Annotated in this window: 103 protein-coding genes, 1 pseudogene and 2 riboswitches (2 of these 106 running past the window's edge); of the genes and pseudogenes, 58 read left to right on the forward strand and 46 right to left on the reverse strand. The window is 70.8% G+C overall.

Annotation, left to right across the window (positions count from 1 at the left end; genetic code table 11):
• Together LY13_RS03305 and LY13_RS03310 are read left to right on the forward strand one after the other, a co-directional pair.
• Window positions 1–90: the 3' end of an Abi-alpha family protein gene (locus LY13_RS03305; RefSeq protein WP_253826626.1), read on the forward strand. 666 nt of this gene lie to the left of the window's left edge; only the last 90 of its 756 coding nucleotides appear in the window; its start codon lies off the left edge, out of view; the stop codon is at window positions 88–90.
• A gap of 141 nt (window positions 91–231) precedes the next feature.
• Complete coding sequence (locus tag LY13_RS03310) at window positions 232–1488, forward strand: DUF445 domain-containing protein (protein WP_253826627.1); 1257 nt, start codon at window positions 232–234, stop codon at window positions 1486–1488.
• On the opposite strand, the gene LY13_RS03315 is transcribed toward LY13_RS03310, so the two are convergent.
• Together LY13_RS03315 and ggh are read right to left on the reverse strand one after the other, a co-directional pair.
• Complete coding sequence (locus LY13_RS03315) at window positions 1418–2740, reverse strand: HNH endonuclease (protein WP_253826628.1); 1323 nt, start codon at window positions 2738–2740, stop codon at window positions 1418–1420. The genes LY13_RS03310 and LY13_RS03315 overlap by 71 nt on opposite strands.
• Before the next feature lie 216 nt (window positions 2741–2956).
• Window positions 2957–4312 carry a glucosylglycerate hydrolase gene (ggh, locus tag LY13_RS03320; RefSeq protein ID WP_308216257.1) on the reverse strand — a complete coding sequence of 452 codons (1356 nt, stop codon included), beginning with the start codon at window positions 4310–4312 and terminating at the stop codon, window positions 2957–2959.
• A 133-nt stretch (window positions 4313–4445) separates the two neighbouring features.
• On the opposite strand from ggh, the gene LY13_RS03325 reads away from it, so the two are divergent.
• Complete coding sequence (locus LY13_RS03325) at window positions 4446–5624, forward strand: ROK family transcriptional regulator (RefSeq protein ID WP_253826629.1); 1179 nt, start codon at window positions 4446–4448, stop codon at window positions 5622–5624.
• On the opposite strand, the gene LY13_RS03330 is transcribed toward LY13_RS03325, so the two are convergent.
• Window positions 5602–6408, reverse strand: coding sequence for a hypothetical protein (locus LY13_RS03330; protein ID WP_253826630.1), 807 nt, complete (start codon window positions 6406–6408; stop codon window positions 5602–5604). The genes LY13_RS03325 and LY13_RS03330 overlap by 23 nt on opposite strands.
• A 50-nt stretch (window positions 6409–6458) precedes the next feature.
• Here LY13_RS03330 and LY13_RS03335 point away from each other — a divergent pair, with 50 nt between their 5' ends.
• Window positions 6459–6968 carry a mycothiol transferase gene (locus LY13_RS03335; RefSeq protein ID WP_253826631.1) on the forward strand — a complete coding sequence of 170 codons (510 nt, stop codon included), beginning with the start codon at window positions 6459–6461 and terminating at the stop codon, window positions 6966–6968.
• Between the two features lie 80 nt (window positions 6969–7048).
• Here LY13_RS03335 and LY13_RS03340 read toward each other — a convergent pair whose 3' ends face one another.
• Window positions 7049–7618, reverse strand: a complete 570-nt coding sequence (locus LY13_RS03340; protein ID WP_253826632.1) for an HhH-GPD-type base excision DNA repair protein — start codon at window positions 7616–7618, stop codon at window positions 7049–7051.
• 544 nt (window positions 7619–8162) lie between these two features.
• Here LY13_RS03340 and ectA point away from each other — a divergent pair.
• From ectA to thpD, 4 genes are all read left to right on the forward strand, one after another.
• Window positions 8163–8702 carry a diaminobutyrate acetyltransferase gene (gene ectA / locus LY13_RS03345; RefSeq protein WP_253826633.1) on the forward strand — a complete coding sequence of 180 codons (540 nt, stop codon included), beginning with the start codon at window positions 8163–8165 and terminating at the stop codon, window positions 8700–8702.
• Window positions 8703–8761: 59 nt separating this feature from the next.
• On the forward strand, window positions 8762–10015 hold the full coding sequence (gene ectB / locus LY13_RS03350; RefSeq protein WP_253826634.1) for a diaminobutyrate--2-oxoglutarate transaminase: 1254 nt from the start codon (window positions 8762–8764) through the stop codon (window positions 10013–10015).
• Between the two features lie 191 nt (window positions 10016–10206).
• Window positions 10207–10599 (forward strand): ectoine synthase, encoded by a 393-nt coding sequence (locus tag LY13_RS03355; protein ID WP_253826635.1) that lies wholly within the window; start codon window positions 10207–10209, stop codon window positions 10597–10599.
• Between the two features lie 187 nt (window positions 10600–10786).
• Complete coding sequence (gene thpD, locus LY13_RS03360) at window positions 10787–11719, forward strand: ectoine hydroxylase (protein ID WP_253826636.1); 933 nt, start codon at window positions 10787–10789, stop codon at window positions 11717–11719.
• Between the two features lie 470 nt (window positions 11720–12189).
• On the opposite strand, the gene LY13_RS03365 is transcribed toward thpD, so the two are convergent.
• The 5 genes from LY13_RS03365 to LY13_RS03385 form a co-directional block, all read right to left on the reverse strand.
• Window positions 12190–13068 carry a hypothetical protein gene (locus LY13_RS03365; RefSeq protein ID WP_253826637.1) on the reverse strand — a complete coding sequence of 293 codons (879 nt, stop codon included), beginning with the start codon at window positions 13066–13068 and terminating at the stop codon, window positions 12190–12192.
• A complete protein-coding gene (locus tag LY13_RS03370; protein WP_253826638.1) occupies window positions 13062–13553 on the reverse strand; it encodes a DUF6932 family protein in 492 nt (163 codons plus the stop codon). Before LY13_RS03370 ends, LY13_RS03365 begins: the two co-directional genes overlap by 7 nt.
• A gap of 72 nt (window positions 13554–13625) precedes the next feature.
• On the reverse strand, window positions 13626–14171 hold the full coding sequence (locus LY13_RS03375) for a hypothetical protein (protein ID WP_253826639.1): 546 nt from the start codon (window positions 14169–14171) through the stop codon (window positions 13626–13628).
• A gap of 42 nt (window positions 14172–14213) precedes the next feature.
• Complete coding sequence (locus LY13_RS03380; protein WP_253826640.1) at window positions 14214–14879, reverse strand: OmpA family protein; 666 nt, start codon at window positions 14877–14879, stop codon at window positions 14214–14216.
• 183 nt (window positions 14880–15062) lie between these two features.
• A complete protein-coding gene (locus LY13_RS03385) occupies window positions 15063–15950 on the reverse strand; it encodes an SGNH/GDSL hydrolase family protein (RefSeq protein WP_372493738.1) in 888 nt (295 codons plus the stop codon).
• Window positions 15951–16340: 390 nt separating this feature from the next.
• On the opposite strand from LY13_RS03385, the pseudogene LY13_RS03390 reads away from it, so the two are divergent.
• Window positions 16341–16979: pseudogene (locus LY13_RS03390) on the forward strand (DUF3159 domain-containing protein); the annotation flags it as partial.
• A 325-nt stretch (window positions 16980–17304) separates the two neighbouring features.
• Here the strand turns inward: LY13_RS03390 and LY13_RS03395 are convergent.
• Both LY13_RS03395 and LY13_RS03400 read right to left on the reverse strand, forming a co-directional pair.
• The gene (locus LY13_RS03395) at window positions 17305–18240 is read right to left on the reverse strand and encodes an N-acetylglucosamine kinase (protein ID WP_253826793.1); all 936 of its coding nucleotides are present in this window, start codon (window positions 18238–18240) and stop codon (window positions 17305–17307) included.
• A complete protein-coding gene (locus LY13_RS03400) occupies window positions 18237–19253 on the reverse strand; it encodes an SIS domain-containing protein (protein WP_253826794.1) in 1017 nt (338 codons plus the stop codon). Before LY13_RS03400 ends, LY13_RS03395 begins: the two co-directional genes overlap by 4 nt.
• A 144-nt stretch (window positions 19254–19397) precedes the next feature.
• On the opposite strand from LY13_RS03400, the gene LY13_RS03405 reads away from it, so the two are divergent.
• Entirely contained in the window at window positions 19398–20153 is a 756-nt protein-coding gene (locus LY13_RS03405; RefSeq protein WP_183649194.1) for a GntR family transcriptional regulator, read from the forward strand.
• A 164-nt stretch (window positions 20154–20317) separates the two neighbouring features.
• On the forward strand, window positions 20318–21403 hold the full coding sequence (locus LY13_RS03410) for an ICP22 family protein (RefSeq protein ID WP_253826642.1): 1086 nt from the start codon (window positions 20318–20320) through the stop codon (window positions 21401–21403).
• Window positions 21404–21559: 156 nt separating this feature from the next.
• Here LY13_RS03410 and thiE read toward each other — a convergent pair whose 3' ends face one another.
• On the reverse strand, window positions 21560–22225 hold the full coding sequence (gene thiE / locus LY13_RS03415; protein ID WP_253826643.1) for a thiamine phosphate synthase: 666 nt from the start codon (window positions 22223–22225) through the stop codon (window positions 21560–21562).
• Between the two features lie 31 nt (window positions 22226–22256).
• Window positions 22257–22380, forward strand: a riboswitch (TPP riboswitch).
• Here thiE and thiO point away from each other — a divergent pair.
• From thiO to LY13_RS03435, 4 genes are all read left to right on the forward strand, one after another.
• Window positions 22375–23526, forward strand: a complete 1152-nt coding sequence (gene thiO / locus LY13_RS03420) for a glycine oxidase ThiO (protein WP_253826644.1) — start codon at window positions 22375–22377, stop codon at window positions 23524–23526. Its footprint overlaps the riboswitch before it by 6 nt.
• A complete protein-coding gene (gene thiS / locus LY13_RS03425; protein ID WP_253826645.1) occupies window positions 23526–23726 on the forward strand; it encodes a sulfur carrier protein ThiS in 201 nt (66 codons plus the stop codon). Before thiO ends, thiS begins: the two co-directional genes overlap by 1 nt.
• A gap of 16 nt (window positions 23727–23742) precedes the next feature.
• Window positions 23743–24522 carry a thiazole synthase gene (locus LY13_RS03430; RefSeq protein ID WP_253826646.1) on the forward strand — a complete coding sequence of 260 codons (780 nt, stop codon included), beginning with the start codon at window positions 23743–23745 and terminating at the stop codon, window positions 24520–24522.
• A gap of 155 nt (window positions 24523–24677) precedes the next feature.
• Window positions 24678–25112, forward strand: a complete 435-nt coding sequence (locus LY13_RS03435) for a MarR family winged helix-turn-helix transcriptional regulator (RefSeq protein ID WP_253826647.1) — start codon at window positions 24678–24680, stop codon at window positions 25110–25112.
• Window positions 25113–25212: 100 nt separating this feature from the next.
• Here the strand turns inward: LY13_RS03435 and thiD (LY13_RS03440) are convergent, their stop codons facing one another.
• The gene (gene thiD, locus LY13_RS03440) at window positions 25213–26052 is read right to left on the reverse strand and encodes a bifunctional hydroxymethylpyrimidine kinase/phosphomethylpyrimidine kinase (RefSeq protein WP_253826648.1); all 840 of its coding nucleotides are present in this window, start codon (window positions 26050–26052) and stop codon (window positions 25213–25215) included.
• A gap of 119 nt (window positions 26053–26171) precedes the next feature.
• On the opposite strand from thiD (LY13_RS03440), the gene LY13_RS03445 reads away from it, so the two are divergent.
• Both LY13_RS03445 and LY13_RS03450 read left to right on the forward strand, forming a co-directional pair.
• On the forward strand, window positions 26172–27875 hold the full coding sequence (locus LY13_RS03445) for a PstS family phosphate ABC transporter substrate-binding protein (RefSeq protein ID WP_253826649.1): 1704 nt from the start codon (window positions 26172–26174) through the stop codon (window positions 27873–27875).
• A gap of 205 nt (window positions 27876–28080) precedes the next feature.
• The gene (locus LY13_RS03450) at window positions 28081–29310 is read left to right on the forward strand and encodes a phosphodiester glycosidase family protein (protein ID WP_253826650.1); all 1230 of its coding nucleotides are present in this window, start codon (window positions 28081–28083) and stop codon (window positions 29308–29310) included.
• A gap of 99 nt (window positions 29311–29409) precedes the next feature.
• On the opposite strand, the gene thiD (LY13_RS03455) is transcribed toward LY13_RS03450, so the two are convergent.
• The 3 genes from thiD (LY13_RS03455) to LY13_RS03465 all read right to left on the reverse strand — a co-directional run bounded on the left by thiD (LY13_RS03455) (window position 29410) and on the right by LY13_RS03465 (window position 32789).
• Window positions 29410–30276, reverse strand: a complete 867-nt coding sequence (gene thiD / locus LY13_RS03455; protein WP_253826651.1) for a bifunctional hydroxymethylpyrimidine kinase/phosphomethylpyrimidine kinase — start codon at window positions 30274–30276, stop codon at window positions 29410–29412.
• The gene (gene thiC / locus LY13_RS03460) at window positions 30273–31853 is read right to left on the reverse strand and encodes a phosphomethylpyrimidine synthase ThiC (RefSeq protein WP_253826795.1); all 1581 of its coding nucleotides are present in this window, start codon (window positions 31851–31853) and stop codon (window positions 30273–30275) included. The genes thiD (LY13_RS03455) and thiC overlap by 4 nt, the downstream gene beginning before the upstream one ends.
• Window positions 31854–31963: 110 nt before the next feature.
• A riboswitch (TPP riboswitch) is annotated at window positions 31964–32085 on the reverse strand.
• A 146-nt stretch (window positions 32086–32231) separates the two neighbouring features.
• Window positions 32232–32789 (reverse strand): peptide deformylase, encoded by a 558-nt coding sequence (locus LY13_RS03465; protein WP_253826652.1) that lies wholly within the window; start codon window positions 32787–32789, stop codon window positions 32232–32234.
• A gap of 255 nt (window positions 32790–33044) precedes the next feature.
• Between LY13_RS03465 and LY13_RS03470 the strand changes: the two genes are divergently transcribed.
• Both LY13_RS03470 and LY13_RS03475 read left to right on the forward strand, forming a co-directional pair.
• Window positions 33045–33380 carry a DUF3263 domain-containing protein gene (locus LY13_RS03470; RefSeq protein WP_253826653.1) on the forward strand — a complete coding sequence of 112 codons (336 nt, stop codon included), beginning with the start codon at window positions 33045–33047 and terminating at the stop codon, window positions 33378–33380.
• Window positions 33377–34138, forward strand: a complete 762-nt coding sequence (locus LY13_RS03475) for a LytR C-terminal domain-containing protein (RefSeq protein ID WP_253826654.1) — start codon at window positions 33377–33379, stop codon at window positions 34136–34138. The genes LY13_RS03470 and LY13_RS03475 overlap by 4 nt, the downstream gene beginning before the upstream one ends.
• A gap of 105 nt (window positions 34139–34243) precedes the next feature.
• Here the strand turns inward: LY13_RS03475 and LY13_RS03480 are convergent, their stop codons facing one another.
• The 4 genes from LY13_RS03480 to moeA form a co-directional block, all read right to left on the reverse strand.
• The gene (locus tag LY13_RS03480) at window positions 34244–36562 is read right to left on the reverse strand and encodes an AAA family ATPase (protein WP_372493732.1); all 2319 of its coding nucleotides are present in this window, start codon (window positions 36560–36562) and stop codon (window positions 34244–34246) included.
• A gap of 180 nt (window positions 36563–36742) precedes the next feature.
• Window positions 36743–37723: a CDP-diacylglycerol--serine O-phosphatidyltransferase gene (pssA, locus tag LY13_RS03485; RefSeq protein WP_253826656.1), complete on the reverse strand. Its 981-nt coding sequence runs from the start codon at window positions 37721–37723 to the stop codon at window positions 36743–36745.
• Window positions 37723–38373 carry a phosphatidylserine decarboxylase gene (locus LY13_RS03490; protein WP_253826796.1) on the reverse strand — a complete coding sequence of 217 codons (651 nt, stop codon included), beginning with the start codon at window positions 38371–38373 and terminating at the stop codon, window positions 37723–37725. The genes pssA and LY13_RS03490 overlap by 1 nt, the downstream gene beginning before the upstream one ends.
• A gap of 203 nt (window positions 38374–38576) precedes the next feature.
• Window positions 38577–39791 carry a molybdopterin molybdotransferase MoeA gene (gene moeA / locus LY13_RS03495; protein WP_253826657.1) on the reverse strand — a complete coding sequence of 405 codons (1215 nt, stop codon included), beginning with the start codon at window positions 39789–39791 and terminating at the stop codon, window positions 38577–38579.
• A gap of 85 nt (window positions 39792–39876) precedes the next feature.
• Here moeA and LY13_RS03500 point away from each other — a divergent pair, with 85 nt between their 5' ends.
• The 4 genes from LY13_RS03500 to LY13_RS03515 all read left to right on the forward strand — a co-directional run bounded on the left by LY13_RS03500 (window position 39877) and on the right by LY13_RS03515 (window position 43668).
• Window positions 39877–40554 (forward strand): TIGR00266 family protein, encoded by a 678-nt coding sequence (locus LY13_RS03500; protein ID WP_253826658.1) that lies wholly within the window; start codon window positions 39877–39879, stop codon window positions 40552–40554.
• Window positions 40555–40557: 3 nt separating this feature from the next.
• A complete protein-coding gene (locus LY13_RS03505; protein ID WP_253826659.1) occupies window positions 40558–41151 on the forward strand; it encodes an AIM24 family protein in 594 nt (197 codons plus the stop codon).
• 247 nt (window positions 41152–41398) lie between these two features.
• Complete coding sequence (locus LY13_RS03510) at window positions 41399–41605, forward strand: cold-shock protein (protein ID WP_030532335.1); 207 nt, start codon at window positions 41399–41401, stop codon at window positions 41603–41605.
• Between the two features lie 149 nt (window positions 41606–41754).
• On the forward strand, window positions 41755–43668 hold the full coding sequence (locus LY13_RS03515) for a serine/threonine-protein kinase (protein WP_253826660.1): 1914 nt from the start codon (window positions 41755–41757) through the stop codon (window positions 43666–43668).
• 25 nt (window positions 43669–43693) lie between these two features.
• Here the strand turns inward: LY13_RS03515 and LY13_RS03520 are convergent, their stop codons facing one another.
• Window positions 43694–44671, reverse strand: a complete 978-nt coding sequence (locus LY13_RS03520) for an NAD-dependent epimerase/dehydratase family protein (RefSeq protein WP_253826661.1) — start codon at window positions 44669–44671, stop codon at window positions 43694–43696.
• 335 nt (window positions 44672–45006) lie between these two features.
• Between LY13_RS03520 and groL the strand changes: the two genes are divergently transcribed.
• Both groL and LY13_RS03530 read left to right on the forward strand, forming a co-directional pair.
• Complete coding sequence (gene groL, locus LY13_RS03525; RefSeq protein WP_253826662.1) at window positions 45007–46641, forward strand: chaperonin GroEL; 1635 nt, start codon at window positions 45007–45009, stop codon at window positions 46639–46641.
• Window positions 46642–47002: 361 nt separating this feature from the next.
• Entirely contained in the window at window positions 47003–49381 is a 2379-nt protein-coding gene (locus tag LY13_RS03530) for a xanthine dehydrogenase family protein molybdopterin-binding subunit (RefSeq protein WP_253826663.1), read from the forward strand.
• Window positions 49382–49556: 175 nt separating this feature from the next.
• On the opposite strand, the gene LY13_RS03535 is transcribed toward LY13_RS03530, so the two are convergent.
• Window positions 49557–50510 (reverse strand): o-succinylbenzoate synthase, encoded by a 954-nt coding sequence (locus LY13_RS03535; protein ID WP_253826797.1) that lies wholly within the window; start codon window positions 50508–50510, stop codon window positions 49557–49559.
• A gap of 88 nt (window positions 50511–50598) precedes the next feature.
• On the opposite strand from LY13_RS03535, the gene LY13_RS03540 reads away from it, so the two are divergent.
• Window positions 50599–51177: a type 1 glutamine amidotransferase domain-containing protein gene (locus LY13_RS03540; RefSeq protein WP_253826664.1), complete on the forward strand. Its 579-nt coding sequence runs from the start codon at window positions 50599–50601 to the stop codon at window positions 51175–51177.
• Between the two features lie 200 nt (window positions 51178–51377).
• On the opposite strand, the gene LY13_RS03545 is transcribed toward LY13_RS03540, so the two are convergent.
• The 3 genes from LY13_RS03545 to LY13_RS03555 form a co-directional block, all read right to left on the reverse strand.
• A complete protein-coding gene (locus LY13_RS03545; protein ID WP_253826665.1) occupies window positions 51378–52346 on the reverse strand; it encodes a DUF72 domain-containing protein in 969 nt (322 codons plus the stop codon).
• 24 nt (window positions 52347–52370) lie between these two features.
• On the reverse strand, window positions 52371–53174 hold the full coding sequence (locus LY13_RS03550; RefSeq protein WP_253826666.1) for a DUF4253 domain-containing protein: 804 nt from the start codon (window positions 53172–53174) through the stop codon (window positions 52371–52373).
• 129 nt (window positions 53175–53303) lie between these two features.
• Entirely contained in the window at window positions 53304–54950 is a 1647-nt protein-coding gene (locus tag LY13_RS03555) for a DNA repair helicase XPB (protein ID WP_253826667.1), read from the reverse strand.
• A 188-nt stretch (window positions 54951–55138) separates the two neighbouring features.
• Between LY13_RS03555 and LY13_RS03560 the strand changes: the two genes are divergently transcribed.
• Window positions 55139–58834, forward strand: a complete 3696-nt coding sequence (locus LY13_RS03560; RefSeq protein ID WP_253826668.1) for a sensor histidine kinase — start codon at window positions 55139–55141, stop codon at window positions 58832–58834.
• Between the two features lie 38 nt (window positions 58835–58872).
• Here the strand turns inward: LY13_RS03560 and LY13_RS03565 are convergent, their stop codons facing one another.
• The 4 genes from LY13_RS03565 to LY13_RS03580 are packed head-to-tail and all read right to left on the reverse strand — an operon-like array spanning window position 58873 to window position 62534.
• Window positions 58873–59856 carry an ABC transporter ATP-binding protein gene (locus LY13_RS03565; protein WP_253826669.1) on the reverse strand — a complete coding sequence of 328 codons (984 nt, stop codon included), beginning with the start codon at window positions 59854–59856 and terminating at the stop codon, window positions 58873–58875.
• Window positions 59857–59914: 58 nt separating this feature from the next.
• Window positions 59915–60733, reverse strand: coding sequence for an ABC transporter permease (locus tag LY13_RS03570; RefSeq protein WP_253826670.1), 819 nt, complete (start codon window positions 60731–60733; stop codon window positions 59915–59917).
• Window positions 60730–61500, reverse strand: coding sequence for an ABC transporter permease (locus tag LY13_RS03575; RefSeq protein ID WP_253826671.1), 771 nt, complete (start codon window positions 61498–61500; stop codon window positions 60730–60732). The genes LY13_RS03570 and LY13_RS03575 overlap by 4 nt, the downstream gene beginning before the upstream one ends.
• A gap of 5 nt (window positions 61501–61505) precedes the next feature.
• On the reverse strand, window positions 61506–62534 hold the full coding sequence (locus tag LY13_RS03580; RefSeq protein WP_253826672.1) for an ABC transporter substrate-binding protein: 1029 nt from the start codon (window positions 62532–62534) through the stop codon (window positions 61506–61508).
• 648 nt (window positions 62535–63182) lie between these two features.
• On the opposite strand from LY13_RS03580, the gene LY13_RS03585 reads away from it, so the two are divergent.
• From LY13_RS03585 to LY13_RS03610, 6 genes are all read left to right on the forward strand, one after another.
• Entirely contained in the window at window positions 63183–66512 is a 3330-nt protein-coding gene (locus LY13_RS03585) for a sensor histidine kinase (RefSeq protein ID WP_253826673.1), read from the forward strand.
• 3 nt (window positions 66513–66515) lie between these two features.
• Window positions 66516–66974 carry a roadblock/LC7 domain-containing protein gene (locus LY13_RS03590; RefSeq protein ID WP_183649300.1) on the forward strand — a complete coding sequence of 153 codons (459 nt, stop codon included), beginning with the start codon at window positions 66516–66518 and terminating at the stop codon, window positions 66972–66974.
• Window positions 66975–67052: 78 nt separating this feature from the next.
• On the forward strand, window positions 67053–67967 hold the full coding sequence (locus LY13_RS25870; protein ID WP_253826674.1) for a DUF742 domain-containing protein: 915 nt from the start codon (window positions 67053–67055) through the stop codon (window positions 67965–67967).
• On the forward strand, window positions 67948–68556 hold the full coding sequence (locus tag LY13_RS03600; protein WP_253826675.1) for a GTP-binding protein: 609 nt from the start codon (window positions 67948–67950) through the stop codon (window positions 68554–68556). Before LY13_RS25870 ends, LY13_RS03600 begins: the two co-directional genes overlap by 20 nt.
• A gap of 220 nt (window positions 68557–68776) precedes the next feature.
• Window positions 68777–69211, forward strand: a complete 435-nt coding sequence (locus tag LY13_RS03605) for a roadblock/LC7 domain-containing protein (RefSeq protein WP_372493740.1) — start codon at window positions 68777–68779, stop codon at window positions 69209–69211.
• On the forward strand, window positions 69208–69984 hold the full coding sequence (locus LY13_RS03610) for a DUF742 domain-containing protein (RefSeq protein WP_253826677.1): 777 nt from the start codon (window positions 69208–69210) through the stop codon (window positions 69982–69984). Before LY13_RS03605 ends, LY13_RS03610 begins: the two co-directional genes overlap by 4 nt.
• Window positions 69985–69999: 15 nt before the next feature.
• On the opposite strand, the gene LY13_RS03615 is transcribed toward LY13_RS03610, so the two are convergent.
• On the reverse strand, window positions 70000–72234 hold the full coding sequence (locus LY13_RS03615; protein WP_253826678.1) for a helicase-associated domain-containing protein: 2235 nt from the start codon (window positions 72232–72234) through the stop codon (window positions 70000–70002).
• Between the two features lie 102 nt (window positions 72235–72336).
• Here LY13_RS03615 and LY13_RS03620 point away from each other — a divergent pair, with 102 nt between their 5' ends.
• The 4 genes from LY13_RS03620 (at window position 72337) to LY13_RS03635 (ending at window position 75564) form a co-directional block, all read left to right on the forward strand.
• On the forward strand, window positions 72337–72537 hold the full coding sequence (locus LY13_RS03620) for a hypothetical protein (RefSeq protein WP_253826679.1): 201 nt from the start codon (window positions 72337–72339) through the stop codon (window positions 72535–72537).
• Window positions 72538–72672: 135 nt separating this feature from the next.
• Window positions 72673–74076 carry an NAD-dependent malic enzyme gene (locus tag LY13_RS03625; RefSeq protein WP_253826680.1) on the forward strand — a complete coding sequence of 468 codons (1404 nt, stop codon included), beginning with the start codon at window positions 72673–72675 and terminating at the stop codon, window positions 74074–74076.
• A gap of 10 nt (window positions 74077–74086) precedes the next feature.
• Window positions 74087–74632 (forward strand): cyclic pyranopterin monophosphate synthase MoaC, encoded by a 546-nt coding sequence (moaC, locus tag LY13_RS03630; protein WP_308216261.1) that lies wholly within the window; start codon window positions 74087–74089, stop codon window positions 74630–74632.
• Window positions 74629–75564 carry a molybdenum cofactor biosynthesis protein MoaE gene (locus LY13_RS03635; protein WP_253826681.1) on the forward strand — a complete coding sequence of 312 codons (936 nt, stop codon included), beginning with the start codon at window positions 74629–74631 and terminating at the stop codon, window positions 75562–75564. Before moaC ends, LY13_RS03635 begins: the two co-directional genes overlap by 4 nt.
• Before the next feature lie 320 nt (window positions 75565–75884).
• Here LY13_RS03635 and LY13_RS03640 read toward each other — a convergent pair whose 3' ends face one another.
• The 3 genes from LY13_RS03640 to moaA all read right to left on the reverse strand — a co-directional run bounded on the left by LY13_RS03640 (window position 75885) and on the right by moaA (window position 78958).
• The gene (locus LY13_RS03640) at window positions 75885–76532 is read right to left on the reverse strand and encodes a transglycosylase family protein (protein WP_253826682.1); all 648 of its coding nucleotides are present in this window, start codon (window positions 76530–76532) and stop codon (window positions 75885–75887) included.
• Window positions 76533–77556: 1024 nt separating this feature from the next.
• Window positions 77557–77823: a MoaD/ThiS family protein gene (locus tag LY13_RS03645; protein ID WP_253826683.1), complete on the reverse strand. Its 267-nt coding sequence runs from the start codon at window positions 77821–77823 to the stop codon at window positions 77557–77559.
• 4 nt (window positions 77824–77827) lie between these two features.
• Window positions 77828–78958: a GTP 3',8-cyclase MoaA gene (moaA, locus tag LY13_RS03650; protein ID WP_253826684.1), complete on the reverse strand. Its 1131-nt coding sequence runs from the start codon at window positions 78956–78958 to the stop codon at window positions 77828–77830.
• 117 nt (window positions 78959–79075) lie between these two features.
• Between moaA and LY13_RS03655 the strand changes: the two genes are divergently transcribed.
• From LY13_RS03655 to LY13_RS03685, 7 genes are all read left to right on the forward strand, one after another.
• Window positions 79076–79507 (forward strand): TOBE domain-containing protein, encoded by a 432-nt coding sequence (locus tag LY13_RS03655; protein WP_253826685.1) that lies wholly within the window; start codon window positions 79076–79078, stop codon window positions 79505–79507.
• A gap of 8 nt (window positions 79508–79515) precedes the next feature.
• Complete coding sequence (gene modA / locus LY13_RS03660) at window positions 79516–80283, forward strand: molybdate ABC transporter substrate-binding protein (RefSeq protein ID WP_253826686.1); 768 nt, start codon at window positions 79516–79518, stop codon at window positions 80281–80283.
• Window positions 80284–80401: 118 nt separating this feature from the next.
• Window positions 80402–81169: an ABC transporter permease gene (locus LY13_RS03665; RefSeq protein WP_253826799.1), complete on the forward strand. Its 768-nt coding sequence runs from the start codon at window positions 80402–80404 to the stop codon at window positions 81167–81169.
• Window positions 81166–82356 (forward strand): sulfate/molybdate ABC transporter ATP-binding protein, encoded by a 1191-nt coding sequence (locus tag LY13_RS03670; RefSeq protein WP_253826687.1) that lies wholly within the window; start codon window positions 81166–81168, stop codon window positions 82354–82356. The genes LY13_RS03665 and LY13_RS03670 overlap by 4 nt, the downstream gene beginning before the upstream one ends.
• Window positions 82357–82365: 9 nt before the next feature.
• Window positions 82366–83166, forward strand: coding sequence for an HAD-IIA family hydrolase (locus LY13_RS03675; protein ID WP_253826688.1), 801 nt, complete (start codon window positions 82366–82368; stop codon window positions 83164–83166).
• A 79-nt stretch (window positions 83167–83245) separates the two neighbouring features.
• Window positions 83246–84046, forward strand: a complete 801-nt coding sequence (locus LY13_RS03680) for a metallophosphoesterase (RefSeq protein WP_253826800.1) — start codon at window positions 83246–83248, stop codon at window positions 84044–84046.
• Between the two features lie 129 nt (window positions 84047–84175).
• Window positions 84176–85057 (forward strand): endonuclease/exonuclease/phosphatase family protein, encoded by an 882-nt coding sequence (locus LY13_RS03685; RefSeq protein ID WP_253826689.1) that lies wholly within the window; start codon window positions 84176–84178, stop codon window positions 85055–85057.
• 111 nt (window positions 85058–85168) lie between these two features.
• Here LY13_RS03685 and LY13_RS03690 read toward each other — a convergent pair whose 3' ends face one another.
• A complete protein-coding gene (locus LY13_RS03690) occupies window positions 85169–85540 on the reverse strand; it encodes a YccF domain-containing protein (protein WP_253826690.1) in 372 nt (123 codons plus the stop codon).
• Between the two features lie 112 nt (window positions 85541–85652).
• Window positions 85653–86414: a PhzF family phenazine biosynthesis protein gene (locus LY13_RS03695; RefSeq protein WP_253826691.1), complete on the reverse strand. Its 762-nt coding sequence runs from the start codon at window positions 86412–86414 to the stop codon at window positions 85653–85655.
• Between the two features lie 143 nt (window positions 86415–86557).
• On the opposite strand from LY13_RS03695, the gene LY13_RS03700 reads away from it, so the two are divergent.
• Window positions 86558–88219 carry an AMP-binding protein gene (locus LY13_RS03700; protein ID WP_253826692.1) on the forward strand — a complete coding sequence of 554 codons (1662 nt, stop codon included), beginning with the start codon at window positions 86558–86560 and terminating at the stop codon, window positions 88217–88219.
• Window positions 88220–88385: 166 nt separating this feature from the next.
• Complete coding sequence (locus tag LY13_RS03705; RefSeq protein ID WP_253826693.1) at window positions 88386–88994, forward strand: HAD family hydrolase; 609 nt, start codon at window positions 88386–88388, stop codon at window positions 88992–88994.
• A 78-nt stretch (window positions 88995–89072) separates the two neighbouring features.
• Here the strand turns inward: LY13_RS03705 and LY13_RS03710 are convergent, their stop codons facing one another.
• Window positions 89073–89306, reverse strand: coding sequence for a hypothetical protein (locus LY13_RS03710; protein WP_253826694.1), 234 nt, complete (start codon window positions 89304–89306; stop codon window positions 89073–89075).
• Between the two features lie 165 nt (window positions 89307–89471).
• On the opposite strand from LY13_RS03710, the gene LY13_RS03715 reads away from it, so the two are divergent.
• Window positions 89472–89858, forward strand: coding sequence for a cold-shock protein (locus tag LY13_RS03715; protein ID WP_183785390.1), 387 nt, complete (start codon window positions 89472–89474; stop codon window positions 89856–89858).
• 110 nt (window positions 89859–89968) lie between these two features.
• Here LY13_RS03715 and LY13_RS03720 read toward each other — a convergent pair whose 3' ends face one another.
• From LY13_RS03720 to LY13_RS03730, 3 genes are all read right to left on the reverse strand, one after another.
• The gene (locus tag LY13_RS03720; RefSeq protein WP_253826695.1) at window positions 89969–90463 is read right to left on the reverse strand and encodes a DUF2771 family protein; all 495 of its coding nucleotides are present in this window, start codon (window positions 90461–90463) and stop codon (window positions 89969–89971) included.
• A gap of 10 nt (window positions 90464–90473) precedes the next feature.
• A complete protein-coding gene (locus tag LY13_RS03725; protein ID WP_301298348.1) occupies window positions 90474–92573 on the reverse strand; it encodes an MFS transporter in 2100 nt (699 codons plus the stop codon).
• Window positions 92574–92689: 116 nt separating this feature from the next.
• Window positions 92690–93490, reverse strand: coding sequence for a glutaminyl-peptide cyclotransferase (locus LY13_RS03730; protein WP_253826697.1), 801 nt, complete (start codon window positions 93488–93490; stop codon window positions 92690–92692).
• A 110-nt stretch (window positions 93491–93600) separates the two neighbouring features.
• Between LY13_RS03730 and LY13_RS03735 the strand changes: the two genes are divergently transcribed.
• Both LY13_RS03735 and LY13_RS03740 read left to right on the forward strand, forming a co-directional pair.
• Window positions 93601–94383 (forward strand): DUF3027 domain-containing protein, encoded by a 783-nt coding sequence (locus LY13_RS03735; protein ID WP_253826698.1) that lies wholly within the window; start codon window positions 93601–93603, stop codon window positions 94381–94383.
• On the forward strand, window positions 94367–97321 hold the full coding sequence (locus tag LY13_RS03740) for a sacsin N-terminal ATP-binding-like domain-containing protein (protein ID WP_253826699.1): 2955 nt from the start codon (window positions 94367–94369) through the stop codon (window positions 97319–97321). The genes LY13_RS03735 and LY13_RS03740 overlap by 17 nt, the downstream gene beginning before the upstream one ends.
• A 428-nt stretch (window positions 97322–97749) precedes the next feature.
• On the opposite strand, the gene LY13_RS03745 is transcribed toward LY13_RS03740, so the two are convergent.
• Entirely contained in the window at window positions 97750–98022 is a 273-nt protein-coding gene (locus tag LY13_RS03745; protein WP_308216262.1) for a DUF2530 domain-containing protein, read from the reverse strand.
• Between the two features lie 45 nt (window positions 98023–98067).
• Between LY13_RS03745 and LY13_RS03750 the strand changes: the two genes are divergently transcribed.
• The 3 genes from LY13_RS03750 (at window position 98068) to LY13_RS03760 (ending at window position 101452) form a co-directional block, all read left to right on the forward strand.
• Window positions 98068–99528: an NCS2 family permease gene (locus LY13_RS03750; protein WP_253826700.1), complete on the forward strand. Its 1461-nt coding sequence runs from the start codon at window positions 98068–98070 to the stop codon at window positions 99526–99528.
• A 124-nt stretch (window positions 99529–99652) separates the two neighbouring features.
• Window positions 99653–100111, forward strand: a complete 459-nt coding sequence (locus LY13_RS03755) for a MarR family winged helix-turn-helix transcriptional regulator (RefSeq protein WP_253826802.1) — start codon at window positions 99653–99655, stop codon at window positions 100109–100111.
• 111 nt (window positions 100112–100222) lie between these two features.
• On the forward strand, window positions 100223–101452 hold the full coding sequence (locus LY13_RS03760) for an MFS transporter (protein ID WP_253826701.1): 1230 nt from the start codon (window positions 100223–100225) through the stop codon (window positions 101450–101452).
• 436 nt (window positions 101453–101888) lie between these two features.
• Here the strand turns inward: LY13_RS03760 and LY13_RS03765 are convergent, their stop codons facing one another.
• The 4 genes from LY13_RS03765 to LY13_RS03780 all read right to left on the reverse strand — a co-directional run bounded on the left by LY13_RS03765 (window position 101889) and on the right by LY13_RS03780 (window position 105665).
• Window positions 101889–102512, reverse strand: coding sequence for a superoxide dismutase (locus LY13_RS03765; protein ID WP_253826702.1), 624 nt, complete (start codon window positions 102510–102512; stop codon window positions 101889–101891).
• 246 nt (window positions 102513–102758) lie between these two features.
• Entirely contained in the window at window positions 102759–103451 is a 693-nt protein-coding gene (locus LY13_RS03770) for a biliverdin-producing heme oxygenase (RefSeq protein ID WP_253826703.1), read from the reverse strand.
• A 40-nt stretch (window positions 103452–103491) separates the two neighbouring features.
• On the reverse strand, window positions 103492–104121 hold the full coding sequence (locus LY13_RS03775; RefSeq protein ID WP_253826704.1) for a TetR/AcrR family transcriptional regulator: 630 nt from the start codon (window positions 104119–104121) through the stop codon (window positions 103492–103494).
• A gap of 47 nt (window positions 104122–104168) precedes the next feature.
• A complete protein-coding gene (locus tag LY13_RS03780; protein WP_253826705.1) occupies window positions 104169–105665 on the reverse strand; it encodes a glutamate-cysteine ligase family protein in 1497 nt (498 codons plus the stop codon).
• A 222-nt stretch (window positions 105666–105887) separates the two neighbouring features.
• On the opposite strand from LY13_RS03780, the gene LY13_RS03785 reads away from it, so the two are divergent.
• The 4 genes from LY13_RS03785 to LY13_RS03800 all read left to right on the forward strand — a co-directional run bounded on the left by LY13_RS03785 (window position 105888) and on the right by LY13_RS03800 (window position 111006).
• Window positions 105888–106784, forward strand: a complete 897-nt coding sequence (locus LY13_RS03785; protein WP_253826706.1) for a TrmH family RNA methyltransferase — start codon at window positions 105888–105890, stop codon at window positions 106782–106784.
• Window positions 106771–107487, forward strand: a complete 717-nt coding sequence (locus LY13_RS03790; protein WP_253826707.1) for a DUF2537 domain-containing protein — start codon at window positions 106771–106773, stop codon at window positions 107485–107487. Before LY13_RS03785 ends, LY13_RS03790 begins: the two co-directional genes overlap by 14 nt.
• A gap of 255 nt (window positions 107488–107742) precedes the next feature.
• A complete protein-coding gene (locus LY13_RS03795; protein WP_253826708.1) occupies window positions 107743–108687 on the forward strand; it encodes an NAD-dependent epimerase/dehydratase family protein in 945 nt (314 codons plus the stop codon).
• A 42-nt stretch (window positions 108688–108729) separates the two neighbouring features.
• Complete coding sequence (locus LY13_RS03800) at window positions 108730–111006, forward strand: glycosyltransferase family 2 protein (protein WP_253826709.1); 2277 nt, start codon at window positions 108730–108732, stop codon at window positions 111004–111006.
• A gap of 508 nt (window positions 111007–111514) precedes the next feature.
• On the opposite strand, the gene LY13_RS03805 is transcribed toward LY13_RS03800, so the two are convergent.
• Entirely contained in the window at window positions 111515–112069 is a 555-nt protein-coding gene (locus tag LY13_RS03805; protein WP_372493734.1) for a GtrA family protein, read from the reverse strand.
• A 148-nt stretch (window positions 112070–112217) separates the two neighbouring features.
• Here LY13_RS03805 and LY13_RS03810 point away from each other — a divergent pair, with 148 nt between their 5' ends.
• Window positions 112218–113417, forward strand: a complete 1200-nt coding sequence (locus tag LY13_RS03810) for an NAD-dependent epimerase/dehydratase family protein (protein WP_253826711.1) — start codon at window positions 112218–112220, stop codon at window positions 113415–113417.
• Between the two features lie 126 nt (window positions 113418–113543).
• Here the strand turns inward: LY13_RS03810 and sepH are convergent, their stop codons facing one another.
• On the reverse strand, window positions 113544–114530 hold the full coding sequence (sepH, locus tag LY13_RS03815; protein WP_253826712.1) for a septation protein SepH: 987 nt from the start codon (window positions 114528–114530) through the stop codon (window positions 113544–113546).
• 226 nt (window positions 114531–114756) lie between these two features.
• Between sepH and LY13_RS03820 the strand changes: the two genes are divergently transcribed.
• Window positions 114757–115343, forward strand: partial view of an arylsulfotransferase family protein gene (locus LY13_RS03820; RefSeq protein ID WP_253826713.1) — the beginning only. The gene runs 952 nt beyond the window's last position; the window shows 587 of its 1539 coding nt (coding positions 1–587); its start codon is at window positions 114757–114759; its stop codon lies off the right edge, out of view.

A 115343-nucleotide genomic window follows, 5' to 3' on the forward strand; every position in this document is an offset into this window, starting at 1 on the left:
GAGGACCTCGTCAAACGCCCGAAGATCACCCGCGGCGCGCTGCGCATCACGCCGCTCGGCGTCAACTTCTGGCTCGCCTGCGCACCGTGACGGCTGTACCCCCGTTCGCCACTCGGGGCGGGTGTCGCGCTCTGGCGACGAGTCGCCTGGTCGTGTGATCATGCGCGCCTGCGTCGACAACGGGGTCGGCGCAGGCGCCACAGCTGTGGATCCGACGCGCGGCGGTGATCGATGGGCGAGTACCTGCACGGAATAGTCGACGACTTCGTGCGGTATTGGCCTGTCTATTCGTCGATTCCGCTGGTCGCAGCGTTGATCGGCTGGGTGACCAAGCTGGTCGCGATCCGCATGATGTTCGAACCGATCGAGTTCACCGGTGTCCGCCGTCGGGGCAGGCCGTTCCTCGGGTGGCAGGGCATCGTGCCGCGGCGGGCGGCGCGGATGGCGGGTATCGCGGTCGACACCATGACCGAGCAGTTGATCTCGCCGCGTGACATCGTGCAGCGGCTGGATCCGGAACGCATCGGCAAGGAAATCGAGGCTCCGCTGCGGGAGGCGATCGAGGAGATCGTCGTCGACGTGGCCGAGCGGTATCAGCCCGGCCTGTGGGAGCGACTGCCCGACCGGGCCAGGCGCATGGTGATCCGCCGGGTGCAGGACCAGGCGCCGCACATGGTTGCGAAGGTCATCGACCAGATCAAGGCCGACGTCGACTCGGTGTTCGACCTGAAAGACATGGTCGTCACGCACCTGGTCAAGGACAAGGCGCTGCTGAACCGCATCTTTCAGGAGGCGGGTCACAAGGAGTTCCGGTTCATCGGCCGGTCGGGGCTGTTGTTCGGCGCGTTGATCGGCATCGTGCAGATGATCGTGTGGTTGTTGCTGCGCGTGCCGCTGGTCATGCCGGTGTTCGGCTTGTTCATCGGCTGGTTCACCGACTGGCTGGCCCTGAAGATGATCTTCCGGCCGTTGCGGCCGCGGAAGTACTTCGGCGTGACCTGGCAGGGGCTGTTCCTGAAACGTCGTGACGAGGTCACCGACGCCTACGCCGACCTGATCGCCACCGAGATCATCACGCCGCGCAACGTGATCGACGCCGTGCTGCGCGGTCCGATGTCCGACCGGGTGCTGACGATGATCGAACGGCAGGTGGATGCCGAGTTGGAGCGGCACACCGGTGTGGCGAAGCCGCTGGTACTGCTGGCCATGGGAGGCGGCCGGTACGGGGCTCTCAAGGACCGCATCGCCGAGTCGGTGATGACTCGTCTGCCCGAGACGTTGCGCTATGTCGAGACCTATGCCGCTGATGCCATGGACATCCGCGGCACGCTCGTGACGAAGATGCGTGAACTCGACGACGCCGAGTTCGAGGGGCTCCTGCGTCCGGCGTTCCAGCAGGACGAGTGGATCCTGATCCTCACCGGTGCGTTGCTCGGCGGCTTGTGCGGTGAGCTGCAGGTTCAGCTCGTTCTTCTCCTGACGGGGTGAGGGCCGACAGTGCCGTGATCACGGGTCTCGCCGGTTGTCGTCCCGGTTGTTGCGTGGATCGACAGGCGGGGTCGCGTCGCTTCCGTGTCCGTAGCCGGCCGGGCTCGTGGACGGGTTCGGGAGTGGCGGTGTGCGTGGCACCGCTCGGCGTGGTGACCGTTGTGGTTCCGGTGTCGGGTTCGTGGTGGATCGTCCATCCGGGGTCGTCCTTGCGTGCGTGGTGGTGGTCGCACTTGGCGCTGCCGTTGGAGGCCGAGGTGTGGCCACCGAGGTGCCAGGCTGTGTCGTGGTCGAAGTCGCACCGGCGGGCGGGGCGGTGGCACCAGGGCACGCAGCACTCCCGGTCGCGTGCCGCCACCAGGTTCCGTACCGCAGCGGTGGGTCGCCGCCGGGTGCGGCCGAGATCGACGGGCCGCCCGGTGCCCGGGTCGCAGAGGACGGCGCGCCAGATGCTGTTCGGATCGCTCATGATCTCGCGGGCGATCGGACCGGGCACGGGGCCGTATCCGTCGAGTTCGCAGCCGTCGTCGGTCATGGTCAGCGCAGTGTCGACGGGGAGGTGGAGGAACACCGACGCCGCAGCACGTGGTGCACTGACTCCGGGATTGCGACCGAGGAGCAGGTCGCACGCCACATCGGCCCGCAACTGGTCCAGGGTGCGTCCGTCGCGGTCCGTCCGGCGGAGGTCGTTCGCCAGTGCGTCGACGTGGCTCTTGACCGCCGCGGCGACGTTCGCGGGCGCGTCGAGCGTGAACTGCGACATCGCATGTTCGCCGGGGCGCAGTTGGAACGACCGGTTGCGACGCGCTGCGCGGGCGCGTGCGGTCTGCCCCTCGGGGTCGACCTTCTCGACCAGTCGTCGCGTCCGCCGGGCCAGATTGGCCGGTAGCAGTGACGCCGACGAATCGGCCGCGAGTCGCTCACCCAGCAGCTCGTCCACTCGGCGCGCGTGGTCGTCGTTCAGCGGCGCGGTCACGTCCAGTACCCGTCGGGCGCCGTACGCCTCCACCCGCCCGGCCCGCATGAGAGTCAGGACGGTCGGCAGCCGCGCGGTCAGTGCTACACCACGCCCGATTCGGCGGGCCGCTTCGGCCGTTGACACACCCAACTCCGGTGCGACCTCGTCGGCGACGCTGCGCACGTCGTCGAGTTCGGCCAGCCGTGCCAGTGTCGTCATCTCCGTCGCGTCCGCCCGTGCTCGTTCGGCTCGCGCGGCGCGCAACGTTCGGATCAGTTCTTCGCGTTCCCCCATGGTTCGACGGTATCGAATGTGTGTGCGAAGTGCGACGCTCGATCGGATGAATTGTGTCGTTCGTGCCGGCACCGTCCGGCTGGGCGGTGGTCGGAGACAGGCGGGCGCGCCCAACACGCGCCCCCGAATCCGCAACACGCGCCCTCGAATCCGCAACACGCGCCCCCGAACCCGCAACACGCGCCCTCGGATCCGCAACACGCGGATTTCGCGGTGCTACACGCTGCACAGCCAGTCGAGGACGACGGCGGCGGTCCAGGACTGGTTCGCGCTGCCCAGCGGTGTTCCCGTGAACGGTTCGTAGTACTCGCCGAACGACCCGTCGGAGGCCAGGTGTACGCCTTGTGCGCGGAACTCGCTGGCGTGTCGTTCCCAACCTCGCCGCCCGAACGCCCAGCCGAACAGCCAGGTCACGACCGGCCATTGTGGACCGCGCCAGTACAGCTTCGGGTCGAAGTCCTCGGCCCGTGGCGACACCGATGGGGGCACGGCCGCGAACAGGTCCGGGTGGGCCGACCACGCGGGGCCGTCGAGTGTGTCGATGAGCCGCTGTTCGGCCTCGGCGGGCAGGCCGCCGCACAGCAGTGGCGAGAACGCGGCGATGGACTCCGTGTCGAGCCAGGTGCCGGTGCGGACGTCGAAGTCGCGTGCCATGCCGGTGTCGGGGTCGCAACTGCGGGCTGCCGCGGTGCGGGCGCGTTCGGCCCACGTGCGCAGCTCGGCGATCTCGGACGCGGGTGCACCGATCTCCTCGCCGAGGTCGGCGAGTGTCTCGGAGGCCAGCGCGAACACGGCGGTGACGAACACGTCGCCGACGAGGAAGGCCGACGTCTCGACGACCTTGTCGGGGTTGTAGTCGGCGCGCCGCATCTGCTCGATCAGCCACAGGTACCGGTCGTACTCGTCGTCGCTGGGTCGCTCCCCGGGGTCGTCGACCTTCAGCACATCGAGGCGTACGTACGGCGGCAGGTCGGCGCCCGGTCGCACGCCCGCGTACGGAACGTCCCACCGCGGCGAGTTGTCCATTCCGGACTCCCAGCCGTGCACGATCGTGACGAGGCCGTGGTCGTCGGACATGCGGTGCCGGGCGATCCAGCGGTGCCAGTGGTGCAGTGGTGTCCACGCGCGCCGGGCGAAGCCCTCCGCCACGCGGGTGTCGGCGTCGGAGGTGCGGCGGGCCGTGTCGACGATCCGGCGGAGCGCGACGGCGTGGACGGGCGGTTGGCAGATGCCGGAGGTACGCACCCCCGCGGGACGCTGCGGCGCGTCGTCGGTGCCCCATCGGTCGGGTCCGGGGAAGTAGTCGTTGTCGCCGGTGAACACGATGTGGGGGATCATCCCGTCGCGCCACTGGGCCGAGAGCAGCGTGTCCAGTTCGGCCGCGGCGCGGCCCACGTCGAGGTGGGCGAGTCCGATCGAGATGAACGCCGCGTCCCAGCTCCACATGTGCGGGTACAGCCGCGGCGACGCGGTCACGAGCGTGCCGGTGTCGTTGTCGCGCAGCACCATGGCGGCCCGGGCGGCGAGGCTCGCCGGCCTGTGGGTGGTGCGATTGCCGGCGGCGGTGGTCACCGGGCCTCCCGGGGCAGAGACGTTCAGGCCGAGGACGTTCAGGCCGACGGCGTGTGTCGACAACGTGCCGTGTTACCTACTTTTGTCAGTTCCGTTAACATAAGTAGGCGGGAGGCTGATTGTCAACGTGGTCGTGACCAACGAGCAGGGGAACCCTCCGAGCGCGACGTCGCCGGGGCGGGTACTCGACGTGCTGCGCGCCCACGGACCCTTGACCCGGCAGGAACTGCAGGACCGGGTCGGCCTGTCACGCGTCACACTCGTCGAACGCCTCGACGCGCTCCGGTCGCACGGACTGGTGCGCACGAGCGGTCACCGGCACTCGAGCGGCGGGCGACGCGCCGAGGTGCTGGAGGTCGACCTCGAGACACCGAGCGCGCTGACCGTCGACCTCGGACAGAGCCACGCGGCACTGGCCGTCACCGACCTGCGCGGCACCGTGCTCGCCCGCGACCACCACCGACTGCCCGCGCGGCACGATCCCGACGACGTCGTCCCGCTGCTGCTCCGTGCCGGCCGTGACCTGCTCGACCGCACCGGGCGCGCCGGTGCGCTCCGTGCGATGGCGCTGTCCCTGCCGGGGCAGATCGACCACGAACGCGGCGTCACCGTCGCCCCGGCGACCATGCCCGCCTGGAACGCCCGCCTGCTGCGGGAACCGTTCGCCGACGCGTTCGGTGTGCCCGTGCTGCTCGAGAACGACGCCAACGCGCTCGCGTTCGGCGACCACTGCGCGATGGGCAGGCCGGACGCCACGGTCGTCGGCGTGAAGATCGGTACCGGTATCGGGGCCGGCGTCATCGTGTCGGGCCGCATTCATCGAGGTGAGAGCGGCACCGCGGGCGAGATGGGGCACATGCGCATCGAGGGCGACGACCGCAGGTGCTCGTGCGGTCGTCGCGGCTGCGTGGCGGCCGGTGCGGGCGGTACGGCGCTCGTGCGGGAGCTGCGACCGTCCGGGGTGCGATCGATGGACGACGTCGTGCGCCGGGTCCGTGACGGTTCGGAGGAGGCCGTGCGCGCCACCGCCGAGGCGGGGAGGCTCGTGGGCACCGTGTTGGCCACGGTCGTCACGATCGTCAACCCGCGGCACGTCCGCATCGGCGGCGCGATCGGCGTGCTGCCGCCGTTCCTGGACGCGCTACGCGACACCGTGGAGGCGAACGCTCACGCCAGTGCGCTGCGCGGACTCGACGTCGGTCCGTCCGGCCTCGGCGCCGACGGCGCGTTCGTCGGGCTGGCGGGACTCGTGGCCGACGAGATGCTCGCACCGTCCGCTGTGGATGCACTCATTGCTCGGGGAGGGCGGTGAACCGGCCCGGGGTCGCTCCGTCGCGGTAGGCCGGAACATCACGCGGGCCGGTCCCGCGATACGACTGGAAGCGGCGTCCGTGCGAGTGCGGCGTGCCGAACAGCTCGTCCGGCATGTCCTCGTCGACGTCCTCGATGGCCACGTCGTGGCCTTGGCCCGCGGCGCTTCCGCCGAGGTCCTCGGAGTACACGCACACGCCCGTCGCCACGTCGAGTCGTACGAGATAGGCGTCGGCGAACACCGTGCCCGGCGGCGGTTCGTGGTTCTCGGCGGCCTCCGACGCCGCGGAGAACAGCAGCGGGCAGCACCCGCAGCGCGGGTCGTACCGGTGCGTGGTGCGCAGCCGTGCCTGCCATGCCCGCCTGCCGTGGTGCTCGACGGCGGCGAGGTCGAGGATCTCCGTGCCCGCCGCCGCGGTGCCGTCGTCGCGGCCGTCGGCCAGCTCGTACGGGTCGAGCATCGCGACCCAGTGGTAGTTCCGGTACATCGGCGGTTCGAAGTCGAACCGGGGCGTAGACGCTTCGTCCGCAGGTCGGGCGAGGAGACCGTCGGTGTCGAGGTCGACCGCGGGCGGTTCGGTCGTGTCGGGGTCCGCGCTGCGGTGGAGGACGGTGCCCTCGAGGTCCTCGACACGGAGCCTGCCCGGTTTGCGCACCCGTGCACGCACGGTGTGGACCGCCTGGCCCTCGCCGGCGCGGCGCCGGCCCGTGGTGAATCGCAGCGACCGCCACCGCCACGGCGCCGACCGTGCCAGTGCGCGGAATCGTTCCTCCGTCGGATCCATGGATCGTTGGTACCAGGCGAGCACGCGGCGGGGCGACCACAATGGCGGACATGGGAAGTGTCGAGCTGTTGACCGACGCCTTCGGGCGGGTCCGGGACATCGTCCGTGACGTCGTCGAGGGGCTGGACGCCGACGCGCTGGCCGAACGCCTCGACGCCGACGCCAACTCGATCGGGTGGCTCGTGTGGCACCTGACGCGGGTGCAGGACGACCATATCGCCGACGTCGCAGGCCGCGAACAGCGGTGGACGGCCGACGGCTGGATGGAACGATTCGGGCTGCCGTTCCCACCCGGTGACATCGGCTACGGACATTCCAGTGCCGACGTCGCCGCCGTGCGCGTGACCGACCCCGACCTGCTCGTCGGATACCACGAAGCGGTGCACGAACAGACCGTCGACTACGTCGCCGGCATCACCGACCCCGACCTCGACGTGGTCGTGGACGACTCGTGGGATCCGCCGACGACGCTGGGTGTGCGGCTGGTCAGCGTCATCGGCGACACGATGCAGCACGCGGGCCAGGCCGAGTTCGTCCGCGGCATCATCCTGCGACGCTGACGAGCACGGCCACGTCGAGGAACGCGGAACCGGCCCTGTATCCGATCGGATACGCCCGTGCCGCGTGTCGCGGGCGGTCGCTACTTCTTCGCTGCGGCCTTCTGCGCCTTCTTGAAGTCGCGCACCTCGGCGAGGGTCTCGGGGTCGACGACGTCGGCGATGGAGCGGCGCGCGCCCTCGTCGCCGTAGGAACCCGCGGCCTCGCGCCAGCCGTCGGGCTGCACCCCGCGCTGCTTGCCCAGCAGCGCCAGGAAGATGCGGGCCTTCTGATCGCCGAAGCCGGGGAGGGCCTTCAGTCGCTTCAGGACCTCTTTGCCGTCCGGGTCGCCGTGCGTCCACAGCTCGGCCGTGTCCCCGTCGTAGTGGTCCACGACGTAGCGGGCCAGCGCGTGGAGCCGTTTGCCCATCGACGCGCCGTAGCGGTGGATCGCGGGTTTGGCCACGCACAGCTCGACGAAGGCGTCGACGTCCGTTTCGGCGATCTTGTGGACGTCGAAGCCGCCCATGCGTTCCTGCAGCTTCCGAGGGCCTGCGAAGGCCACTTCCATCGCCACCTGCTGATCGAGGAGCATGCCGCTGAGCAGGGCGAACGGGTCTTCGGAGAGCAGCTTGTCGGCGTCGGCGTCGCCGGTGAGGTGCAGCGTGGACATGTCGTCATTTTCGCACGTGGGGCGGGCCTCGGGGTACGAACCGGCGGCGACGGACCGCCGGAGGGTGCGCTGCTCCCGCGCACCCCGCGGGAGCAGCGCACACGCGCCCCGTGTGGGAGCAGCGCACACGCGCCCCGTGTGGGAGCAGCGCACGCCACGTACTGTGCGTGCTCCACCTCGCACCGTGTAGCCGTCGCCGACGCAGAGGTGGTTGACCACTCCGCGTGACCAGCATGGAGCGGAAAGTTGCCACCGTTCGGCCTCTCGCGTCGGGAGGCCGGTGCCACTACCGTGCTGTGCGGTGGCTCTCGGAGCTCGCCGCCCAGGCGCTCTCCGGCGCGGGTCGCGTACGCGGTTGCCCGCCGGGTGAGGACCGACGGGCCCCGCGGCAACCCTGGTGTGGCCGCGGGTAGCACAGCGGTGTCTTGATCGGTAGCTCGCTGTCGCCATCATCACGCACGTTTCTGCGTTGTTGCAGGTTGATCGGGTGATTGAGCGCGTTGCCCGCTGATATCGGAACGCGAACCTGTTAGATTGCTTCAATATGTCCGGAAAGCACACAAAGCGTGCCAACGGCGATAATGATTCGGCGGGCCACGTGGTGATCGAACCACCAGCGGCGGATGACGGCGCGGCCCTCTGGCGAATAGCGCGTGATTCACAAAAGCTGGACCTGAACTCGTCCTACGCCTACTTGCTGTGGTGCCGTGATTTCGCCGACACAACTGTCGTCGCCCGTGCCGACGGGGAGCCCGTAGGATTCGTGATGGGCTATCGCAGGCCTGCGACGCCCGACTCGTTACTGGTCTGGCAGGTCGCCGTCGACGATTCCCAACGAGGCCGCGGCCTTGCCGGAAAGATGCTGGACGCGCTGTTCGAGCGTGCGATCCCCACCGGTGTTCGCTACCTCGACACGACCATCACGCCGGACAACGACGCGTCCATCCGACTGTTCACGTCGTTCGCGAAGCGCTGGGACGCGACGCTGGAACGGTCCGAGTTCCTGGCGGCCGCCGAATTCCCGGAGCCGCACGAACCGGAGGACCTGTTCCGCATCGGCCCGTTGAACGCGTCCGCCGACTGAATCGCCCGGCCCCGAGCCGGCACAAACCAAGATTTGCCTGAAAAGCAGGAGCTGAGAACGTGAGCATCTTCGACAAGCTCGAATCCCAGGTGCGGAGCTACAGCCGTGGCTGGCCCGTGGTCTTCGACAAGGCCCAGGGCAGCTGGATCTACTCCGAGGACGGCAAGCCGTACCTGGACTTCTTCGCGGGCGCCGGTGCCCTCAACTACGGGCACAACAACCCGGCGCTGAAGCAGGCGCTGATCGACTACATCTCCCGCGACGGCGTCACGCACTCGCTGGACATGTTCACCACGGCGAAGCGGGACTTCCTGGAGTCGCTGGACGAGCAGATCCTGCAGCCGCGAAACATGGAGTACAAGGTCATCTTCCCCGGCCCCGGCGGTGCCAACGCCGTCGAGGGTGCGCTGAAGCTGGCGCGCAAGGTGACCGGCCGCGAATCGGTCATCAACTTCACCAACGCGTTCCACGGTATGACCCTCGGCGCGCTGTCGGTCACCGGTAACTCGATGAAGCGCGGCGCCGCGGGCATCCCGCTCGTGCACGCCACGCCGATGCCGTTCGACAAGTACTTCGACGGCGAGTTCCCCGACTTCTTCTACTTCGAGCGCCTGCTCGAGGACTCCGGCTCGGGCCTGAACGAACCCGCCGCGGTGATCGTCGAGTCCGTACAGGGCGAGGGCGGCATCAACGCCGCGCGCCTCGACTGGCTCAAGGGCCTGTCCGACCTGTGCAAGAAGCACGGCATCCTGCTGATCCTGGACGACGTGCAGATGGGCTGCGGGCGCACCGGCCCGTTCTTCAGCTTCGAAGAGGCAGGCATCGAGCCGGACATGATCTGCCTGTCCAAGTCGATCGGCGGCTACGGCCTGCCGATGGCGATCACGCTCGTGCGCCCCGACCTCGACGTCTGGTCGCCCGGCGAGCACAACGGCACGTTCCGCGGCATCAGCCCGGCGTTCGTCACGGCCGCCGCCGCGCTGCGCAACTTCTGGAACGACGACACGCTGGAGAAGTCGACGAAGGCCAAGGGCGAGAAGATCGCCGCCGCGTTCGGCAAGCTCGTCGATGCCTACCCTGAGGCCGAGCTGATCGCCAAGGGCCGCGGCCTCGCGCGCGGTCTCGAGTTCGGCCAGGCCGAGGCAGCCGGAAAGGTCGCCGCCGCCGCATTCGACCGTGGCATGCTGCTCGAGACGTCCGGCCCGAGCGACGAGGTCGTCAAGCTGCTGCCGCCGCTGACCCTCACCGACGAGGAGCTCGACAAGGGCCTGGAGATCATCTCCGAATCCGTCGAATCGGTGTTGTCCCGCTGACCACCGTCGCGGGTTCTTGCCCTCCGACGGTGCCGCCCGGCCCGAACTTCCACACGAGAACGGTGATTCACCGCCAGGGACGTCCTGCGACGTCACCCTGGCGGTGAATCACCGTGACCCCGGCGGGCCCGGGGCGGTGCTTCGAGCACAATCACCGGTACGACCCGATCAACCCGACCCGAGGAGTCGCCTTGTTCGTCCGCAAAATCGACGACATCACGGACACCGAAGCCGACATCAAGACCGAGAACTGGCGCAGCAAGCGCATCGTCCTCGCCAAGGACAAGCTCGGTTTCTCCGTGCACGAGACCACGCTCTACGCGGGCACGGTGAACGACTTCTGGTACGCCAACCACATCGAAGCCGTGTTCATCACCCAGGGTGAGGGCGAGGTCGAGGACAAGGCGACCGGCGAGGTCCACCAGCTCGAGCCGGGCTCCATCTACGTCCTCAACAACGCCGACAAGCACCAGGTGCGGCCCCGGACCGAGATGAAGACCGTCTGCGTGTTCAACCCGCCGGTCACCGGCCGGGAGGTCCACGACGAGAACGGTGTCTATCCGCTGATCGTCGAAGAGGACTGATACGTGCGTCACCGCCGGCCGGTGGCGTAATACGGAAGCTCCGCGGGAACCCGGTCGGTGAGGTGTCGTGATGTCACGACCTTCGCCCGGCCGGGTTTTCGCGTTTCACGAGAGGAACAGTCAGGAAGAAAACCGAAACACGGATTCGTAGGAGGCGACATTGACTCTTGCGGACACAATTTCCGGTATGTCCCAGAACGCCGAAGGGTCGTTCCGCGGTGAGCGCGCGGGCGGCGGATCGGACGCCTACCCGTCGCGCCTGAGTGCAGGCGAACCGCAACTGCTCGACCGGCCGGATCCCACGGTCTGGGGGAGCGAGGCCGACGGCCCGTTCGACGGCGACGAGCTCGCCACCCACGCCGACAACGGCTACACGATCCTCGAAGGACTGATCACACCCGCCGAGGTGCAGGGCTACTGGCAGGAGCTCGTGCGGCTCTCCTCGGACCGGGGCCTCAAGTCCGACGAGCGTGTCGTCGCCGAGAAGTCGTCGGGCGAAGTGCGGTCGATCTTCGAGGTCCACCGCATCAGCGAGCTGATCGACAGGCTGGCGCGCGACCCGCGCATCCTGGATCGCGCACAGCAGCTCCTCGGCTCCGAGGTGTACCTGCACCAGACCCGCGTCAACTACATGCCCGGCTTCCGCGGGAACGGCTTCTACTGGCACTCGGATTTCGAGACCTGGCACGCCGAGGACGGGATGCCGCGGCCGCGTGCGGTCAGCTGCTCGATCGCGCTGACCGACAACTACCCGTACAACGGCGGCCTGATGGTGATGCCGGGCTCGCACCGGACGTACGTGCAGTGCCTCGGCGAGACGCCCGAGAACCACTACAAGGCGTCGCTGAAGGAACAGGAGATCGGCGTTCCGCGCGAGGACGACATCACCAAGCTCGCCGCCTCCTGCGGCATCGATCAGTTCACCGGACCGGCAGGCTCGGCGTTGTTCTTCGACGCCAACATCATGCACGGGTCGGGCAACAACATCACGCCGTATCCGCGGTCGAACATCTTCCTCGTGTTCAACAGTGTGGAGAACGCCCCGGTCGAGCCGTTCGCGGCGAGCAGTCCGCGGCCGTCATTCATCGGCGCCCGCGACGTCACCCCACTGCGCAGGTGACGCCGGTGCGGCGGCGGTGGGGCCGCGGCGTTGTCGGCGCTGCCGGTGCGGCGGTGCCGGCGCGGTACCCGTGAGCGTTCGGCCGCCCGTGACGCGGTGCTCCGTCCTGCGATCGTGCCGCCGGACGGAGCACCCGCCGGAGGCGGTCGAACCACGACCGGACTGAACCAGCTGCCGCACCCGAGTTCGAACAGGTTTACGCCAGGGGTGGGTGTAGCCGACCTTGCGCAGCCTGTTACCGTGTCGCCACCTCATCGCGCAGCGGTGGGCAGTCGTCCCCGGCGGCTTGGTGACTCCTTTGCTCGGGGTGGGCGCCGTGTGACCGTGGTGGAGGCGACGAAGAACGAGGAGTACGGCCCCGCGCCATCAGATCGGGACTGATGGCACGGGGCCGTATTCTGTTACGGCAGTGGCGCCGATTTCCGCCCAGTGGGGCGCATTTCGTGCATACCCGGCGCGGCAGGCGCGGGTCAGTCGAACAGGCTCGTCTCGCCGTGGATGTCGAGCAGCTCGTACACGGGCCGTCCCCGGCGGCCGTCGATCGTGGTGGTGCGGACCACCCGCAGTCGTGCCGTGACGGGCCGGTCGAGGTTCACCTTGATCTGGTCGAGCAGGTCCGGCACGACCGCACCCTGGATCGTGCTGCCGGTGTCGCGTTCGAGGTAGAAGATCCGCCTGCGGGTGCGGACGCCGTCGAGCCTGCCGGTGACCGTCTCGTAGCCGACATCCTCGCGCGACTCCCGCAGGCTGTTGTGCAGCACGCGCGCCTGCTCGGTGGTCATGCTGCGCGTGACCTCCTCGCCCGACGTCGGCATCAGCGTGAGGCCCAGGCTGGACGTCTTCGTGACGGCGCTGACGACGTCGCTCACGGCGTTGCGGATCGTGTCCCGCTGCAGCAGCACCGCGTCGAGCGCACCGTCGTCGGAACCGTTGATCGGCAGGAAGTCGCACAGCTCCTTCACGGCACGCTCCGACAGCGTCTCGATGCCGTCGTTGATCAGCGCGTCCGGATCGGACGTCTCCGGGAACCCGAAGAACAGCGCGTTGCCCGCCTGGCCGCGCTGCAACAGCGGCGCCTTCTCCCTGTCGGCGGGCTGGACGTAGGTGATCTCGCCCTGCGGATTGCGCACGATGTGACCGACCTTGGCCGTCGCGTCCTGCAGCGCGCGGCTGATGTCGGAGAACGCGTAGGCGTCCATGCGCGGCGAGTCGAGCATCGACACCCGCAGCAACGCCGACCGGCTCGGCCGCTCGAACTTGGCGTGCGCGGCACGGGCCGACGCGCGCGCCAGGTCGTCCAGCCACGTGCCGCCGGGAATCGCGTCGGCGATGTCTTCGAAGCTCACCACGTCACCTCCGCGAATCCCTTGAACGTGCCGTGGACCGGACCGCGCGCCCACGTCGGTTCCCACGCCTCCTCGTCACCCGGACGGCACAGGAAGCCGTCGAGCAGGCCGCTCATCGGCCGGACCCGGTCGAGGTACATCGCGGGCTGTTCCGCGATCACGCCGTTGAGCGTGAGCATCCCGTACAGGGCCTCCCGAGCGGGAGCCGTCAGCCGTTTGAGACTGCCCCACTCGTCCGGGATGAGCAGCACGTCGATGTCCCGGGGTACGTTCTCGGTGCGCACGGCTATTTCCCCGGAGACCCACGCCCTGCCCGACGGGATGAGCCCACCGACGACACCGAGGTAGCCGGACAGTGCACTGAACAGCACCTCGCGCTCGTTGCGGTGCGGGGCGTCCCACACGAACCTCTCGTAGAGGTCGGACAGGTCGGCGGGGTGTCGCCCCGGAGGCAGAACGTTGTCCGGAGTCCAGTAGGGGAGCGGCATCCACGTTCCTTACATCGCCGACGAAGCGCCGAAGCGGCTCAGCGAACTTATCAGCCGCTACGGAGCGCGAGGTCAGCCGCCTGAACGGGGGATGTCGTGCTCGGTGGCCCACTCGTCGGCTTCGTCCGGCCATTCGTTGCGGGTGTGCCACGCGCGCCGCGACGGCAACGTTCCCGATGTGCGCCCGGCGCCGGTGGTCTCGTCGAGGGTGCCGATGATGTGGTTGCCCGCCTCGTCGGTGCGGGCCGGCCGTGCCTGTTCGACGTCGGGCGTGCGCGGTCCACGCCGTCGACCACGGTGGTGATCGGCCGAGTTCGGGTCGTGCACCTGTCTCCCGGAGCCGTGCGACACCGCGGCGGGCCGCCCCGTGCTCGAACCGGCCGCCACCGGGCCGAACGTCGCCGTCCCGGCGGGCCCGGCCCTCGTCGATGCGGGCGCGGTGAGGGCGTCGCCGGTGCGCGTGTCATCGGTGGACGCGCCGTGGGTGGCGGCTTCCGCGGTGCCTGCTTCCGAGGCACGCCTGCGCCGCGCGGGCCAGGTCAGCAGGGCGCCTGCCAGCGCTCCGAGCGCGAAAGCGACGAGCAGCCAGAGCCAGATCTGTCCGAACAACCACAACATGGGGCGTATCCCTCCTCGTCGTTCCGGTCTCCGTCAGTGCCGTCAGCGCACGTGGATCTCCACTCGCCGGTTTACGCGGTCGGACTTCGCGTCGTCGCCGTCGGCGACCGGCCGGGTGTCGCCGTGGCCGACGGTCGTCAGGCGGTCGCGGGAGATGCCGGCGTCGGCGAGTGCGGTGGCCACGGTGTCGGCACGCTCGCGGGACAGTGCGCGTGCCTCGTCGCCGTCGAGGTTCGGCACCTTCGCGACGTGTCCCGCGACCTCGAACCGCAACGTGGCGGGGGCCGAGCGCAGGATGTCGGCCACGTGCGTGACGGCCCGCCTGCCGCTGCCGGTCAGCTCGTCGCCGTAGGGGGCGAACCGGATCGGTGTCCGGCGGAGCGCACCGTCGAGGGCCCGCTGCGTCCGCACCGCCGCCGGGCCGGCCTCCGACTCCCGCACCTCGACCGCACGGACGCCCTCGAGGTCGGCGACGACGCCACGAACCCGGTCACCGTGCCCCTTCGGGACGTCCGCCACGGTGACGTCTCGTCCGTCGATCGTCACGTCGGGTGCGGGCACCCCGGCGTCGCGGAGAGCGGTCCGAGCCTCGCCACGCAGGTCGTGTTCGATCCGGTCGGCCGTCGCCCACGTCGCGCCGAACGCCAGGAGCCCCGACACGGCGAACGCGAGCGGAATCAGCCAGAACCGGCCATTTTTCCCGGCCATGCACCGACGATAGGCGCGGACCACTCACCCCGCGAACGCAGCGACAGGTGTGATGCGTGTGGGTGGCTGTCGACCGGCGCCCGGGAAGGCGTCACGGCTGCCCCGGAACCCGCAACACGGTCCCCGAGATCCGCAACACGGTCCCCGGAACCTGCAACACGGTCCCCGGGATCCGCAACACGGTCAGTTGTCGGCGGGTTCGGCCGGCGTGAAATTCGCCGTGGACGCGGCCGTGGACGTGTTCGCCGAGACCGCCGTGTTCGGGACCGCCGTGTTCGCCGGGACCGCCGACACGGTCACCGTGGTGCCCGCCGGGGTCGTGGAGACCTGCTGGTACAGCGGGGCAGAGCCCGCAGGCTCTCGCAGCGGCGTCAGGCTCGGGCGCTTCGGCGTGATGCCGTCCCCGAGCGATTCGCCGCGCAGCTGGCGGCGGATCCACGGCAGCAGATGCGCCCGGGTCCACTCGAGGTCGCTGCGGCGGAGGGTGAGCCAGTTCGGGTGGCCGTCCGTCTCGGGCCACGACTCCCGCCAGTCGGCGGACGTGGGCACGCCCAGCACTTCGGCGGCGCGGAGCGCGATCCGCCGGTGGGCCTCGGCCGTGAAGTGCAGCCGGTCGTCGCTCCACGCGCGGATGTCGTGCAGCGTGTCCATGGACCACAGGTCGACGATCTTCGCGTCGTGGCGGTCGGCGATCGCGCGCAGGTGCGCGTTGTAGATGGCGACCTTGCCGCGCAGCATGTTGATCACCGACATGCTCTTCGTGTCGGGGCCGGTGAAGAGCAGCACCTCGATGCCCTCGGCGCGCAGGGCGGCGATCCCGGCCTCGAACTCGGCGGCCTTGGCGTCGACGTCGGCGCCCGGCACGATGATGTCGTTGCCGCCCGCGCACACCGTGACCAGGTCGGGCTTGGTCTCGAGCGCCATCGGCAGCTGCTCGGTCATGATCTCGGTCAGCATCTTGCCGCGGATGGCGAGGTTGGCGTAGGCGAAGTCGGGAGAGCCGTCGGCGAGGATCTCGGCGAGCCGGTCGGCCCAGCCGCGGTACGTGCCGTCGGGACGTTCGTCGTTCATCCCCTCGGTGAAGCTGTCCCCGATCGCGACGAAGCTGCGGTATCCGGTCACGACGTCTCCCTCCGCCCTGTGCACGCGTGTCTCCCAGTTGATCAACGGCCGGCGGGAGGCGCGTTCTTCCCCGAAAGCCTGCGTCGCGGGCGCCGGTCGGACCAAGGGTGACAGTCTCCTCCTTCGAGGGCACCCTACGCAGCCGTAATGTGGAGACCGGAGCGCCCGGTGTGGTGAAGGTAACGTGGTCCGAGTCGGCGATGCCGGCGCGCGGAATCAGGCAAGGTGGGGACCGTGAGTGACACGCCGCCGCACGAGACCTCCGGGGCCGCCCCGGATCGTCGCGAAGCCGCACAGCGAGGGGGTCCGGAGAGCGCTGCCGCGCCGCGCCGCGAGTCCCTGGCGACCCTCCTCGGCGGCCGCAAGGGTGCGATCGACGCGAGTCTGCCGCCCGTGGCGTTCGTCGTCGGCTGGCTCGTGTCGGGCTCGTCGATCGGCTGGGGAGCTGCCGCCGCGATCGCGCTGAGCGTGGGCATCGGCGGCTTCCGTCTCGCCCGCGGCGACAAGGTCAGAGCGGTGCTGATCAGTCTCGCCGCGGTGGTGCTCGCAGCGCTCATCGCCCTGCGCACCGGCCGTGCCCAGGACTTCTTCCTCATCCAGCTCTTGTCCAATGTGGCCAGTGCACTCGCGTGGGCCGTGAGCATCGTGATCCGGTGGCCGCTGCTCGGCGTGGTCGTCGGCACGGTGCTGGGGCAGAAGACGCGCTGGCGGGCCGACCGCGACCTGCTGCGGGCCTACTCACGCGCCAGCTGGGTGTGGGTGTTCGGCCAGTACACGCTGCGGGTCGCCGTGTTCGGCATGCTGTGGTGGGCGGGCGAGGTGGTGGCACTGGGCGTCGCGCGCACGGTGCTGTCGTGGCCGCTCGTCGCGCTGACCGTCGCCGTCAGCGGCTGGGTGCTGCGCCGCTCGCTGCCCGCGGAGCACCCGGGCCTGCGTCATCCCGTCCCGCCGGAGGGGCGGGACTCGGAGCCGTCCGGCACGGCACGTGGTGACGAGGCGGCTGCTGCTGCCGGCTCGGCTACGGCCGACCCCGACACGGCCGACCCCGACACGGCCACCGGCGACACGGCCGACGGGGCCACGGCCATCGGCGACACGACCGAAGGCGCATCCTCGGATCCGGCGTCCCGGGATCCCGCGTCTTCGGACCCGGTGTCTTCGGACCCGGCATCCCCGCATCGAGCGTCCTCGGATCCGGCGTCACCGCCTCCGGCGTCCCCCGGTGGCGCGAACGCGGGATCCGCGCCACCGGGTCGCGACAAGTAGGTGGCCCCCGGCGAGGGGGGAGGTCCGGGGGCCGCCGTCACCCTACTCTGTTCGGGTGAGGCACCTGTCGACCGAACCCCCTTAGTGCGGCCAGCCACGCGGCCCCCAACACCCCGTCCGTGCTTTCCCGCACGTCACAGCCGCGCAGGCGAGCGTGCACGCGCGCGCGGACAGGACCGTCCTCGCCCATGACGCTGCCGACGAGCACGATCGGGGTCTTCTCGGCGGCATCACGGGCGGTGAACGCGACCTCGCAGAGCCGGTCCGCCGCGTCGTCGGCGATGCGGGCAGCGACGGGATCGGACTCGACCGCGGCGCTCACGAGTGGTGCGAACCGGGCCAGCCGGACGGGCGCCTCGCCGTTGACGATCGTGATGAGCAGGTGGAACGCGCGTGGCTCCGCAGGGTCGACACCGGCCTCGGCGAGCACCGCGGATGTCAGCTCGCCGAGCGGTTCACGCCTGGTCAGCGCGTCGAGCGTGGCCCGGACCGCCTCCCTGCCGATCCAGAACCCCGAGCCCTCGTCCCCGAGCAGCCAGCCGTAGCCGCCGGAGATCGACACCATGCGCCGGTCGCGGATCCGTCCCGCGATCGAGCCCGTGCCCGCGACGAGCACCGTGCCGTCCGGCGCGTCCGTCGCCGAGGCGAACGCCGTCTCCGCGTCCGAGACCACGTCCGGGGTCACGTCGAACCCGGCGTCCAGCCACGTGCGCTGGAACAGGGCCGCGACGTCCGGGTCGGTCAGCTTGCTCGAACCGGCCATCCCCACGACGCACGCGCCCAGGTCTGCGCGGTCGAGGTCCACGGTGGCCGCGGCGACGGCCTCGGCGACGGCGGACGCGGCCTTCTCCGGTGGGTGCGAGTTCGGATTCGCCCCGCCCGCGCGGCCGGTGCCGAGCACGCGCATGTCGGCGTCCACCGCGCACGCCCTGGTGCTCGTGCCGCCAGCGTCCACTCCGACGACGTACATCAGCGGGTCTTCGTCACTTTGTGCAGGCCACGCGGGTTGTCGGGGTTCCCGCCCCTGGCCAGTGACAGGTGCAGCGCCAGCCGCTGCACCGGCAGGATCTCCAGGACGGGCGCCACCTCCTCGGCCGTTTCCGGGACGTCGATACGCAGCGCCGCCGGCATCGACGACGCCGCCGAGCCGACCGCGAGCACGTCGGCGCCGCGTTCGCCGACCGCACGCAGTACGTCGCCCATCACCTCGCCACCGCGGCCCGCGCTGGCCATGCCCAGCACCGCCGTCTCCTCGTCGACGGCCGCCACCGGCCCGTGCAACAGGTCCGCACCGCTGTAGGCGTGCGTCTGCAGGTAGCTCGTCTCGGCGAGCTTGAGCGACGACTCCAGCGCCGAGGCGTACGAGTAGCCGCGCGCGGCCGCGATGACTCGGTCGGCGAACCGGAAGCGGTCCACCGCGCGCGAGACCTGGCCGGCCGAGTCGCGCAGCGTCGCGTCGGCACGCTCGCCGATGTCGGCGACCGCGCCTCCGTCGCCGCCCCGGATGGCGTCGACCAGCAGATACAGCGTCAACAGCGTCGCCGTGTACGTCTTCGTCGCGGCGACGGCGTTCTCCTGGCCCGCGCGGATGTCGACGGCGAGATCGGCCGCCGAGAACAGCTGTGACGACCGTGTGTTGCTGACCGCGACCGTGCGTGCACCGGCCTCCCTCGCCGCCTGGGTCACCTCGAGCAGGTCGGGTGATCCGCCGCTCTGACTCACCGAGATGACGAGGACGTCGCGCAGGTCGGGGCGTGCGCCGTAGAGCGTCGTCGTCGAGGGGGAGACCAGTCCGACCGGCAGGCCGAGGAGCACTTCGATCAGGTATTTGGCGTAGATGGCGGCGTGGTCGCTGGAGCCACGGGCGGCCAGCAGGGCGAACCGCGGCCGGTGCCGGGCGATGTCGGCGGCGACGGCCGCGATGTCGGCGCGGTGCTCGGCGATCGTGGCCAGCATGTCGGGCTGCTGGTCGATCTCGGCGGTCATCAGCGCGCCGGGTTGCGCATCGGTCACGATGCTCCTCTCGAATCCCCGTTAAGGTCTAGACCAATACTAGACAGGTTGAACATGGGCCGCGAAGGGTAGTTTGGCGGGTAAGGCGTTTCGGGGCGCTGGAGTGGAGGAGTCGCCATGTTGGAGGTTTCCGGAGCGAGGGGCGGTACCGCAACCGTCGCACGACCTGGGCGTGAGCCGAAGTACTGGGCTCTCAAGCAGCATCTGCTGGATCAGCTGGACTCGCTACCGCCGGGGGCGCCGATCCCCACGGAGCGGGCACTCGCCGGGGAGTTCCACGTCTCCCGCACGACGGTCCGGCAGGCGCTGGCGGACCTGACCGCGGAGGGCAGGCTGCACCGGGTGCAGGGCAAGGGCACGTTCGCCGCCGAGCCGAAGGTGGCGCAGCGGTTGCAGCTCTCGTCCTACACGGAGGACATGCTGGCGCAGGGGCTGGAACCCTCGTCGCAGTTGCTCGAGGTGGACGAGGTGTTCGCAGAGGGTGATCTGCCGAAACTGCTCGGTATCCGGACCGGTGCGAAGGTCCTGTTGCTGCGCAGGCTACGGCTCGCCGACGACGAGCCGATGGCACTGGAGACGACCCATCTGCCGCTGGCGCGGTTCCGCGGGCTCAAGCGGCAGATGATCGAGGGCGGGTCGCTGTACGAGGCGCTCGCCGAGCGGTACGGCGTCGAGATGGACCGGGCCGAGGAGACGATCGAGACCTCGCTCGCCGGTCCGGAGGAGGCCGAACTGCTGGGTGCCGACGTCGGTGTTCCGGTGCTGCTGTTGAATCGGCAGACGTTCGGTTCCGACGGCAAGCCGGTGGAGTTCGTGCGGTCGATCTACCGCGGTGACCGCTACAAGTTCGTCACCACCCTCACGAGGCCGTAGGTCGCGACGTCGTCGTCCCCTCACCACACTGTTTCGTCCTCTGTGGACGGTGGTGTGGTGTCCGCGCTCACTCGAACAGTTCTCGCTTCTCGCGAAACGGCGGAACCGCCGGATGCGATGTAGTCGGCAAGGGGCGAGGGAGCGAGCGCGGACCAGAGGGGCGCATGAACGACGACAAGATCGACAGGGGCGGCCGGCGGCACGGTGCGCACACGAACACCGGCCACGCGGACACCGGGCACACGAACACCGGGCAGGACGCTGCGACCGACTACATCGCGGCAGGCGGCGCGGCGCCGGACCGTCCGGTCGCGGACGCCGACAGGACGGACGGTGTCGGCACCGGTGGTGCCGACGAGACCAAGGAGAAGGCCGGGCTGCGGCCCGCTCCGGTGATCGCGGGCGGCATCGCGGCGACCACCGCGGCGTTCCTGTGCTCGTTCTTCGGCGTGTACGGAACGGTGATCGGTACCGGCGCGATCAGCGTGCTGAGCACCGTCGGCAGTGAGCTGTACCTGCGCTCGATGCGGCGGTCCCGCGAGGCGGCGCGCCGGGCGAAGGCCAAGGCCGCGGCGCTCGCCGAGGCGAAGAGCGGCGGCAGGGCGAAGGGCAGGACCGCCGTCCTGCGGCAGTCCCCGGCGTCGGACACCGGGCAGTACGGCCGGGAGTCCGAGCCGACGACGCGCAGGATCCTGTCCAACGCCGACCAGCCGACCGACTACCTCGGCGTGCCGTCGCCCACGGGCGCATCCGGCGCGCCGTCGGCGGGCACGGCGTCGGACACCGCGGGCGTGCGCGGTCTGCTCCGGCGGCGGTGGCCGGTGCTGGCGGCGACGAGTGCCGTCGTGTTCGGCATCGGAATGCTGGTGCTCACGGGGTTCGAACTGGCGACGGGCGAGTCGTTGAACGGCCAGGGTCGCAGCACCGTCAGTGCGATCGTCGGTGACCGTGGTCCGTCCGACTCCGGCTCCGGCGGCGACGTCGGCGATCAGCGCGACGGCGACGCGCCCGCGACGCAGCAGGACGGCGAGCCCGCCTCGCCCGCGGAGCCGACCGGCGAGGCCACGCCGACCGAGGAAGCGCCGCAGCCCTCGGAGGAGCAGGGATCGGAGCGGCCGGACGGGCAGCAGCCCGCTGACGAGCAGGAGCAGGTCGAGGAGCCCGAGCCGACCGAGGTCGAGGAGCCGACGGAGGCGCCCGCGGAGCAGCCGGCCGAACCAGAGCAGAACGAGGCGACCCCGGCTCCGTGAGTCGGGTCCGCGGTCGTCCGGTCCGACGAGCGGGCTCGCAACACGAGCCCCGGAGGGCGCAACACGGTCTCCGGAAAGCGCAACACGGTCCCAGGAGGGCGCAACACGAGCCCCGGGATCCGCAACACGGTCCCCGGAGGGTGCAACACGCGGGGTTTACAGGAGTGCCGCCCGGAGGGTTGCGGCGGCGGTCTGCGGGTCGTCGGCGTCGGTGATGGCACGGACCACGACGGCGCGGTCGGCTCCCGCGGCGCGCACCTCCGGCATGCGCTCGGCGTCGATGCCGCCGATCGCGAACCACGGCCGCGGCGCGCCGACCTCGCCCGCGCCGACCTCGCCCGCGACGTCGCGGACGAGGTCGAGGCCGGGGGCGGTGCGGCCGGGTTTCGTCGGCGTCGGCCAGCAGGGGCCCACGCAGAAGTAATCGACGCCCGGTTCGGACGACGCGGCGGTGGCCTGGTCGAGCGAGTGGGTGGACCGGCCGATCACCACGTCCTCACCGACGACGCGACGCGCGTGCGGCACCGGCAGGTCGTCCTGGCCGAGGTGCAGCACGTCGGCTCCCGAGGCCAGCGCGATGTCGGCGCGGTCGTTGACGGCGAGCAGCGCGCCGCGGCGGGCACACACCTCGGCGAGCGTCTCCAGGGCGGCGAGCTCGTCGGCCGCCTCCATGGCGGGCTTCTCGCGCAGCTGGACGATGTCGACCCCGCCCGCGAGCGCCGCGTCGGCGAACTCCGCAAGGTCGGGGCGCATCGGCGTGCACAGGTACAACCGCGCGTCGGCGAGTCGCGCGCGAATCCGATCACCGCTCAGGCCGGGCATGGCATCACGGTAGCGCGCCGCGGTAGGTTGGTGGTGTCCGCACGGGAGCCCTGCCGGGCTGAGAGGGAGTACCGGGCCGCGTCGCAACGGTGCCGGCTCCGACCGTGGAACCTGATCCGGATCATGCCGGCGCAGGGAGCGTGAATCGTATGTCCGAGCCCGCCGTTCCGGCTTTTCCCGCCGGTGCGACCGAGGTGGCCGTCGTGGGAGGCGGCGTCATCGGCCTGGCCGTCGCGTGGCGGGCCGCGTCCGCGGGACACCGCGTCACCCTGTTCGATCCGGCGCCGGACCGTGCCGCGTCGCGGGTCGCGGGCGGCATGTTGGCGCCCGTCACCGAGGCCTGGCCCGGCGAGGAGGACGTGCTGGCTCTCGGCGAGGAGTCGCTGCGCCGCTGGCCCGCATTCGCCGAGGAGCTGTCGTCCGGCGGGCACGATCCCGCGTTGTCGACGTCGGGCACCGTCGTCGCCGCGTTCGACCGTGCCGACGCCGAGACCCTGCACACGCTCGCCTGCTACCTGCACGAACTGGGCCGCGAGGCGACGTACGTGCCGGCCCGGCGGCTGCGGAGGACCGAACCGGGGCTGTCGGGCGCGATCACGGGCGGCCTCGTCGTGCCCGGCGACCTCGCCGTCGACACGCGCAGACTGCTGGGCGCGCTTCGAGCCGCCGCCGGTTCCCGTGGCGTGGTGGAGGTCGCGGAAGAGGTCGTCGCCGTCGAACCGGGTGTGGTGCGCACCTCGCGGGGCGAGCACGGCGCGGACGCGATCGTCGTGGCCGCGGGAGCGTGGAGCCGGTCGCTGCTGCCGGACGCCGGCCCGCACGTCCGGCCGCTGAAGGGCGAGGTGCTGCGACTGCGTTCGCGGCGCACCACGTTGCCGCCGCCGAGCAGCACGGTGCGGGCGATGGTCGAGGGCGAGCCCGTCTACCTCGTGCCGCGCGCCACGGGCGAATCCGGCGACGGCGACCTCGTTGTCGGTGCGACGCAGTACGAGGCGGGTTTCGACACCGCCGTCACGGCCCGCGGCGTGCGGCGGCTGCTCGACGCCGCCGAGCGCGTGTTCCCCGGAATCGCCGAGTACGAGCTCGTCGAGACCGCCGCGGGCCTGCGGGCGGGCAGCGCCGACAACCTGCCGTTGCTGGGCGAGGTCGCCGACGGCGTGTACGCCGCGACCGGGCACCACCGCGGCGGCCTGCTGCTGGCGCCCGTGACCGCCGACGCGGTCGCCGCGTGGCTGGCGGGCGCCGCACCGCCGCCGGGCGTCGAGGCTGCCCACCCTGATCGTGTGAAGGAGCGGGTCTGATGCACATCCACGTCAACGGCGAGGCGCGCGAACTGCCCGACGACACCACCGTCGCGGGCGTGCTGGCCGCGCTGGACGTGCCGGAACGAGGCGTCGCCGTGGCCGTCGACGGAACGGTGGTGCGCCGTGCCGAGTGGCGCGACGCGGTCGTCGGCGACGGGGCGCACGTGGAGATCCTCACCGCCGTCCAGGGCGGCTGAGGGGACGGAGGCTGACATGACAGGCGACTTCGCGGGAGAGCCGGCGGGCGTGCTGGCGATCGGCGAGCACAAGTTCACGTCGCGGCTGGTTATCGGTACCGGCGGGGCGGCGAACCTCGACGTCCTCGAACGCGCGCTCACCGCGTCGGGAACGGAGCTGACGACCGTCGCGATGCGGCGTGCCGACCTCGGCTCCGGCTCCGGGGTGCTGGACCTGTTGCGGCGGCTCGGCATTGCGCTGCTGCCGAACACCGCGGGTTGCCGCACCGCGGCGGAGGCCGTGCTGACGGCGCAGCTGGCCAGGGAAGCGCTCGGCACGGACCTGATCAAGCTCGAGGTCCACGCCGACGACCGGACGCTGTTGCCGGATCCCATCGAGACGGTCGACGCGGCGCAGCAGCTCGCCGACGAGGGATTCACCGTCCTCGCCTACACCAATGACGACCCGGTGACCGCGTCGCGGCTGGAGGAGGCGGGCTGCGCCGCCGTGATGCCGCTCGGTTCGCCCATCGGCACGGGTCTCGGTATCCGCAATCCGCACAACATCGAGTTGATCGTGGCGCGTGCGAGCGTGCCCGTGATCCTCGACGCCGGCATCGGCACGGCCTCGGACGCCACGCTCGCGATGGAACTCGGCTGCGACGCCGTGCTGCTGTCCACCGCCGTCACGCGTGCCCAGGATCCGGAACGCATGGCGGCGGCGATGCGCGCAGGCGTCACCGCGGGCAGGCTCGCCCGCGAAGCGGGGCGGATTCCACAACGGTTCTGGGCGCAGGCGTCCAGTCCGCCCCGCTGAGTCCGCCCGGCTCGTCACGCCGAGGCGGCCCCGTGCGCGGCCTGTGACGTCGAGGCGCCGGACCACCGGCCGGGACACTTTCCGCGCCGGTTATCCCCGATCGGGTGGAGGGAACGTATGGTGAACGCCCACTCCGTGCGATCGAAGGAGCGTAGGTGACCACGCCGAACGACGTCCCGCATCGGCTGTTCCTGACCATCGGGCGGCTGTCGCGAGCACTGCGGCAGGCCGGCGCGCCCGGGCCGGGCCACGGTGCGATCTCCGCCATGGCGACGCTCGACGTCCAGGGCCCGCTCCGCCTCGGCGACCTCGCGTTGAAGGAGGGCGTCGCGGCGGCGACCATGTCGCGCATCGTGGCCACGCTCGTCGAGTACGGTTTCGTGGCCCGCGAGCCCGACCCGATCGACCGCCGTGCCTGGCTCGCCGAACTCACCGACGAGGGCAGGCGCACTCTCCACGACCTCCGCTCGGAACGGATCCGCGAGTTGTGCAGCCGCATCGAGCGCCTCTCCGACGACCGCCGCAACGCCCTCGAAGCCGCCCTCCCCGCGTTGGAGGCCCTCCTCGACGAGGAGTCCGACCCGGCGTAACCCGCCGTGTTGCTCCCGCCCGTCGCCCGACCACCGCTCGTCACCGACGCGCGGCCGCAGGGATCAGGATCCCGCCCGGACACCCGGCGGAGCCGGAACGTCAGGCGTCGCCGTCGGACTCCTCGGGTGCGAGCCGCCAGAATGCCGACACCGGGCCGATCTTCGCGCCCATCGGGTACGAGTGCTCGACGGCCTTGGTGACGAACGCCTTGGCGAACCGCGCGGCGTCGACCACCGACATGCCGCGCGCGAGTCCCGCCGTCAACGCCGACGCCATCGCATCGCCCGCGCCGTGGGTGTGCGGGGTGTCGTGCCGCGGGCCAGGAAGTTCGACGAACTCGGAGCCGTCGTAGAGGAGGTCGACGCATTCGCGGTCCTGCACCAGGTGGCCGCTCTTGACCAGCACGTACCGCGGTCCGAGGTCGTGGAGCGCGAGCGCGGCGTCCCGCATCCGGGCCCGCCCGGTGACCTCGATGCCGGTGAGCAGGCGCACCTCGTCGAGGTTCGGCGTGAGCACCGTCGCGCGCGGCAGCAGGCGCTCGCGCAGTGCGGTGAGGCCGCCGTCGTCGAACAAGGGGTGCCCGGTCATCGACGCCGCCACCGGGTCGACGACGAACGGTACGCGGGCGTCCCGGCCGATGCCCGCGTCGTCGCAGGCGTCGGCGACCTCGTGGATGATCTCGGCCGACGCCAGCATGCCCGTCTTCGCGGCGTCGACGCCCATGTCGGCGGCCACGGCGGCGATCTGACCCGACACGACGCGTGCCGGGATGTCGGCCCGGTCGTGCACGCCGAGCGTGTTCTGAACCGTCACGGCCGTCACGGCGACGAGCCCGTGCACCCCGCAGGTCAGAAAGGTGCGCAGGTCGGACTGCAGTCCCGCGGCCCCGCCGGAGTCGGAACCGGCGATCGTCAGCGCGGCAGGAGGTCGGGTGGTCATCCCTCCAGTGTCGCTGCCGCGTCGGCGGTCAGGCCAGTGGGCGTAGGAATGAACACAGCGTGAACGGTCGGTTCTTCGGGGTCATCGCAGTCGGTGCCGGCTCGTAGTCTGCGAACACCATGAAGATCGCGGAGACGCTGCAGACCCTCGCGTCGGTGCTGGGGTCGGATCTGGGCCTGCTGGTCGTGTTGGTTCTGTCGGTGCTCGCGATCGCGGCTCCGTTCGTGGACCGCTACCTGATCCGCACGAAACGTCTCTCCTACCGGGTGCTGTACAACTCGAAGCTCGGCGTGAGCCCGGATCTCGACGACGGCGACGTCGCCGCGGGCGTCCCGCCGGGTGCGGACGAGGCGATGCACGAGCTCGCCGACGAGATGAGCCGGATGACGAGCGTGGTCGTGCGGCTGCGCAACGCGGGCATCGACGACATCCGACGTGACGATCTGCGGAACCATCCGTTGACGCTCGACTTCGGCGGCCGCGTCATCTGGAACGCGCGCATCTCCGATCCGAGCGTGGAGGCGCACCGCGGCGCGCACAAGCGCAGCCTCACGTTCCTGCCGCCGGACGGCGAGGTGAGGGAACGCAAGGAGTCGGAGTCCGCGAAGCTCGAGGACGTCCGGAAGACCTCGCGTCGCAGGTTCCCGTGGAGCAGACGGGTGGCCGAGCCGGTCGCGGAACCGGAGTCCGAAACTCCACAGTGGACCAGGCTGCAACTGCGCGGTCTCGAGTTGCAGCGCAAGGAGAAGCTGAAGATCGCTATCGTGCTCCGGGAACCGCCCGGTTCCACCGAGCACACGAAGAAGATCAGCATCCAGGGGCAGCTGACCGGTGGCCGCATCGTGGACGAACGGGAGCAGGCCGGCGTCACGTGGCCGCGCGCCGCGGTCATGGTCGGCATCCTGCTGGTGGGAGTGCTACTGGCGACGTTGCTGGCCAACGCGTCGAGACCCGCGGCCGACCCCGCCGTGGCGTGCGGGGACGGTGAACTCGCCGTCGTGGGCTCCAGTGCGTTCGTGCCCGCGGCCGAGAACATCGCGCGCGCCTACGCGACGGCCTGTCCCGGTGCGGATATCACCACCCGGTCGACCGGCAGCAACGCGGGCGTGCGCGAATTGCTGAGCGATGCCGTCGAGCCGGGTTCGACCGTGGCACTGTCCGACGGCCTCGCGCGTCACGAGAGCGACCGGCTCGACGCCCATCCGCTCGCGGTGATCGTGTACACGCTGGTGGTGCACGAGTCCGTCGGCGTCGACGAGCTGACCACGCAGCAGGTCCGCGGTATCTACAGCGGCAGGTACGACGACTGGAACCAACTGCGCCCCGGCCCGTCGTCGCCGATCCGGATCGTGGGCCGTGGCGGGGAATCCGGCTCCCGCACGACGTTCGAGCAACGCGTGCTCGGCAGGTCGGAGGGGCCGCTGACGTCCGACACGTGCGACGACGCCGACCGGGTCGAGCAGGCCGACGTCGTGCGGTGCGAACGGGGCAGCGAACGCATGGTCCTCGACGAGGTGGCGCGTACCCGCGGGGCGATCGGCTACGTGGACGTGCCGTCGGCCAACGATGCTCGCTCCGAAGGGCGTGACCTCGGTGTCGTCGAGCTCGACGGCGATTACCCCGACCCGGGCAACATTCCGGACGGTTACCCGTTCTGGACGATCGAGTACCTCTACACCAAGGGCGAACCCGACTCGTCGCCGTTGCAGTCCGGCTTCCTCGAGTACCTGCGCAGCGGCACCGCGCGCGACGAGCTGCACAGCGCGGGTTACGTGCCGTGCATGCGCAAGGACAGCCGCCTCCACGCCCTGTGTCGCTGGTGAGAGCTGCGCCGTTGGGGAGCCCTGTGCCGTTGGTGACATGCCGGGCGGCCGAACACGGCGACGCCGCCGGGGCCGGGCTTTCCGGTGAGGACCACGTTCCGGTGCAGACCTCCGCCGACGGTGGGTGTGTTCGTTCACCGGTGTTTCAGCGGGCGGTCCGCCGACGCTCACGTGCCCGGTGTCGAGCGCTGCCAGCCTTCGTGGCATGACCTCGACACGTCAGGTATCCCACTCCCTCGTTTCCGTCTCCGCCGCGTGTGCGGTGCTGTTCGGTGGCGTCGCCGCGCCGCCGGCCGCGATGGCCGACGCCGTGAGCCCCGCCGAGTCGTCCGTGACGCTCGCACCCGGCGTGACGCACCGGTCGTTCACGGTCGACACCGGCGCGGGTGCCGTCCAGGGCCACGTGCTCACCGTCGACGTGCGCAAGGCCCGGCTCGGCCTCCTGCACCCGGGTATCGTCGCCGAGCGGGCGGAGGTTCCCGACATGGCGAACGCCCAGGGCGCGCTCGCGGGTGTCAACGGCGACTTCTTCAACATCAGCGACGCGCACGAGGGTGTCGAACCGACGGGATCGTCGGTCGGTCCCGCCGTTGCCGGTGGGGATGCGCTCAAGGGTGCCGTGCCCGACGGCCAGCGGTTCGGACCCGCGTTGCCCGACGGCACGTCGACGCGTGACGTGTTCGGCGTGGGAGTCGACCGCAAGGCTCGCGTGTCGATACTCGACGTGACCGGCACGGTGCGTACGCCCGACGGCGTCTTCGACGTCGACGGGATGAACCAGTACGCGCTGCCCGAGAACGGCGTCGGCGTGTACACCGCCGACTGGGGGTCGATGAGCCGGGTGCGCCCGACCTGCGGCACGGACACGAATCGCCGCGCACCGTGCAGCGACGAGACCGAGGAGGTCGTCGTGCGCGGCGGCGTCGTCGCCGCCGAACGGGACGAGCCCGGCGAAGGCCCGATCCCGGCCGACGCGACCGTGCTGGTGGGCCGCGAGGACGGCGCCGCTGAGCTGGAGAAACTCGACGAGGGCGACCGGGTGCGGGTTCGCTCGGGCCTGGACGCCGACGCACCCGCGCCGCCGTTCGCGTTCGCCGTCGGCGGGTTTCCCATCCTCCGCGACGGTGCACCGCTGCCCGGTCTCGACACCGGCGTGCTCGCCCCGCGGACGGCCGCGGGCGTCAGCGCGGACGGCCGTACCGCCTACCTGACCGTCGTGGACGGCAGGTCTGCCGAGAGTGCCGGGATGACGGTGGCCGAACTCGCCGAGCTGCTGCGGTCGTTCGGTGCCGTCGACGGCGTCAACCTGGACGGCGGCGGCTCGTCGACGTTCGTCACCCGCGAGCCCGGCGACGCGCGGGTGACCGTGCGCAACGTGCCCTCCGACGGCAAGCCCAGGGCGGTGGCCAACGGCGTGGTCGTGTTCGCCCGCTGAACCGCAACACGGGCTCCGGGATCCGCAACACGAGCCCCGGGATCCGCAACACGGTCCCCCGAGTCCGCAACACGGGCTCCGGGAACCGCAACACGGGCGTCAGGTTTCGGTGTCCAGGCGCCAGAACGGGGAGACCGGGCCGATGCCGTCGCCCAGCGGGTAGGCGTCGGCGACGCAGCGTTCGATGAACCGTTTGCCCTCGCCGGCGGCCGTGGGCACGTCGGCACCCTTCGCCAGGGACGCGGTGATCGCCGACGCGAGCGTGTCGCCGCCGCCGTGGGTGTGCGGGGTGTCGTGGCGCGGGCCGTCGAGCTCCACGTGCGTCGTGCCGTCGGAGAGCAGGTCCACGCAGCGCGGTCCGGTGTCGTGCCCGCCCTTGACCAGCACCCACTGCGGACCGAGCGCGAGTAGAGCGTCGGCGGCGGCCCGCCTGCTCGCGACGTCCGTGACCTCGACGCCGGTGAGCAGGCGGACCTCGTCGAGGTTCGGCGTCACGAGCGTGGCCCGTGGCAGCAGTTCGGTGCGGATCGCCTCCAGGGCTTCCTCGCGCAGGAGCGAATCGCCGTGCATCGAGGCCGCCACCGGGTCGACGACGAAGGGAACGGTCGTCTCGCGGCCGATCCCCACGTCACCGAGGGTCTTCGCGACGGCCGTGATGATCTCCGCCGTCGCAAGCATGCCCGTTTTGGCGGCACGGGTGCCCATGTCCCCGGTCACCGCCCGGATCTGCGCGGTGACGACGTTCGACGGGATCTCGGCGAAGTCCTCGACACCGAGCGAGTTCTGCACGGTCACGGCCGTCACCGCGGTCATGCCGTGCACCCCGCAGGCGAAGAACGTCCGCAGATCCGCCTGGATGCCCGCGCCGCCGCCGGAGTCCGAGCCCGCGATCGTCAGCGCGGTCGGCGGCACGCGCGCGTCCGCCGGGGCCGCGGAGTCCGTTCCCACGGAGGAGTCGGCGGTCATTCGGCCACCGGAAGGTAGACGCGGCCGCCGCGGGAGGTGAACTCCTCCGACTTCTCCTGCATCCCCGCCTCGATCGCTTCCACAGAGGACAGTCCGTGCTCCTCCGCGTAGGCGCGGATGTCCTGCGTGATGCGCATCGAGCAGAACTTCGGCCCGCACATCGAACAGAAGTGCGCGGTCTTCGCGGGTTCGGCGGGAAGGGTCTCGTCGTGGTAGGCGCGCGCGGTGTCGGGGTCGAGCGACAGGTTGAACTGGTCGACCCATCGGAACTCGAACCGTGCCTTCGACAGCGCGTCGTCCCGTTCCTGAGCCCGCGGATGGCCCTTCGCCAGATCCGCGGAATGCGCCGCGATCTTGTAGGTGATAACTCCGGTCTTCACGTCGTCACGGTTGGGCAGGCCGAGGTGCTCCTTCGGCGTGACGTAACACAGCATCGCCGTGCCGTGGCGGGCGATCTCCGCCGCGCCGATGGCCGACGTGATGTGGTCGTAGGCCGGTGCGATATCCGTCGCGAGTGGGCCGAGCGTGTAGAACGGCGCCTCGCCGCAGAGCTCCTCCTCGAGCTCGACGTTCTCCTTGATCTTGTCCATCGGCACGTGACCGGGGCCTTCGATCATCACCTGCACCCCGTGGTCGCGGGCGATGTGGGTCAGCTCGCCGAGGGTCTCGAGTTCCGCGAACTGGGCGCGGTCGTTGGCGTCGGCGATCGAACCGGGGCGCAGTCCGTCGCCGAGGGAGAAGGTGACGTCGTAGGACCGCAGGATCTCGCACAGTTCGGAGAAGTGCGTGTACAGGAACGACTCCCGGTGGTGGGCCAGGCACCACGCGGCCATGATCGAACCGCCGCGGGAGACGATGCCCGTCACTCGCTGAGCCGTCAGCGGGACGTACCGCAGCAGCACTCCCGCGTGGACGGTCATGTAGTCGACGCCCTGTTCGCACTGCTCGATGATCGTGTCGCGGTACAGCTCCCACGTCAGCTTCTCGGGCTCGCCGTCGACCTTCTCGAGCGCCTGGTAGATCGGCACGGTGCCCACCGGCACCGGTGAGTTGCGGAGGATCCACTCCCGCGTCTCGTGGATCCGTTTGCCCGTGGACAGATCCATGATCGTGTCGGCGCCCCAACGTGTCGCCCACACCATCTTCTCGACCTCTTCCTCGACCGACGACGTCACCGCCGAGTTGCCCAGGTTGGCGTTGACCTTCACGAGGAAGTTCTTGCCGATGATCATCGGCTCGGACTCCGGATGCCTGCGGCTGACCGGAATCACGGCGCGCCCGGAGGCCACTTCGGACCGGACGAACTCGGCGGACATGCCTTCGCGGACGGCGATGAACTCCATCTCCGGAGTGATCACCCCGTCGCGCGCCCATTCGAGCTGCGTACGGTTCTCGGATGCCCAGCCGCGACGCAGTGGATACAGTCCACTGTGGACGTCGATGTCGGCGTCGGAGTCCGTGTAAGGGCCGGACGTGTCGTAGACGTCGAAGTGCTCGCCGTTGGTGAGCGAAATGCGGCGGACCGGCACCTGGAGGCCGGATTCGGTGGGTGCGTACGCCTTGGCGGAACCCTCGATCGGTCCCGTCGTGACGGCCGAGTTCGGGACCGAGGAGTTCGTGGTGGAGGCGCCGGGGCCACCGTTGGATTCGGCGGTCGCGGACACGGCGGAATTGTCGGAAACAGGCGTCGGCAACGACGTTCACTCCCTACGCTGGCATTATCCAGTCAGGTTCGTGCGGTCGGCGACACCGGGTCGGCCCCAGTCGCCCTCTCAGCCCGCCAAGGCGCGAGCTCCCGCGTTCGATGTAGTTCTTCCGTCAGCGACGATGCCAGCATCGGCCGCGACAAGCAACAGGCGGGCGCTCGCGAATTCCGTCGCGAACGCCCGCCTGGAGGTATGGAGGCCGGAAATCCCGTCGTGGACGGTGGTTCCGGCGGAGAGAAGGGCCGGGCGTCACGGCTCCTTCGGGGGAAGCCAGCTGTTGCCCGCCGCCGTCCAGTCGTTCTTCTTGAGCATCTTCTTCGCCGCGCGGGCGTACCTGCCCGTGAGCCGGTCGAGGTAGATGTAGCCGTCGAGATGGTCGGTCTCGTGCTGCAGGCAGCGAGCGAAGTATCCGGTGCCTTCGACCTCGACGGGTTTGCCGTCGGCGTCGAATCCGGTCACCTTCGCCCACGAGGCGCGTCCGGTCGGGTACGCCTCGCCCGGCACGGACAGGCAGCCTTCCCAGTCGTCGTCCGGGTCGGGCATCGTCTCCGGGATCTCGGACGTCTCGAGCTTGGGGTTCACCACGACACCCTTGTGCCGCACGCCCTCGTCGTCGGGGCAGTCGTACACGAACAGACGCAGGTCGAGGCCGATCTGGTTGGCTGCGAGCCCGACGCCCTCGGCCGCGTACATCGTCTCGAACATGTCGTCGACGAGTGCGGCCAGCTTGTCGTCGTACTCCGTCACCTCGCGGGTGGGGTTGTGCAGCACGGGGTCACCGGCGATGACGATGGGATGGATGCTCACCCGACCCATTGAAGCAGCGTCGCGGAGCGACTCCGTGGGGGGTTGGCGGTCGGGTGACGGGCGGGCCAGCGTCGCGGAGCCTCTCCGCGGGCGCTCGCCGCGGCGCCCCGGCCGGAACCGGCGACGGTGTGTGACGTCGCTGTGACGGGACGCGCCGGGGGCGGGTTACACCACTGGCGGTGGTCGTGCGTGATCTAATGGCGCCTGCGGAAACCACATCCGTGTTATTCGCCGAGAACGCCTGCGAGGAGCCACATGGACGCCGCGGAGTCGACGGGGGACAACGGTACATCGTCGTCGCCGAGGGAGTCCTCGCCGGACAGTGCCGACGCGGGCGGCGGGCTCACGGAGCGTGAGCGTGAGGTGCTCGCGTTCGAGCGGCAGTGGTGGAAGTACGCGGGCGCGAAGGAACAGGGCATCCGGGAACTGTTCGCGATGTCGCCGACGCGCTACTACCAGATTCTGAATCGACTTATCGACAAACAGGACGCCATGCAGGCCGACCCGATGCTGGTGAAGCGGCTTCGGAAGGCCCGCGCGTCCCGGCAGCGGGTGCGTGCGGCGCGCCGGTTGGGGATTGAGCTGTCATGAGCATTTTCGACGGTCTGTCCAGGCCCCTGCGTGCCGCGGGGCTCGGCCTGCTGGCGGTCGCGGTGATCGCGGCGGTGATCGGTGGCGTCACCGTGGTGACGGGCGGTGACGATCCGGACCCGGCCGCGCAGGAGACCTCGGAGACGAACACGCCCGGCAACGGTGACGGCGGACAGTCCGGTTCGCCGGACGGTCAGCAGCCCGACTCCGGGGACGGCTCCGGCGACAACGACGGCGGCGACGGCAGCGGTGGGAACGGCGGCGACGGCTCCGACGGCGACGGGTCCGGCAGCGGTAACGGCAGTGATGGCGGTTCCGGGGACGGCAGCACGGACGGCGGAGACGGTGCCGACGGAGGCGGATCCGCGGACGGCACCGGCAATGGCAACGGCTCCGGGAACGGCTCCGGGAACGGCTCCGGCAACGGCGGCTCCGCGAACGGCGGCGAGAACCAGAAGGTGAACATCAAGTCGGTCCACGTGCGGGTGTACAACAACTCCACGATCCGCGGGCTGGCGCGCACCGCCGCCGACGACCTGCGTGCGCAGGGCTGGAACGTCGTCGAGGAGTCGAACTACTCCGACGGCATCATCCCGGAGAGTACCGCCTACTTCCGCCCCGGCACCGACGAGGAGCACGCGGCCCGCGTGCTCGCCTCGGACCTCGGCATCAAGTTCGCGAAGCGGTTCGACGGCATCCAGGACTCGAGCCCCGGCGTCATCGTGATCGTGACGAAGGACTACGCCCAGAACCGCTGACCCCGGAGAGGTCGTGCCCGGAGGTCGGGACCCGGGCGCCGCGCCCCGGTGCACCCCGGACGTCACCACCTCGGGCGCCTGCCGGGCCGACCGGCGTGTGCCGGGTCACCGGTTGCGGGCGTACTCCTCCAGGTCGGCGAGCTGTTGCGGGTCGAGCGATGGGCGGACGACGCTGCGTGCCTTGTCGAGGTGCGCAGCGGTGACCTCGGTGGCCTCGAGCGATTCGCGCATCGCGGTCAGCGCGGCCTCGCGGATCAGCGCCGCGCAGTCGGCCGCCGAGTAGCGTTCCAGGGCCGTGGCGAGTTCGGCCAGGTCCACGTCGTCGGCGAGCGGCGTGTTCTTGGCCGCCGAGCGCAGGATGTCCGCGCGGGCCTCGGCCGTCGGCGGCGGCACGTAGATCTGCCGCTCCAGCCTGCCGGGCCGCAGCAGGGCCGGGTCGACGAGTTCGGGCCGGTTCGTGGCGCCGAGGACGACGACGTCGCGCAGCGGTTCGACCCCGTCGAGCTCGGTCAGCAGCGCGGCGACGACCCGGTCGGCCACGCCGGAGTCGCTGCCCTGGCCGCGGCGGGGCGCGAGGGCGTCGACCTCGTCGAGGAAGATCAGTGACGGGGCGGCTTCGGCGGCCCGGTGGAACAGCTCACGCACGGATCGTTCCGATTCGCCGACGAACTTGTCCATCAGCTCGGCACCCTTGACCGCGAACACGTTGAGCGCGCCCTCCCCGGCGAGTGCGCGCACGAGGAACGTCTTGCCGTTGCCCGGTGGGCCGTACAGCATGACGCCGCGGGGTGGTGCCACGCCGAGGCGTGCGAACGAGTCCGGGTAGCGCAACGGCCACAGCACGGCCTCGGTGAGCGACTGTTTGATGTCGTCCATGCCGCCGACGTCGTCGAGCGTCAGTCCGCCGGTGGCGAGCGTGTCCGATTCGGACATCGAAATCGGACGGACCGACGAGAGCGCGTCGACCAGGTCCTGCTGGGCGATGGTGGGCTCGCCGCCGCTCGCGGTGTCGTCGTCGCGCTGACGGAGGGCGCCGCGTACGGCGGCGTCGCGGCGCAGGGCGAGCAGGTCGGCGGCCACGAACCCGGGTGTGCGCTCGGCGATCGCCCCGAAATCCACATCGGATTCCACGGGGACGTCGCGGAACAGGATGCGCAGCAGGTCGGTGCGCACGCCGGCGTCCGGCTGGGAGAGCGTCAGTTCGCGGTCGAGCAGGTCGGCGGCCAGCAGGCGCGGGTCGACCGACTCGGGGTGGGCGGTCGTGGCGACGAGGGCGAAACCCGGTTCGGCGAGCGCCTGCCGGATCCGGTCGAGGAGCACGGTCGCCACGGGCGGTTGCTGATGGGCGGGAAGCAGCGCGTCGACGTCGGTGAGCAGCAGCACGCCCGAACCGTCGCCGGACGTGACGGCGTCGACGGCGCGGGCGAGGCGGTTCAGCGCGGCGTCGGGTTCGAGTACCGCGAGCGTCGGAGCGGCGAGGGTCACGACCCGGACCTTCTCGGCGTGGGCGACCGACCGTGCCAGCGTGGCCTTGCCGACGCCTTCCGGCCCGGCGAGCAGCACGCCGAGTCGCGACGACGTGCCGAGCTTGGCGAGCAGCTCCGGACGGTGGAAGGCGAGGTCGAACCACTCGGCGAGGGTGCGCGCCGCTGCGGAGTGGCCTGCGAGTTCGGACACCGGGACAGTGTCGGCGGTGTCCGACGGTTCGGTCACGGCGATCTCGGCGACGTCGGGCCCGGCCGCGGACTCGGTGGCGGCCGAGGAGGAACCGGCGCGCGGTGCCTGCAACGGGGTCGACTGTGCCTGTGCCGCGGTGCCGCCGGCGTCGGTGACGGTCTCCGCGGCCGGAGCGGTGTCGTCGCCGCGCCAGCGCACCACCGTGGACTGGCCGACCACGACGGGACCTGTCGCCGGGTCGGTGGCGGTGACGGTGAGCAGTTCCGTCGTCCACGTCGCGCCCACCGTGCGGGAGAGCGTGCCGCGGACCGCCGCCACGTCCGTTCCCGGCGGCGGCGACAGGTCCTGGGGCAGCAGCGACACGGCGTCGCCGACGGTCAGCACCTTGCCCGCAAGCGCTTGCCGCAGGGTCGTCGCCGTGACCGACATCGTGGCGAGCCGGGAGCCCGACACGGTGACGGTGCGCGCGACGGTCGCGGCACACGGTGCGACGACGATCTCGGAGCCCTCGGTGACACCCAGGTTCGACATCGTGACGTCGTCGGCCAGCACGACTCCGGGCGCGCCGTCCTCGGCAGGTGCGGCCAGTGCGGCGCTGGCACGGGCACCTGTGAGGCGCACCGCGTCCCAGGACCGCAGGCCGAGGGCGTCCAGCACCTCGGGATGCAGGCGGACGACTCCGCGGCGCGAGTCGAGTGCGGACGGCGTGTGCCGGACGGTGAGCGTGATCTGAGCGGAGGACGTCACAGCGGCCACTCTAGGAGGTGTCGATGCCCCCAAGGGCACTTTGGTCGCGTTCAATGCAACCAAAGTGCCCTTGGGGGCGTTCAACGCGACGAATCTTCCCCTCGCACGCGCCTGGAGTATTCGTGACCGGAGTGCCCACAGCAGTCCGGCACGTGGCGCGGCGTAGGCGGCCGCCTGGTCTCAGCGTTCGCGTTGGCGGAGTCCGATGCGGCGCCAGCCGCGCTTGCGGGACGACGTCCGTGCCGGATCGACGGGCGGATACACCCGTGAGACGTGCGAGGTGGCGGGCCCGGTGCCGGACCCGTCGGAGCGCTGGACGGCCCTGCGCGCGGCACCGGCCACCTGGCGGAGCCGCGGCCTGCGCAGCCCCAGCCGCCGCTGCCCGCGCAGGCCCCTGCGCATCGCACGCCGTTCGCGTCCCGGCACGTCCCACGCCTCGGGGTGCGCGGCGAGCCAGTGGTACCGCCGCACCGCGTACGGGATGTGGGCCAGGTACAGCACCAGTGCCGCCGCGAGAGCGATCAGCGGGTACTGGATGACCGCGGCCGCGAGCAGGCCGACGCCCACGAGCAGCGGCGCGACCGCCTTGGCGGGTGCGCGCAGCTTCTTCAGCGACAGGGTGGGGATGCGGCTGATCAGCAACGCCGCCGTGGCGACCGTCCACAGCCACACCACCGGCTGCGACGACCACCAGCCGGTGCCGAACTCGAGCGTGACGATCACCGGCAACAGCGCCGTCAACCCGCCCGCGGGAGCGGGCACGCCGACGAAGAACTCGTTCGCGAACGGCGGTTGGTCCTCGTCGAGCAGCGTGTTGAACCGGGCCAGCCGCAACACCATGCAGACCGCGAAGATCAGCGCGACGACCCAGCCGAACCGGTCGTCGCCGGGCAGCCACACGTACAGCACCAGCGCGGGGGCGACGCCGAACGAGATCGCGTCGGACAGCGAGTCGAGCTCGGCACCCATCTTCGACGACGCGTCGAGCAGGCGGGCGATCCGCCCGTCGAGACTGTCCAGGATCGCCGCCACGCCGATGGCGCCGATGGACAGCACGTAGTCGCCTGTCAGGGCGAACTGCACGGCGGAAAGGCCCGCGCACAGGGCGAGCACGGTGATGGCGTTCGGCAGCAGCCGGACGCCAGGAGTGGTCCGCGACATCACGGTCGGTCCCTCGCAGCGGGGGCGGTGTCGGCGATGGCGGTTTCGCCGCCGATGGTGCGCTGGCCCTCGCGGACGAGGACGCGGCTGTCCGGCGGCAGGTAGGTGTCGACGCGGGAACCGAAGCGGATCAGCCCGTAGGTCGTGCCGACGTCGTGGCGCTCGCCCTTGGCGACCTGGCACACGATGCGCCGCGCGACCAGCCCGGCGATCTGCGTGACGACCACCTCGCGGCCCGCGTCGGTGCGCAGCAGCAGCGAGTTGCGCTCGTTGTCCTCGCTGGCCTTGTCGAGGTCGGCGGACAGGAACGTGCCCGGCCGGTAGGCCACGCGTTCCACGGTGCCGCCGACGGGCATGCGCTGCACGTGGACGTCGAACATCGACAGGAACACGCTCACGCGGGTGCGCGGCCGGTCGGGCAGACCGAGCTCGGCGGGCGGTACGGCGTCGGAGATCAGCGACACGGTGCCGTCCGCGGCGGCGACGACCAGGTCCTCGCGTTGCGGCGGCACGCGGTGCGGTTCGCGGAAGAACGCCGCCGTCGCGAGCGTGCCCAGGCCGGCGACGACACCGAGGCCCGTCGACACCTTGCGCAAGGCGAGCGTCGCGGCGAGACCGCCGAGCACGAACGGTCTGCCGGCCGGATGCATCGGCGGCAGCGTTTCCCTGGTGAGCGCCGCGGCGTGGCCGAGGGCTCCGGAGATCGTGGAGGCCCCGGAAGCCTGGTCGGTCGTGGACGCCGGTATGCCGTCGGAAGCCATGGTGCGGTCGTCTGTTCCGTTCGCGTAGGTGAACCTCGAACGCGACCACGCTACTCCGCGCGGGTAACGCCCCGGCGGCCGCCTCACGTCCGTCAGAGCAGCATCACGTCCACCTCGGAGCCGGAGGGTGCCTCGGTGGTGTCCTCGTCGAGCACGATCAGGCAGTTGGCCTGCGACAGCGCCGCGAGCAGGTGTGAGGCCGGGCCGCCGCGCGGGCCGACCACACCGGTCACGTCCCCGTCGGGGTGCGAGTAGAAGCCGCGGCGGAACTGGCGTTTGCCTCGCGGCGACGTGAGCGTCTCGAGCAGTCGCGCGCGCACCACGGTGCGGTCGGGGTCGGAGTGGCCGAGCGAGGAGCGGATCGCGGGCCGCAGGAACGCCTCGAACGACACCAGCACGCTCACCGGGTTGCCGGGCAGCGTGACGACGGGGACGCCGTCCCACGTGCCGCATCCCTGGGGGCCGCCGGGCTGCATCGCGACCTTCGTGAACGTCACGCCCGCCCCGGTCAGCGTGTCCTTCACGACCTCGTAGGCGCCTGCGCTGACACCGCCGGAGGTGACGACGAGGTCGACCTCGGCGAGCCACGGTTCGATGGCCGCGCGGAAGCTGTCGACGTCGTCGGCGACGCTGCGGACCGTGTGCACCTCGCACCCCAGTGCCCGGAGCGCCGCGCCGAGCATGACGCTGTTGGACTCGTAGATCCGGCCGTGGGCCAGCGGTTCCGGGGGCAGCACCAGCTCCGTGCCGGTCGACACCACGAGCACGCGCGGTGCTGCGATGACTGCGAGGGTGTCCCTCCCGACGGCCGAGGCGAGGCCCAGCTGGGCGGGTCCGCACACGGTGCCCGCCTCGAGTGCGACGGTCCCCACCGCGACGTCCTCACCGGTGCGGCGCACGTGCGTGCCCGGCGCCGACTCGGCGTGGATCCGCACGCGCGACGTGCCGCCGTCGGTCCGTTCGACCATCACCACGGCGTCGGCTCCCTCGGGCATGGGGGCGCCGGTCATGATGCGGTGCGCCGTGCCGGGCGGCAGCGCGGGCACGTCGGTGAGGCCCGCGGGGATGTCGGTCCCGACGCTCAACTCGACGGGCGTGTCCTCGCTCGCGCCCGCGACCTCGGCGGAGCGCACGGCGTAGCCGTCCATCGCGGAGTTGTCGAACGGCGGCAGCGACACGGTCGCCGCGACGTCCTCGGCCAGTACCAGTCCGGCGCACTCGGTGACGGGCCTGCTCACCGCGGGCCTGCGGCCCAGCAGCTCGGTCACCTGTGCGCGGTGTTCGTCGACGGAGATCACGCCGGTCATCCTCCTCGCCGATGGTGGCTGTGTCAGACTCTCCCCGCTCGGAGCCCCAGGGAGGCGGACTCCGTGTCACACGTGGGGAGGTTTCGTGCAGGTACAGCTGCGGCACCAGCCGTCGTTCGCGGTCGGGCGCATCATGCTCGCCCCGGGCGAGCCCGTCCAGGTCGAAGCGGGCGCGATGGTCGCGACGAGTTACGGCGTGCAGGTGCAGGCGTCCACACAGGGCGGCGTGATGAAAGGGCTCGGGCGGGCCGTGTTCGGCGGCGAGTCGATGTTCATCAGCACCTACACCGCGCCGCAGAACGGGGGCTGGGTCGACGTCGCGGCGTGCCTGCCCGGTGACCTGCAGGTGATCAACCTCGACGGCCGGATGGGCTGGTGCATCACCCGCGGGTCGTGGATCGCCTCGGCCCACACCGTCAACCTGCAGACCCAGTGGGGCGGGTTCAAGAACCTGTTCGGCGGCGAGGGCGGTTTCCTGACGTACGCGGCGGGCCAGGGGCCGGTGCTCGTGTCGTGCTACGGCGCGCTCGAGGTCGTCAACCTGCAGCCGGGCGAGATGGTCACGATCGACTCCGGTCACGTGGTGGCCTACGCGGAGACGGTCCAGTCGCAGCTGCGCACGATCTCCGGCGGCATGATGCAGAGCGCCAAGAGCGGCGAGGGGCTGGTGTTCGACTTCGCGGGCCCCGGCCAGATCATGACCCAGACCCGCAACCCGTCGGCCCTGGCGGCGTGGGTCGTGCAGCAGGTGCCAGGGCGGTAGGGCATGGAGGTCCACACCCGGCACACGCCGACGTTCGGTGTCGCCCGCATCGTGCTCGCCGAGGGTGAGGCGGTGCAGGCGCCGGCGAAGGCGATCATGGCGAGCAGCTTCGGCGTGTCCGTGTCCCGGCCCGTGCGCGGTGAGCCGACGGTGCTGACCGCGCCCTCCGGCGGCGGCTGGGTCGACCTCGCCCCGGAGACGCCCGGTGACGTCTACCCGCTCGGCTTCGACGGGCGCAGCGGCTGGTGCGTCTCCACGGTGCCGGAGTCGCGGGTGCTGGCCCGGCCCGCGTCGATCCGGCGGGACGGGACGTGGCCCGGGTTGCAGCACCTGTTCGGCGGCGATCACGGGTTCCTCGAGCACTACGGCGGGACGGGGTCGCTCGTGCTGAGCGCGAAGGGCCCGGTCGACCTGCTCAACCTCGATGCGGGCGAGATGGTCACGGTGCGGCCCGCGTTCCTGGTCGCTTATCCGGACACGATCCAGGTTCGGTTGCGGGCCCTCGACCCGGCGGGGCCACAGTCCGTGCGCACCGGACAGGGACTGGCTCTGGATTTCGCCGGTCCCGGTACGGTTCTGGTCCAGGCCAGGCGCTGATTTTCCCGGTTTTCCCGGGAGTTCACCGTGCAGGTGATTCACTTTTCAACGGTCGTCGTGGGCTGTGTGGGTGAACCGGATTCTCGTGGATGTCACTCACCGCGCACGTCGGGCGGCGAGATGTCGGCGAACCCGTTACCGCAAATTGACCATTGCCGAGCCGTGTGATTCCGGTAGCGTGATCGACGCTTGGAGCGCAGACAGGCTGCGTTCGGAGCGTTTTTCGGTTTGCTACAAGGAGGACGCCGTGGCAGTCGGCACGGTCAAATGGTTCAACGCGGAAAAGGGCTACGGCTTCATCGAGTCCCCGGAGGGGCCCGACGTTTTCGTGCATTACTCCGCGATTCAGGCAGAAGGATTCCGCACCCTCGACGAGGGTGACCGGGTGGAGTTCGAGATCACCGCGGGGCGGGACGGCCGCAGTCAGGCTGCCGACGTCAAGAAGGTCTCGTAACTCCCGTTTTTCTTCTCGACCGGGGATCCTCCGGCGCATCGCGCTGCGGTCCGTTCCCGGTTCGCCGGTTCCCGACAGTGGGAGGACGGTGGCCGGGGCTTTCCGACGCTTCGCGTCCGACCAGCGGTCCGACCGCTAGGCTGCGCGCTGTGTCAGGCGATGTGTCGGGGGACCTCACCGGTCGGCAGCTGGGCAACTACCGCATCGACGGTGTGCTCGGCCGCGGCGGCATGAGCGTGCTCTACGAGGCCACGGACGTGCGCCTCGGTCGCCGCGTCGCGTTGAAGATCATCGGCGAACACACGGGCGCGGACCCCGAGTTCCGTGACCGGTTCGTGGACGAGGCCCGCAACACCTCGGCCGTCGACCACGCCAACATCGTGCCGCTGTACGACTTCGGCGAACTCGACGGGCTGCTCTACATCGCCATGCGCTACGTCGACGGCGCGGACCTGGCCGGTCTCGGCGGCGACGGACCCATGGACCCGGCGCGCGCCGTCGGCCTGCTCGACCAGGTCGCCGACGCCCTCGACACGCTTCACCGCGACGGCCTCGTGCACCTCGACGTCAAACCCGCCAACGTGCTCGTCACGAGTAGACAGCGGGCGCGCGACCGGCTCGAACACGTCTACCTCGCCGATTTCGGCCTCACCGAACGCGGCGCCGCCGAGCGAACGTCCCGCGGCGGTGACTTCCTCGGCTCGCCCACCTACGCGGCGCCGGAACACCTCCGCGGCGAACAGCTCGACGGCCGCACCGACCAGTACGCGCTCGCCTGCATGCTCTACTCCTGCCTGGCGGGCAGGCCGCCGTTCACCGGCGACGTGCAGACCGTCATCGCGGGCCACCTCAACCGCGAACCGCCGGCACTGTCCCGTGCCGTGCCGAGCCTCGGCGACCGCATCGACGCCGTCGTGCGCAGGGGCATGGCGAAGCGGCCCGGCGAGCGCTACACCTGCTGCGTAGAGCTGATCGCCGCCGCACGTGAGGCACTGGCGGGCGAACCGCAGGACGCGGGTGCCGGGGCAGGCGGAGCCGTGGCAGGCGGGGCCGCGGCGGGTGTCGTGCACGGCCTCGCCACAGGCAACGGCCGGGCGCCCGGGACTCCGATCACCGAACGGGTCACCGCCGGACAGGCGGCGACCCCGCCGTCCGGAATCGACCACGGGGCGATCCGGGAGCAGGGCGCACTCGGGGAGCAGGGTGGTCTCCGAGGCGGCGGCCCCGGAGAGGGTGCTTCCGCAGGATCTGCCTTCGGAAACGGCGTGTCCGGAAGCGGCGCCTCCGGAAGTGGCGGCCCGGGGGACGGAGCGTCCCGGCACTCGGCTGCGTCCCAGGACGCATCGCCGGGCGGTACGGCGATGCGGCAGAACACGGCTTCGCGACAGGAAGAGGGAGGCCTGGTGCATCCTCAGCAGCCGGGACAACCCGGTCCGTACGGACCGCAGGGCGGACAGCCGGGGCCCGGAGGGGCCGGACAAGGCCACGGAGGCCCGGGCCACGGAGGTCCGTACGGACCGGGCGGCCCGGGACAACCCGGCCCGTACGGACCCGGCGGACCCGGCGGACCCGGCGGACCCGGACAGCCGCCCTACGGAACTCCGCCGCCGGGCAATCCCGCGCAGAACCCGCCTCCCGGACTGGGCAGGCCGCCGCAGGGCGGTCAGCCCGGGTTCGGCACTCCGCCGCCCGGGATGCCCGCTGGTGGTCCGCCGCCCGGTGGGTTTCCGCCGGGCGGTCCCCCCGGTCCGGGTGGCCCCGGCGGCCCCGGCGGCCCCGGCGGCCCCGGAGGGCAGGGCGGCGGCCGGAGCGGCGGCGGCAAGTGGTGGCTGTGGGCGGGACTCGCCGTCGTTCTGATCGCGGGTGCCGTGGTGGCGATCGTCCTGCTGACAGGTGGGGACGAGGAGAGCGAGGGCGGTGGCGGCTCCGGCGGCGACCCGGGCACGTCGAGCTCCGTGCCGGAGATCCCGGTCGGTCCCGGTGGTTCGCAGACCGCGCCGACCGGCGAGTCCTCGCCGGGGCAGGCTCCGCCGAAGTCGATCCCGGTGGAGCCCGAGAACTGAGCCCGACAACTGAGCCCTCGGCGGTTCAGGTCGTGTACACGCCCGTCGGTTCCGAGTGGTAGCCCTTGGCGCCGACGGCGCGTGCCATCGGGCTGCGTGCCGTGCCGGTGCTCTCGGCCAGTTCGACGGCGGCGCGGATGTCGTAGCGGGGCCGCCAGCCGAGCGTCGTGAGTGCGCGTTCGTTCGAGTAGACGCGGTCGAGTGCGGGCAGCATGCGCCAGCCCCACTCCTCGTACCGTGCGGCAAGGTCCGGCAGCACGCGGGCGAACACGGCCGGGGCGTCGGTGGCGAGTTCGGCGGCGTCGGCCCGTGTGAACGGTGTCGTGGCGCTGATGACGAACCGGTCGAAGCCCAGCTCCGGTGCGCGGTGGGCGGCGAGCAGGTGAGCGTCGACGACGTCCTCGAGGTCGACGCGGCGGTAGGCGTACTCGTTGACCTTGAGATTCGTGTCGTCGAAAGCGTGGCGCACGTCGTCGCGGTCGTCTCCCTCGGGGAAGAACCGCGACGTGCGCAGTACGACCACGGGCAGGTCCAGGTCGCGGGCGAGTAGTTCGCACAGGTCTTCGGCGGCGATCTTCGTGGCGCCGTAGACGTTGCGCACCACGGGGCGGACGTCCTCGGTGATCCACGCAGCGGGTTGGCCCGGTGCGGGGGTGAGTGCGCGACCGAACGCGCTCGTACTGCTGGTGAACACCACGCTGCGGACATCGGCCGCGGCGGCCTCCTCGAGGACCGTCAGCGTTCCGGTGACGTTGACGTCCACGAAGTCCTGGCGCGTGTGCGACCCGACGTGCGGCTTGTGGAGGGTCGCGGTGTGCAGGACGCGGGTGACGCCGTCGAGAGCGCTGCGCACGACGCCGCGGTCGGTGATCGAGCCGGTGACGGTCGTGAACGGCGAGTCGAGGATGTCGAGGCCGACGACGTCGTCGCCGCGTTCGCGCAGCGTGCGCACGAGTGCTTCACCGAGGTGGCCGGCGCTTCCGGTGACCAGGTATCGCTCCATGGGCGAGATCGAAGCGTTTCTGGTACGCCCGTGTCAATCTGTTTCGGCCTCGGAGGCTGTCGCGCGCCGGCGCGTGGCTGCGTTCGATGCCACCGAAGTGCCCTTGGGGCATGGTCGCACGGCCGTGTCGGGGGACCCCTTTCTTGCACTCTCACCCGGAGAGTGCTAAACACGAGATTGGCACTCGGCACCGTCGAGTGCTAGGTAGCCGGTCGCCGACCGGCACCTGAAGGTCGGGACGGTGAGGCCACGTCCGGGAGATCCCGGGCTGGTCGTCCGTCGCGGGCACCGAGCCTGGCCTGTGACGTGTCCGATTACCGGAGGACCACACCCCAATGGCCAAACTGATTGCGTTCGACGAGGACGCCCGCCGCGGACTCGAGCGCGGCCTCAACACCCTCGCCGAGGCCGTCAAGGTGACTCTCGGCCCGCGTGGCCGCAACGTCGTGCTCGAAAAGAAGTGGGGCGCGCCGACGATCACCAACGACGGTGTCTCGATCGCGAAGGAGATCGAGCTCGAGGACCCGTGGGAGAAGATCGGGGCCGAACTCGTCAAGGAAGTTGCCAAGAAGACCGACGACGTCGCGGGTGACGGCACCACGACCGCCACCGTGCTCGCCCAGTCCCTCGTCAAGGAGGGCCTGCGCAACGTCGCCGCCGGCGCCGACCCGATCGCCCTCAAGAAGGGCATCGAGCAGGCCGTCGAGGCCGTCACCGAGCAGCTGCACAAGGCCGCTCAGGAGGTCGAGACCAAGGAGCAGATCGCTGCCACGGCCTCGATCTCGGCCGCCGACCGCACGATCGGCGACCTGATCGCCGAGGCGCTCGACAAGGTCGGCAAGGAAGGCGTCGTCACCGTCGAGGAGTCCAACACCTTCGGCCTCGAGCTCGAGCTCACCGAGGGCATGCGCTTCGACAAGGGCTACGTCTCGGGCTACATGGTCACCGACGCCGAGCGTCAGGAGGCCGTGCTCGAGGACCCGTACATCCTGCTGTTCGGATCGAAGATCTCGAACATCAAGGACATGGTCCAGCTGCTCGAGAAGGTCATGCAGACCAACAAGCCGCTGCTGATCATCGCCGAGGACGTCGAGGGCGAGGCCCTGGCCACGCTCGTCGTCAACAAGATCCGCGGCACCTTCAAGTCCGTCGCCGTCAAGGCCCCGGGCTTCGGTGACCGCCGCAAGGCGATGCTGCAGGACATGGCCGTCCTCACCGGCGGTCAGGTCATCAGCGAGGACGTCGGCCTCACGCTCGAGAACGCCGACATCTCCCTGCTGGGCCAGGCCCGCAAGGTCGTCGTCACGAAGGACGAGACCACGATCGTCGACGGCGTCGGCGACGCGGAGCAGATCCAGGGCCGGGTCAACCAGATCCGCGCCGAGATCGAGAACAGCGACTCCGACTACGACCGCGAGAAGCTGCAGGAGCGCCTGGCGAAGCTGGCCGGCGGCGTTGCCGTCATCAAGGCCGGTGCCGCCACGGAGGTCGAACTCAAGGAGCGCAAGCACCGCATCGAGGACGCGGTGCGTAACGCCAAGGCCGCCGTCGAGGAGGGCATCGTCGCCGGTGGTGGCGTCGCGCTGCTGCAGGCGTCCAAGGCTGCGTTCGACGGCCTCCAGCTCTCGGGCGACGAGGCGACCGGTGCGAACATCGTGAAGGTCGCCGTCGAGGGCCCGCTCAAGCAGATCGCCGTCAACAGCGGTCTCGAGGGCGGCGTCGTGGTGGAGAAGGTCAAGAGCCTGCCGCAGGGCCAGGGCCTCAACGCCGCCACGGGCGAGTACGAGGACCTGATCGGCGCCGGCGTTCTCGACCCGGCGAAGGTCACGCGTTCCGCGCTGCAGAACGCCGCTTCGATCGCCGGCCTGTTCCTGACCACGGAGGCCGTGGTCGCGGACAAGCCGGAGAAGAACGGTGGCGCCGCTGCCGACCCCACGGGCGGCATGGGCGGCATGGAAGGCATGATGTGATTCAGGCCTGACGCATGCGGCGAGCCCCGGGAGCACCCAGTGCCCCGGGGCTCGCTGTATGTCCACCCCCGCTGCGCGTGTTGCGCTTTCAGGAGCCCGTGTTGCGCCCTCGCGGGCCCGTGTTGCGCCTTCAGGGAGCCGTGTTGTGCTTTCTTGGGGCCGTGTTGCGCCTTGAGGGGGCGGTGTTGTGCTTTCAGGGAGCCGTGTTGTGCTTTCGTGGGCGCGGACACTTCCCCGTGCGGCGGTGTCGGTCGGCCCGGCCCGATCGGGACGTGTGCTGCTTCCGCTGTTCGGGGGACGGGCGCGCTGCCGGAGCATGATCCCTAGGCATGATCAACGACACGGGGTTAGTGTCGGTCACATGCCTGGATCTGTGCTCGGAACCGAGGTGCGGCGGGTCGAGGACCCCGAACTGCTGCGCGGAGAAGCCACCTACGTCGACAATCTGCCGATCCCGGGCGCCGCGCACCTCGCATTCGTGCGCTCGCCGTTCGCTCACGCCGAGATCACGGGCATCGATACGAGCGAAGCCGAGCAGGCCGACGGGGTACTGGCGGTCTACACGGCCGCGGACCTGGAGCTGGCGCCGGTGCGCCAGTTCATGGTCGTCAACCGCGACTGCGTGCGCATGCCGTTGGCGAGCGAGCGGGTTCGGTTCGTCGGTGACGCCGTCGCCGTCGTCGTGGCGGAGACCCCCGCGGCGGCCGCCGATGCCGTGGAACTGGTCGACGTGGACTACGAGCCACTGCCCGTCGTGGCCGATCCGGAGGAGGCGCTCTCCGACGATGCGCCGCTGCAGTTCCCGGACCTGGGGTCGAACATCGCGGCGGGCGAACGGGACGAGGTCGGCGCGGGGGTCCTCGCGGACGCCGACGTCGTGGCGCGCGCGAGGATCGAGAACCAGCGCGTGGCGGTTGTGCCGATGGAGGGCAACGCGATCGCCGTCGAACCGGGCGGCGGGTATCTCGGCGGCGACTACGACATGACGATCCACGTGTCGACCCAGATGCCGCACGTGCCGTGGAAGCTCGCGGCCAAGCAGCTCGGTGTCGCCCCCGAACGCGTGCACCTGGTCACTCCCCACGTCGGCGGCGCATTCGGCGGCAAGATCGGCATGACCGCCGAACACCAGGTGGTCATCGCCGCGGTACAGCGCCTCGGCAGGCCGATCAAGTGGGTGGAGACGCGCTCGGAGAATCTGCAGGCGATGCCGCAGGGGCGCGCCCAGGTGCAGTACGCCGAGCTGGGCCTGACGTCCGACGGCACGATCACGGGGCTGCACTGCAACGTCGTCGGCGACTGCGGCGCCTACGCCGGTTTCGGCGGCGGGTTCGCGCTCGGCCCCACGCGCCTGATGTCGCAGGGCGTGTACCGCATCCCGAAGATCAGCTTCGGTTCGATCGCGGCGCTGACCAACACGACGCCGACCGGTGCGTTCCGCGGCGCGGGCAGGCCCGAGGCGGCGGCCATGCTGGAGCGGATCATCGACGTGGGCGCCGCCGAACTGGGGATGGACCCGGTCGAGCTGCGGCGCAAGAACTTCCTGCAGCCCGACCAGTTCCCGTACGACACGCTCGTCGGCGCCACGTACGACTCGGGCGACTACGACTTGCCGCTGCGCGAGGCGCTGCGGGTCGCCGATTACGACGAGCTGCGCAAGGAGCAGCAGCGACGTATCGACGCGGGCGAGACGACACTGCTCGGCATCGGAGTGAGTACGTACGTCGAGATCACCGGCGGGGGCACCAGCGAGTTCGCCGCGGTGGAGATGGGCGACGACGGGCGCGCGACGATCAAGGTCGGCACCTCGGGGCACGGCCAGGGCCACCCGACGTCCTTCTCGATGCTCGCCTCGGACGCGCTGGGTATCCCGTTGGAGCGGATCGACTTCGTCCAGTCGGACACGGCGCAGGTCCCGCGTGGCGGTGGCACCGGCGGTTCGCGGTCGTTGCAGATCGGTGGCAGCGCGGTGCGGGAGGCCAGCGAACTACTCGTCGCGAAGGCCAAGGAGCTGGCGGCGACGAAGCTCGAAGCGGCCGTCGACGACATCGAGGTCACCGGCGACGGCGGCCTGGGGGTGCTGGGCGTGCCGAGCGCGACCGTCAGCTGGGCCGAGCTGGCGACCTACGCGGCCGAGAACGGCACCGCCCTCGCCGCCGACACCGATTTCACGCCGGGCGGTGCGTCCTTCCCCTTCGGCGCGCACGTGTCCGTGGTCGATGTCGACACGGAGACCGGAAAGGTGACGCCGACGCGGCACATCGCCGTCGACGACTGCGGGCGGGTGCTCAACCCGTTGCTCGTGCGCGGGCAGCAGCACGGCGGCGCGGTGCAGGGCATCTCGCAGGCGCTGTGGGAGCACTACACCTACGACGAGGACGGAAACCCGTCCACCGGCACACTCGCCGACTACCTCGTGCCGTCGGCCGTGGAGGTGCCGATGCTCGAGGTGTCGAACACCGAGACCGATTCGCCGCTCAACCCGCTGGGCGCCAAGGGCATCGGCGAATCGGCGACGATCGGCTCCACCCCCGCCGTACAGAACGCCGTGGTCGACGCCGTCAAGCACCTGGGCGTACGGCACATCGACATGCCACTCACGCCGCAGCGGGTGTGGCAGGCGATCCGCGCGGCGCAGAACGGCGCGCCCGCCGACCCGTGGCGGGACCCGCCCGAGGCGTTCGCGACGCTGCCGGTCCGGGAAGGCTCCGATCCGCACGCCGACGAGGCGGCCGTCTGACGACTACGCCTGCGCAGCGGGTCGTTGGTTGCGCAGCGGGTAATTGGTTGCGCAGCGTCGTGGTGCCGTAGTCAGGGCGGCGCAGTTCGGGTGCAGCGTTCCCTGGTGCCGCGTTTCCTGGTGCAGGGTGCCTTGGTGCCGCGTTTCCCGGCGCAGCGTTCCTAGCGCCGCCGGGTCAGCCGATCGCGTCGACCCGGCGGAGGCGGTCGTGCCACCGATGCGTGGTGTCCTCGTCGGCCGAGTGGGCGGCCAGCAGGTCCGGCTCCGGGGCGGTGCGTGGCACCGGAAGCCGACCGGCCACGGGTGACAGCGGCGCACTCGTCACGTCGGCGGTGAGCAGGCTCGCGGTGCCGAGTCCGCAGGCGAAGTCGAGCTCGGGCAACGCGCCGGCGAGTGCGAGCCCCGCGGCGAGGCCGACGCTGCTGTCGACCGCGGACGAGACCACGCACGGCAGGCCGCACGCCTCGGCCACGTCGAGTGCCCGGCGCACACCTCCCAGCGGGGCGACCTTCACCACCGCCACGTCGGCGGCACCGGCCACAGCCACGCGCAGGGGGTCCTCGGCACGGCGGATCGACTCGTCCGCCGCGATCCGCACGCCGACCCTGCGCCGCACCTCGGCCAGTTCGGGTACGGAGGGACACGGCTGTTCGGCATACTCCAGTCCGCCCGCCGCCCGGTCCAACTCGCCGAGTGCGCGGACCGCGGTGTCGACGTCCCACGCCGCGTTCGCGTCCACGCGGACCGCACCGCGAGGCCCGAGCGCGGCGCGGACCGCTTCGAGCCGGGCGCAGTCGTCGGCGAGCGTCGACCGGGGGTCGGCGACTTTCACCTTCGCCGTGCGACAGCCCGACGCCGAGACCAGCTCGTGAGCGTGCTCCGGTGCCACCACCGGCACCGTCGTGTTGACTTCGATCGAGTCCCGGACCGGCTCGGGCCAGCCGTCCCGGCTCGCTTCGACCGCCGCCGCGAGCCACGGCACGGATTCGACGTCGTCGTAGTCCTGGAAGGGGCTGAACTCGCCCCACCCAGCAGGGCCGTGCAGCAGTACGCCTTCGCGCACTGTGATTCCCCGGAACCGGTTCCGCAGGGGAAGCGCGAACACACCGGACGCGTCGATCCCGTTCATCTTGTCGCTCACCCGGGCCATTGTCCGACGGAGTTTCGCGGGACGGCCGGGTCGGGTATGCGCGGACCGAACCGACACGAGAGGAGTGGTGACCGTGACAGGCAGGCTCAGTGGCCGTCGAGTGGCCTTCCTGGTGGCGCCCGAGGGCGCCGAACAGGTCGAGCTGACCAGGCCGTGGAAGGCGGTGCAGGACGCCGAGGGTCTGCCCGAGCTGATCTCGTTCGAGTACGGCGACGTGCAGGCCTTCAACCATCTCGACAAGGCCGATGTGTTCCGCGCCGACAAACCGGTCTCGGAGGCCTCGGTGGACGACTACGTCGGCCTCGTGCTGCCGGGCGGCGTGGCCAATCCCGACCTGCTTCGCACCGACCCGGCCTCGGTGCGGTTCGTGGGATCGTTCTTCGACGCGGACAAACCCGTCGCGGCGATCTGCCACGCGCCGTGGACGCTCATCGAGGCGGGAGTGATCCGGGGCAGGCGGCTGACGTCGTACCCGAGCCTGCAGACGGACCTGCGCAACGCAGGCGCCGAATGGGTCGACGACGAGGTCGTGGTCGACGGGCGGCTGGTGACGAGCCGCAACCCGGACGATCTCCCCGCGTTCTGCGAGAAGATGGTCGAGCAGTTGGCCCAGCAGGCCGACCAGGGGCACGCCGCACCGGCGTGACCCCGCGGCGCCCGGGGCCGCGCCGCGTAGGTCGTGGGCGTCCGCGGCGTGACCCCGAGCGCCCGGCGCGTCCGGAGTGTTGGGCGCGTCCGGAGGAGCGTTCGGTGCGTCCGCGGAGCCGGGGCTCCGGCCCCGCAGGTGCTCTCCCGGGAGCGGCGTGCCACGAGGTCGGGTCCCGCAGTTCGGCTCCCGGTATCCGGCTAGGAGGAGTCGCCCTCGGCGGATGAGCCGCTGCCCTCGACGCCCGGCGGCGAGATGTCGATGCCCGTCCTGCGGGCCAGGCGCACCGCGTCGTCGGGTGCCTTCACCTTCGCGTCGTTGTCGCAGTAGACGAACACGTCGCGGGCCCGCCTCGGTGCGGCGCTCGCGACGGTGCGGTCCGAACGCGGCGACTTCCCCGCTCGCCACGCCCGCACCTTCTCGGCCCACCCGTCCAGTTCCCCGTCGGGGTAGCCGCCTGCGTACAGCTCCTGCCAGCCGTGCAGTCGCACGTAGACGAAGTCCGCCGTGACGTCCTCCAACTGCGGCCATTCGTCCGCGGCGTCGGAGGCGACGAGGCCGATCCTGTGCTCGCGCAGCAGCTCCACGGCCTCGGGGGTCGCGAAGCTCGGGTGCCGCACTTCGAGGGCGTGGCGCAGCGGGCGATCCGTCTCCACGTCGGTGCGGGGCTGGAACCGCACCGTGTTGTGGTCGCGTGCCAGCCGTGCCGCCGCGCCCGTGCTCCGGGGGAGGTGTCGGAAGAAGTTCGCCAGCAGCTCGGGGTCGAACCGCAGGGTCGGTGGCAGCTGCCACAGCACGGGGCCCAGTTTGTGTTCGAGGGCCGTCACCCCCGAGGCGAAGAAGTTGGCGAGCGGTTCGGTGACCTCGCGGAGTCGTTTCATGTGCGTGATGAAGCGGCCGCCTTTCACCGCGAACACGAAGTCGTCGGGCACCTGCTCGAACCAGGCGCGGTACCGCTCGGGCCGCTGGAGCGAGTAGAACGAGCCGTTGATCTCGACGCTCCCCATGCGGTGCGCCAGGTACTCGAGTTCGCGGCGCTGGGGCAGGCCGCGCGGGTAGAACGTGCCCCGCCAGGGTGGATAGACCCAGCCCGACGTGCCGATCCGTACGGTCCGCGCGTGTCCTCGCGCCGGGGACCGTCCCGTACTGCCGTGAGCGGCGGTACCCATGTCCCCACGCTGCCACCGTTGCCCTCACTCCCACCAGAACGTCCACAGCCGCTCGCCCACCAGGCCGCCCGCCACGTCGCGGAGTGTGTCCGGCTGGGCGGTGAACTGGTCGAGGCAGAAGGCGCGGTGCTCGGCCGCGAGCAGCTCCGCGCGGTGGCGGGTCTTCGGCGGCGCGGCGACCGACAGCGTCATCTCGTCGTAGCCGAGCCGGATCAGCGTCGCGCCGAACCGGTCCTCCCAGCTGCGCAGCACCGTCGACACCAGCTCGGCGCGGTCGGTGGTGCGGAGCATGCCCTGCCAGCCCAGCGCCGCGGGCACGTCGGCGGGCCGGGCGGCCTCGGTGATGCCGAGCCGGTGGCCACCGCCCGCGACCAGGCGGGAGCCGGTGTTGCCCGCCTCGGCCACGGGATCCGACTTGCGCGGGGACCGCCGGGCGAGACCGGGGAACTCGGCCCCGAACGGTTCCAGGCACGTGCCGTCGCAACAGGGCCCGCGCCACCAGGAGCGGAGCACGTCACCGGGATCGTCGTGGCCGACGGCGTCGTCGCTGGGGACGTCCCAGGGTCGGTCGTCGATCCAGTCCTGCCCCGCCGCCTCGAACCGCGGGTCGTGCGGGATCAGGATCGGCCAGCGGCCCGTGCGCGGAAACGCCGCTACGCAGGCCAGGTACAGCGCGGGATCGGTGATCGGATCGTCCGACACCCACAGCGCCTGGTGCATGCGCCCCGGCGGCAGGGCGAGGCGCGCGCTCCGGTCGTCGGCGCGGCCGCCGCCGTGAGGGCCGGTGCGGTGAGTGTCGGTGCCGTTCGTGGTCGTCGATGTGAACATGACCCGAACGCTAGTTCGACCCACCGACAGTTCCGGTCCATGAGTCGCCCCGGCTTACCCGACATCACTCGAACGGATGATCGAACGCCGGTCGTTGCGGCCGCTGTTCGCGCCGGGACGGCCGACGACCTACAGCGGGCGCAGCAGGTCGTCGGAGTCGATGATGCGGTAGGCGTAGCCCTGCTCGGCGAGGAACCGCTGGCGGTGCGCGGCGTAGTCGGTGTCGACCGTGTCGCGGGCGACGACCGAGTAGAAGTGGGCCTGCCTGCCGTCCTCCTTCGGGCGCAGCAACCTGCCGAGACGCTGGGCCTCCTCCTGCCGGGAACCGAACGTGCCCGACACCTGGATCGCCACCGACGCCTCCGGCAGGTCGATCGAGAAGTTCGCGACCTTCGACACCACCAGCTTGGTGATCTCGCCACGTCGGAACCGGTCGAACAGCGCCTCGCGCTCCTTGTTCTTCGTCGACCCCTGGATCACCGGTGCGTCGATGGCCTCGCCGAGCTCCTCGAGCTGGTCCAGGTAGGCGCCGATGACCAGCGTCGGCTGGTCCTCGTGCGCGTCGACGATGTTCTTGATGACCGCCGTCTTCGTGTGCGCCGTCGAGGCGAGCCGGTAGCGCTCCTCGGCGTCGGCGGTCGCGTACGCCAGCCGTTCGCCCTCGGTGAGCGTCACACGGACCTCGATGCAGTCCGCGGGCGCGATCCAGCCCTGCGCCTCGATGTCGCGCCACGGCACGTCGAAGCGCTTCGGCCCGATCAGCGAGAACACGTCGCCCTCACGGCCGTCCTCGCGCACCAGCGTCGCGGTGAGCCCGAGGCGGCGGCGGGACTGCAGATCGGCGGTCATCCGGAACACGGGCGCGGGCAGCAGGTGCACCTCGTCGTAGACGACCAGGCCCCAGTCGCGGGAGTCGAACAGTTCGAGGTGCTTGTACTCGCCCTTCGACTTACGGGTGATGACCTGGTAGGTCGCGATCGTGACCGGGCGGATCTCCTTCTTCTCGCCCGAGTACTCGCCGATCTCGTCCTCGGTCAGCGACGTCCGCGCGATCAGTTCGCGCTTCCACTGCCTGCCCGCGACCGTGTTGGTCACCAGGATCAGCGTCGTGGCCTGCGCCTGCGCCATCGCGGCCGCGCCGACCAGGGTCTTGCCCGCGCCGCACGGCAGTACGACCACGCCGGAGCCGCCCGCCCAGAACGAGTCGGCCGCCTGCCGCTGGTACTCGCGCAGCGACCAGTCGTCCTCCTCGAGCGACATCGGGTGCGCCTCGCCGTCGACGTAGCCCGCGAGGTCCTCGGCGGGCCAGCCCACCTTCAGCAGGGCCTGCTTGAGTCGGCCTCGTTCCGACGGGTGGACGGCCACCGTGTCGTCGTCGACCTGCACGCCGAGCATCGGCTTGATCTTCTTGCTGCGCTGCACCTCGGCGAGCACCGCGCGGTCCGTCGTGGTCATCACGAGGCCGTGTGCCGGGTGGTTGTGGATCTGCAGCCTGCCGAACCGGCCCATCGTGTCGACGATGTCGATCAGCAACGGCTGCGGCACGGGGAAACGGGAGTAGGTGGTGAGCGCGTCGACCACCTGCTCGGCGTCGTGTCCCGCGGCGCGTGCGTTCCACAGCGCCAGCGGGGTGATGCGGTAGGTGTGCACGTGTTCGGGGGCGCGTTCCAGTTCGGCGAACGGCGCGATCGCGATCCGCGCGTCACCCGCCTGCTCGTGGTCGATCTCGAGCAGCACGGTTTTGTCCGACTGGACGATCAGGGGGCCATCACTCACGCCTCCCTTTATACGTTCCTCGTCGGCGAGGTTGGGCCGTCCGGTGGGCAGGCGGCCCTCGTACTGGAACCTGACAGGGGGACGCAATACCATCGCCGGGCGTAACGTCGGCCACTGCCGGAGGGGCCGCGGTTCACCCGCTGTGGTTACGATCCGAGTGTCTTTCGCGTTGATATGAAGGAAGTCCGTTGCCCCGTCGCAGCCAGGCCCCCAGGGACGAAGCGGCGGACATTCAGCGGTCCGGTGGCCGCTGGCGGTTGCGCAACTGGCGGCTGAGGACTCGGCTGCTCGCCGCCCTTCTCGTGCCGATCCTGGCGATGCTGGGGTTCGCGGGGCTGCGCGTCGAGTCGAATCTCTCCGAGGCGGGCGACTTCGCGGCGGCGACCGAGCGCGTCCGGGTCGACGACACCGTCGCGAACCTGGTCCACGAGCTGCAGCGGGAACGCGACCTGACCGTGCGGTACGTCGCGGGCGGACGGCAGGGACGGCCCGTCGAGGTGCTCCGCCAGCGCGAACGGGTCGACACCGCGAGGGGCGACTTCGAGAAGACGCTCACCGCCGCCCGGCCGGAACTGCCGGACGCGGCGGTCGAGGACTTCCGGCAGTGGGAACGCGGACTCGAGGGACTCTCCGACGCGCGCTACGCCGGCCAGCACTCGCAGCAGTCGGCGGGGCAGGTGCTGGCTGCCTACAACGAGTTCGTCGCCGGGCTGCTCGACCTCGGCGGCCAGGCGTCGGTCGACACCGCGGACAGCGAACTGGCACGCACCTACCTGGCCACGGGCGCGGTCGCGCGGGTGAAGGACGCGTTGTCGATCCGCAGGGCGCTCGTGGCACAGGCCCTCGCCTCGGGAGCGGCGCCACCGGAACTGACGCGTGCTCTCGCGGGCGCGGACGTGCAGGTCACGGATGCCAGGAACAACTACGCCAAGTTCGCGACGCCGGCGCAGCAGCGGTTGCTCGACGACGAACTGGACCCGCGCGTCGAGGCCACGTCCGGGATCGTCACCGCGGTGCTGAACGGCGACCCGACGGCGGATCCGGCAGCATGGGACCGGCAGGCCACGCAGGCGGTCGACGCGGCGAAGCGCGCGGAGGACGCGCTGCGCGACGACGTGCGCGACCGGTCGGCGACCCTCGCCTCGGAAGCACGGTCGGACGCACTGATCGACGGTGCGGTGATCCTCGGCGTGCTGTTGCTCGCGGGCCTGCTCGCGGTCGCCATCACGCGGTCCCTGCTGCGTCCGCTGCGCACCCTGCGCACCAGCGCGCTCGACGTCGCCCACTACCGGTTGCCCGAGGCGGTCAAGGGCATTCTGGCCGATCCGGACCCACGACCGGAGGACACGCATCGCAGGTCCGTCGAACCCGTCCGCGTGTACAGCCGGGAGGAACTCGGCCAGGTCGCGCGGGCCTTCGACGCCGTCCACGGCCAGGCCGTGCGGCTGGCGGGCGAGCAGGCGATGCTGCGCGAGAACGTCAACTCGATGTTCGTGAACCTCTCCCGGCGCAGCCAGGATCTCGTCGAGCGGCAGCTCACGGTGCTGGACCGCATGGAGGAACACGAACAGGACCCCGACGTCCTCGGCGGTCTGTTCGAACTCGACCACCTCGCGACGCGCATGCGCCGCAACAGCGAGAACCTGCTCGTGCTGGCCGGGCAGGACGTCGGGAGGCCGTTGCCGGGTGCCGTCGCGGCCGAGGAGATCATCGGCGCGGCACTGTCGGAGGTCGAGCACTACCAGCGCATCAACGTCGCCGCGACGCCGCAGATCGGGGTCAGGGGAGAGATCGTCGGCGATCTGGTGCACGTGATCTCCGAGCTGTTCGAGAACGCCACCGACTACTCGCCGGACGACTCGCCCGTGTCGGTCGTCAGCGCGGTCACGCAGGACGGCGAGTGGCGGATCGACATCACCGACCGCGGTGCGGGGATGCCCGAGGCGGAGATCCAGCGGGCGAACGCGCGACTGGCCGAGGTGCCGGACGTCGACGTCGAGGTGTCGCGGCGCATGGGCCTGTACGTCGTGGCGCGACTGGCCCGGCAGCACGACATCCGGGTGTGGCTGTCGGCCGCGGACCTGATGGGCCTGACCGCGACCGTTCTCGTGCCCGCTGCGCTCGTGCGCCGGGCGGACGCCTCACCCCAGGAGTCTCCGGTCGCGCTCGAGGAGCCTGCGGAGGAGCAGGCGGAACAGCAGGGTCGGCCGTCGTCTGTGGTCTTCCGGCCGGAGCCGCAGCGCCGTCCCGCGACCGCCCTGCCGTCGGAACCCGAACCGTCCGAGCCGCTCGCGCCCGCGGACGAGCCCGCGGACGGCCCGGCGAGTGCGCCCGTGGTCCCGCGGGGCTCCGGACGGCCGCCCGCGCGCGAGTCCGTCGCCGAACTGTTCGCCGATCCGTATGCCGACGCGGACACGTTCGGCAAGCCGGTCGGCGTGCCCGATCCGGGGCCGCTCCCCGAACCGGAGGGCACGGAGCACTCCGACGTCACCGCGGAACCGGCCGTCACGGCGGAGCCGGCGGCGCTGCGGGAGCCGGACACCCGGGAGCCGGACACCCCGGAGGCGGACGAGCCCGCGCCCGTGCTGCCGCGGCGCAGGCCCGCCGTCTCGGAGGTCCTGGGAGACGACCACGCCGGCGCCACCGACGACACGGACCACGCGGAGGGTGCCGCCGCGCCCGCGGGGCAGGTCGTCGTCGACCAGCCCGGTGAAGCCGGGCCCGCACCCGACGAGGGAGAGGCGGGCGACTACGCGCAGGCACACGGCGACCTGGCGGGAGCCGACCACGTGGCCGGCTCGGAGGCGGATCAGCCCGCGGCGGACCGGACCTCGGTGCCGTGGCGCCCGGTACGGCGTCCCGGTGCGGCGCCCGCAGCCGACGAGTCGCTCACCGAGGAGATCCCCCGCGTCGGCGGCTCCGAGACCGGGCGTGCCGCGGCGTTCGGTACTCGCGAGGCCGACTGGGACGAGGGCAGCGGTGCCGCCTCGGCGGCGGCCCGGCCCCTTGCTCCGGAGTCGGACGCCGAGATCACCGACGGACTCACCGCACCCGTGCCCGCGGTCGGTTGGATCGAGGCGGAACCGGATGGCCGACCCGCCGACGTGGCCGACGACGCCCCGTACGACACGCCCGCGGCGAACGCCGCCGCACAGGACGCCGCCGCGCAGGATCGGGCCCGGCCCGCCGGTGACGGAGCGGTGGCGGGCCAGGCGGCGCGGCCGCATCGGGAACCGGAGCTCGAGCCCGCCGAACAGACCGACGTGTCGGCATTGGGGCCGGGGCCGACCTGGCCGATGCGCGACGGCGACGAAACCGCCCCGCCGTCCCCGCCGCGTTCCGAGTCCCCGGCAGGTGCCGCGGAGGCCTCCGATCACGAGTCCGGTGACGACGAGCCCACCGATCGCATGGCCGTGTACCGGCGCCTCATGACGCGATGGTTCGAGCCGGACGGGGATCCGCAGGACTGGCTCCTCGGCTCCGCGGACCAGGACGGTGCCGCGAACAGCGTCATCGCAGGCCAGGGCGGTGCGACTTCCCAGGATTCCGGTACGCACGGCTCCGGGACGAGCAGCTCCGGGACGAACGGCGCAGCGCGGGCGGTCGCCGGTCACGCCGCGCACGGCGGGTCCCGCGACGGACACGTGGACCACGACGGAGCAGACCACGACAGAGCAGGCCACGGCGGAGCCGATCGCAACGGTGCCGTGCCTGCGGGTGCGACGGCCGCCGGCGACGACGGTGACCGCAACGGTCGGGACGCCGACGGCGGGCAGCGGCGGCAGCCCGCGTTCATCGACAGGTCGCCGGAGGCGATTCGCGAACGGATGTCGGGACTGCAGCGCGCCACGGCCCGCGCCAGGCACGCCCGCACCAACCGCTGAGCGGGCGCACCCGGCCGGCGGCCCGGCAGGGCAGGAGTTCAGCTCCGCGCGGTGGCCGTCTCGTCGGAGGCCTCGGCCGTCCCGTCCGTCCCGGTGGGGCCGTCCGAATCCGCCTCGGTAGCCGCGTGCGGTCCCGTGTCCGCCCGGGCGCCCGCCGCGTCCCCGGCCTCGTCCGCCGTGGCCCCGGCGTCGGACGCCTCGCTCTCGGACTCGGACGCCGCATCCGTGGTGTCCGCCTCGCCGGTGCGCTGCACCTGCGGGCTCTGCAACAGGCGGGCCACCTCGCCGCGCAGGGAGACGAACTGCTCGGACTCGCGGGTGGTGATCTGGTCACGGTCGTCGGGCAGGTCGATGTCCAGGTCCGCCACGATCGCCGCGGGCGACTTCGACAGCACCAGCACGCGGTCGGCGAGGTAGACGCTCTCGTCGATGTCGTGCGTGACCAGCAGGATCGTGCTGCCGAGGTCGCGCTGCACCCGGCGGGTCAGATCCTCCAGCTCGCCGCGGGTCTGGGCGTCCACCGACGCGAACGGTTCGTCCATCAGCAGCAGCGCGGGCCTGCTGACCAGTGCCCGCGCGATGGACACGCGCTGCTGCATGCCGCCGGAGAGCTGCCACGGGTACTTCTTGCCGACGCCGGACAGGCCCACCGACTCGAGGACCTCCTCGGCGCGGCGCTTCCGGTCGGCCTTCGACACCTTCTGCCAGCGCAGCGGGAACTCGACGTTCTTCGCCACGGTCAGCCACGGGAACAGCGAACGGCTGTAGTCCTGGAACACCACGGCGAGGTCGTCGGGTACGCCCGACACCTCGTCGCCGTGCAGCCGGACCGAACCACCGGTCGCGGGGATGAGCCCCGAGATGCAGCGCAGCAGGGTCGACTTGCCGCAGCCGGACGGGCCGACGATGCACGCCAGCTGTCCGGACTCGACGGTGAACGTCAGGTCCCGCACGGCGACGTGCGCGCGCTCACCCCTGCCGTACTGGTGGGTGAGGCCGGAAACCTCGAGCATGGTCGACACGGTCAGCCTCCTACGGGCGCGTCACAGGTCGGTGTCACGGGACGGACGTCGTGGGCGTTCACGCGTCGTCCCCGCGGGTGGGCTGCCAGCCGAGCACGAGCCGCTCGACCGCCAGCAGGGCGCTGTTGAGTGCGTAGCCGATCGCGCCGAGCAGCAGCACCCAGAACCACATCTCGGTGTACTCGACGGTTTGCTGCGCCGTGGCGATGCGCAGGCCGATGCCGGTGCCTGCGACGATCTCGGCCACCACCATGAGCAGGATGGCGATCGACAGGCTCAGCCGCAGCCCGGCGAAGATCTTCGGCATCGCGGCGGGCAGCACGATCATGCCGAGCCAGTATCGCCGCGGGGTGCCGAGCGAGCGCGCGGTGTCGATCTTGACCTGGTCCACCGAGCGCACGCCGTCGACGGTGTTCAGCACGATCGGCCACAGCGTCGAGAACACGATCGCCGCGATCTCCATCCGCAGGCCGATGCCGAACATCACCATGAAGGCGGGCATCAGCGTCACGGGCGGGACCGAACGCAGGAACGAGATCAGCGTGCCGCAGTAGTCCATCGCCCAGCGGGACCGGCCGAGTGCGGTGCCGAGCGCGACGCCGAGTGCCGCGGAGAAGGCCCACGCGCCGAGGGCCGTCGCGAGGCTGGGCAGCACGATGCCGAACGCGGCGTCGCCCAGCATCAGCCGCCAGGCCGGGCCGGACAGCAGGATGTCGGCACCGGTGCCGAGGATCGCCGTCATCCGCGGGAAGTAGACGGTGTCGGCGCCGACGGCGATCAGTTCCCACAGCAGCAGTGCCAGGGCGAACACGAACCAGGTCACCGCGGCCGAGCCGAGGATGCGCCCGCGCTTGGCGGTGGCCGTCGGCGCGCTCATCGGGCCGCCCTTTCCTCGGTGTCGGCCCAGCGGAACAGCTTCCTGCCGCTGCCGACGAGCGCGGAGTTGATCGCCCAGCCTGCCAGGCCCGCGAGCACGGTGCCCGCCATGACCTGGTCGAGGTGGCCGTTGTTCATACCGCCTTCCAGGATGTACCGGCCGAGTCCGATCTCCGACGCCGCGATGTACTCGACGCTGATGACCGCGATCAGCGCGATGGACGCCGCCACGCGGACCCCGGTGAAGATGAACGGCGCTGCGTGGGGCAGAGCCACCCAGGTGAGTGACTGCCTTCGGTTGGCGCCCGAGGCGCGGGCCGAGTCGAGCAGGACGGGGTCGATCTCACCGAAGGCGTAGATCGTGTTGAACAGGATCGGCCACACCGCCGCGTACACGGCGAGCGTGATCTTGGCGTCGGGGCCGCTGCCGATGGTGACCATGACCAGCGGGACCAGGGCGACGGCGGGGATCGGGCGGAGGAACTCGATGAGTGCCCGGCTGGCCGACTGCAGCGCGGGCACACTGCCCAGGAGCAGCCCGGCGGGCACGCCGACGGCGATCGCGACGCCGAGCGAGATCAGCCAGGCCAGCAGGGTCGCGATGACGGCGAGCAGGAACTCCTGCTGCCCCAGCAGGGTCACGAAGGTCGTGGCGACCTCGCTGGCGGGAGGAACCCAGTAGTCCGGCAGCACACCGGCCTGCACGGCGATCTCCCAGAGGAGGAAGAACCCGAGCAGGCCGGTGAGACCTTTTGCGAATGTGCGCACGCCGGTTACTTGGCCGCGTCGTCCTCGCCGGTGTCCGGCGGGACGATCATGTCCTTGACGTCGATCTTCTCCTTGATGGCGCCGCGGTCGACCATGAGGTCCGGGACCCGCTGGATGCGCTCGGGGTCGAGGCTGCTCTCGAAGGTGAGCAGCGTCGTCATCGGCGCGATGTCCTCGGGCAGGCCGATGTCCTCGACGAGGATCGGGTCGATGACCTTGGTGCGGTCGGCGGTCTCGGCCTCGTTGCTGGCCTTGACCATGGCGCGCTGGAACGCGGCGACCGTCTTCGGGTTCTCCTTGGCGAAGTCGGCGGTGGTGCCGTAGCCGGCCATCGGCAGGTTCTTCAGCGGCCCGGTCATCGGGTCCCACCGTGACTCGGCGCCGAGCTGCTGCTGGTTCATGGCGATGAACGGGTCCGGGAAGAAGGCGGCGTCGATGCTCTTGCCGAGGCCCTTCGCCGTGGTGCTGAAGCCTGCGGGCTGCCAGTTGACCTTGTCGAGGTCGACGTCGTTGGCCTCGGCCCACGCCTTGGTGAGGATGTCGGCGAGGGTGTCGGGCGGGGTCACGCCGACCGTCTTGCCCTCGAGGTCCTTCGGCTCTTCGAGCGGCGAGTTCTTCGGGACCATGATCGCGTTGGACTTCGGCGCCGCGGACGAGGCGTCGGCGATCAGCTTGAGGTCCATGTCGCCTGCGGCCTGGTGCGAGAAGAAGCCGGTGTAGCCCGAGTAGATGACGTCGACCTCGCCCGAGTTGAGCTTGTTGAAGCCCTTGTCGGCGCTGTCGACCTTGATCGGGTTGACCTTGAGGCCCTCGTCGGCGAAGTAGCCCTCCTTGCGGGCGAGGTGGAACGCGGCGAGGTCGATCGTGCCCTGGATCGAGACGTTGATCTTCGACTTCTCGACCTGGGAGTTACCGCTGTCCTCTTCATCCGAACCGCCGAGCAGGCCGCAGCCACTGATGGAGGCGAACACGGCGAGGCCGGCGGTGAGCGCGGCGAGACGCCGACCGCTCCCGCGGCGTAGTGATGGACGCAAGGCAACTCCTCGTGGGACTAGATGATGGTGTGGGGTGATCGCGCGGTCCGGACCTGGGAGGATCGCTGGTCTGAACCGGGCGCACCGACGATGCGCGTCCACTGTATTAACCCGGCAAAGCGATCACAACGGGTACTCAACCCCTATGGTTGGGTGTTGGATATCACCCTCCCGGCACCGAGTTGGATTATGAAACACTACTGAACGTGTTCCCGACGCCCGGGTTAGAGGACAGAGAAGTGAACACTGAGTAACCGAATGGTGGGTTTCGTCCTCTTCTAACCTAAGAGGGTTACGTGCTAACAGGTCGTTCGCTACTCTCTGCCTCTGCCTACTCGGGAATCGGGTTGCACGCTCACTGAAATGAGTGTCGGTCGGCGACTGAGGGATCGGAGATCCCGCGGCGGGGGGAAGGCCGTTGAGGGGTACGCGATGCGTCGAGTCGCGCTGCGGCACTCATCCGGTAGGCGTACGTACTGAGCGGGTGCACCCGCGAGGTGTCGGAGCGGGACGCTCCGCCACGGCGGTCGGTCGCCACCGCCGTCGCAGGTGCACCGCGTCCCCGGGCCGGCAGGTCCTGGTCGGGGCGGCAAATCGGCAGAAGCCGTAGGAAATCGGCGGGAGCCGTAGGGCTCGAACTTTGGGAGTGTGCTCGTAGTGCTCGACGAGAAGGCGGAGGAAGGGCAGGCCGGCGGCGACGGCCCGGACGGCCCGGCCGCCGAGGCGACTGCCTCCCCGTCGGCCGCCGGCGGCGGCAGCGGCGGTTCCGGACGCGGTCTGCGTAACTGGCGGCTGCGATCCAAGCTCGCCCTGATCCTCATCATTCCCACGGTCACCGCGCTCGTGCTCGCGGGCCTGCGGGTGTACGAATCCCTCGACCGGGCGGGTCAGCTCGAGCAGACCGCCGACCAGGTGCAGCTCGCCGACCAGATCAGCGACGTCGTCCACCAGCTCCAGATCGAGCGCGAGCACGCCGTGCTCAAGCTCGGCGCGGGCCCCGGCAACGCCGAACGGACGAACCTGTTCAACGCCCAGGTGGAACAGGTCGACACCGCGGTGGGACGGCTGAACGACCTGGCTGAGGACCTCACCGTCGACGACCCTGCGATGCAGGCGCGCTACGAGGCGGGCGTGAACCGGCTCGGCGTGCTCGACTCCATGCGCCAGGCGGTCGCCGAGGGCGCGATGACCCCGCGCACCCTGCTCGACCAGTACACGCTGCTCATCACGGGTCTGGTCCAGCTGGACCGAGAGGTCACGACCGCGATCAACGACCGCGACCTGCTCCGCGACAGCAACGCGATCCACGCGCTGTCGGAGGCCAAGGAGAACATCTCCCTCGAAGGCACCATCGTCGCGCTCGCGGCACAGCAGAACGACTTCCCGCAGTACATGCTCGAGGACGCCAAGGACGCCATGGCCAGTGGCGAGTCGGCGTCCGAGGACTTCACCGCCTACGCCTCGCTGCAACAGCGGCAGTACTTCACCGACACGGTCTCCGCCCCCGAGATCGACCGCAGGCAGATGCAGCGGGACCAGGCCTTCGCGCGTGTCGAGAACGGTGAACCGCCGCAGATCAATCAGCAGGAGTTCGTGGGCGACCTCGCCGTCACGCGCGACAACTACCGAGAGGCCGAGTCCGGCCTGCTGAGCGACCTCGAAGAGGAGTCGAGCGCCCTCGCGGGCGACACGACGTTCGCCGCCTGGCGTGACGCCGCCATCGTGGCACTCGCCCTGATCGCCGCGCTGGCACTGATGCTCTACGTGTCGCGTTCGATGCTGGCGCCGCTGCGGACGCTGCGGGAGAACGCGCTGGAGGTGGCGTACGTCCGGCTGCCGGAGACCGTGCGCCGCATCCTCGCCGATCCGAACCCGATGGAGGCTTCCCGCAAGGGCATCCGCCCGGTGCCGGTCGACACCAAGGAGGAGATCGGCGAAGTCGCCCGATCGTTCGACGTGGTGCACGAACGAGCCGTCCGCATGGCCGCCGAGCAGGCGCTCCTGCGCGAGAACGTCAACGGCATCTTCGTCAACATCTCGCGGCGCAGCCAGCGGCTCGTGGAACGCCAGCTCGGCGTGATCGACAGCCTCGAATCCGACGAGCAGGACCCGGATCAGCTGTCGAACCTGTTCGAGCTCGACCACCTCGCCACCCGCCTCCGCCGCAACGGCGAGAGCCTGCTGGTGCTCTCGGGCGCGGGTCTGTCGAAGTCCATGGCCAAACCCGTGCCCGCCGCCGACGTCGTCGGCGCCTCGGTGTCGGAGATCGAGCAGTACGCCCGCGTCGAGGTCGGCAGCGTGCCGGAGGCCGCGGTGCACGGCCGTGCCGTCAACGACCTGGTGCACCTGCTGGCCGAACTGCTCGACAACGCGACCTACTTCTCCGAGCCGGACACGAAGATCAGCGTGCGCGCCGCCGTGACCCGCAAGCGTTCGCTCGCCATCCAGATCACCGACCGCGGTGTCGGCATGAGCGAGGAGCAGTTCGCCGAGGCCAACGAGCGGCTCGCCGACCCGCCGGACCTGGACGTGTCCGTGACCCGGCGCATGGGCCTGTACGTGGTCGCGCGCCTGGCCCAGCGGCACGGCATCGACGTCCGTCTCCGCGAGAACGAGGACATCGAGGGCGGCGTGGTCGCCCGGGTCGTCGTGCCTCGGGAACTGCTCACGGACGCGCCCGGTGGCCCGCAGGGTGTGGCCGCCGCGGTGGGTGGGCAGCACAACGGTTCGTACGCGGGCGTGCCCGCCGCGGCGGAACTGCCGATGCGGCGGCTCGACGAGGCCGACGAGCCCGTCGCCGATCCCGGTGCCCAGCCGCCCGGTGCGTTCGAGCCCGCACCGTCGTTCGACGACCGCTGGCCGAGCGCCGAGGACGTCCCGGAGGACGCCTCCGAGCTCGACTACCTGTCCGGTGCCTCGCGGGGCGCCGACTCGGCGACCACCGTCATGCCCGCGGCGGGTGGCCCCACGGGCGGCGGCGAGGACGAGCAGGGGCTGACCCCGCTCGACCAGCCGATCAGCCTCGACGACCTGGTCGGCGGTCCCAACAAGGCCGCGGGCCCGTTCGTCAGCCCGGAGGAACAGGAACCGGACGCGCTGCCGAAGCGCACCCCCGGGGAGACGACCGGCTCCGCCCGGCCGTCCTGGCCGCCGCAGCAGCCCGCGGGCGGCAACGGCAACGGCAATGGGAGGCCGGACACGACAGGCGAGTCCGCGCCCGGTGCCGGTACGGTGCCGGAGGACAATCCGCTCGCGCTGCCGCAGCGTGAGCCGCGCTACGTGTCGCCGGAAACGGCGGCGGGTCCCGGGACGTCGCAGGGGGCGGCCGGTAACGGGACCACGGGTGCCGCAGGTGCCGCAGCCGCGGCAGGTGCGGCACAAGCCGGAACCGAGGGTGCGGCGCTGGAGGAAGAGGCGCCGACGAAGCGGCTGCCGATCTACCAGTCGGTGCTGTCGCGCTGGTTCAGCGAGGAAGACGAGAACGTGCCGGAGGCAGGGGCCGGCGACCAGACCAGCGACGTCGCGGATGCAGGCACCGCACGCGCCGGGGCTTCTTCCGGTGGCGCCTCCGCCGGAGGAGTACAGGAGGACTGGCGGAGCGTGTCGGACACCGGTTGGGAAGCGGCACAGTCGCTGCTCGAGCCGAAGGGCGAGGAGATCACCACAGCGGGCCTGCCCAAGCGGGTGCCGAACGCGTATCTCGTGCCGGGCTCGGTCACGGAGGCGAGTGACGCGACCCCTGCACCCAGCGCGGCCGCGGAGCCCGCCCCGGCGGCCCCGGCTTCTCCGCCCGTGGCGACGGAGAAGCCGGCCGTGTCGCGGTCGGCCGAAGCCGCCCGCAACCGCATGGCCTCGTTCCAGCGCGGGTTCACCAGCGGTAGGCATGCACTGAAAGAACAACCGGATCAAACAGGCACACAGTCCGAGGCCGAGTCGAACGGTTCGACCGACAACGGCGTTCACGGGGCGAAGGAGTAAGAGTTGACACGCGCTGGTTCGATGCAGCCGGGTACGCCCCGGCAGGGCAATTCCGGCCAGGCCGGGAGCTTCGCCTGGCTCATCACCGACTTCGTGCACCGGGTCCCCGGGGTCGCACATTCCGTGGTCGTGTCCGCGGACGGGCTGTTGCTGGCCTCGTCGAAGGGCCTGCCGAAGGACCGTGCCGACCAGCTCGCCGCGGTGGCGTCCGGGCTGACGTCCCTGGCCCGTGGCGCCGCCCAGGTCTTCGAGGGCGGCCCGGTGGCCCAGACGGTCGTCGAGATGGCCAACGGCTTCCTGTTCCTGATGTCGGTCTCCGACGGCTCCTGTCTCGCCGTGCTCGGTGCTCCGGACAGCGACATCGGCCTGGTCGTGTACGAGATGACGCTGCTGGTCGACCGCGTCGGCCAGCAGATGACCCCGGAACTGCGAGCCCAGCTGCAGGGCAGCACCCGCCGGTGAGCTCACCGTCACCAGGACTTGGCGCGAGGTTGCCGATGACGTATCCACCGACAGTGAGCACACACTGAGGAGACCGCCGTGGATTCCGGGCACTCACGAGGTGATCGACGGTGGGAGCGGGGGCAACAACCCCGCCCGCCGGACGAGCAGGACGGTCGCGCCGACGAGGCGTGGCGGCCGATCAGACCCAGCAAGCGGGTGGACCGCGGCAGCGACTGGCTTTACCAGTCCGACGAGGAGGCGGGCGATCCCGCCGACTTCAGCGTGTCCGAGTACCGGGAACGGCTGCTGGGCGGCCCCGGCTCGGAACTCTACGGTTCGCACGACGTGCCGCACCGCGACAGCGGCCCGCCCGAGCGTGAGCACCCGGATTTCAGCAGCGGCTACCACGTCCCGTACGCGGAGAACTCGCTGAGCGGACGGAACGAGTTCGCCCGCGACTTCGACCGCTACGATGACGACTTCGGGCGCGACCCTTACGACACGGGCGAGTGGCGCAGCGGTGACTTCGGCACCGGACGGTTCCCACCCGTCGACGACGGGTTCCGCCCGTCGCCCGTGCCCCGCCAGTCGTCGGGCGACACGTTCGGACCGCAGCGGATCGACCTGGGAGGCTCTGGACCGGTGCCCGAGGAAACACCGTCCGAGAGTTCCGGCCTGGTCCGGCCGTACTTCCGGACGAAAGGTCGCACCCGGCCGAGCCAGGACCTCGCCATCGAGACACTGATCTCGACGTCCGAGCGGGGCAGACGGCTCGACGGGGTCCGTGTACCGGAACACAAGCACATCTGCGGGCTCTGCCTCGACACCAGGTCGGTCGCCGAGGTGGCAGCCCTGCTGAAAATGCCGCTCGGTGTCGTGCGGGTTCTGGTTGGTGACGTTGCCGGTCTGGGCCTGGTGCTGGTGCACTCCCCGAACACGAACACCATGGTGGGCGACCGGCCCAGTATCGAATTCATGGAAAGGGTTCTCAGTGGCCTTCGGCGAATTTGATTCCGACACATCCACGCCTGCCGCTGGGGGACCCACGTCCTCGACGAAGATCGTGGTCGCGGGTGGTTTCGGCGTCGGAAAGACGACCCTGGTCGGTGCGGTGTCGGAGATCGACCCGCTGACGACCGAGGCGTCGATGACCGAGGCGAGCGTGTCGGTGGACGACCTGTCCGCGACGCCGCAGAAGGCGACCACCACGGTCGCCATGGACTTCGGCCGGATCTCGTTGGACTCGGACCTCGTGCTGTACGTTTTCGGCACGCCGGGCCAGCACCGGTTCTGGTTCATGTGGGACGACCTGGCGAAGGGCGCCATCGGCGCGGTCGTGCTCGTCGACACGCGGCGGTTGGCGGACGCCTTCCCGTCGATCGACTTCTTCGAGAACCGCAAGCTGCCGTACATCGTGGCCATCAACTGCTTCGACCGGCTGCTGCACCACTCGATCGAAGACGTTCGGCACGCGCTGACGATCTCGCCGTCGGTGCCGATCATGGCCTGCGACGCACGGCAGCGGGACTCCGCCAAGCAGGTGCTCATCTCCGTGGTGCAGCACGCCATCGCCCACGACTCCGCCCTCCAGGCAGGCTGAGGACGATGACCGTCCGTGGTCGGCCTGCGTAGCGGTGCCGGTGGTGGTGCTGCCGCCTGCCGCAGGTGAGGCCCGGGAGCCGGGCGGTGGATCGTCCGCCGCCCGGCTCGTGACGTGCGCTGCGCGTCGCGGTGTGCCGCCGCTCAGGTGAAACAGCGTGTAGCCGGGGGCCTCGAGGTCGAACCCCGTGCGGGCGCCTAATACTCTGACGCCCGGGCCGATGTGCGCGTGCGAAGGAGGGACAGTGACCGATCCCGGGACCCGCGGCGACGTCGGCGGTCTCCTCACCGACTTCGTGCGCCGGGTCTCCGGTGCCGCCCACGCGGTGGTCGTGTCCGCCGACGGGATGCTGCTGTCGGCGTCCGACGGACTGCCGCGGGACCGGGCGGACCAGCTGTCGGCGGTCGCGTCGGGCCTGGTGTCACTGACGCACGGCGCGGCGGAGTCGTTCAACGGCGGACGCGTCAACCAGACTGTCGTCGAGATGGATCGCGGTTACCTGTTCCTCATGTCGGTCGGCGAGGGCTCGTGCCTGGCGGCACTGGCGTCCCCGTCGACCGACATCGGCGTGCTCGCCTACGAGATGGCGGTGCTGGCCGACCGGCTGGGCCAGGACGGCGGCGTCGCGCTACGCACCGGTGGTGAGGCGCGGTGACGCCGGCACACGAGTGGGACCCGTCCGACTGGGACGCGCTGCACCAGGGCGGGGAGTACGACGGCCCGGACCGGTTCGACCTGGGAAGCCTGCCGCGGCAGCCCGCGCCTGGGCGGCCGCCGTACGGCGGGCACTCCTCCGGCGGGCACTCCTCCGGCGGGCACTCGCCCGGCAGGCACTCCGCCGAGCGGTTCCCGCCTCCGCAGCAGCCGGGACAGCCGCGCCGCGAGCACCACTTCCCGCCCGCACAGCCGCCGCACGAGCCGCCGGCGTCGGAGTCGTTCCCGCCGGAATCACGGCCGCCCGCGCCGCGGCGCAGCTCGTCGTCGCCGTCCTTCCCGCCCGCCTCCCGAGGTGGGGAGCAGGGTGGGCCCGGAGGCCCCGGACCCGGCGGGGCCGCGGAGCCGGCCGGACCGCGGCGGATGCACCGGTCGTTGGTCCGCCCGTACGCGCGCACGGGCGGGCGCGTCGCGCCCGCGACAGATCTCCAGCTCGAGTCCCTCGTGTCGGCCTACGACGTCGCCGGCGCCATGGCGTCCGGGGCGGTGGCCTCCACCGTGCAGCGGTTCATCTGCGACCTGTGCACGGAGGAGATCAAGTCGATCGCCGAGATCGCCGCGTACGCACGCCTGCCGCTGGGCGTGGTGAAGGTGATCGTCTCCGACCTGGCCGACGCCGGGGCCGTGTCGATCCAACGGCCCGGCAGGGTGACCGGCGACCGCTCCTCCCAGGCCTTCATGGAACGCATCCTGGAAGGCCTCAAGGCCCTGTGACCGGCGCGTCCTCGTTCAGGCCTCGACGAGGGCGGCCGACGTGATCCGGTGCAGCGGGTAGCGCTCGTTGTCGGACCCCTCGAGGATCCCGCCGCCGACGCGCACCGGGGTGACGATGCGCTGGGTGGCCGTGCCGTGGGAGTCGACGAACCCGATCCACACCTCGCGTTGTTCGCGGGTGGCCTGGGCCAGCAGCGCCATGGTCGCGGAGGTGTCAGCTCCGCCACCCGCGGGCAGCCGGACGGTCGTGCCGCGCCGCGTCGTCGCCGCACGATCGCCCGCGCGGATGTGCGCGAGCACGGCCGAGACCTGCTCCTCGCTGATCGGCGCCGGCGCATGGGTGGTGCGCTGGGTGGGCCGGTTCCTGGCCGGAATCCGACGTCCGCTGGGCCGCAGGTCGACGATCCGCCCGTCGGGGCCCTCGGCGGCGGGCGTGAACCCGGCGCCGCGCAGTGCCTCGAGCACGTCGGCCAACGGGAACGGGCTCACGAGCACGGTCGGCGCGATCCTGCGCAGCTCGTGGTCGCGCGCCACGGAATGCGCCATGACCTCGGCGATGAGCACCTCGTCGTCGCAGCGCAGGAACGATGCGGCCGCGCCACCGCGGAGGCGGCCGTGCCTGCGGGCGACGTCGTCGATCAGGTACGTCAACCCCTGCGGCACGGGTGTCGCGGAGCGGCTGCGGAACAGTTCGTGGAGGTCGTCGGCCGTGCGTCCGGTGTCGAGCGCCCGCCTGACGGACGCCTCGGTGACGCGGTAGACGGTCGCGTGGCCCGCCGATTCGACATCGGCGACGGCGTTGATCTCCGTGGCCAGGTCCGCCTCGAGCGGGCCGGGCGCCACGACGGTCAGGTCGGCCTGGACGAGGACCTCCTCGACCGGCGTCGGCATCGCGTCGGCCATGGCGCTCGCCGCGGTGTGCGCGTCGTCGTCGAGCAGGGCCGCAGCGGCGGACGTGATGGCGCCGAGCGCCACCATGCCGAGCGCTGCGCCCTCGGACATCGTCGCGCGGGCGATCTCGTCGCGCAGCCGTCCGCCCTTGCGCGGTGCGTGCCAGGCGAGGTAGGCGACGAGCTCGTCGACGCTCTTCACGCCGGCGCCGCCCGACAACTCCGACAGCGTGGTCAGGACCCGCCTGCGCAGCATCGGCGCGTTCGGCCTGCGCAGTTCCTCCGCCAGCGCCGCCAGCGCCTTGTCCTTCTCGTCCCGCTGCCCGGCCAGGCCTGGCAGCCGAGGCAGGTCCAGCCACGCCTGGGCGAGCGTCATCCACCGGACCGCGGGTGGCGACGACAACCACGAGTCGGTCAGCGTGGTCGGCACCCACTCGGGCGTGGCGTCGTCGCTCGCCGCGACCAGACCCGCGCCGGCGACGAGCTCGGCGAGCAGCGCCAACCGGGTCTCGTCGACGTCGACCTCACGCGCCACCCGCTTGATCTCGCGTACACCGAGCCCGCCCGACTTCAGTACCGGCGACGGCGTGTCGGACCACGTGCGCAGCAACGCTTCGGCGTGGCGCAGCAGCTCCATCGCCTCGCCCGCACCGGCCTCATCCACTGTGGACTGCCCGTGCGGGTGGACGGGCAGCTCCGGTTCGGCGAGCTCGCCCTCCCGGTGGATCGCCCCGCCGCGCAGGGCCAACCCGAGCTCGCGGGGCAGTTCGACGGTCGATTCGTCGCGGCGGACCAGTAGTCCGCGTGCAAGCAGCTTCTGCACCGGGGTCTCGGCCCGCGCCAGCGGCACGTCGGCCGAGGCGTCACGGGTGCGGCCGATCGGCGGGCCCGCGGACAGCTTCCGCAGCAGCGCGCGCTCGTCGTCGCCGAGGTCCAGCTCGTCGAGGTCGGTGCCAGCCAGCGAGGGCACCGGATCACCGAGGCCCGCGGGGAACGGGCCGAACGTCTCCCGCGCGCCGGGTGGGACCTGGATCTCACCGGTCTCGGGGTCGTCCCACGCCAGGGCGAGCTCGAACAGGCGGGCGGCGGCGGGTTCGTCGCCCAGCAGCTCGGCCAGCCGTTCCGGGGCGACGGGTTCGGTGTCGGCCCCGGCCACGACGAGTCCCTCGTAGGTGGCGAGCGTGGCCGAGTCGAGCTGTTCACAGGCCCTTGCGATCGACCCGGGCGTGCCCGCGCGCGTCGCGAGGACGGTGGAATCGGACGGCGGGGGCGTCGCCAGGTCCCGGCGAGCGCGCAGCAGCGAGGCCATTCGGTCGTCCGGCAGCGAGCGCAACCAGTCCGCGAGAGCGAGGGCGGGCATCGTGACCAGGATATCTCCCGGGTTCCGGCATCGGGCACACTGTGCTGGAGTCGAAGGGCCTGCGCTGTGCCCACGCGCGGGCGACATCCGCGGATCGAGGCGATGGAGGACGACGTGGCGAAGGCCAGCGAGCGGAACAACGACCGGATCGACCCGGAATGGCCGGAGACCGAGGACGGCCACCCCGTGTCGGAACTCGCCGCCGACCGGCAGGGCGCCCTTTCTCCTTTCGGGGACGTGTCGTTCCCGCTCGGATCGGTGCCGTACGAGCACCCGCAGACCGAGATCAACAAGCGCTCCTGACCCGGACGGTCGCGCCGCGGCTGAGCAGCGCGAAGTTACTGGTCAGTCACCCGGTCGGGGGCCGGTGACGCCCGCCACGCGGCTAGTGTTGACAGGCGAATCCTGCAGTTCCCTGACGACACGGGGGTAGTGACAATGCCGGTTCCCGGCCCGGGTTATTCGATCACCGTTCGAGTCGACGCACCGCCGTCGGCCAGCGCGGCCGGGGATCTGACGACCGCGGTGGGAAAGGTCGGCGGCGTGCTGACGGCGTTCGACGTCGTCGGGTCGGACGCCGACGCCATCGTCGTCGACATCACGGCCAACGTCGCCTCCGCCGACCACGCCGAGGACATCACGACGGCGCTGAACGCACTGCCGGGTGTCCAGGTGCGCAAGGTCTCCGACCGCACGTTCCTCATGCACCTGGGCGGCAAGCTCGAGGTCAGCCCCAAGGTCGCGTTGAAGAACCGTGACGATCTCTCGCGTGCCTACACACCGGGTGTCGCCCGCGTGTGCCAGGCGATCGCGGCCAACCCCGAGGACGCGCGCAGGCTGACGATCAAGCGCAACACCGTCGCGGTCGTCAGCGACGGTTCGGCGGTCCTCGGGCTGGGCAACATCGGCCCCGGCGCCGCACTTCCCGTCATGGAGGGAAAGGCGGCGCTGTTCAAGAAGTTCGCCGACGTCGACGCCTGGCCCGTGTGCCTGGACACGCAGGACACCGAGGAGATCATCCGCACCGTGCGCGCCCTCGCGCCGGTCTACGCGGGCATCAACCTCGAGGACATCGCCGCGCCCCGGTGCTTCGAGATCGAGGCTCGGCTGCGTGACCAGCTCGACATTCCCGTGTTCCACGACGACCAGCACGGGACCGCCATCGTCGTGATGGCCGCGCTGCGCAACGCCCTCCGGGTGGTCGAGAAGGACATCGAGAACTGCCGGGTCGTCGTGAGCGGTGTCGGGGCTGCCGGCTCGGCGATCATCCGGCTCCTGCTGCGCCGGAACCCGGCCGACGTGGTCGCGGTCGACATCGACGGCATCGTCCACACCGGACGCAACAACATGGACCCCAACCTCCGGTGGGTCGCCGAGCACACGAACGCCGATGGCATGACCGGCAGCCTGCACGAGGCTCTCGCCGGCGCCGACGTGTTCATCGGGGTGTCGGCGCCGAACCTGTTCGGCGCCGAGCAGGTCGCCACGATGAACGACGACCCCGTCGTGTTCGCGCTCGCCAACCCGGACCCGGAGATCGACCCGATCGAGGCGCAGCAGCACGCCGCCGTCGTCGCCACGGGGCGCAGCGACTACCCGAACCAGATCAACAACGTGCTGGCGTTCCCCGGGGTGTTCCGCGGCCTGCTCGACGCACACGCGCGCGACATCGACGACGAGATGCTCCTCGCCGCCGCGAACGCCGTCGCCGATGTCGTCGACGACCGGCTCAACGCGTCGTTCATCGTGCCGAGCGTGTTCGACAACGCCGTCGCCCCCGCGGTGGCGGAAGCCGTCAAGTCCGCGGCGATGCAGGCGACGGGGGACAAGGAGGCGAAGTAGCCTCGACGGTGTGAGCCAGCCAGCGAGGGAACTCAGCCACGTCGACGAGTCCGGCAACGCGCGGATGGTCGACGTGTCCGCCAAGGACGTCACTGCCCGCACGGCCGTCGCCAGCGGCCGGATGCGCACGACCGCCGAGGTCATCGGGTTGATCTCGGGGGGTGGTCTGCCGAAGGGCGACGCGCTGGCCACCGCCCGGATCGCGGGCGTGATGGGAGCGAAGAAGACGCCCGAACTCGTCCCGCTGTGCCACCAGATCGCGTTGACGAAGGTGGACGTGCGTTTCGAACTCGAGGACACCGCGGTGCGCATCGAGGCAATGGCGCGCACGAGCGACCGGACGGGCGTGGAGATGGAGGCGTTGACGGCGGTCACGGTCGCGGGGCTGGCGCTCCACGACATGATCAAGGCCGTCGACCCGGCCGCGACGCTCGACGAGGTCCGGCTCGAGACGAAGGACGGCGGCAAGGCCGGCACCTGGCGCCGCGACGAGTACCTCCGTGGCGACGCGGACCGGGCCGAGCAGGGTTCGGAGCACGCGGGTGGTGAGCGATGAGCCGGGAGGCCAGGGTCGTCGTCGCGTCGAACCGTGCGTCGACGGGCGTGTACGAGGACAGGACCGGCCCGCTGATCACGGCGTGGCTGACCTCCCGGGGGTACGTGACACCCGATCCGGTCGTCGTCGGCGACGGCGCTCCGGTGGAACAGGCGCTGCGTGAGTGCCTGGCCGCCGGCGTCGACGTCGTCCTCACGACGGGGGGCACCGGTATCTCGCCGACCGATCGCACCCCGGAGGCGACCGCCGCCGTGCTGGACAGGGAGGTGCCGGGGCTCGCCGACGCCGTGCGGGCCGCGGGGGGCGACGCCGTGCCGACGGCGAAACTGTCCCGCGGACTCGCGGGCGTGGCGGGCAGCACGCTGATCGTGAACCTGCCGGGATCGACCGGTGGGGTGAAGGACGGGCTCGGCGTGCTGGAGCCGGTGCTGGACCACGCCGTCGACCAGCTGCAGGGCGGAGACCATGCGCGGGACGGCGAATCCGGGGCCGGCGACGCCGGTGCCGCGGTGCGGATCCTGCGTGCGGACGTCACCGAGGATCCGTTGTCGGTGGACGAGCACGCCGAGCTGGTGGGCGACGACGCGGCGGGGGCGGTGGTGACGTTCAGCGGCGTCGTGCGGGACCACGACGGCGGCCGCACCGTCTCGTCCCTGTACTACGAAGGCCATCCCTCGGCGCCGTCGGTCGTGGCCGAGGTGGTCGCCGACGTGGCGAAGCGCCGTCGCGGGGTCCGCGCGGTCGCCGTCAGCCACCGCATCGGATCTCTGGAGATCGGGGACGTGGCGCTGGCGTGCGCCGTCGCCGCGGAACATCGCGGCGAAGCGTTCGCGACGTGTTCGGACCTCGTCGACGAGGTCAAGGCGCGGCTGCCGGTGTGGAAACACCAGTGGTTCACCGACGGCACGGACGAGTGGGTCAACAGCCCCTGACGCCGAAGCTTCGGGGGCGGCGGAGCAGCCGAGCGGACCCACGTGGGAGCGCTCCGCCGAGTTTGCGGTACCGGCCGCTGCGCAGTCCGAGCGCCGATGAGGCCGCCGCGCTGAGCGGGACCGGTTGCGCCGTCCGGGATTGCTCCGTCCGTGGGAGTGCGCCCGCTGACATTCGCATCAACCGGATCGATCGATAAGGTCTCCGACATGCGTAGGGCCCCACCGTCCGGGGGACACGGTGGGGCCCTACGTTGCTGAGCGGAGTCGGCGTCCGACGCCGCTCAGCGACCGCGCCTTGCGGGAAGGTCGGAGTCAGTCGATCACTTGGTGGCGATCTTCTGGTCGACCACGATGAAGTCGGGGTTGTTGATGTAGCCCTCGTTCAGCTCGACGAGCTTCTGGTAGCCACCCTCGACGTTCTTCTTCTTGGCGATCTTGCTGAGCGTGTCGCCCTTCTTCACCTTGTAGTCGCCGTCCGGGTTGGACTTGGCGACCGGCGCCGGGGCGGGCTCCGGAGCCGGGGCGGACTCCTCCTGGACCGGGGCCTCGGTGGTCTCCTCCTCGGCCGGCGCCGGGGCGCTGCCCTCGGTGTTGCTGCTCTCGTAGCTGGCGGTGGAGCCGGCCTGAGCGCCGCACACCGGCCAGGCGCCGATGCCCTGGCCCTCGAGCGTGCGCTCCGCGACGGCGATCTGCTCCGAGCGCGAAGCCTCCGCCGGGTTGCCGGTGCCGCCGTAGGCCTCCCAGGTGCTCTGGGAGAACTGCAGGCCGCCGTAGTAGCCGTTGCCGGTGTTGATGCTCCAGTCGCCGCCGCTCTCGCACTCGGCGATGGCGTCCCAGTTCACGCTCTGGGCCTGCGCGGGGGTCGCAGCCAGCGCCAGCGGGGCGCCCACGGCCAGGCCCGCGACAGCGACCCGGGCCATGGTGCGCGAAGCGGTGGAGGACTTACGGTGCTTGCCTCGATAAGCCATTTTCGACTCGGTCTCGCCTTCCGCGCCTTACGTGGAACAGGGCAGGCCACAAGAGCCTGGCCGGCTTTCGGGATGCCGGCACGTGCCGCGGGTTCGGCTCCGTTTCCCTCTCGTCCCAGTCCAGAAGTTCTTTCGCTCGGGGTCGGTTCCGGGATTCCGCGGACTGGGTTCGGCGCGTCGGAATCCCGGTCTTGCTCGTGGTCGGTCGGGGCCAACCGAGATGCGACGGTACGTAACGAGAACGCCGATCGGAAATTTTCGAGCATGTGTGCTAGGTCACAGTAACGGCGTGCAACCTTTTGCGATGACGCTGTCATCGCAGGTCAGCGTGCCGTTATGGCGCCGTATCCGTTCCGAGATCTTTTACTCTTCGTGAGGCTTGTGTCACGTGGTTTTGGCGCGAATGGACCGTTCGTGCAGGCCACTTCGCGGTGGTTCGAACCGGCGAATCGGACACTTGAGACGGTCGCGCCGGAGCCGTGACGGGTCCGGGTTGCCGTAGCCGATCGGCCGTGTGGCGGTACGGCGAACTCGTCGGCAACTCCGTGGTGGCGAAGGTCCGAACCTGCGGGTGCTCGTCACCTGGGGGCGAGCGCGGCCGGTGCGCGCATCTCGTCCGGACCGCCGTGCTCGAAGTCGTGTCGCTGCCCTCGGTCCGGACAAATCGCCCGAACGAGTTGATTCGTTCGGTCCGGAGATTCGGAGGTCCGGACGACCGGGTGGCCGCCGGCGTGGGCCGGACCACCGGCCGGGCAGGTGTGGGCGGGCGTTCCGCTGCGACGGCGGGTACGTCGAGGTGAACGGCGTGTGTCGACTGTGTGGCCCTGTGAATGGCAGCCGCTCGGCTCCGGTGGGGGTGGGCGCGGGACGGCGGCACTGCCGGTCACAGCGCCACTCAGCGGCGCCGAGTTCGGCCTCGTCGCTGCGGTCTCCGCGGTGGGGCCTCTGCCGCAGCGGCCGATCGGTCGAGGTGGGGGCCCGCTGCTCTGTCGGCATGGGCCGATCGGCCCGCCGCAGACCGGTTTCAGCCGCCCGCGAACGGCGGCAGTACGTCGAGTTCCCCGTCGGCGGGCAGTGGCCGGTCCGGATCACGCACGGCGACGCCGTCGACGAGGAAGCTCGCCGCGTCGAGGATCCGGGGCAGCGAACCGGGGTGGCGGGCGCGCAACGTCGCGACGGCATCGGCCACCGTGGCGCCGTCGGGCAGTTCGAGCGCTTCGGATTCGACTCCTGCGGCCGCACGTGCGGATGCGAAGTACCGCACGCGCACTCTCGTCCCGGTAACCGGCACGCGCTCAGCCTCCGATCGAGCTCATCGGCCGGAGTGGCTGTGCGAATCCGGCCTCGTTGATCTCGTGTCCGGCGAGTTTGCCCCACATCGTGTCGCGCCAGACGTTCGCGACGTCCTCGTCGCTCGCCCCGCCACGGAGCAGCATGCGCAGGTCCGTCTCGTCGTTGCTGAACAGGCAGGAGCGGACGGCGCCGTCCGCGGTCAGCCGGGTGCGTTCGCAGGCGGCGCAGAACGGCCTGGTCACCGACGGGATCACGCCCACCTCGGCCGGGCCGCCGTCGACGAGCCAGCGTTCGGCCGGTGCTCCGCCCCGTTCCGCGGGGCTGGGGGTGAGCGTGAACTCGGTCGAGAGCAGGTCGAGGATCTCGGTGGCCGTGATCATGTTCGCCCGATCCCAGCCGTGCTGGGCGTCGAGCGGCATCTGTTCGATGAACCGCAGGTGGTAGCCGTGCTCCAGCGCGAACCGCAGTAGTGACGTCGCCTCGTGGTCGTTCTCGCCGCGGATGAGCACCGCGTTGATCTTGACCGGTTCGAGGCCGGCCTCGCGGGCCGCGGCCAGGCCGTCGAGCACGTGGCGCAGCCGGTCGCGGCGGGTGATGCGCTCGAACGTCTCCGGGTTCACGGAGTCGAGCGAGACGTTGATGCGGTTCAGGCCCGCCTCGGCGAACGCCGCGGCGCGTTTGGCGAAGCCGATGCCGTTCGTCGTCATCGACAGCCGCGGCCGCGGCTCGAGCGCGGTGATCCTCGCGACCAACTCTTCGAGGTTCGGCCGCAGCAGCGGTTCGCCACCGGTGAGCCGGATGTCGGTCACGCCGAGCCTGCCGACCGCGATGTCCATGAGGCGTACGAGCTCGTCATCGCTGAGGACCTGGTCGCCGGGCATCCACTCGAGCCCCTCGGCGGGCATGCAGTAGCTGCACCTCAGGTTGCACTTGTCGGTCAGCGAGACGCGCAGGTCCGTGGCGACCCGGCCGAAGGTGTCGATCAACGCCGGGTTGTCCGGCCGTGGCGTCGTCGCGCCGGGGCCGGAGGAGCGCGCGCCGGGCACCGCCGGGGTGCCGAGGTTCACCGCGGTCCCCGTGCCGTTCCCGGTGTCGTGGCCTGTCGCGTGGCCTGCCGCCGATTCCGCTGCCATCACCACTCACCCTAGTGCCGGGGACCGACAGTGTGTGAGATCGCGAACGCACAGAATTCGTCCCGGTTCGGCGTCGGACCATGGTCGTTCCGCAAATGCGGAGATAATCTGCGACTCATGGCGCATTTTCGGTTCTCCGAGGCGGCGCGGTTGCTGGGAGTCAGCGACGACACCGTCCGCAGATGGGTACGTGCGGGTCAGCTCGCGGAGGGCGAGGACGACGTCGGCCGCAAGGTGGTCGACGGCGCCGAACTGGCGGCCTTCGCCAGGAGACAGGCCGTGAGGTCGGCCGAGGAGGACCGGACCGCCGAGTCGGCCGATCGCAGTGAGATCGGGAGGTCGGCGCGGAACCGGTTCGTCGGCCTGGTCACCGAGGTCGTCGCCGACGGGGTCATGGCACAGGTCGAGGTGCAGTGCGGACCGCATCGCGTGGTGTCGCTGATGAGCGCCGAGGCGGTGCGGGAACTCGGCCTGAAACCGGGCGAGCTCGCGGTGACCGTGGTGAAGGCGACGCAGGTGATCGTCGAGATACCGCGAGGCGTTCGATGAGGCCGGCGGTGCGACAGGGCGCGTGGCAGGTCCGGCGCGGCAGGTGGACCTGCGTGGTCCTGGTGGCCGCGGCGCTCGCCGTCGGCACCGCAGGCTGCGGCTCGGAGGGGCGAACCCTGAACGTCTTCGCGGCGGCCTCCCTCACCGAGCCGTTCGGCAGGCTGGAGACGGTCTTCGAGCAGCGGCACCCGGACGTCGACGTCCGCCTCAACCTGGTGGGCTCGACGACCCTCGGCAGTCAGATCACCGAGGGCGCGCCCGCGGACGTGTTCGCCTCGGCGAACGAGCAGGCGATGGCCGACGTCGCAGCCGACATGGACGGCGAGCCGGAGCCGTTCGCGACCAACCGGCTGACCATCGCCGTACCGCCGGGCAACCCTGCGGACATCCAGGGATTCGACGACCTGGCGGGAGGCGGCGCGACCGTCGTCGTGTGCAGGCCGCAGGTGCCGTGCGGTGCCGCGGCCCGGGAGGTCGCCGAGCTCGCCGGGACGTCGCTGAGCCCGGCCAGCGAGGAGCAGGACGTCAAGGACGTGCTCAACAAGGTCGTCACCCGCGAGGCGGACGCCGGGCTCGTGTACCGCACGGACGTCCGGGCGGCGGCAGGGAAGGTCGAGGAGGTGCGCATTCCGCAGGCGTCCCGCGCCGAGAACCGGTACCCGATCGCCGTCTCCGCCCGTGCCGCCGAGCCCGAGCTCGCCGCCGAGTTCCGGGACCTGGTTCTCGGCGACGAGGGGCGCCGGGTACTCGGGGAGGCAGGCTTTGGCACGCCGTGACGGCACGCGCCGCGGCGCCGTGCCCACCGACGCCGTGCCCACCGACGCCGCGCCGTCCGAAGCGGTGCCGACCGGTCGTGGGCCGCGCTCGCGCAGGACCCGCAACCGGAACCCCGGCCTGCCGTGGGTGCTGTGGATCCCGGCCGGGCTCGCGCTCGCCCTGGTCGTGCTGCCGGTCGTCGGGCTGCTCGTGCGCACCGACTACGCACGCCTGCCCGAGCTGCTGACGTCAGGGGCCGCGCTGAGTGCGCTGCGGTTGTCGCTGGTCACCGCGTTGCTGTCGACGATCGCGTGCGTCGTGCTGGGCGTGCCGTTGGCGGTCGTGCTGGCGCGGGCGAGGGGCCGCGGTGTGCGGCTCGTGCGTGCCGTGGTGCTGCTGCCCCTCGTGCTGCCGCCCGTCGTGGGTGGTCTGGCGCTGCTGTTCCTGCTCGGCCGCAACGGGTTCCTCGGCTACCTGCTCGACGTCGTGGCGGGCGTCAGCGTGCCGTTCACGACGACGGCCGTGGTGATCGCGCAGACGTTCGTGGCGATGCCGTTCCTCGTCGTCAGCCTCGAAGGGGCGTTGCGCGGGAGCGGGCAGCGCTACGAACTGGTCGCGGCCACCCTCGGCGCCCGTCCGTGGACCGTGTTCCGCCGCGTGACCGTGCCGTTGCTGCTGCCCGCGCTCGGCTCCGGTGCGGTGCTGAGCTTCGCGCGTGCACTGGGCGAGTTCGGTGCGACGATCACGTTCGCGGGCAGCCTGGAAGGAGTGACACGGACGTTGCCGCTCGAGGTGTACGCGCAGGCGCAGGCCGACGTCGACAGCGCCGTGGCGCTGGCGTTGCTGCTGATCGTCGTCGCCGTCGTGGTGATCGCGGTCGCCAGGCCGAAGGCGTTCGACCGATGAGCCTGCACATGGACGTGGCCGTGACGCGGGGGCGGTTCACGCTGGACGTGGCGTTCGACGTGCCTGCAGGCCGTGTGCTGGCGGTGCTCGGGCCGAACGGGTCCGGCAAGTCGACGCTGCTGCAGTGCCTGGCCGGACTGCTGGCGCCCGGCCGCGGCACCGTGACGCTCGACCGCCGGACCCTGACGAGCGTTCCGGGCGTGCAGGTGCCGGTCCACGACCGCGGCATCGGCCTGCTCGCCCAGGACCCGCTACTGCTGCCGCACCTGACGGTGGCGGAGAACGTGGCGTTCGGCCCCCGGTCGCAGGGCGTCCCTCGCGTGCGCGCACGCGCGCAGGCGCGCGCGTGGTTGAAAGAGGTGGACGCCGCCGAGTTCGCCCACCGCAGGCCCGCGCAGCTGTCCGGCGGACAGGCCCAGCGCGTCGCCGTCGCCCGTGCGCTGGCGGGCGGGCCGCGGGCGCTGCTGCTCGACGAACCGCTGTCGGCGCTGGACGTCGACGCGGCGCCCGCCGTCCGCGGCCTGCTGCGAAGGGTCCTGCGGCGCAGGCACTCCCGTGACGGGCAGTCCGATGACCTGCGTTCCGGGGACGGGCGTTCCGGGTACGGGCACGAGGTGACCGGCGATCGCTGCGCGGTGCTCGTGACTCACGACCCGCTCGACGCGCTGGCGCTCGCCGACGACGTCGTCGTCCTCGACGCCGGGCGCATCGTCGAGCGCGGACCGGCGAAGGCGGTGCTGGCCGCGCCGCGCACGCCGTTCACGGCGCGTATCGCGGGCCTGAACCTCGTCTCCGGGGTGGCCGCCGAGGACGGTCTGCGCGGCGCGGACGGCCGGTTCGTCGCAGGGGTTCCCTCCGACGACTGTGTGGTGGGCGAGCCGGCCGTCGCGGTGTTCGCCCCCGGCGCCGTCGCGGTGCACCCGCCGGGCGCACCGCACACGGGCAGCCCGCGCAACGTCGTCGACACGCGGGTCTCCTCGCTCGAACCGCACGGTGCCGTGATCCGCCTCCGCACCGCCGGTGAGGCAGGTGAGGAGGCGGGGATCGCCGCCGACCTGACGCCCGCCTCCGTCGCCGAGCTCGGACTGGAACCGGGCTCGCCGGTGCGCCTCGAGGTGAAGGCCGCGGCGGTCGCCGTGCACCCCGCGGTGGAGTCGCCGTCGCCGTTCCCGGCCGCCGAGCCCTAAGGTGGGCGCATGGCCTCGTCGAACGCTCCCTGGACGTACCTCACCGACATGGACGGCGTGCTCGTCCACGAGGAACACCTCGTGCCCGGCGCCGATGACTTCCTCGCCGAGCTGCGCTCCTCGGGCGCGGATTTCCTCGTGCTGACCAACAACTCCATCTACACCCCGCGTGACCTGCGGGCGCGACTGCTGCACAGTGGTCTGGACGTGCCCGAGTCGGCGATCTGGACCTCGGCGCTCGCGACGGCGAAGTTCCTGCAGGAGCAGCGCCCCGGCGGGTCGGCGTTCGTCATCGGCGAGGCCGGTCTGACCACCGCGCTGCACGAGGCCGGGTACATCCTCACCGAGACCGACCCGGACTACGTCGTGCTCGGGGAGACCCGGACCTACAGCTTCACCGCCATCACGCGCGCCATCCGGCTGATCGAGCGCGGCGCCCGGTTCATCGCCACCAACCCCGACCCGACCGGGCCCAGCCGCGAAGGCGTGCTGCCGGCCACCGGGTCGATCGCCGCGCTGATCGAGCGTGCCACCGGCAAGTCGCCGTACTACGTGGGCAAACCGAATCCGCTGATGATGCGGTCGGCGCTGCGCTCGCTCGGCGCCCATTCGGAGCACACGATCATGATCGGCGATCGCATGGACACCGACGTGCACTCGGGCATCGAGGCGGGGCTGAAGACCGTGCTGGTGCTGTCCGGGATCTCGACCCGCGAGTCCGCCGACCGGTACCCGTTCAAACCGACTCTGATCGCCGACACGATCGCCGACCTCGTGGGCCGCACCGCGGACCCGTTCGGAGCAGGCTGACCTCCCGCCGCCGCGTCGTGAGCGCTGGGCAGGTGGAGGCGGTCGCCGTGGCGGGCGGAGGGCGTAAAGTCGAAGAGTGATGGACGGGGACATGTTCGTCGTCGGTGACGTGCACGGACACCGCGACGAGCTGGCCGACGCACTGCGTGAGCGCGGCCTCATCGACGACTCCGACGACTGGTCGGGCGGCACCGCGACGCTGTGGTTCCTGGGGGACTTCGTCGACCGCGGGCCCGACGGGATCGGTGCCATCGAACTGGTCAGGGAGTTGCAACGGCAGGCTTCCGACGTGGGCGGGCGTGTCGAGACACTGCTCGGCAACCACGAGATCCTGCTGCTCGGCGTCCACCGGTTCGGCGACGAGGACGTACCGTCCGATTTCGGCCCGCGGAGTTTCGCGCGCAGCTGGGAGATCAACGGCGGGTGCCGGGCCGACCAGGACGGGCTGACCGACGATCTCGTCGAATGGCTGGCGACGCGGCCGATGCTCGCGTGCGACGGCGACCACCTGCTGATGCACTCCGACACCCTCGAGTACCTCGAGTGGGGTTCGTCGATCGAGAAGATCAACGACACGGTCCACGAGGTGCTCGCGGGTGACGACATCTCCCGGTGGTGGGACGTGTGGCGGCGGATGACCACGCGGTACGCGTTCCGCGGGCCGCACGGCCAGGACGCGGCCCGTGCCCTGCTCGACGACCTGGGCGGACAGCGCATCGTGCACGGGCACAGCGTGATCGCCGATCAACTCGGCATCCACCCTGCCGACATCGAGCAGCCGTACCTGTACGCGGGCGGGACGGTCCTGGGCATCGACGCCGGCCTGTTCGCGGGTGGTCCGTGCCTCGTCGTCCCGTTGCCGTACGTGCCCGAAGACTGACCGGCTGGGCCGACCGGGTGTCGGCGGCGTTACGAGGCGTGGTCGGGGTGTTCACGCGTTCGTGGTTGGCGGGGTCGCCGGGGCGCCATAGTGTCCGGGCGGATTGTCGTCGAAGTCCAGGAGTGTCCGATGAAGCGGTCCGTCACCGTCCTCGCCACCGCGCTCTTCGCCGTGGGGCTCGCAGGCCCCGTGGCGTCGGCAGGCCCACCATGGGGCGGTCCGCCGCCGGTCGAGTTCACCGTCGCGTCATACAACATCCACGCCGGCATCGGCGCGGACGGGGAGTTCGACCTCGACCGCACCACGGCTGCGATCGCGGAGACCGGCGCCGATGTCGTCGCGCTGCAGGAGGTCGACCGGCACTGGAGCAGCCGCAGCGAATACCGGTCGGTGATCGGCGAACTCGCCGACCGGCTCGACATGCACGCGCGGTTCGCCCCGCTCTACTCGCTCGAACCGCCGGAGCCCGGGGAGCCGCGCCGGGAGTACGGCACCGCCGTGCTGTCGCGCTTCCCCGTCGCGGAGTTCACCAACCACGACCTGACCCGGCTGTCCACACAGAACTCCGAGGCCGGGCTGCAGCAGATGCCGGGCTTCGCCGAGGTCGTCGTCCGTGCCCGCGGTGCACTCGTCCACGTCTACTCGACCCACCTCGATTACCGCGGCGACCCCACGGTCCGCGAGATCCAGGTGGCCGAAACGCTCGACGTCCTCGCCGAGGACTCGGACGCCCCACAGCTGCTCATCGGCGACTTCAACGCCGAGCCCGCCGACCCCGAGCTGGCTCCACTGTGGACGAACCTGAACGACGCGTTCGCCGAGGCCGGTAGCGGCGAGGGGCTGACGTTCCCTGCCGCTGAGCCGGTCAAGCGCATCGACTACACGGCCGTGTCCGAGGATGTCGACGTGCTCGACGCGTACGTACCGGACACCGACCTCTCGGCAACGGCGTCGGACCACCGGCCCGCCGTGGCCGAGGTCGCGGTGCCGCGGGACCGGGCGGCGCACTGATTCCCTGCCGCACCGGCGGGGATCACCCGCCGGTGCGGCAGGTCGCGCAGTACGGAAGCCGTGCCCACGGAGCGAGCCGCGTGGGACGCGCGCCGCGGTCGTCCCGGTCGGTCAGGTGGGCACGATCTCCCGCCCCAGCGGCACGAGCGCCACGGGAACGAGTTTGATGTTGGCGACGCCGAGCGGGATGCCGATGATCGTGAGGCACAACGCCACCCCCGTGACGAGGTGGCAGAGCGCGATCCACCAGCCGGCCAGCAGTATCCACAACACGTTGCCGATCACCGAGGGTGCACCGGCGTCGCGGCGTTCGGTGATCGTGCGCCCGAACGGCCACAGCGCGTACCGGGCGATGCGCAGGGATGCGAGGCCGAACGGGATCGTCACGACCAGGATGCAGCACACGATGCCCGCGATCAGGTAGCCGACCGCCAGCCAGAAGCCGGCGAACACGAGCCAGATCACGTTCAGCAAGAAGGTCACGTCGCCAGTGTTCCGGAACCGGCCCCGCGTCGGCCACCCGCTGAGCCCCGGGTCTCACGCGCCCTCGTCCCGCTCCGGTCGGGCCGCAGGCGGGAGCGGGACGAGGCGACGGTCAGGCCACGAGGGTGCCTTCGACGATCGTGACGGCGCTGCCGGAGAGGACGACGTCGTCGCCGTCGAGGCGGGTTCCGACGATGCCGCCGCGTGGGGAGGCCTGTTCGCCGGTGAGCTCGGTGCGGCCGAGGCGCTGCGCCCAGTACGGCGCCAGTACGCAGTGCGCCGACCCGGTGACCGGATCCTCGGGAATGCCGATGGCCGGGGCGAACATGCGGCTGACGAAGTCGACACCGTCGGTGTCGGACGGCCCGGTGACGATCACCGAGTGCGGATGCAGACCCGTCAGTTCGTCGGCGTCGGGCTCGCACGCACGCACTGCGGCCGTGTCGTCGCTGACGACCAGCAGGAATCCCCTGCTACGCCGCACCTCGATCACCGGCAGCGACGGCAGGGCGCGGGAGACGTCCACGTCGACGGGACCGGCGGGTGGGTCGGCGGGCAGCCGCATGTCGATACCCGTGTCCGTCCGGGTGCAGCGCAGCTCACCGGAGGCGGTGGTGAACGTCTGTGAGCCTCCCAGCGCGTGGGCCGCCGCCAACGTCGCGTGTCCGCATAGCGACACTTCTGTCGTCGGCGTGAACCAGCGGAGCGGTTTCGGCTCCTGCGTGGTGACGACGAACGCCGTCTCCGCGTGCTTCATCTCTGCGGCCACGTTCTGCATCCAGCCCTCGTCGGCGGGCTCGCTGAGCAGCACGATCGCGGCGGGGTTTCCTCGGAAGGCGGTGTCGGTGAAGGCGTCGACGACGTAGAGGCGCATGGCCACACGGTAGAACCCTCGGTTCGCGCCGCAGCCCGTCGCCCGCTCCTGCCACCCGCCCCCTGGCGAGTCATGGCCTGGCGGCGCTCAGGTCCCTAGACTGACCGGCGGAAACGTCAATGCTGACGCCCGAGGAGCACATCATGACTTCGCCCGCCGCCGCGCCCGCCCTCCCCAGTTACGCGTCCGGAACGTCGGACGTCCCGTTGCTCGGCGACACGATCGGCGACAACTTCGACCGGACGGTGGCGGCCCACGGGGATCGTGACGCGCTGGTCGACCTGCCGTCGGCGCGGCGGTGGACGTATCGCGAGTTGCAGGCCGACGTCGACGCACTGGCGCTCGGGTTGCTCGCGAAGGGCGTGTCGAAGGGCGACCGGGTCGGCATCTGGGCACCGAACTGTCCGGAATGGACGTTGACGCAGTACGCCACGGCCAGGATTGGGGCCGTGCTGGTCAACATCAACCCGGCCTACCGGGCGCACGAGCTCGAGTACGTGCTCAACCAGTCGGGTATTCGCATGCTTGTCGCGGCGGAGAGTTTCAGGACCTCCGATTACGCCGCGATGATCGACGAGGTGCGGCCGCGCTGCGATTCGCTGTCCGACGTCGTGCTTCTCGGTCGTCCGGAATGGACGGAGATGTTCGAATCGGACGGTGACACGGCGAAACTCGCAGCCGTGTCGAAGGAACTGTCCGCCGACGACCCGATCAACATCCAGTACACGTCCGGCACGACCGGATTCCCCAAGGGTGCGACGCTGTCGCACCACAACATCCTCAACAACGGATTCTTCGTCGGCGAGCTCTGCAACTACACCGAGCAGGACCGCATCTGCATCCCGGTGCCGTTCTACCACTGCTTCGGCATGGTGATGGGAAACCTCGCCGCGACGAGTCACGGCGCGTGCATGGTGATCCCGGCGCCGGGATTCGATCCGAAGTCCTCGTTGCAGGCGGTGCAGGCCGAGCGCTGCACCTCGCTCTACGGCGTGCCGACGATGTTCATCGCCGAGCTCGCCGAGGACGATTTCGACGACTACGACCTGTCGACGTTGCGCACCGGGATCATGGCCGGTTCGCCGTGCCCGGTCGAGGTCATGAAACAGGTCATCGAGCGGATGGGCATGGCCGAGGTGTCGATCTGCTACGGCATGACCGAGACGTCACCGGTGTCCACGCAGACGCGCGCCGACGACACCATCGAACGTCGAGTGTCGACCGTCGGCAGGGTCGGTCCGCACCTCGAGGTGAAGGTCGTCGACCCGGCCACGGGCCTGACCGTGCCGCGCGGTGAACCCGGCGAGCTGTGCACCCGCGGCTACTCGGTGATGCTCGGCTACTGGAACCAGCCCGACAAGACCGCCGAGGCCATCGATTCGGCGCGGTGGATGCACACCGGTGACCTCGCCGTGATGGACGACGACGGCTACGTCAACATCACCGGCCGGATCAAGGACATGGTCATCCGCGGCGGCGAGAACATCTACCCGCGCGAGATCGAGGAGTTCCTGTACACCCACCCCGACATCCTGGACGCCCAGGTGATCGGCGTGCCCGACGCCAAGTACGGCGAGGAGCTCATGGCGTGGGTGCGGATGCGCGAGGGCGCGGAGCCGCTGACGGCCGAGTCGTTGCGGGAGTTCTGCCAGGGCAAGTTGGCGCACTACAAGATTCCGCGCTACGTCCAGGTCGTGGACGACTTCCCGATGACGGTCACCGGCAAGGTGCGCAAGGTCGAGATGCGGCAGCAGGCCGTCGAACTGCTGGGCCTGACCGGCCACGCCGGCTCCGCCCACGCCTGAGCTCCGGTGCCCAGCGGCCCCCGAGGTCTGCAACACGGGCCCCGAGAACCGCAACACGGGCTCCTGAACCCGCAACACGGGCCCCGGGATCCGCAACACGGGCTCCCGGATCCGCAACACGGGCCGTGGGCGTAGTGGCGGGTGGCGGGCGATTACCGTGGTCCGGGTGCTGACCTGCGTGGGATTCGACCTGGACATGACGTTGATCGACCCGCGGCCCGGAATGGCCGCGGCGATGAACCGGCTCGGCGACGACAACGACCTGCCGCTCGACGGCGAGTACTTCGCCGCCCACCTCGGGCCGCCCCTCGACCACTCGCTGCGCGGATTCGGCACGCCCGAGGAGAAGATCCCCGACCTGATCACACAGTTCAGGGCGAACTACCCGGAGATCGTCGTGCCGCAGACGGTCGCGTTGCCCGGTGCGCAGCAGGCGCTCGACGTCGTGCACGAGCTCGGCGCCACGACGCTCGTGGTCACCGGCAAGTACGGGCCGAACGCCGACCTGCACGTCAAGGCGCTCGACCTTCCGGTCGACACACTCGTCGGGGACCTGTGGTCGACGAGCAAAGCGGCCGCGCTGACCGAGCACAGGGCGCCGGTGTACGTCGGCGATCACGTCGGCGACATGCGCGGCGCGCAGGCGGCGGGCGCCGTGGCCGTCGGGGTGGTCAGCGGGCCGTGCTCGCGCGACGAACTCGTCGAGGCCGGCGCCGAGGTGGTGCTGGACTCGCTGACCGAGTTCCCCGACTGGCTGCGCCGCACGTTCCCGTAACCGTCTCGCAGACCTGCGCCCGCGGGGCGTGGCCCGAGGAACGCGTGCCGGGAGACCGTGGCGTGCGGAACGCTCCGGTCAGGAGCCCTTGTGCTCGCGGACGAGGGCGATGAGCCCGAGCCCGAGGCCGAGCGGCGTGATGACCCCCGCCGCGACCGACAGCCACACCGGGAGGTCCTCCATCCCGGCCGCGAACAGGACGAACACGACGATCACGGCGAGCATGCCGACGGCGAACAGTCCGACGCCGAGTCGCATCAGCAGGGGCTTTCGGGTGCCGGCCGCCTGCTCGTCCGAGGTGCTGGTCGTCATGGCTCCCAATAGTAGAGCGTGCAATGTCCTGGAACGCACCGTGTGTGGCGAGATAAGCTTGACGGTACGCGCGTCCTGGGTACGCAGACCTGGGGCGCGTTCGTCATGCGGGACGGGCACAGCCGCCCGCACCGCGGTCAGAGCAGCGAAGGAACGGTGAGGGAAGTGCCGACCGGCAAGGTCAAGTGGTACGACGCGGATAAGGGGTTCGGCTTCGTCACGCAGGACGGCGGCGAGGACGTCTTTATTCGGAAGGCCGCGTTGCCGCAGGGTGTGGAGTCCCTCAAGTCCGGTCAGCGGCTCGAGTTCGGGGTGGCCGACGGCCGCCGCGGCCCGCAGGCGCTGTCGATCCGGCTGCTGGACGCGCCGCCGTCGGTCGCCGAGGCGCGCCGCCGTCCCGCGGAGGAGCTGCACGGCATGGTCGACGACATGATCAAGCTCCTGGAGGCGACGGTGCAGCCGGAGCTGCGCCGCGGCAGGTACCCGGAGCGGAAGAAGACGAAGAAGATCGCCGAGGTCATGCGGGCCGTCGCCCGCGACCTCGATCCGTAACGACGCAGGCCGCCCGGTCACGACACCGGGTCACGGCAGAACGCAGGCCCCGGCGCTCGATCACGACGCCGGGGCCTTGCTGTTGTCGGAGCTCGCTTCGGAGCGGCCGGTCAGGTCGCGGAGTTCTGCAGCGACCAGATGCCGCGGGTGACGAGTTGCGGCTGCCCGTTCTCGTCGACGATCGGGTTGCCCTGCTGGTCCACGCCGTAGGCGGCGCCGATCTGCTGCACCTCGATCACGGCCACGCGGTCCTTCGACGTCGGCGGCGTGGCGGTGTAGGCGTGCTGCGAACCGTCGGTGAACGCCTGCTGGTCGATCGATTCCTTGCCGGTCTCGGTGTTGACGTACTGGACGATGATCACCCACGGGGTGTCGGCGACGCTGCCCGGAACCGACACCTGCACGGGCATGCCGGGCCGGACGTCGAGGTTCACGGGACGGTGCTCGTCGCCGCACTGCTTCAGGACCTCGTCGCAGTAGATGAGGGGAGCGGCGACGGTCGAGTCGCCGTCGGCGTAGAACGTGACCTCCGGGTCGGGTGCCGCCGAGCAGCCCGTCACGAACAGTGCCGCGCAGGCCAGCAAGGCTCCTACCGCTCGTCGCATGCGCTTCAGGTTACGGCTCGCGTGCGGGTTCGGCGGCTGTGGGTCCTCCGGCGGGCCCTCCTGCGGGACCGTTCGCGCCACCGGTGGCCGAACCGCCTCCGGGACCGCTCTCGTCGCCGTGAGACCCGCCGTACCGCGACACCCGGGTGCCGCCCTTCGCCTGCCTGTGCCCGGTCGACGCCGTTCGCGTGGCCTGCGAGCCGGACCTGCGGCTCGCCGCGGACCGCAGCTTCCGGCCGACCTTCGCCGCTCCGACCTTGGGGACGAGGGATGCGCCGCCGCGGGCGAGCCACGTCTGCGTCAGGCCCAGGGCCAGCAGCACGGACACCGTGAGGAATCCGATCCAGTACGTGGGCGGCAGCAGCAGGCCGACGGCGCCGCCGAACACCCACGCCAGCTGCAGCACGGTTTCCGACCGGCCGAACGCCGACGCCCGCGACTCCTCGGGCATGTCCTGTTGGATCACGGCGTCGAGGGAGTTCTTCGCGAGCGCGCTGGCGGTGGCGCCGGCGAGCCCGACGATCGCCGCGGTGGTCAGGCCCGAGGCGACGGCGGCGAGGACCGTCGAGGCCAGCGCCGAGGCCACGCACACCAGGATGACCTGGTCGGGTTTGCCGAAGTGCATGCGGGAGCCGATGGCGTTGCCGATGAACCCGCCCGCACCCGCGGCGGCGCCGATCACGCCGAGCATGACCAGCTGCATGAACGGGCTGTAGTCGCCCGCCTCCGTCTGCTCCTTCACGGCGAACGCCGCGAACATCATCAGGAACCCGGTGAGGAGGCGGATCGACCCGTTGCCCCACAGCGCCACCGTCGTGTGCTGACTCATGGGCGTGCGTTTCGGCTTCGCCTGCTTGTCGGCCCCGGTGGCGTGGTGGTCGGTCAGTGACGCCGGGACCTCGCCCTCGGTGACCTCGACCCACGACGGGATGCGCATCGCCTGGAACGCCCCGACCCCGCAAATGACGGCCGTGTACCAGAGCGCGGCCGACGAGCCGAGCAGCGAGTTGAGTCCGGCCGCCACCGCACCGAACGCACCGCCCGCGGCCAGGCCGAACACGGTCAGCCGCGCGTTGGTCTTGGACAGAGTGATCTCCGGGGGCAGGACCCTCGGGGTGACGGCGGCCTTGAGCACCATGAACGACTTCGACAGCACCATCTTCCCCAGCGCCGCCGGGTAGAGGATCCAGCTGTCGAAGTTCAGCGCCATCAGCACGCACATCAGTAACTGGCCCGCGCTGGCGATACACATGGCGAGCCTGCGGCCGCGCTGGATGCGGTCCAGCGCAGGGCCGATCACGGGCGCGACCAGCGCGAACGGCGCGATGGTGATGAGCAGGTAGAGCGCGACCTTGCCACGGCTCTCGCCGCTGCTGGCCGCGAAGAACAGCGTGTTGGCCAGCGCGACGGCCATCGCCGCGTCGCTGGCGTAGTTCAGCATCACCGCGTACGTGAGCGACGTCAGCCCGGACTTCTCCGCGCCGTCGGCCTTCGCGGCCCGCTGGAACGCGCCGACGGCCTTGCCGGACAGCTCCCTGCTGCGCAGCGCGGCCACGCGGGTGACGGTCAGCTTGCGCGGCGTCTTCGGGCCCGCGTCGAAGCCGTGCTCGGCCTCGTCGGGGTGTTGCGGACCGTTCGGCTCGCCCGGAGGCTCCGCGGGCCCACCGGGACGTTCCGGTGCGGGGCCGTCGGCAGGCGGGTAGCCGCCGGTGTCGTAGTAGTCGCCGAAGTCACCCCGGGTACCGGGCGGCTGCGGCGCCTGTTCCCACGGCCGCGGCGGGTAGGGCCGTGACCCGCGGGGCGGCGTGGGGATCGCGCCGGTCGGGGCGTTGTCGGCCGTCACGCTCGGCGGCTGGGGTGGTTGTGGAGGCCGGGACGGCTGCGGAGGTGGCGGCGACTGCGGGTGCCGGGGTTCTTGCCGGGGCTGTTGCGGGTGCTGGGCCGCCTGCGGTTGCTGCGGAGGCGGTTGCGGCCGACCGCGCCGGTCCTGCGGGCCCGGGCCGTGGTCCTGTGGCCTGCGGGAGTCCCGGGTAGGGGTGTTCTCGGCGGGCGGTTGCTGTGCACCCGGTTCGGGTGTCCACCTCCGCTTGCCCCGCTTGTTCGACCCCATGCGCTCAATCCTGCCGTACTCGTCCCCGGCCCGTCCGGGTGATGCACCACTCGGCCCGTGCCGGCTGTGACCGGACCCGCTGCGACCGCCCCCGCTGTGACCGGCCGCGCGACCGCTCAGTTCGCAGGAACGAACGCCACCCTGAACATTTTCGGCCACAGCTTGCCCGTGATCAAAAAGCGGTCCGACCCGGGGTAGGCGGCGATGCCGTTGAGCACGGCCTCCGGCGACGTGACCTCGCCCTCGTCGAGCAGTCCGGACGCGTCGACACGTGCCGTGACGCGCCCGCTGCCGGGGTCGATCCGCACGATGTCCTCGGTCTGCCACACGTTGGCGTAGACGTCGCCGCCGACGCATTCGAGTTCGTTCAGGTTCTCGACCGGCTGTCCGGCCTCGGTGACGTCGACCGACCCCTGCGCTGCGAACGTCTCGGGGTCGCGGAACGTCAGCGTCGCCGAGCCGTCGCTCATGACCAGCCGGTCGTCCTGGTCGCAGAGGCCCCAGCCCTCGCCGTCGTAGGACACGCGGCGGCGCTCGGCGAGCGTGTCCGGGTCGCGTTCGATGGCGACGCCGCTCGTCCACGTGAGCTGCCACACCCCGGAGTCGGTGACGGTGATGCCCTCGCCGAAGAACTCGTCCGGCAGGGAGACGCTGCGGTCCGGCGGCCCGCCCGCCGGGCCCGCGGTCAGCCTCGACTGCCCGTTGCGTCCCGTGCCCTCGTAGAGCGTGTCGCCCGCGAACTCGAGGCCCTGCGTGAACGCGGTCTCGTCGTGCGGCAGTTCCTGCTCGACCTGCACGCGCAGCTGCTCGACGCCCTGTCCCGATCCCGTCCGCGTGCCCTGGCCGTGGTCGGCGTCGCCGGGAGCGCACGCCGTGACGACCGCGGCGGCCACGAGGAGGGCCGATGCGTGTTTCACGCCGTCGAGCCTCGCACAGGTGGGCTTCCGCCGTCCGTCCGCCGTGGGGGTGGCTGGGCGTTTCGGCGGCCGCCCCAGCGAGGGACGGCCCGTGCGGCACAATGGCGACCATGACGTTGCCTCTCACCCTCGACGACGGTGCGAACCGGCAGAAGCTGGTCGACGCGGTGGAGACGGCGCGCGAAGCGGCCGTCCTCGACGCGGGCGAGGAGCGTGTGGGTGCGCACGTGGGCGTCGAGCACGAGGACGCCGTGTCCGTCAGCCACCTGTTCGACGCCCTGCTGCCCGGCTACCGGGGCTGGCGCTGGTCGGTGACCGTGGCGGTCGCCGACGCGGATGCCGACGCGGCGGTGACGGTGAGCGAGGTCGTGCTGCGGCCCGGCCCGGACGCGCTCGTCGCGCCGAGTTGGGTGCCGTGGGAGCGGCGGGTGCGGCCCGGCGACCTCGGTGTGGGCGATCTCTTCCCTCCCGAGGCCGGTGACGACCGCCTGGTGCCCGCGTACCTGGACGTCGACGACCCCGAGGCGACCGAGACCGCCCACGAGCTCGGTCTCGGCAGACAGCGGGTGATGTCGCGCGAGGGCCGCGAGGACTCGGCCAGGCGCTGGAAGGGCGGCGAGTTCGGCCCGCGCGCCGACATGGCCCGCAGCGCGCCCGCGACCTGCGGTACCTGCGGCTTCTACCTGCAGCTCGGCGGTTCACTGAAGGCGGCGTTCGGCGTGTGCGGCAACGAGTACGCGCCCGCCGACGGGCACGTCGTGCACGCCGAGTACGGCTGCGGTGCGCACTCGGAGATCAAGGTCGAGACGACGTCGTCGGTGCCGGTCGCCGAGCTGGTCTACGACGACTCGCTGCTCGACATGGAGTCCGCGACGGGTGAGCGGCCTGCCTGACGCCTTCGGCCTCGACCGGCTGCGCGCCGCCGTGCTGCGCGCGTGGCGGGATTCGCCGACCAGGCTGACCGAGGACACCAACGCCGAACGTGACCTGCGCGCGGGCGGCTACCGCGACCGGCTGGTGGTCGAACTGGCCCAGAACGCCGCCGACGCCGCCGCTCTGGCAGGCGAACCGGGCCACCTGCGCGTCACGGTGACCGGCGGGCAGCTGCGCGTGGCCAACACCGGGGCGCCGCTCGACGAGGCGGGCGTCGCCGCGCTGGCGTCGTTGCGGGCGTCGGCCAAACCGGCGGACACGGTCGGCCGGTTCGGGGTCGGCTTCGCCGCGGTACTGGCGGTGACGGCGGAGCCGCGCATCGTGTCGCGCACGGGCGGGGTCGCCTTCTCCGAGCAGCGTACGAAGGCCGAGGCCGGCGCAGCCGACGTGCCGGTACTGCGGCTGCCGTGGGAACTCGGTGACGACGAGCCGCCGGTGCCCGAGGGGTTCGACACCGAGGTGCGGCTTCCGTTGACCGTGCCCGCGGGCGAGGTGCTGGACACGATCGCCGCCGAGGTGCCGGACCTGCTGCTGGCGCTGCCGTGGCTGACGCGCGTGGACGTCGACGGCCGCACCTGGTCGCGTTCGGCCGCCCCGGGCTCCGGCGTCGTCACACTGAGCACGCCGGAGGGGACGGCGCGGTGGCTGACCCACGTCGACGACGGTGTGGTGTGGGCGCTGCCGGTCGACGACAGCGGGACGCCGCTGCCGTTGGACGACGACGTGCTGCACACGCCGACACCGACGGACGAGCGGTTGTCGTTGCCTGCTCGGCTGTTCGCACCCGTTCCCGTGGAACCCTCGCGCAGGCGCGTGCTGACCGGCGAGGCGGCTCGTCCCGTACTCGCCGCGGCGGCCACGGCGTATCCGGGACTGGTGCGGAGACTCGCGTCCGCCGACCGGAAGGCACTCGTGCCGTCGGCGCGCTTCCCGTTGTCCGAAGTGGACTCGGAGTTGCGCGACCTCGTGGTCGCGCAGCTGTCCGAACAGGACTGGATTCCCGCGGCGGCGGGCGGCGACCTCGCGGGGAGTCGGACCAGGGTGCTGCCGGTGGACGCGCCGGAGCTGGTCCGCCTGCTCGCCGACGTGGTTCCCGGGCTCGCCACCGCGTGCGGTCACGCCGCTGCCCGCGTGCTCGAGACGGTCGGCGCCCGTGCGATCGGCGTCGCCGACGTCGTCGAGGCGCTCACCGGGATCGACCGGGAACCGACGTGGTGGCACGGGCTCTACGACGCGGTGCTGGCGGCACTCGACGCGCGGCAGCTCGACGCCGCCGAGCTCGGCGCCCTCCCGGTGCCGCTCGCCGACGGCCGCACCGTGCCGGGTCCGCGAGGAGCGCTGGTGCCGGAGTCCGCACCGGAGGAGTCCGGTCTGCCGGTACTCGCCGGGCTCGACGTGGTGGGGCTGCACCTGGTGCACCCCGACGCGGCGCATCCGCTGCTCGAACGGCTCGGCGCGCAGCGCGCGGGCCCCGCGGAACTGCTGGAGGCGCCTGCGCTGCGCGAGGCCGTGGAACGCAGCGTCGAGGACGCCGTGTCAGGAGTGGACGTCCGCCCACTCGTCGACGCGGTGCTGCGGCTGGCCCGTGACGGCGACGCGACCGGCCTGGGAGCCCTCGCACTGCCTGCGCGCTCGGGGTGGCGCAGGGCCGACGAGCTGGTGCTGCCCGGCGCGCCGGTGCTCGACGTGTTCGACCCGGAGTCCGTCGGCGAGGACGGCGCGCTCGACGTGCTCGACGACGCGTTCGCCGAATCCCACGACCCGGCCGTGCTGACCGCACTCGGCGTGCTGGACTCGTTCGCCCTGGTCGTCGACGACGAACCCGCCGATGCCGACCACGAACTGCCCGACGAAACGGCGTGGTGGGAGGCGACGGCACCGCCGCGGGTGCGTGCGGTACGTGACCTCGACCTGGTCGCCGACGACGCGTGGCCCGCGGCGATCCGGCTGTTGGCGCAGCGGCCGGAGACGTGGCGCGCGCTGACCGAGCCCGGCGGCCACACGCCGTGGTGGCTCGCCCGGTTCGCACTTCTCGACGGCCGCGCTCCCGCGGACTGGCGGATGCCCGGCGCCGGCGACCTCGCCGGGCTGTTCGACCCGGTGCCGGACGTGGGGCTGTCGCCGGAGCAGCTCACGGCGGTGGGCGTCCGCACGGCACTGCCTGATGCGACCACTGTGGACACCGACGACGTCGCGGATCTGTGCGACCGGCTGGCCGATCCCGATCGGGCGGTGCCGCTCGGCCTGACGCTGCGGGTGCATCGACTGCTGGCCGCGGGACACGTCGATCCGCCGGACAGGGTGCGCACGCTCGACGGGGCCGTCACCGACGCGCGCGACGTGGTCGTGCTCGACGGGCCGTGGCTGCTCGGCGCGCTCCCGCCCGCGAGGTTCGTGGCCTGCGAGGGCGGTGAGTCGGGTCGCGGTGCGGGAGAGTTGGCGGAGGCGTTCGACCTGCCGCTCGCGAGTGTCGTGATCGACGCCGAGGTGAGCAGCGACGGCGAGTTCGCGTCGTGGACGCAGCTGCCCGCGGTCGCCGAGGTGGCCGAACTGCTGGGTGTGACGCTGCCCGGCGGCGGTGTCGTCGTGCACGAGCGGCTGACGGTCGCGGGCGCCGACGTCGGAGAGGCCGACGTGGACGTGCCCTGGTGGTACAGCGTCGATCCGGACGGCGACGATCGTCACGGCACCGCTGCTGAGGGCCTCGGTGTCGACGGGGCCCGTGTCGACGGGGCCGGTGTCGACGTGGCCGGTGTCGACGTGGCCGGGGTGCTGCACGCGTCCGACACGTCCGACGGGCTGGCCAGGGCTTTCGCATGGGCAGCCGGGCTGTGGGCACGCCGCTGGGAGATCGCCGCCCTGCTCGACGACCCGGACCCGCGCACGCTCCTCGGCTGAGTAACGGTCGGGCTGAGCAACGGCCGAACTGAGCAACGGCCGGGCTGGGCATCGGCCGGGTGCGGGCCGGCGGGGTCTGCGGAGCGTCGGCGGGGTCTGCGGAGGACCGGGGAGTCCGGTTCCCGCTCGGATCAACGCCGGCGCGGCCGCTGCCGAAATCCGGCGACCCGGTGGGGGCGGGCCCCGAACGAGGGGGAGGTGTACGGGGCCCGCCACTTCCAGAGTACGGAGTGATCGGCGGTCTGTCCCGTGGTCTAGAGCAGGCGTTGCGGACTCGTGTTCCGCCGCTCGACCGGCGGATCCATCGCTCGTGCGGCTCACCACGGTCGAGCCTGAGCAGGCGTGGGACTGCGGGTGGCGCGGGGTCGGCGGGGCCGAGCGGTGTGCGTCCCGCGGTACGGGTCACGCGGGCCGGGGCGGGCGGGGCGTCAGAGGTCGCGTTGGGCGCCGCGGGAGCCGTGGCGCGAGGCCGTGGTCTGCCATGTAATGATTCCGAAGCCGACGCACCCGAGTCCCCCACCGGCCAGCGCTGTCCAGGTCCATGTGTTGTCGGCGCCGGTGACGAGCAGGACGACCAGGGCGACCAGCCACGCCGTGGTGCCCACGAGTGCCGGTGCCCACAGTCCGACGACGGGTTTGGGCAGGGCGGGAACCGGTCGAAACGGGCCTGTAACTCGTCGGGTCTTGCCGGGTGTGTCCACGTGGGACAGGCTACCGCTGCCGTGTGTGAAGCGAGGTGGGTGACAGTGGCTCAGGAGAGCACCGAAGAGGGCAGGGAGAACCCGAAGAGCGGGTTCGACCGCTTCTTCAAGGTCAGCGAGCGAGGCTCGTCGGTCGGCCGCGAGGTGCGAGGCGGGCTCGTCACCTTCGTCGCGATGGCCTACATCATCGTGCTGAACCCGCTCATCCTCGGCAGCTTCTCGCCGGACGACCCGTCGGCGAAGACCGACGTGACGGGCGCGATCCTGGGCGTGCCGCAGGTCGCGGCCGTCACGGCGCTGGTCGCGGGCGTGATGACGATCCTGATGGGCCTGGTGGCGAACTTCCCGTTCGCGCTGGCCGCGGGCCTGGGCATCAACGCCCTCGTCGCCTACACGATCGCCCCGCAGATGAGCTGGGGCGCTGCGATGGGCCTGGTGGTCGTCAACGGCATCATCGTGCTGATCCTGGTGCTCACGGGTGTCCGCACGATCATTTTCAAGGCGGTGCCACCCGCGTTGAAGGCGGCGATCGCCGTCGGCATCGGGCTGTTCATCTCGCTGATCGGCCTGGTCGACGCCGGGTTCGTCACGCAGGGCGACGGCACGCCGGTCCAGCTGGGCGCCGGCGGTTCGATCGCGACGTGGCCGACCCTGGTGTTCGTCGTGACGCTGATCGTCATGGCGATCCTCGTCGCGCGGGGCGTCAAGGGCGGCATCCTCATCGGTGTCGTGATCGGCACCGTGCTGGCGCTGGTGGTCGAGGCGATCGTGAGCGCGGGCCCGTCGGGCGACGACAACCCGGGCGGCTGGGCGTACGGTTACCCGGCGTTGCCCGACAGCGTGCTCGGCGTGCCGGACCTGTCCCTGCTGGGCAGTTTCAACTTCGACGCGTGGGTGCAGATCCCGGCCATCTCGGCGGCGCTGTTGGTGTTCAGTCTCGTGCTGACGGATTTCTTCGACACGATCGGCACGATGACCGGTCTCGGCAGGCAGGCGGGCCTGGAGAAGAACGGCACGCTGCCGAACACGAGCAGGGCGCTGTTCGTCGACTCGGTGGGTGCCATCGCGGGTGGTGCGGGTTCGGCGAGCTCGAACACGGTGTACGTCGAGTCGGCGGCCGGTATCGCGGAGGGCGCGCGCACGGGCTTGGCGAACATCGTCACGGGCGGGCTGTTCCTCGTCGCGATGTTCTTCACCCCGCTCTACGAGATCGTTCCGATCGAGGCCGCGGCGCCTGCCCTGGTCATCGTGGGTGCGCTGATGATCAGGCAGGTCGCCGACATCGACTTCTCGGACCTGACGGTCGCATTGCCTGCCTTCCTCACGATCGTGGTCATGCCGTTCACGTACTCGATCACCAACGGGATCGGCGCGGGCTTCGTCAGCTACGTCGTGCTGCAGGCCGCCACGGGCAAGGCCCGCAACGTGCACCCGCTCATGTGGGTCGTCGCGGTCGCGTTCGTCGTCTACTTCGGGATCGGCCCGATCCAGTCGATGTTCGCCTGATCGTCCGATTCGCCCCTCGCATGTGCTGTGGGTGTCACCGGTTCGGGTGTCGCCCACAGCACCATCTGTGCAGGTCGCAGAGATCGTGAGCTAAACTAATCAAGTGTCCGAGCCTGTAGACGGTCTGACCGCCTCGGTTCCCTCCGAGCCGGGCGGCCGGTCCGAGAACCCTTCGCTGGCGAGCCGGTTGCGGCTGTCGGTGGTGCGGCTCAATCGCAGGCTGCGGGCACAGCGGACCGACACCGACCTGTCGTTGACCCAGGTGGCCGCGCTGTCGACGCTCCACAAGCACGGCGCGATGACACCGGGGCGGCTCGCCGCGCACGAGGGTGTTCAACCGCCGTCGATGACGCGGGTGATCGCTGCGCTCGAACTGGTCGGCTATGTCGAACGGGCTCCGCATCCGACCGATGGCAGACAGGCCATCGTCGAGATCACGGAGTCGGGTACGGCCTACGTCCACGAGAGCATCTCGGTTCGTGAGGCGTGGCTGGACGAACGGTTGCAGGAACTGAGCGGCGAGGAGCGCGAGGTGCTCTCCAGGGCCGCCACGATCATCGAACGCATGGCGGGACACAGCTGAGGCCCGCCTGCCAGGAGGCGACAACCCGGCGTGGCACTGACGGATAGCGACACCCAGGCTCGACCGACCGCTGACGCTATCCCGGGAACCCGCCGAAAGGCCCCACCAGGCATGTTCGGATCACTGCGCGTGCGCAACTACCGCCTGTTCTTCTCGGGGCAGGTCGTGTCCAACATCGGCACGTGGATGCAGCGCACCGCCCAGGACTGGCTGGTGTTCACCCTCAGCGGCAACGATCCGGTGGCGCTCGGTGTCGCCGTGGCGTTGCAGTTCCTGCCCACGTTGCTGCTGTCGTTGTGGGCGGGTGTGCTGGCGGACCGGATCGACAAGCGCAAGCTGCTGTTCGCGATCCAGGCGTGCATGCTCGTGCAGGCCACCGTGCTCGGTGGGCTCGCCGTGAGCGGCGCGGTCGAGTTGTGGCACGTCTACCTGCTGTGTTTCGTCCTGGGGACGTTGTCGGCGCTGGAGGTGCCGACGCGGCAGTCGTTCGTCGCGGAGCTGGTGGGCAAGGAGCAGGTGGCGAACGCCGTCGCGCTGAACTCGTCGGTCTTCAACATGGCGCGCATCGTCGGGCCCGCGATCGCCGGGTTGGCCATCGTCGCGGTCGGTGAGGGGTGGCTGTTCCTCGGTAACGCCGTGTCGACGCTCGCGGTGCTGGCCGGTCTCGCGGCGATGCGTCCGGGCGAGCTGTACCGGGGGAAGGCCGTGGCGCGCGGCAAGGGGCAGTTGCGCGAGGGGTTGCGGTACGTGCGCGGCAGGCCGGATCTGATGGCGATCATGCTGCTGATGTTGTTCGTCAGCACGTTCGCGATCACGTTCTTCACCTCGCTCGCGGTCGTCGCGGGCAACGTGTTCGGTACGGAGGCCGACGGTTACGGCATGCTGTCGACGCTGCTGGCGGTGGGCACCTTCGGGGGTGCGCTGTTGTCGGCGCGGCGGGGGAGCAAGGGCAAGCCGTCGATGCGGCTCCTGTTGGGGGCGGCGATGGCGCTCGGCGTGCTGGAGTTGGCGACGTCGTTCATGCCGACCTATCTGGCGTTCGGCCTGGCGCTCGTGCCGTTGGGGCTGGCGACGATCACGTTCCTCAACACGGCGAACGCGCTGGTGCAGACGTCGGTCAGCCCGGAGATGCGCGGGCGGGTGATGGGGCTGTACGTGCTGATGGTGATGGGTGGCAATCCGGTCGGCGGGCTGCTCACCGGGTGGATGGCCGAGACTTTCGGCGGGCGGTCGCCGTTCTACATCGGCGGTACCGTGGCGATGCTCGCGGCGGTGATCTGCGCAGCCGCCATGGCCAAGGCGCGCGGCGACCACTTGCGCGACTTGCTGAGGTTAGGCTAACCTCAGAGACGTCGCTTCGTGGTGGGAGCGGCAGTCAGTTCGGGAACGGACGGGGCCCTGGCCGCTGGAACCGGCCAGGGCCCCGTTCCCGTAAGACCCACATTACCGCCGGCGGGCGCGAATACGTCGAAGCGCCGTCCCGGCCCGTCAGCCTTGCGGAACGGTGGGTACGGCAACCTCCGCACGTGCTCTCGTTCGTCCGCTGAGGCAGCCGGTCCAGAACACCCTTGATCTCGGCATGCTGCCGACCCCGGTAGTTCTGGTCGGACCCGTTGAGCCCCGCGAGAACCTCCGCATCCGGCGAGCTTCCGGATCTGCTCCTCGGTCATGCCCGCGGCGACGAAGCGCCGCTCACGACGAAGGCCCCGCACCGGAGCGTGTCCGGTGCGGGGCCTTCGCGTGGTTCGCCCGAGTCGACCTCGGCGGCCGGGAAACCTCAGGCCTGCAGCAGGCCGTTGCGGCCGGCCTTGGCGTCCTCGAAGCGCTTGCCGATCTCGGCCCAGTCGAAGACGTTCCACAGGGCGTTGACGTAGTCCGGCTTCACGTTCTTGTACTGCAGGTAGAACGCGTGCTCCCACACGTCGACCAGCAGGATCGGAACCGTCGGCAGGACCAGGTTGTTGTGGTGGTCGCGCAGCTGCTGGGTGATCAGCGTCTTGCCGATCGGGTCCCAGGACAGCGCGCCCCAGCCGTTGCCCTGGATGGTGGTGCAGACCGCCGTGAACTGCGCCTTGAACTTGTCGAAGGAGCCGAACGCGTCGTCGATCGCGGCCGCGAGCTCACCGGTCGGCTTGTCGCCACCGTTCGGCGACAGGATCTTCCACCACACCACGTGGTTGGCGTGGCCCGCGAGGTTGAACGCCAGCGTGGTCTCGAGGCCGACGATCGAGCCGAAGTCGTTCGCGTCCCGGGCGGCGGCGAGCTTCTCCAACGTCTGGTTCGCACCGTTGACGTAGGTCTGGTGGTGCTTGCTGTGGTGGAGCTCGTTGATCTCACCCGAGATGTGCGGCTCGAGTGCGCCGTAGTCGTAGTCGAGGTCGGGAAGCTCGTACGTGGGCATGAGCCCTCCTTCGTCGTTGAGGTCGCTTGCGCAGTCCGTCTCGTGTGCCAACCTAGTCGCCGCCGCGGGTGCTTGCTAACCGGGTGGGCGTGAGTTGACCTTGCTCCCTCGACCTCACTGGAGGTCAACGACGTGTCAGATGGGTCACGCCACGAAGTCGTCCCTCGAACCGGTGATCGCGCCCGGTCGGTGCGGGTCGGCCCGGTCGGGACGCACCGGTCCACACCGCTCGCGCGACGAGGTTTCTCACGCCGCGCGGTGAGTCTCCACGGCGCCGGCGAGATCGTCGAGCACGGCGATGTTGAGCTCGAACGCGCGGAGGGTCTCGGCCATGATCCGCTCGTGTTCGGCCTCGTCCCACGGCGCCGCGTCGAGCAGTGCCCGGTACCGCGTGCGGAACGCCGACGGACTGCCGAGCGCCCCGAAGTCGTAGAACCGCGAGCCGGGACCCGTCACGCCGTACGTCCGCTCCAACAGTTTGCCGACCACCTGGCCGCCGGCGAGGTCCCCGAGATACCGCGTGTAGTGGTGTGCGACGAACCCGCCCGCCCAGTCGTAGGCGACCTCGCGCAGCCGCTCGACGTAGGCCCGTGTGGCAGGCGTCGGCGTGATGCGGTCGCGCCAACCCGGTCCCGCGAGCCGCTCGAGATCCACGACGAGGGCCTGCGTGCGGTGCAGCTCCGGCACGACGAACGGTGCGCCGATCTCGTCAGAGGCCATCGTGTCGGCGGCGTCCTCGAGGGTCGAGTAGATGAAGTAGTACTGCTCGGCCAGCCTCGTGTAGCCCTCGAGCGTCAGCCGCCCGTCCAGCAGCGCGTTCATGTAGCGGGAGTGGTGCGCGCGGTCGTGCACCTCGCGGGTCGAGTGCCGCAGTACCTGCGAGAACGGCGCCTGCGACTCGGTCTCCGGCTGTCCGGGGTGCACTGCCTGGTCGGTCACGACGCCTCCCGCGCTTTCTGACAACGTGTCAGAAACGAGCCTAGCCGTGAGTGGGCGCCTCCGGCGATGCTTCGCGCGGAATTACTCCGACCGCGCGCGACACGAACGCCACCGCGAGCTCGATCGCCTGCGGCAGTTCCTCCGGCGGGACGTCGACGACCTGGCGGGCACCGAGTGCCGCGCTGACCATCGGCGCGAGCACCGCGACGTCCTGCCGCGGCCAACGGCCACGGTCCATGCCCTCGGCGAGGATGTCGGTGAGCATGCGGCCGATCGGGTCGGCGTGCGCGGCGATGCGGCGGTACGACGACGGCGCGAGCGCCGAGGCCAGCGTCGCACCGGGCGGCAGGTGGTAGTCGGCGAGCGTCTCCAGCTGCAGGCGCGCGAACACGGCGAGCTTGTCGGCAGGGTCGTCGACCGCGTCGACGGCGTCGGTCAGCCGCGTGACGTACCGGGCGACCTCGTCCTCCACGAACTCGACCAGCAGGTGCTCGCGGTCGGGGAAGTGGTTGTAGATCGCGGTGCGGCCCACGCCCGCCTCCGCGGCGACCCCGGACAGCGTGATCGCGTCGAACCCGCGCTCGTACAGCTGGTTCCGGAGGGCGTCGAACACCTTCTCGCGCACCTGCCTGCGGTGCTCGTCCAGCGAGCTTCCGATGATCTTCGGCATCGCCGCGCCTTTCGTCGCCGGGCCGGAGTGGTCGCCGGGCCGGAGTGTCAGCCTACCGGCCAGTCGTGCACCGGCCTGCCCTCGCGCGCCAGTTCGAGGTAGTCGCCGAGCATCACGGCCAGGGCCGACTCCCGGTTCAATCCACGGTCCTGCGCCGCGGCGACGGCCTCGCGCTGCCACACGCTGCCGTTCCGCTTGGTGACGCAGCGGCGCTCGATGATCCCGAGGTAGCGGTCGATCACGGTCGCCGACACCCCGGAACTGCGCAGTCCCTCGTGCGCCAGCGGCAACAGCACCCGCAGTGCGAGCTCGTCGGGCGGGATCGAGCCGATGCCGGGCCAGTAGAACTGTGCGTCGAACCCGTGCCGCGCGCCCGCGTGCAGGTTCTGCTCGGCCGCCTGGAACGACATGCGCGTCCACACGGGCCGTTCCTCCTCGGTCAGCGCGCGCTGGGCGCCGTAGAACAGGGCCGCGTTGGCCATCATGTCCACGACCGTCGGACCCGCGGGCAGTACCCGGTTCTCCACCCGCAGGTGCGGCGCCCCGTCCACCACGTCGTACACCGGCCGGTTCCACCGCCACACCGTCCCGTTGTGCAGCCGCAGTTCGGTCAACCGCGGCACTCTGCCGTCGGCGAGCGCGTCCATCGGGTCCTCGTCGTCGGTCTCCGGCAGCAGGCCGGGGAAGTAGCGCAGGTTCTCCTCGAACAGATCGAAGATCGAGGTGATCCACCGTTCGCCGAACCACACGCGCGGGCGCACGCCCTGGTTCTTCAGCTCGTCCGGGCGGGTGTCGGTGGCCTGCAGGAACAGCGGGATCCGGGTCTCGGCCCACAACGACTTGCCGAGCAGGAACGGCGAGTTCGCCCCGAGCGCCACCTGCGGACCCGCCAGGCACTGCGCGGCGTTCCAGTGCGGGGCGAAGTCGTCGGGCGCCACCTGCAGGTGCAGCTGCACCGAGGTGCACGCCGCTTCGGGGAGGATCGACTCGGCGTAGGTGTGCAGGTCCTCGGTCTGTCCGCCCGGCAGGCCCGCGCCTTCCAGCGACAGCAGTGGGCATTCGCCGCGGGTGGCGAGGATGCGGTCGTTGAGCAGGGCGTAGCGCGGGTTGTCGGTCAGCCACTTCTGGTCGAAGTGCTCGTTGCCGAGCGTCGGCAGGATGCCGATCATGGCCACCTGGGCGCCCTTGCCGCCCGCCTTGGCCTCCGCACGGCCGAGGTGTGCGTTCAGGTCCCCTTCGAGCCGCAACGCAGACTCGCCGTCCAGCGGGCGCGGCGGGACGTTGAGTTCGATGTTGTGCTGCGAGAGCTCGGTCGTGAACAGCTCGTCGTCGATCGAGGCCAGCACGGCCGCGTTCGACATCGACGGGCGCATAGCCCTGTCGACGAGGTTCAGCTCGACCTCGAGGCCGATGTGTTTGCGCGGGAACGTGAAGTGCTGTTCGGCGAGCATGCGGGCGAAGGTGTCGAGGCAGCGTTGCATCTTGTCGCGGTACCGGCCTCGTTCGTGTGGGGGACGGCTTCTCGGAGCGACGTCCTGACCCATCGGCACCTTCCTCCCGAGTAACCGCGACGTCTTCTACCGCGGTGTTTTCCGCGGCAGAAAGCGACGTTGGCACATGCCGCGCGTGTCGGACCAGCGGCCAAACCGGTGCACTGCGGGGGTGTTCGCCTCACAGTCTGCGAGGGGCCTTCGTTCGCACGAACGGCGTACCCGACGTTCGGAGCACCGATACCCGCGCAACAGGTGCAATGGGACACTCTGCGAGTGGCCGGCTCAGTGCAGTTGATCTACACCGACGACGTCGGGGACCCGCGGCTCGACGAGTTCCGCGACCTCACGACCGCCGACCGCAGGCCCGACAGGCCGGGCGGGCGTGGGCTCGTGATCGCGGAGGGAACCGTCGTGGTGCGCAGGCTCGTCGAGTCGCCGTATCCGGTGCGGGCGCTGCTCGGCGTGCAGCGCCGGATCGAGGAGCTGCACCCCGACCTCGACGAGCTCGACGTGCCCGCGTACGTCACGTCCGCCGACGTGATGGCGGGCGTCGTGGGGTTCCACCTCAACCGCGGCGTGCTCGCCACAGCGGACAAGGTTCCGCAGCCGTCGGTCGCCGAGCTCGTCCGCGACGCCGGCGTGATCGCCGTGCTCGAAGGCGTCGGCGACCACGAGAACCTCGGCGCGCTGTTCCGCAACGCCGCCGCGCTCGGCGTCGACGGCGTGCTGCTCGGCCCGGGTTGTTCCGATCCGCTGTACCGCCGCAGCGTGCGCGTCTCGATGGGGCACGTGCTGCGCGTGCCGTTCGCCGTGGCGAGCGGGCCCGCGGAGTGGAAGGCCGCGCTGGACGTCGTGCGGGATGCGGGGTTCCGGCTGGCCGCGCTGACCCCGAGGCCGGGATCCGTGCCGCTGTGGGAGGCCGCGGGAGACGAGAAGGTGGCGCTCATGCTGGGATCGGAGGGCCATGGCCTCTCCGACGAGGCCCTCGCCGCGGCCGACGTCGCCGTGTCGGTGCCGATGGCCGACGGGGTCGACTCGCTCAACGTCGCGACGACCGGCGCGGTGGCGTTCTACGAACTCACCGTGCGCAGGGAAGCAGTGCGCAAGGAGGCGGCGCGCAGGGAAGCAGCGGCGGGAAGGGAAGGAGCGGTCGCGCATGCACGGCGCTGAGCTGGAACTCGACGTGCGTGGTGATCGCGCGGTGCTGACGGGCACGGCCGGCCGCGAGGCCGATCCCGCCGCGTTCTCCCTCGGCGACGAGCTGACCGACGCGCTGCACGAGTGGGCGCGCGTGTCGGCCGTGGTGGGTGCGGGCGGTTCCCGCGTCGTGGACCCGGCCGTATCGGGCGGCCAGGGCGACGCGGACGCCGGTGCGGCGGTCGTCGCGCACCGTGGCAGGCAGCTCGCGGGTCGCGTCGCGGCCGCTCTCGGCGTGACGGTGAGTTACCGAGACCCGGTCGCGGCTCGCACGTTCGTCGCCGTGCCTCCCGTCGACGACGACGACGGCGATACCGACTCCGCTGCGGCCGAGGCCGTGGCGGGAGCGGGACGTGGGCACGGCAGGTTCGACGCACTCGCCGAGTGGTGGCGGCTGCAGGCGGAGCGGAATCCCGGACCGGTGCCGTGGGGAACCGGCGTACTGGTCGGGGTGTTCTTCGCCGCCGTGATGATCGTGGCGATGCTCGCATTGGCCGGTGCGCTGGCCTCGGCGACGCACGGGCTCGTGGCGGTCGTGGCGGCGCTGGTGGTGACCGCGGGCCTCACGCCGTCGCTGTGGCTGGGCAGGAACGTGCCGGTGGTGCGCTGGGTCGTCGGCGGGGTCGCGACCGGAATCGCCGTTTCGTGGATCGGCGTCCTCGTCATCGCCCTCTGAGTCGGTCGTCCCCGGGATCGGCTCGCCGCACCCTCCTGGCTCGAGTGTGAAACCGGTCACGAAAAACGCCGGGCGAGAACGGACATTCGCGCCAGTGTGGACAGTGCACAGGCGCAGGTCAGTGAGCCGATCTCCCGGGGTGCGACTGCTCACGAGTCGGTAACGACCAGGTCGGAGTCTTGCCGAGGGGGTCGCGCGCGGGTATTGGGGCGGTCGGCGCAGGGGGCCGTTCGGGGGACCGGTACTTTACGCCTCATGGCTTCGTCGAATCCTCAAGACGTGTGCAACGTCGTCGTCACCGGTGGCAGCGGTTTCATCGGGCGCGCGGTCGTCGCGAAGTTCCGCGAACGCGGCGCGCTGGTCACGGTCATCGACAGGGAACCGTCCCCGTATCCCGACGACGAGGGTGTCGTCCACGTCCAGGGCGACCTGAAGGACGCCGCCGTGCGCGAGCAGGCGATCAAGCCCGGTGTCGACGGCATCATCCACCTCGCCGCGATCACGTCGGTGCTCAAGTCGGTCGAGATGCCGGCGGAGACGTACGCCGAGAACGTCGCGATCACCCACGAGCTGCTCGAACTCGCCCGGATCAACGAGGTGCCGAGGTTCATCCTCGCCTCGACGAACGCCGTCGTCGGCGACGTCGGCACGGCCACGATCACCCCGGACCTGCCGCTCGCCCCGCTCACGCCGTACGGCGCGACGAAGGCCGCCTGCGAGATGCTCATGTCGGGCTACGCGGGCGCCTACGGGGTCAGGACGACGGCGCTGCGGTTCACGAACGTCTACGGCCCCGGCATGTCGCACAAGGACAGCTTCATCCCGCGCCTGATGCGCGCCGCCCTGCAGGGCGAGGGCGTGAAGGTCTACGGCGACGGGCAGCAGAAGCGCGACCTCGTCTTCCTCGACGACATCGTCTCCGGCATCACGGGTGCGTGGGACACGCAGTACGTCGGACGTGCGATCCTCGGCGGCGGCAGGTCGGTGTCGGTGCTGGACATGATCGACGGCGTGCGCGCGGTGACGGGTGCGGAGATCCCGGTCGAACACGTGCCGGCACCGGGTGGTGAGATGCCGGCCGTGATCGTCGACGTCTCGGGTAGCGCCGACACGATCGGGTACACCCCGTCGTACGACCTCAAGGCCGGGCTCGCCGCGACCTGGGAGTACTTCCAGAAGGCCGCAGCGGCCACCGGCTGAGCCGCCACCCGCCGAGCCGACCGACGAGAGAGACCGCCGAGAGTGTCCACCTTTCTCCGCCGTCACTGGTTGCTGCTGTTGCTGCTGGCCGGCGGCGTTGCCCTGCGTGTCGTGACCTGGCTGGCGTACCAGCCGGCTCTGCTCTACATCGACACGTTCCGCTACCTGGGCAACCTGGAGGAACTGCGGCCGACGGATCTCAACCCGCTCGGGTACACGCTCCTGCTCAAGTTCCTGCTCGAGTTCGGCGGGTTCGCATGGGTGCAGGCCGTCCAGCACCTCGTGGGCATCCTGCTGGCACTGGCGCTGTACCGGCTGACGATGCGCTACACCGACCGCGGCTGGCTCGCGGCGATCGTGGCCGCGCCGGTGCTGGTGGACGCCTACCAGCTGCAGATCGAAGCGAATCTCATGTCCGAGATCCTCTTCCAGGCGCTGCTGGTGGGCATGCTCTGGGCTCTGCTCTCGCGCGGGGAGCTGACGTGGAAGCGTGCCGCGCTCGCAGGTGCACTGCTCGCGGCCGCGGTGCTCACCCGCACGATCGGCCTCGTCGTCGCGGTGCCGTTCGGGCTCTTCCTCCTGTTCGCGTTCGGCGGGCTGAAGACGTGGAAGACGCGTGCCGGTCGCAGGCACGTCGCGGGCAGGACGCTCGCGGGCCTGGCAGGGGTGGTGCTCGTGCTGTTCGGCTACATGTCGTACTACGCGGTCCACGCAGGCCAGTTCGGGCTCACCGGCGCCACGAACAACGTGCTCTACGGCCGTACGGCCACGTTCGCCGACTGCAGCAAGCTGCCCGACGACGAGGGCCTGCGGCTGATGTGCCCGGAGGAACCGCTCGACGAGCGCCAGTCGGTCGACTACTACACGCACTTCCAGTACGGCTCGGCGGACTGGCCGGAGGAACCGCTCCCCGACGAACGCGACAAGGCGACCCTGGCGCGGCAGTTCTCCTACTGGGTCATCCTGCATCAGCCGCTGGACCTGATCGGCGAAGTGCTCTACGACTTCGGCAAGAACTTCGTCCCGGTCAAGGAGACGTTCCACAACGACGTCCCCGCGGAACGATGGCATTTCCAGTCGCACTATCCGTACCACGATGTGGGGACGGAGACGCCTCAGGTGTACCAGGCGTGGACGCTCGCTTATGATGACGAGTTGCCGCACGCCGATCGGGCGCTCGCGTCCTTCATGCGTGATTATCAACAGAACGGCGGCTACACCTGGGGCCCGCTTCTCGCGGTGTTCCTGTTGTTGGGCATCCTGGGTGCGGTCGGAGTAGGAAAGGCACGCAGATCGCCGCTGAGGTCCGGTGCGTTCCTCGGCACCGGCAGCGCGCTCATCATCCTGGCGGGTTCATCCGCGTTCGAGTTCTCCTGGAGGTATCAGTTGCCTGCGCTCGTCCTGCTGCCGATCGGCGGCGTGTTGGGTCTGGCCGCGATGTTCGGAATGGGGAAGAAGCCCGCTGGAAGCGGCCGTCGTCCCAAGATGGACGACTACCCCGACGACGTCGACACCGCGGCCGTGTCCGAGTTCCGTAGCCGATACGGCGAAGCACCGCTCAGCCCGCTCGTGGTCGTCATCGCGGCCTACAACGAGGCCAAGGGCATCACGCCGGTGCTGCAGAACATGCCCACCCACTGCGGTGACATCCCGGTCTCGACGCTCGTGGTCGTCGACGGTGCGACCGACGGCACGGCCGAGATCGCGCGGGAGGCGGGCGCGTACGTCTGCGAGGCGCCGAAGAACCGCGGTCAGGGCGGTGCGCTGCGGCTGGGCTACCACCTCGCCAACGAGTGCGGGGCCGACTGGGTCGTCACGACCGACGCCGACGGCCAGTACGACAACAACGAGCTGCCGATGCTCATGAAGCCGCTACTCGACGGCACCGCGGACTTCGTGACCGGTTCGCGCCGGCTGGGCTCCGGCAAGTACGACAGCAGCGTGCGGTGGCTGGGCGTGCGGGTGTTCGCGTGGCTGGCGTCGATCCTCACGATGCAGAAGATCACCGACACCTCGTTCGGCTTCCGCGCGATGCCCGCCGACCTGGGGGCGTCCGTGACGCTGCGCGAGCCGCAGTACCAGGCGTCGGAGCTGCTGCTCGGGGTCATGGCGAAGGGGGCGCGGGTGCTCGAGGTGCCGATGACCATGGAGCTGCGGAACAACGGCGCCAGCAAGAAGGGCGGCAGCATCAAGTACGGCGCGAACTACTCGCGCGTGATGCTCGGGACCTGGCTGCGGGAGTACGTCCTCCGCGGCGGCAAGCGCAGGCCGTACGTGCGCAGGACCGCGCCGCAGACCGACGAGCGCAAACCGGCCTGAACGGCCTCCTGAGGCGAGGAGAACGACGAGCGGCCCCTGGGACCCGGCGACGGGCTCCCAGGGGCCGCTCGCTGTCGTCTGGCGGCATTTCAGGGGCGACTCCGCCGGAGGTGGCGGCCTGCGGAGTCTCGGGGTCGGTCGTGCCGGGCGGCCGTGTCGAGGCGTTGTCCGGACGCGGCCGGAAACGAGGCACTATCTGGACGCGGTCGTAAATTTGCCTCGTGGGGGAAATCGGAAAATCCACCCACGCGCGGAAACGGACATCGGATCACGGCTCACCGCCTTCCGGTTCCGTCGAACCGAAAATCCGACGGTGAATTGTCCACATTTCTCCCCGCGCCGCCGTGCCCTTCCCCGTGTCGCCGTGCCCGGGAGGATCGCAAAACCGGCCGTGTCTCCACCTCGAAGATGCCCCGTACGGGTGAGGTGGGCGTACGACGAGGGCCCGGCCACCGGGTGTGGTGACCGGGCCCTCGTCGTGGGTCCTCGGGACGCGCCGTCGGCGGGCTCAGGCGACCTGGGCCTGCACCTCCGCGGGCTCGGACTTCCCGGCCTTGGGGGCGTCGAGCTTGCTGTAGACGAAGCGGTCGAGCAGCGTGAACTTGATGAGGAAGACCAGCGCATAGCTGCTCAGGAACGCGACGTCGAGCACGATGACGCGCACGAAGCCTTCGATCCGGAGCGGCTCGGTGATCCAGCCGGCGATCGTCGTGAGGGTCATCGAGGCGATGCCGCCCAGGGCGATCACGAACAGGTAGGGCAGCAGCTCACGCTTGACGTCCGGCTTGCCCTTGCGGTTCCACGCCCAGCGGCGTGCGACGAAGTAGTTGGGGATTGCCCCCGCCACGAACGCTGCGGCGCTCGAGACCGTCGGGTTCACGCCCATCGTGAGCAGCACGATCAGCGTCACCTGGCTCATACCGGTGGCCAGGCCCGAGCTCATCAACGCGCGGACCAGACGTGCGACGAACTTCGGCTGGCCCGGGCGATGGTCCGGGTCGTCAGGCGAGTCCTGCTGGTCAGCGGCGTTTTGCCCTGCGGGAACGGTCGTCACACCCCCCATTGTGCCAACCGCCTTTCTCGTCCGTGCGGCGACATCCCTATTCTTTGCCGGTGGGTTGAGATCAGCCCGTTACTAAGACAATGTGAACCGGCTAGTTCGGGTGCAGAGCCGGGCCGTTCGGCTCAGGCGACAGGAGGAACGAAAACACATGCGAGTACTGGTTCTTGGCGGCGACGGCTTCTGCGGATGGCCGACCTCCCTGCACCTGTCTGCGCAGGGGCACGAGGTCGCCATTGTCGACAACCTCTCGCGGAGGAAGATCGACATCGAGCTCGAGGCCGAGTCGCTGACGCCGATCCGCCCGATGGGTGAGCGTCTGACGGCGTGGAAGGAGGCCACGGGCAAGGACATCGCGTTCCACAACCTCGATGTCTCGCAGAACTACCAGCGCTTCCTCGACCTCCTCCTGGAGTTCCGGCCGGACGCGATCGTGCACTTCGCCGAGCAGCGCGCCGCGCCGTACTCGATGAAGAGCAGCTGGCACAAGCGCTACACCGTGGACAACAACCTCGGCGCGACCAACAACGTGCTCGCCGCGGTGGTCGAGAGCGGTCTCGACATCCACATCGCGCACCTCGGCACGATGGGCGTCTACGGCTACGGCACGGCCGGTATGAAGATCCCGGAGGGCTACCTCAACGTCAAGATCGAGACCGGCGACGGTCAGCTGATCGACCAGGAGATCCTGTACCCGGCCAACCCGGGCAGCATCTACCACATGACGAAGACGCAGGACCAGCTGCTCTTCTACTTCTACAACAAGAACGACAAGATCCGGGTCACGGACCTGCACCAGGGCATCGTGTGGGGCACGCAGACCAAGGACACGCAGCTGGACGAGCGCCTGATCAACCGCTTCGACTACGACGGCGACTACGGCACGGTGCTCAACCGGTTCCTGATGCAGGCGGGCGTCGACTACCCGCTGACCGTGCACGGCACGGGCGGCCAGACGCGTGCGTTCATCCACATCCAGGACACGGTCAAGTGCATCGAGCTCGCGATCAGCAACCCGCCGGAGAAGGGTGAGCGGGTGCAGATCCTGAACCAGATGACCGAGACCCACCGGGTCCGGGACCTGGCGCAGATGATCGCCGACAAGACCGGCGCGAAGATCGAGAACGTCGAGAACCCGCGTAACGAGGCCGACGAGAACGACCTCCACGTGGCCAACGACCGCTTCCTGCACCTGGGCCTCAACCCGATCACCCTCAACGAGGGCCTGATGACCGAGGTCACCGACATCACTAAGAAGTACGCCGACCGCTGCGACACCTCGCGGATCCCGTGTGTGTCGACGTGGACCGGCGACAAGTCGGACCGGGTCGGCACGCCGAAGAGCGTCTGACCTCCGCGGAACCCGACACGGCGGAACCGACACGGCGAAGGGCGGCTCACCCGACCGGGTGGGCCGCCCTTCGTGTGTCGACCGGCGGTGCGGCGCCGAACGTCTCGCGTTCCGGAACCGCGGATCTCAGCCGCGTTGGCTGCGGACGCCCAGCAGGACGTCCTCCCAGGCGGGCACGGGCGTGTGGCCGCCCCGGCGTTTCGGCCGAGGCTTGCCGGGGCCCGACCCCGCGTCGGAACCGGTGGCCTGGCCCGCCGCGGGCGCGTGACGAGGCTCCTCACCGCCGGTGCCACGGCCGTCGACCTCGCTCCTGCCGGTGCCGGACGTGGTCTCGTCCGCCTGCGGTTCGTCGACGGGCAGTGGTGCCTCGATGACGTTGCTCGCCGTACCGCCCGGTTCGTCGGGCTCGTCGAACTCGGGGCAGTCGAACAGCACGGGTTCGAGCTCCTCCGCCGAGACCTCGGGGTCTTCCTGCGCCGTCTGCTGTGCGGCCGTCCGTTCGGTGAGGTCCGTGACGGCACGGGGCGTGCGGAACGACGTCGGGTCGAGCAGCGAGGCCGCCAGATCGTCGATCGCGGTCACGGTGCCGCCGTGCATGCCGGGCGTGAACGTCCAGTGGGCACGGTTGGACGAACGGCCCGCCGCCCAGCGCAGACAGACGACCCACTTGCCGTCGTCGCCGCGCCAGGCGTCCCATTCGGCCTGGGAGTAGTCGTGGCCGCGCACGCCGAAGGCGTGGGCGACGACCTCGGAGAGGGTCTGCACGTCCGGGCCGTCGTCGCGCACGGGGTGCGCCTGCTGGGCCAGGTCGGCGTGCCGGGAGCGTTCGAGCAGCACGGGGTAGGCGAACCGCTCGACGCGGTCGGTCGGGACTCCCGAGGCGGTCGCGACCTGCTCGACCGTCTCGCCCGCGCGGATCCGGGCTTGGATTTCGCGTGGTCGCATCTGGGCCTCCAGCTCGATCTCGATCTGGCCGAGGCGGGTGAGATCCCCGCGGGCGGCCGCGCGCAGCCGCTCGTCCGCGGGCAGGACGAACCGCTCACGGCGCTCGGGGTCCTCGCACACGATGGACTCGCCGTCCTCGTGCAACCCGACCACCCGTAGCGTTCGCATTCCGCCTCCCATGCGCGTTCACGTTCCTTGCCGGCCAACGTTAGAGCGGCGCGTCGCCTTGACGACGCAGGCGCGCCGAGTCACGGCGAGATCACGCGCACGGCCGACCCTTGCGCGCGGGAAAGTCGACATGTTCGATGATCACTCGATCGGACCAGTACAACTCGGACAAGAGGGTCGGCGCCCCGCGGGTGCCGGTCCCTGGGGGAGGAAACGGATACGCGATATGAGCGAGACACGAGTCAGCAGGCGCCGGTTCTTCACAGGTGCGGGCGTCGCGGGCACCGTCGCGGCGGTCCCCCTGATCAGCGGGTACGTCGGGTACCGGATTCCGCAGACGAAACCCGAGCCGGAGGTGCTGCCCCCGCCCAAGGCGGAGGAGGTGCACACCTTCTACTCGCGGCCCGACCTGCGGCCACCGAAGATCAAGATGTCGGACGCCGACCCGGACACCGCGCCGCAGCCGAGCCCGCGGCACCTGTTCCTCGGCGTGAAGGACTACCAGGGCGAGGGTGCCGGCCAGGCGGGCATGCTCATCGTCAACCGCCGCGGTGAGCCCGTGTGGTTCGCCGTGAGCGACCGGGACGACCGCAAACCGATGGACTTCCGGATGCAGACCTACCGCGGCCGGCCCGTCCTGACGACCTGGCAGGGCGCCGCACCCATCGGGTTCGGCAAGGGTAAGTGCCTCGTGTTCGACCAGAGCTACCGGCAGATCGCCGAGGTCAACACGGGTGGCGGGGTCGCAGACGCGGACCTGCACGAGTTCCTCATCACCGACCGTGACACCGCACTGATCATGGCCTACGACCC

The organism is Prauserella aidingensis (assembly GCF_024171865.1).
Taxonomy (GTDB): domain Bacteria; phylum Actinomycetota; class Actinomycetes; order Mycobacteriales; family Pseudonocardiaceae; genus Prauserella; species Prauserella aidingensis.

Coding starts and splice junctions, on each gene's coding strand:
- LY13_RS03520 (WP_253826661.1), bottom strand. CDS start 44,671: ATGGAGCGATACCTGGTCACCGGAAGCGCCGGCCACCTCGGTGAAGCA.
- LY13_RS03335 (WP_253826631.1), top strand. CDS start 6,459: ATGGGAAGTGTCGAGCTGTTGACCGACGCCTTCGGGCGGGTCCGGGAC.
- LY13_RS03790 (WP_253826707.1), top strand. CDS start 106,771: ATGCACGGCGCTGAGCTGGAACTCGACGTGCGTGGTGATCGCGCGGTG.
- LY13_RS03375 (WP_253826639.1), bottom strand. CDS start 14,171: ATGTTGTGGTTGTTCGGACAGATCTGGCTCTGGCTGCTCGTCGCTTTC.
- LY13_RS03475 (WP_253826654.1), top strand. CDS start 33,377: ATGAGCATTTTCGACGGTCTGTCCAGGCCCCTGCGTGCCGCGGGGCTC.
- ectA (WP_253826633.1), top strand. CDS start 8,163: ATGTCCGGAAAGCACACAAAGCGTGCCAACGGCGATAATGATTCGGCG.
- LY13_RS03530 (WP_253826663.1), top strand. CDS start 47,003: ATGCCTGGATCTGTGCTCGGAACCGAGGTGCGGCGGGTCGAGGACCCC.
- LY13_RS03640 (WP_253826682.1), bottom strand. CDS start 76,532: ATGGCTTATCGAGGCAAGCACCGTAAGTCCTCCACCGCTTCGCGCACC.
- LY13_RS03380 (WP_253826640.1), bottom strand. CDS start 14,879: ATGGCCGGGAAAAATGGCCGGTTCTGGCTGATTCCGCTCGCGTTCGCC.
- LY13_RS03450 (WP_253826650.1), top strand. CDS start 28,081: ATGACCTCGACACGTCAGGTATCCCACTCCCTCGTTTCCGTCTCCGCC.
- LY13_RS03405 (WP_183649194.1), top strand. CDS start 19,398: ATGTTGGAGGTTTCCGGAGCGAGGGGCGGTACCGCAACCGTCGCACGA.
- LY13_RS03700 (WP_253826692.1), top strand. CDS start 86,558: ATGACTTCGCCCGCCGCCGCGCCCGCCCTCCCCAGTTACGCGTCCGGA.
- groL (WP_253826662.1), top strand. CDS start 45,007: ATGGCCAAACTGATTGCGTTCGACGAGGACGCCCGCCGCGGACTCGAG.
- moeA (WP_253826657.1), bottom strand. CDS start 39,791: ATGACCGGCGTGATCTCCGTCGACGAACACCGCGCACAGGTGACCGAG.
- moaA (WP_253826684.1), bottom strand. CDS start 78,958: ATGGCAGCGGAATCGGCGGCAGGCCACGCGACAGGCCACGACACCGGG.
- LY13_RS03615 (WP_253826678.1), bottom strand. CDS start 72,234: ATGCCCGCCCTCGCTCTCGCGGACTGGTTGCGCTCGCTGCCGGACGAC.
- LY13_RS03370 (WP_253826638.1), bottom strand. CDS start 13,553: ATGCCGCTCCCCTACTGGACTCCGGACAACGTTCTGCCTCCGGGGCGA.
- LY13_RS03810 (WP_253826711.1), top strand. CDS start 112,218: ATGCGAGTACTGGTTCTTGGCGGCGACGGCTTCTGCGGATGGCCGACC.
- LY13_RS03340 (WP_253826632.1), bottom strand. CDS start 7,618: ATGTCCACGCTGCACCTCACCGGCGACGCCGACGCCGACAAGCTGCTC.
- LY13_RS03735 (WP_253826698.1), top strand. CDS start 93,601: ATGACGTTGCCTCTCACCCTCGACGACGGTGCGAACCGGCAGAAGCTG.
- thiE (WP_253826643.1), bottom strand. CDS start 22,225: ATGCCCGGCCTGAGCGGTGATCGGATTCGCGCGCGACTCGCCGACGCG.
- thpD (WP_253826636.1), top strand. CDS start 10,787: ATGTCCCAGAACGCCGAAGGGTCGTTCCGCGGTGAGCGCGCGGGCGGC.
- LY13_RS03805 (WP_372493734.1), bottom strand. CDS start 112,069: ATGGGGGGTGTGACGACCGTTCCCGCAGGGCAAAACGCCGCTGACCAG.
- LY13_RS03570 (WP_253826670.1), bottom strand. CDS start 60,733: ATGAGCGCGCCGACGGCCACCGCCAAGCGCGGGCGCATCCTCGGCTCG.
- LY13_RS03655 (WP_253826685.1), top strand. CDS start 79,076: ATGGCGCATTTTCGGTTCTCCGAGGCGGCGCGGTTGCTGGGAGTCAGC.
- LY13_RS03720 (WP_253826695.1), bottom strand. CDS start 90,463: ATGCGACGAGCGGTAGGAGCCTTGCTGGCCTGCGCGGCACTGTTCGTG.
- LY13_RS03310 (WP_253826627.1), top strand. CDS start 232: ATGGGCGAGTACCTGCACGGAATAGTCGACGACTTCGTGCGGTATTGG.
- LY13_RS03470 (WP_253826653.1), top strand. CDS start 33,045: ATGGACGCCGCGGAGTCGACGGGGGACAACGGTACATCGTCGTCGCCG.
- LY13_RS03620 (WP_253826679.1), top strand. CDS start 72,337: ATGGAGGACGACGTGGCGAAGGCCAGCGAGCGGAACAACGACCGGATC.
- LY13_RS03605 (WP_372493740.1), top strand. CDS start 68,777: ATGTGCGCGTGCGAAGGAGGGACAGTGACCGATCCCGGGACCCGCGGC.
- LY13_RS03625 (WP_253826680.1), top strand. CDS start 72,673: ATGCCGGTTCCCGGCCCGGGTTATTCGATCACCGTTCGAGTCGACGCA.
- LY13_RS03680 (WP_253826800.1), top strand. CDS start 83,246: ATGGACGGGGACATGTTCGTCGTCGGTGACGTGCACGGACACCGCGAC.
- LY13_RS03505 (WP_253826659.1), top strand. CDS start 40,558: ATGGAGGTCCACACCCGGCACACGCCGACGTTCGGTGTCGCCCGCATC.
- LY13_RS03535 (WP_253826797.1), bottom strand. CDS start 50,510: ATGAACGGGATCGACGCGTCCGGTGTGTTCGCGCTTCCCCTGCGGAAC.
- LY13_RS03400 (WP_253826794.1), bottom strand. CDS start 19,253: ATGACCGCCGAGATCGACCAGCAGCCCGACATGCTGGCCACGATCGCC.
- pssA (WP_253826656.1), bottom strand. CDS start 37,723: ATGTCGCGGACCACTCCTGGCGTCCGGCTGCTGCCGAACGCCATCACC.
- LY13_RS03760 (WP_253826701.1), top strand. CDS start 100,223: ATGTTCGGATCACTGCGCGTGCGCAACTACCGCCTGTTCTTCTCGGGG.
- LY13_RS03635 (WP_253826681.1), top strand. CDS start 74,629: ATGAGCCGGGAGGCCAGGGTCGTCGTCGCGTCGAACCGTGCGTCGACG.
- LY13_RS03545 (WP_253826665.1), bottom strand. CDS start 52,346: ATGGGTACCGCCGCTCACGGCAGTACGGGACGGTCCCCGGCGCGAGGA.
- LY13_RS03765 (WP_253826702.1), bottom strand. CDS start 102,512: ATGCCCACGTACGAGCTTCCCGACCTCGACTACGACTACGGCGCACTC.
- LY13_RS03725 (WP_301298348.1), bottom strand. CDS start 92,573: ATGGGGTCGAACAAGCGGGGCAAGCGGAGGTGGACACCCGAACCGGGT.
- LY13_RS03315 (WP_253826628.1), bottom strand. CDS start 2,740: ATGGGGGAACGCGAAGAACTGATCCGAACGTTGCGCGCCGCGCGAGCC.
- LY13_RS03430 (WP_253826646.1), top strand. CDS start 23,743: ATGACAGGCGACTTCGCGGGAGAGCCGGCGGGCGTGCTGGCGATCGGC.
- LY13_RS03685 (WP_253826689.1), top strand. CDS start 84,176: ATGAAGCGGTCCGTCACCGTCCTCGCCACCGCGCTCTTCGCCGTGGGG.
- thiD (WP_253826648.1), bottom strand. CDS start 26,052: ATGACCACCCGACCTCCTGCCGCGCTGACGATCGCCGGTTCCGACTCC.
- thiD (WP_253826651.1), bottom strand. CDS start 30,276: ATGACCGCCGACTCCTCCGTGGGAACGGACTCCGCGGCCCCGGCGGAC.
- LY13_RS03670 (WP_253826687.1), top strand. CDS start 81,166: ATGAGCCTGCACATGGACGTGGCCGTGACGCGGGGGCGGTTCACGCTG.
- thiO (WP_253826644.1), top strand. CDS start 22,375: ATGTCCGAGCCCGCCGTTCCGGCTTTTCCCGCCGGTGCGACCGAGGTG.
- LY13_RS03330 (WP_253826630.1), bottom strand. CDS start 6,408: ATGGATCCGACGGAGGAACGATTCCGCGCACTGGCACGGTCGGCGCCG.
- LY13_RS03775 (WP_253826704.1), bottom strand. CDS start 104,121: ATGCCGAAGATCATCGGAAGCTCGCTGGACGAGCACCGCAGGCAGGTG.
- LY13_RS03710 (WP_253826694.1), bottom strand. CDS start 89,306: ATGACGACCAGCACCTCGGACGAGCAGGCGGCCGGCACCCGAAAGCCC.
- LY13_RS03445 (WP_253826649.1), top strand. CDS start 26,172: ATGAAGATCGCGGAGACGCTGCAGACCCTCGCGTCGGTGCTGGGGTCG.
- LY13_RS03780 (WP_253826705.1), bottom strand. CDS start 105,665: ATGGGTCAGGACGTCGCTCCGAGAAGCCGTCCCCCACACGAACGAGGC.
- LY13_RS03795 (WP_253826708.1), top strand. CDS start 107,743: ATGGCTTCGTCGAATCCTCAAGACGTGTGCAACGTCGTCGTCACCGGT.
- LY13_RS03490 (WP_253826796.1), bottom strand. CDS start 38,373: ATGCATCCGGCCGGCAGACCGTTCGTGCTCGGCGGTCTCGCCGCGACG.
- thiS (WP_253826645.1), top strand. CDS start 23,526: ATGCACATCCACGTCAACGGCGAGGCGCGCGAACTGCCCGACGACACC.
- LY13_RS03550 (WP_253826666.1), bottom strand. CDS start 53,174: ATGTTCACATCGACGACCACGAACGGCACCGACACTCACCGCACCGGC.
- LY13_RS03695 (WP_253826691.1), bottom strand. CDS start 86,414: ATGCGCCTCTACGTCGTCGACGCCTTCACCGACACCGCCTTCCGAGGA.
- LY13_RS03410 (WP_253826642.1), top strand. CDS start 20,318: ATGAACGACGACAAGATCGACAGGGGCGGCCGGCGGCACGGTGCGCAC.
- sepH (WP_253826712.1), bottom strand. CDS start 114,530: ATGCGAACGCTACGGGTGGTCGGGTTGCACGAGGACGGCGAGTCCATC.
- LY13_RS03385 (WP_372493738.1), bottom strand. CDS start 15,950: ATGAACGACGAACGTCCCGACGGCACGTACCGCGGCTGGGCCGACCGG.
- LY13_RS03675 (WP_253826688.1), top strand. CDS start 82,366: ATGGCCTCGTCGAACGCTCCCTGGACGTACCTCACCGACATGGACGGC.